This is a genomic window from Bacteroidota bacterium (assembly GCA_030706745.1).
Taxonomy (GTDB): domain Bacteria; phylum Bacteroidota; class Ignavibacteria; order Palsa-1295; family Palsa-1295; genus PALSA-1295.
This window is the reverse complement of record JAUZNX010000013.1, coordinates 1-98,540: the sequence shown is the minus strand read 5'-3', so window position 1 is coordinate 98,540 and position 98,540 is coordinate 1. Positions and strand designations below refer to the sequence as shown.

The 98,540-nt window shown below is 53.6% G+C and carries 68 protein-coding genes and 1 pseudogene; 23 read left to right on the top strand and 46 right to left on the bottom strand.

Annotation, left to right across the window (positions count from 1 at the left end; all coding sequences use genetic code 11):
- On the bottom strand, window positions 1-1,206 hold a 1,206-nt coding region (locus Q8902_13180), incomplete at its 3' end, for a hypothetical protein (GenBank protein ID MDP4200510.1).
- 141 nt (window positions 1,207-1,347) lie between these two features.
- On the opposite strand from Q8902_13180, the gene Q8902_13175 reads away from it, so the two are divergent.
- Window positions 1,348-1,575, top strand: a complete 228-nt coding sequence (locus Q8902_13175; protein MDP4200509.1) for a helix-turn-helix transcriptional regulator — start codon at window positions 1,348-1,350, stop codon at window positions 1,573-1,575.
- Between the two features lie 139 nt (window positions 1,576-1,714).
- The gene (locus Q8902_13170; protein ID MDP4200508.1) at window positions 1,715-1,918 is read left to right on the top strand and encodes a hypothetical protein; all 204 of its coding nucleotides are present in this window, start codon (window positions 1,715-1,717) and stop codon (window positions 1,916-1,918) included.
- A gap of 256 nt (window positions 1,919-2,174) precedes the next feature.
- Here the strand turns inward: Q8902_13170 and Q8902_13165 are convergent, their stop codons facing one another.
- The 3 genes and pseudogenes from Q8902_13165 to Q8902_13155 form a co-directional block, all read right to left on the bottom strand.
- Window positions 2,175-3,548, bottom strand: a complete 1,374-nt coding sequence (locus Q8902_13165; protein MDP4200507.1) for a DUF512 domain-containing protein — start codon at window positions 3,546-3,548, stop codon at window positions 2,175-2,177.
- 31 nt (window positions 3,549-3,579) lie between these two features.
- Window positions 3,580-3,786 (bottom strand): DUF2283 domain-containing protein, encoded by a 207-nt coding sequence (locus Q8902_13160; protein MDP4200506.1) that lies wholly within the window; start codon window positions 3,784-3,786, stop codon window positions 3,580-3,582.
- Between the two features lie 27 nt (window positions 3,787-3,813).
- Window positions 3,814-4,048 (bottom strand): annotated as a pseudogene (locus tag Q8902_13155) (hypothetical protein).
- Between the two features lie 110 nt (window positions 4,049-4,158).
- On the opposite strand from Q8902_13155, the gene Q8902_13150 reads away from it, so the two are divergent.
- Window positions 4,159-7,182, top strand: coding sequence for a hypothetical protein (locus Q8902_13150; protein MDP4200505.1), 3,024 nt, complete (start codon window positions 4,159-4,161; stop codon window positions 7,180-7,182).
- A gap of 113 nt (window positions 7,183-7,295) precedes the next feature.
- The gene (locus Q8902_13145; GenBank protein MDP4200504.1) at window positions 7,296-8,234 is read left to right on the top strand and encodes a hypothetical protein; all 939 of its coding nucleotides are present in this window, start codon (window positions 7,296-7,298) and stop codon (window positions 8,232-8,234) included.
- Between the two features lie 67 nt (window positions 8,235-8,301).
- On the opposite strand, the gene ccsA (Q8902_13140) is transcribed toward Q8902_13145, so the two are convergent.
- The 11 genes from ccsA (Q8902_13140) to Q8902_13090 form a co-directional block, all read right to left on the bottom strand.
- Window positions 8,302-10,905: a cytochrome c biogenesis protein CcsA gene (ccsA, locus tag Q8902_13140; protein MDP4200503.1), complete on the bottom strand. Its 2,604-nt coding sequence runs from the start codon at window positions 10,903-10,905 to the stop codon at window positions 8,302-8,304.
- 95 nt (window positions 10,906-11,000) lie between these two features.
- Window positions 11,001-11,390, bottom strand: a complete 390-nt coding sequence (locus Q8902_13135) for a cytochrome c maturation protein CcmE (protein ID MDP4200502.1) — start codon at window positions 11,388-11,390, stop codon at window positions 11,001-11,003.
- 212 nt (window positions 11,391-11,602) lie between these two features.
- Window positions 11,603-11,731, bottom strand: a complete 129-nt coding sequence (locus Q8902_13130) for a CcmD family protein (protein MDP4200501.1) — start codon at window positions 11,729-11,731, stop codon at window positions 11,603-11,605.
- Window positions 11,732-11,742: 11 nt separating this feature from the next.
- Complete coding sequence (gene ccsA / locus Q8902_13125) at window positions 11,743-12,699, bottom strand: cytochrome c biogenesis protein CcsA (protein ID MDP4200500.1); 957 nt, start codon at window positions 12,697-12,699, stop codon at window positions 11,743-11,745.
- 38 nt (window positions 12,700-12,737) lie between these two features.
- Window positions 12,738-13,406 (bottom strand): heme exporter protein CcmB, encoded by a 669-nt coding sequence (locus Q8902_13120; GenBank protein ID MDP4200499.1) that lies wholly within the window; start codon window positions 13,404-13,406, stop codon window positions 12,738-12,740.
- Complete coding sequence (locus tag Q8902_13115) at window positions 13,406-14,956, bottom strand: NAD(P)H-hydrate dehydratase (GenBank protein ID MDP4200498.1); 1,551 nt, start codon at window positions 14,954-14,956, stop codon at window positions 13,406-13,408. The genes Q8902_13120 and Q8902_13115 overlap by 1 nt, the downstream gene beginning before the upstream one ends.
- Window positions 14,957-14,961: 5 nt before the next feature.
- Entirely contained in the window at window positions 14,962-15,813 is an 852-nt protein-coding gene (locus Q8902_13110; GenBank protein MDP4200497.1) for a class I SAM-dependent methyltransferase, read from the bottom strand.
- A 2-nt stretch (window positions 15,814-15,815) separates the two neighbouring features.
- A complete protein-coding gene (locus tag Q8902_13105) occupies window positions 15,816-16,604 on the bottom strand; it encodes a class I SAM-dependent methyltransferase (GenBank protein MDP4200496.1) in 789 nt (262 codons plus the stop codon).
- Between the two features lie 8 nt (window positions 16,605-16,612).
- The gene (locus tag Q8902_13100) at window positions 16,613-17,416 is read right to left on the bottom strand and encodes an ABC transporter permease (GenBank protein MDP4200495.1); all 804 of its coding nucleotides are present in this window, start codon (window positions 17,414-17,416) and stop codon (window positions 16,613-16,615) included.
- On the bottom strand, window positions 17,413-18,177 hold the full coding sequence (locus Q8902_13095; GenBank protein ID MDP4200494.1) for an ABC transporter ATP-binding protein: 765 nt from the start codon (window positions 18,175-18,177) through the stop codon (window positions 17,413-17,415). Before Q8902_13095 ends, Q8902_13100 begins: the two co-directional genes overlap by 4 nt.
- Window positions 18,164-19,345, bottom strand: a complete 1,182-nt coding sequence (locus Q8902_13090; GenBank protein ID MDP4200493.1) for a glycosyltransferase — start codon at window positions 19,343-19,345, stop codon at window positions 18,164-18,166. The genes Q8902_13095 and Q8902_13090 overlap by 14 nt, the downstream gene beginning before the upstream one ends.
- Window positions 19,346-19,426: 81 nt before the next feature.
- Here Q8902_13090 and rlmN point away from each other — a divergent pair, with 81 nt between their 5' ends.
- Window positions 19,427-20,536, top strand: a complete 1,110-nt coding sequence (gene rlmN / locus Q8902_13085; GenBank protein MDP4200492.1) for a 23S rRNA (adenine(2503)-C(2))-methyltransferase RlmN — start codon at window positions 19,427-19,429, stop codon at window positions 20,534-20,536.
- On the opposite strand, the gene Q8902_13080 is transcribed toward rlmN, so the two are convergent.
- The 5 genes from Q8902_13080 to Q8902_13060 form a co-directional block, all read right to left on the bottom strand.
- A complete protein-coding gene (locus tag Q8902_13080) occupies window positions 20,533-25,068 on the bottom strand; it encodes a choice-of-anchor D domain-containing protein (protein ID MDP4200491.1) in 4,536 nt (1,511 codons plus the stop codon). The genes rlmN and Q8902_13080 overlap by 4 nt on opposite strands.
- Before the next feature lie 3 nt (window positions 25,069-25,071).
- Window positions 25,072-27,192 (bottom strand): OmpA family protein, encoded by a 2,121-nt coding sequence (locus Q8902_13075; GenBank protein MDP4200490.1) that lies wholly within the window; start codon window positions 27,190-27,192, stop codon window positions 25,072-25,074.
- Window positions 27,193-27,372: 180 nt separating this feature from the next.
- A complete protein-coding gene (locus tag Q8902_13070; GenBank protein MDP4200489.1) occupies window positions 27,373-28,068 on the bottom strand; it encodes a hypothetical protein in 696 nt (231 codons plus the stop codon).
- Between the two features lie 60 nt (window positions 28,069-28,128).
- The gene (locus tag Q8902_13065; GenBank protein MDP4200488.1) at window positions 28,129-28,932 is read right to left on the bottom strand and encodes an RNA polymerase sigma factor; all 804 of its coding nucleotides are present in this window, start codon (window positions 28,930-28,932) and stop codon (window positions 28,129-28,131) included.
- A 243-nt stretch (window positions 28,933-29,175) separates the two neighbouring features.
- Window positions 29,176-31,248: a hypothetical protein gene (locus tag Q8902_13060; protein MDP4200487.1), complete on the bottom strand. Its 2,073-nt coding sequence runs from the start codon at window positions 31,246-31,248 to the stop codon at window positions 29,176-29,178.
- A 111-nt stretch (window positions 31,249-31,359) separates the two neighbouring features.
- On the opposite strand from Q8902_13060, the gene Q8902_13055 reads away from it, so the two are divergent.
- The 4 genes from Q8902_13055 to Q8902_13040 all read left to right on the top strand — a co-directional run bounded on the left by Q8902_13055 (window position 31,360) and on the right by Q8902_13040 (window position 34,338).
- A complete protein-coding gene (locus Q8902_13055; GenBank protein MDP4200486.1) occupies window positions 31,360-31,857 on the top strand; it encodes a YajQ family cyclic di-GMP-binding protein in 498 nt (165 codons plus the stop codon).
- Window positions 31,858-32,094: 237 nt separating this feature from the next.
- Window positions 32,095-33,504, top strand: coding sequence for a hypothetical protein (locus Q8902_13050; GenBank protein MDP4200485.1), 1,410 nt, complete (start codon window positions 32,095-32,097; stop codon window positions 33,502-33,504).
- A 182-nt stretch (window positions 33,505-33,686) separates the two neighbouring features.
- Window positions 33,687-34,040, top strand: coding sequence for a type II toxin-antitoxin system RelE/ParE family toxin (locus Q8902_13045; protein ID MDP4200484.1), 354 nt, complete (start codon window positions 33,687-33,689; stop codon window positions 34,038-34,040).
- A gap of 19 nt (window positions 34,041-34,059) precedes the next feature.
- A complete protein-coding gene (locus tag Q8902_13040; GenBank protein MDP4200483.1) occupies window positions 34,060-34,338 on the top strand; it encodes a putative addiction module antidote protein in 279 nt (92 codons plus the stop codon).
- Window positions 34,339-34,373: 35 nt separating this feature from the next.
- On the opposite strand, the gene Q8902_13035 is transcribed toward Q8902_13040, so the two are convergent.
- Window positions 34,374-35,102 carry a 5'-methylthioadenosine/adenosylhomocysteine nucleosidase gene (locus Q8902_13035; GenBank protein ID MDP4200482.1) on the bottom strand — a complete coding sequence of 243 codons (729 nt, stop codon included), beginning with the start codon at window positions 35,100-35,102 and terminating at the stop codon, window positions 34,374-34,376.
- Window positions 35,103-35,162: 60 nt separating this feature from the next.
- On the opposite strand from Q8902_13035, the gene Q8902_13030 reads away from it, so the two are divergent.
- Window positions 35,163-35,930 (top strand): N-acetylmuramoyl-L-alanine amidase, encoded by a 768-nt coding sequence (locus Q8902_13030; protein MDP4200481.1) that lies wholly within the window; start codon window positions 35,163-35,165, stop codon window positions 35,928-35,930.
- 63 nt (window positions 35,931-35,993) lie between these two features.
- On the opposite strand, the gene Q8902_13025 is transcribed toward Q8902_13030, so the two are convergent.
- From Q8902_13025 to Q8902_12955, 15 genes are all read right to left on the bottom strand, one after another.
- Window positions 35,994-39,815 carry a T9SS type A sorting domain-containing protein gene (locus Q8902_13025; protein ID MDP4200480.1) on the bottom strand — a complete coding sequence of 1,274 codons (3,822 nt, stop codon included), beginning with the start codon at window positions 39,813-39,815 and terminating at the stop codon, window positions 35,994-35,996.
- A gap of 145 nt (window positions 39,816-39,960) precedes the next feature.
- Window positions 39,961-40,779, bottom strand: a complete 819-nt coding sequence (locus tag Q8902_13020) for an outer membrane beta-barrel protein (protein ID MDP4200479.1) — start codon at window positions 40,777-40,779, stop codon at window positions 39,961-39,963.
- A 38-nt stretch (window positions 40,780-40,817) separates the two neighbouring features.
- Complete coding sequence (locus tag Q8902_13015; protein MDP4200478.1) at window positions 40,818-42,740, bottom strand: OmpA family protein; 1,923 nt, start codon at window positions 42,738-42,740, stop codon at window positions 40,818-40,820.
- Window positions 42,741-42,955: 215 nt separating this feature from the next.
- The gene (locus Q8902_13010; protein MDP4200477.1) at window positions 42,956-44,110 is read right to left on the bottom strand and encodes a redoxin domain-containing protein; all 1,155 of its coding nucleotides are present in this window, start codon (window positions 44,108-44,110) and stop codon (window positions 42,956-42,958) included.
- Window positions 44,076-44,678, bottom strand: a complete 603-nt coding sequence (locus Q8902_13005) for a DNA-3-methyladenine glycosylase (GenBank protein ID MDP4200476.1) — start codon at window positions 44,676-44,678, stop codon at window positions 44,076-44,078. The genes Q8902_13010 and Q8902_13005 overlap by 35 nt, the downstream gene beginning before the upstream one ends.
- Window positions 44,679-44,713: 35 nt before the next feature.
- Window positions 44,714-46,798, bottom strand: a complete 2,085-nt coding sequence (locus Q8902_13000; GenBank protein ID MDP4200475.1) for a thioredoxin domain-containing protein — start codon at window positions 46,796-46,798, stop codon at window positions 44,714-44,716.
- Window positions 46,795-47,580: a glycerophosphodiester phosphodiesterase gene (locus Q8902_12995; protein ID MDP4200474.1), complete on the bottom strand. Its 786-nt coding sequence runs from the start codon at window positions 47,578-47,580 to the stop codon at window positions 46,795-46,797. Before Q8902_12995 ends, Q8902_13000 begins: the two co-directional genes overlap by 4 nt.
- A 2-nt stretch (window positions 47,581-47,582) precedes the next feature.
- Window positions 47,583-48,542 (bottom strand): methionyl-tRNA formyltransferase, encoded by a 960-nt coding sequence (gene fmt / locus Q8902_12990; GenBank protein MDP4200473.1) that lies wholly within the window; start codon window positions 48,540-48,542, stop codon window positions 47,583-47,585.
- Between the two features lie 161 nt (window positions 48,543-48,703).
- Window positions 48,704-50,557, bottom strand: a complete 1,854-nt coding sequence (locus Q8902_12985; GenBank protein MDP4200472.1) for a T9SS type A sorting domain-containing protein — start codon at window positions 50,555-50,557, stop codon at window positions 48,704-48,706.
- Window positions 50,558-50,874: 317 nt separating this feature from the next.
- Window positions 50,875-51,225 carry an MmcQ/YjbR family DNA-binding protein gene (locus Q8902_12980; protein ID MDP4200471.1) on the bottom strand — a complete coding sequence of 117 codons (351 nt, stop codon included), beginning with the start codon at window positions 51,223-51,225 and terminating at the stop codon, window positions 50,875-50,877.
- Between the two features lie 35 nt (window positions 51,226-51,260).
- Window positions 51,261-51,776 (bottom strand): NADH-quinone oxidoreductase subunit I, encoded by a 516-nt coding sequence (locus Q8902_12975; GenBank protein ID MDP4200470.1) that lies wholly within the window; start codon window positions 51,774-51,776, stop codon window positions 51,261-51,263.
- 29 nt (window positions 51,777-51,805) lie between these two features.
- A complete protein-coding gene (gene nuoH / locus Q8902_12970; protein MDP4200469.1) occupies window positions 51,806-52,825 on the bottom strand; it encodes an NADH-quinone oxidoreductase subunit NuoH in 1,020 nt (339 codons plus the stop codon).
- A 19-nt stretch (window positions 52,826-52,844) separates the two neighbouring features.
- Window positions 52,845-54,605 carry a 2Fe-2S iron-sulfur cluster-binding protein gene (locus Q8902_12965; protein MDP4200468.1) on the bottom strand — a complete coding sequence of 587 codons (1,761 nt, stop codon included), beginning with the start codon at window positions 54,603-54,605 and terminating at the stop codon, window positions 52,845-52,847.
- Between the two features lie 76 nt (window positions 54,606-54,681).
- Window positions 54,682-55,797, bottom strand: a complete 1,116-nt coding sequence (ald, locus tag Q8902_12960; protein MDP4200467.1) for an alanine dehydrogenase — start codon at window positions 55,795-55,797, stop codon at window positions 54,682-54,684.
- A gap of 139 nt (window positions 55,798-55,936) precedes the next feature.
- A complete protein-coding gene (locus Q8902_12955) occupies window positions 55,937-57,331 on the bottom strand; it encodes a pitrilysin family protein (protein ID MDP4200466.1) in 1,395 nt (464 codons plus the stop codon).
- Window positions 57,332-57,389: 58 nt separating this feature from the next.
- Here Q8902_12955 and Q8902_12950 point away from each other — a divergent pair, with 58 nt between their 5' ends.
- Together Q8902_12950 and Q8902_12945 are read left to right on the top strand one after the other, a co-directional pair.
- The gene (locus Q8902_12950) at window positions 57,390-58,406 is read left to right on the top strand and encodes a metallophosphoesterase (protein ID MDP4200465.1); all 1,017 of its coding nucleotides are present in this window, start codon (window positions 57,390-57,392) and stop codon (window positions 58,404-58,406) included.
- 8 nt (window positions 58,407-58,414) lie between these two features.
- Window positions 58,415-58,579, top strand: a complete 165-nt coding sequence (locus Q8902_12945; protein MDP4200464.1) for a hypothetical protein — start codon at window positions 58,415-58,417, stop codon at window positions 58,577-58,579.
- Here Q8902_12945 and Q8902_12940 read toward each other — a convergent pair.
- Genes Q8902_12940 through Q8902_12930 form a run of 3 tightly spaced genes read right to left on the bottom strand, consistent with a single transcriptional unit; the run spans window position 58,576 to window position 63,168 of the window.
- Window positions 58,576-59,463: a carbon-nitrogen hydrolase family protein gene (locus Q8902_12940; GenBank protein ID MDP4200463.1), complete on the bottom strand. Its 888-nt coding sequence runs from the start codon at window positions 59,461-59,463 to the stop codon at window positions 58,576-58,578. The two genes, Q8902_12945 and Q8902_12940, sit on opposite strands and share 4 nt — an antisense overlap.
- 4 nt (window positions 59,464-59,467) lie before the next feature.
- The gene (locus tag Q8902_12935) at window positions 59,468-62,188 is read right to left on the bottom strand and encodes a VCBS repeat-containing protein (protein ID MDP4200462.1); all 2,721 of its coding nucleotides are present in this window, start codon (window positions 62,186-62,188) and stop codon (window positions 59,468-59,470) included.
- On the bottom strand, window positions 62,185-63,168 hold the full coding sequence (locus Q8902_12930) for a Gfo/Idh/MocA family oxidoreductase (GenBank protein MDP4200461.1): 984 nt from the start codon (window positions 63,166-63,168) through the stop codon (window positions 62,185-62,187). Before Q8902_12930 ends, Q8902_12935 begins: the two co-directional genes overlap by 4 nt.
- Before the next feature lie 97 nt (window positions 63,169-63,265).
- Here Q8902_12930 and Q8902_12925 point away from each other — a divergent pair, with 97 nt between their 5' ends.
- Together Q8902_12925 and lpxA are read left to right on the top strand one after the other, a co-directional pair.
- On the top strand, window positions 63,266-64,672 hold the full coding sequence (locus tag Q8902_12925) for a bifunctional UDP-3-O-[3-hydroxymyristoyl] N-acetylglucosamine deacetylase/3-hydroxyacyl-ACP dehydratase (GenBank protein ID MDP4200460.1): 1,407 nt from the start codon (window positions 63,266-63,268) through the stop codon (window positions 64,670-64,672).
- 3 nt (window positions 64,673-64,675) lie between these two features.
- Window positions 64,676-65,491: an acyl-ACP--UDP-N-acetylglucosamine O-acyltransferase gene (gene lpxA, locus Q8902_12920; GenBank protein MDP4200459.1), complete on the top strand. Its 816-nt coding sequence runs from the start codon at window positions 64,676-64,678 to the stop codon at window positions 65,489-65,491.
- 94 nt (window positions 65,492-65,585) lie between these two features.
- Here lpxA and Q8902_12915 read toward each other — a convergent pair whose 3' ends face one another.
- Window positions 65,586-69,437, bottom strand: coding sequence for a FlgD immunoglobulin-like domain containing protein (locus tag Q8902_12915; GenBank protein ID MDP4200458.1), 3,852 nt, complete (start codon window positions 69,435-69,437; stop codon window positions 65,586-65,588).
- Window positions 69,438-69,749: 312 nt separating this feature from the next.
- Window positions 69,750-74,069: an ATP-binding protein gene (locus tag Q8902_12910; GenBank protein ID MDP4200457.1), complete on the bottom strand. Its 4,320-nt coding sequence runs from the start codon at window positions 74,067-74,069 to the stop codon at window positions 69,750-69,752.
- A gap of 359 nt (window positions 74,070-74,428) precedes the next feature.
- Here Q8902_12910 and Q8902_12905 point away from each other — a divergent pair, with 359 nt between their 5' ends.
- From Q8902_12905 to Q8902_12865, 9 genes are all read left to right on the top strand, one after another.
- Window positions 74,429-76,936 (top strand): DEAD/DEAH box helicase family protein, encoded by a 2,508-nt coding sequence (locus tag Q8902_12905; GenBank protein MDP4200456.1) that lies wholly within the window; start codon window positions 74,429-74,431, stop codon window positions 76,934-76,936.
- A gap of 290 nt (window positions 76,937-77,226) precedes the next feature.
- Entirely contained in the window at window positions 77,227-79,734 is a 2,508-nt protein-coding gene (locus Q8902_12900; protein MDP4200455.1) for an N-6 DNA methylase, read from the top strand.
- A gap of 60 nt (window positions 79,735-79,794) precedes the next feature.
- Entirely contained in the window at window positions 79,795-83,235 is a 3,441-nt protein-coding gene (gene recQ, locus Q8902_12895; GenBank protein MDP4200454.1) for a DNA helicase RecQ, read from the top strand.
- Window positions 83,198-84,160 (top strand): sugar ABC transporter permease, encoded by a 963-nt coding sequence (locus Q8902_12890; protein ID MDP4200453.1) that lies wholly within the window; start codon window positions 83,198-83,200, stop codon window positions 84,158-84,160. Before recQ ends, Q8902_12890 begins: the two co-directional genes overlap by 38 nt.
- Entirely contained in the window at window positions 84,157-84,984 is an 828-nt protein-coding gene (locus Q8902_12885; protein ID MDP4200452.1) for a carbohydrate ABC transporter permease, read from the top strand. Before Q8902_12890 ends, Q8902_12885 begins: the two co-directional genes overlap by 4 nt.
- Window positions 84,984-86,135, top strand: coding sequence for an o-succinylbenzoate synthase (gene menC / locus Q8902_12880; GenBank protein MDP4200451.1), 1,152 nt, complete (start codon window positions 84,984-84,986; stop codon window positions 86,133-86,135). The genes Q8902_12885 and menC overlap by 1 nt, the downstream gene beginning before the upstream one ends.
- Before the next feature lie 48 nt (window positions 86,136-86,183).
- Window positions 86,184-87,167, top strand: coding sequence for a dihydrodipicolinate synthase family protein (locus Q8902_12875; protein MDP4200450.1), 984 nt, complete (start codon window positions 86,184-86,186; stop codon window positions 87,165-87,167).
- Window positions 87,167-88,405, top strand: coding sequence for a hypothetical protein (locus Q8902_12870; GenBank protein ID MDP4200449.1), 1,239 nt, complete (start codon window positions 87,167-87,169; stop codon window positions 88,403-88,405). The genes Q8902_12875 and Q8902_12870 overlap by 1 nt, the downstream gene beginning before the upstream one ends.
- A gap of 170 nt (window positions 88,406-88,575) precedes the next feature.
- A complete protein-coding gene (locus tag Q8902_12865) occupies window positions 88,576-89,895 on the top strand; it encodes an aminotransferase class I/II-fold pyridoxal phosphate-dependent enzyme (GenBank protein MDP4200448.1) in 1,320 nt (439 codons plus the stop codon).
- A gap of 45 nt (window positions 89,896-89,940) precedes the next feature.
- On the opposite strand, the gene Q8902_12860 is transcribed toward Q8902_12865, so the two are convergent.
- The 5 genes from Q8902_12860 to Q8902_12840 all read right to left on the bottom strand — a co-directional run.
- Window positions 89,941-91,587 (bottom strand): glucose-6-phosphate isomerase, encoded by a 1,647-nt coding sequence (locus tag Q8902_12860; GenBank protein MDP4200447.1) that lies wholly within the window; start codon window positions 91,585-91,587, stop codon window positions 89,941-89,943.
- A 2-nt stretch (window positions 91,588-91,589) separates the two neighbouring features.
- The gene (gene tal, locus Q8902_12855; protein MDP4200446.1) at window positions 91,590-92,720 is read right to left on the bottom strand and encodes a transaldolase; all 1,131 of its coding nucleotides are present in this window, start codon (window positions 92,718-92,720) and stop codon (window positions 91,590-91,592) included.
- A gap of 122 nt (window positions 92,721-92,842) precedes the next feature.
- On the bottom strand, window positions 92,843-96,955 hold the full coding sequence (locus tag Q8902_12850) for a choice-of-anchor D domain-containing protein (GenBank protein ID MDP4200445.1): 4,113 nt from the start codon (window positions 96,953-96,955) through the stop codon (window positions 92,843-92,845).
- A 278-nt stretch (window positions 96,956-97,233) separates the two neighbouring features.
- Window positions 97,234-98,076 carry an outer membrane beta-barrel protein gene (locus Q8902_12845; GenBank protein MDP4200444.1) on the bottom strand — a complete coding sequence of 281 codons (843 nt, stop codon included), beginning with the start codon at window positions 98,074-98,076 and terminating at the stop codon, window positions 97,234-97,236.
- A 132-nt stretch (window positions 98,077-98,208) separates the two neighbouring features.
- Window positions 98,209-98,540, bottom strand: a 332-nt coding sequence (locus Q8902_12840) for a T9SS type A sorting domain-containing protein (protein ID MDP4200443.1), incomplete at its 5' end; no start/stop codon positions are given.

The following is a 98,540-nucleotide window of genomic DNA, read 5'->3' as shown; positions in this document are numbered from 1 at the left end:
CAGCTTATGCTCCGGCTGAAACACGAAATCGGCCCAAACAGTATCTAACACAAAGATTTCTTTCGCAACCATCGGACCGTTGACCGCCAGCATCCACGTTTTGCCATCGCCAAGCGTCGGATTGACGTGTGCGAAATCGGTAAAGTCAGGTGATTCCGTGCCACCAATGTAGACCGGCGTGTGATGGTAGAAGAGACCGTTGATGTTGCGCGTGGTGCCCGAAGGGAGGTAACCCGGACGATACGCATCGAACAAGTGATGCCATTGATCGGAATCGCTTTCGTCGCTCCACATAGCAAGTCCGTGCGATCCGGTCAGTTCGAGGGTCAGGCCACGGCTGAAATCATGCATGCCGCGCGATGAATCGTACGGCCATGCTCCGATTTGCACGAGGCCGCCTGCGGGATCAGCAAACTTAATTCCCGAGGCACCCATGCGCGCTGAACGAAAGTTGCGGGTTGAATCCGGGTTCGAGTGATCGATAGCGTAGTTGAATGCAATGTATCGCCAATCGCTTGGAAAGAATGCCGTACTGGCGCGAATTGGCAGACCTTCATATCGATTGCCGCCGTAAAGAGTGAGACCGGGTAGAGGGTCCAAGTAGCCCGAACCGGCAACGGAGCCGCCGCCAATCTGCAATTGCTCCGCCACAGAGTCAAGCCCTGTCGAAATCGGCGGCAGATTGATGCCGACGTTGCCATTAGGAGCAATCGTCAGACGCTCGTAATCATGATGCCACAGCGTCGTATCTAATGTTCGAACGGTTGTGTCGCCCGCAGTTGCCAAACGGATGGAACCGCCCGTATGAGCCGTTGGCGAGCCCGCTGCCCAGAAGTTTGTGATAATCACATCACCCTTGCTGTGCTCGTGCAATATCAGGTCTTGACCAGTCGAGATCGAAGAATACGTAGTAAGCACCGGTGGTGGCATAAGACCGAGAATGGCAAAGGTGTCCGAAGTCGGCGAGCCTCCATTGGTGAAGCGAAGGATGGCCGGCATCGTTGTCGTGAGTAGCGCCGGATCGAAATGAATCTGCAGGGCATCAACCGGCGTAGCGCCACCCGCAACCTGGGTGCCGATTCCCACGGGCGGATTATTCGGCCATGGCTGCCCTCCGGGAGTGTTCGTGCCTCCCTGGGCAAAGCTGCGTCCGCTGATCGAGAGCATGCCAAGAACCAATAGAACTGAAACACTCCAACGTCTCATCTTGTACCTCCTGTGTGATAACAACTTCCAGAGCCAGGGTTTGTTACTAACTTCTGGAGGCAAACTTACGAAACTTTCTGGTCACTCATACGTGACTGAAAAATTCGCTCTTGCGTCGAGGACGATTTTCAAGGCATGGACATGCTGCGAGTAGTCGGTACTAATGTGAAGCGAATCCGCGAATCTAAGAATCTCTCACAGGGGGAATTGGCGCACATAGCAGGTCTTCAACGCTCATATATTGGTGATGTTGAACGGGGTCATCGTAACCTTACACTTGAGAGTCTAGGCTTGATCGCAACAGCATTGGAAATCCATCCCGGCATTCTCCTTTTCGAGAACGCTTTTCCCCAAAGATCCCAAATTTAGGTTCCGCACCATATAAGTTACCGCCCTTCGAAGCTCATGTTACCCCAGTACCGGCAGCTTCATCTTCTTCGTGTCGAACGTCTCGGCTTCGGGGTGCGGCGGCTCGAACCAGCCAAAGAAGCTCTAGGTTGTTCGTAGAATGCTTGCACTTCGTCAGACGATGACCGTTCCACAAGACCACGTTCTGCACCTCCGCGTTGATGATATTCCGGCAGGCGCTGAAGTGGAAGTGCTCGTGCGTACCAAAGGCAGCGATCCCGATATGGAATCCAAACTCGCTCGAATGGCTCAGGCCGCGAACGATCCGCTCTTCCTCGCGGACATTCAAGAGTTCTCCTCTTAAGGCGTCATGTCATTCCCGCGAAAGCGGGAATCCAGGTTCACACTTTGGGCCTGGAATCCCGCGTTCGCGGGAATGACAGTATAGAGTTTCTTTCCGTATCCCGCCACCGGCAGCTATATCCTCTTCGTATAGGTTGCTGATATAATAGGGAAATCAATGGCATACAACGACTTGCAGTCACGCAGGATATGAGTTCTGTGCCGAAATATAATAAGGCTAACGGATAGAGAGACGTAGAACGAGTCTCAAAAGCAAGTTACCCCACCACCGGCAGCTTCATCTTCTTCGTGTCGAACGTCTCGGCTTCGGGGTGCTCCAGATAGTGCAGCACCTCTTCCCACGAGCCGTGGAAGATTGCCATGGGGCGTAGCCCAAGTTTGCGGCGGAGACCGAGCGGCGTTTCGTCGTCCAAGAAGATGTCGTCTTCATTCAGGACGTTCGGTGGCAAGAGCAAGAGATCGGTCGCGGGCCGGTCCTGGAAATGATGCTGGAAACTCCCGCCCGAAAGCAGGCCCGTCACTGTCACATCGGGACCATACAGCCGATTGATCACGACCTGCAAATCGACTTCCAGATTCGGGATCGTGCTGAGCAACGGCACAATGTTGCGCCGCATGAATCCGCTGGCAAGCGTGGCTGTCGCAAGCGTAAGTTTGCGAGGATAGGCAGGGATGCCTGTCCCACGCGATATGATGGATTCGACTTCCTTTCGCGTCTCCTCGATAAAATCGCGCACCATGCCGACGCCGTTCTCGAGCTGCGGGTAACCATCGTACCACTCTTCCTCCGGCGGCTCGAGTTCTGCAACCAAGAAAAACTCGTCCGATAGATACAGCCAGTTCGTCCCGCGCTCCGCCCGAAATTTCTTCTGAAGCCCGAGCACCATCTCGATCATGGCGCGAGCATACGGCTTATCGACTTGCGTCAAGTCCGAAAGTCCGGCGCGGTGACTGGTGAGGCCGACGGGCACGATCGCCATCGTTTGCACCGCGGGGCCGAGCGAATAAATATCCTCGATGGTCTTCGCGAGGCTTTCGGCATCGTTGATGCCGGGACACAGCACAATCTGGCAGTGCATCCAAATCTCGTTCTCCGCGAGATAGCGGAGCTTGTCCATAATGTGATCGTCCTTACGCAGCCGCATCAGGCGTTTGCGGACATCCAAATCGGTCGAGTGGACCGAGACATACTGCGGCATGAGCCGCTGCCGCACGATGCGTTCGAGCGAGGTGGGGCCCACGTTCGTCATCGTATTGTAATTGCCGTAGAGATGGCTGAACCGGTAATCGCCATCGCGGAAATAGAGCGCCTTGCGCAAGCCTTCCGGATTCTGATCGACAAAGCAAAAGACGCAGTCGTTGCCGCAGGCATTCATCTTCATCGGCTCGACGATGAATCCCGCCTCCTCCTCGTGCTCCTTCTCGATCTCGATGGAAGTGTACTCCGGTGCGCCATCGCCCGCACCCTTCATCATCAGTTCGATCTCGAGCAATTCGCACGGCATGTGAAATTTCACATCGAGCTCATCGTGAACGGCCTCGCCGTTCATGGAAATAAGCTCATCGCCCGGCTGAATGCCGAGTTCCTCAGCGATCGATCCCGGAGTGACTTGTGTGATGCGGATGGACATTGGCAAACAAGAAGTGAAGGGACGTCAGGCACTACGCAGCAACCTGCGCGGGATTGGAGTAACTAAAACTTCTGATATCAGCTCGTTTCGATGCATGCTCCAATGTGATTGCTACAAGGTTGCCCTCGCGGTCATATTCTCCGAGGGTATTTGCATCGAGATCCCGCGTATCCTCTACGGGCGTATCCGCAAACTCGACGAGCAGCGTATCCGTATCATCAAAATAGGTAACTTTCATATCTGGCGCGAAATTACATGACGACAATTACATTCGGAAACTACGATCGAAGAACGCATTGAACCGTCTGGCCGTCCTCAAGCGTAACAACGCGCAAATACCTATTGTTTGCCTCTGGGATTGCAGCCCAATAACGAATTCGGCCATCGGGCTGCACTTCCTTTCGCAGAGGCATTTGCATCACTCGCTCGATCCACTCCATCGTGATCCAGGCGCGATCCTTCCGGACTGCAAGCCGCTTGAAATAGTTTGTCGTTAGCATGTTCGCTTAGTACCTTGGGGAGGCTGGGTACGGCTCAAACTTTACCTCGCATTGTCCAGTTAGCCTTTCCGAACAATTTTGAATGATGAATGATGAATGATGGAACAAGAATGCCACGTATTTTAACCGGCATTCTCCTCCTGTTTCTCGCGATGTCTATCCCTGCGGTCGGCCTTTCGTTCGACGCCCAGCCGAAGCCGAAACATGGCAAAACGGTCCGCCACGCGCGACATCACAAGCCGAAAAAGGCGAAGCGGCATTCCGCGACATCCGCGCACAAAGGCCAGAGTGTCAAGCCCGAAGTGAAGCGGAATATGCCGCCACCGGGACACGAAGGTCAGGAGCATAGCGATTGGTTCTTCCAGCGCCGCGCCTGGCCGAAAGAGTCCATCGATCCGGACGTCTACCCCAACGCGCTCGCCCAGGCTGCGAAGATGCCGGTGTACCGCGCCGCCGGCAAATACAGCAGCCTTTCGGCTCAGACCTGGCAATCCATCGGCCCCTACTCCATCGATGGCCGCGCTACCTGCATTGCGACGCATCCGACCGATTCGAATACGTTTTATGTCGGCGCTGCTTCCGGCGGGTTGTGGAAGACCGTCAACCATGGCGCGACATGGCGTTGCGTGAATGATACGTTTGGCTCCTTGCCGACAGGCTGTGTTGCAATCGACCCGACACAGCCAGAAACATTGTACCTCGGCATGGGCGAGACAAACGGAAGCGCCGATTCCTATCCCGGCAATGGATTGTGGAAGACCACGAACGGCGGCGACTCGTGGACCTATCTTGGGTTTGCAAAGGCCCAGTATATTGCAAAGATAATTATTGACGGACACGACCACAACAACCTGTTCATCGCTATCCCCGGCCCCGGTAACATGAGCGATACCAATCGCGGGGTATTCCGCTCGACCGATGGCGGTGCTACCTGGACCCGATCGCTCTTCGTCCGGGCGGGCGCCTCCAAATCCTCGACACCTGTCACGTTTATCGATGTGGCGATGAACCCGCTGAACTCGGCACAGGTCGTCGCATTCGCATGGGATCATACCACGCCGTATGGCGCTGCATACAGCAGTGGACCCGCAGGCCCATACTCGGGTGTGTATCGCTCGGATGACACTGGCACCACCTGGATGCGTTGCGATACGCTGCCGAATTCCGGGCTGCCGAATGCCGCCAAGTGGCGAGTCTTTAGCCGCGGTGCATTACTGTGGACCGTCGAGACTTCAGAGTTGACCCGGAGGAGTTGGCTCTTCGCCGCATACATCCGCTCCGATACAAACGCGGTCACTCGTATCATGTCGGATGATAATTTTCAGGGACTGTATCGCTCCTCAGATGCCGGCATGACCTGGACGAAGATTCTCGATTCCACCATTCGGATTCCGATGGGAGGCGTGCAAGGCAAAGACAGCGCAAACATCACGAATGCGCAAGGCGGATACGACCTCTTTCTGACGGCCGGCCCATCACCATTGATGGGCGCTCCGGACTTGTATTTCGGCGGTATCGATGTCTTTCGCTCGACCAATCTCGGTGACTCCTGGAAGGATATTACGAACTCCTACAGCGAGTATTATGCGAAGGGTGACCGGCGGCAGCATTCCGATCAACATGCGCTCGCGTTTACCTGCGCTTCGGGTGGCAATGACATGCTGGTCGCATCGGATGGCGGTGTGTTCCATACCGACGATCATGGCGCAACCTGGGAGCAGATCAAGGGGCTTCCCATCACACAATTCTATGCGGTAACTCCGTGGCGCGGCGGCATGGCAAATATGCCGACACCACTAACGGCCGCCGATTTGAAGGTATACGGCGGAACACAGGACAACGGGACTGTTGGTCACGGGTTGACCTCTGACAGCGCATTCGAATGGATCAATGGCGGCGATGGGACCGAATGCGTTTCGCATCCGACTGATTCCAACAAGATCATCTCGTCGTTGCAGTTTGGCGTGATCTTCGGGCGCAATACGCTCGATTCGCTGACGCACGTTCTCCCGACGACCGCCAAAGATACCACACACGACACACGGCCACGCTGGCACTCGCTGACGAACCGTCTGCTCAAAGGACCAAATGCGCTGACCGATACTGCGGAAGCAGCAGCATGGGCAGTGCCGATCGCACTCGACGATCAGCAGACGACCGATCTCTACACCGGCAGATGTCATGTGTATAAAGCCACGATCGATTGGAATGATCTCGAGAACGTCAAGTGGCAAACGTGGTCCAAACCTATTGCGGGAAATACAGGCAATGTTAGGATTTGGGGATACGGCGACATCGAGTCGATGGCGATCGGACCGCGCGATGCCGCCGGTCATCCGATGCTCTGGGCCGGAGCATACGGCGCGATTTGGCGGACGCTGGTCGATCCGACGCGCAATGACACGACACCGCCAGTTTGGGCTCGCAAAGGAAATGTCTTCAGTGGCGGAGCGATCTCGGCCATCGTGCCGGACCGATCGGATTCGCTCACCGCAATTGTGACAAGCGCCAATGCAGGATTCCCGCAGCATGTGCTTCGCACCACCAATGGTGGTACAACGTGGACGAACATCAGCGGCAATCTTCCGAATGCTCCGGTCAGTGCGCTCGTCATTGATACTCTTGCCGAGCACGGTGATCCAAATAAGAAAAACATGACGCTGATCGTCGGCACCGATGTTGGCGTTTACGTCACGACCGATGGCGGCGGAAGCTGGTCGGCACTGGGCACGGGCATGCCGCACATCATCGTCAGCGATCTCAAGATTTACAAGAACATGCTGATCGCGGCGACGCATGGGCGCTCACTCTACGCGATCGACATATCGGATATTCAATCGGCCTCGCGCGGTGTCGCAGAAGGCAACGCGCATTCCATGCCGGAACTTGCCATCTATCCGAATCCGGCAGCCGGTGCATTTGTTGTTTCGCTCGGTGGCACCGATGGCAGACCCTGCCAGTGTTTGCTGATGAATGCTGCAACGGGACTTGCGCATTCCGTCGAGGCAACCGCGCTCGACAATGGGACCTATCGCATTGTGCCCGAACAATCCCTTCCCAGTGGCGCATACTTCGTCGAACTCATTTCGGGCGGGCGAGTACTTGGCCGCGGACGGGTTTCAATCCTGAAGTAACGATGTCGAACGGCGAGTTCGAAGAACCAGGATACTCGAGACTCGATACGTTACTCTGCTAATTTAGTCACAATACTTGGATGGTTTGCCTGCGCTTGTTGGTATGGATGTGCGTGACTGCTGCGTGCCTGGCAGTCGCTCCCAATGCCTTTGCGCAACATCGAAAACATCGCGAGCGCGCGCCTGTCGACACGGTGAAGGAGGCTCCTGAGATCAAACCGGATGTGCTCACTCTTCGATATAAGCCGCAAGCGGGGACACTCCTGTACAACATCAAAACGGAGATCAATCAGCACGTTCGCACGGACCGTATCGAAATGACGGGCATGCTCACGAGCGTCGCTCAACTTGCACTGCATAATGTCTCGATCGATTATAAAAAGGGGCACTGGTCATTCGATCGGTACTTCACACGGTTCGAAATATCCGGACACCAACTCACCGGCGATTCCCTTTCCCTCCGCGAGAACCAGGCCGTTAACAGGATTACACGGCTCACGTTCGATATGCGTGGCAACGAACTCGTCCGAGACGTGATCGATAGCATAAAGTTGTTCAACGCGGAAGCTCAGACCAACGCGTATTTTTTCCAGCCGCCTCGCATGCTTATTCCGCTGCCGGAATATGGTGTCACGTATGGCGATGCCTGGCAGGAGCATACTACGGACACCATCGCGGTTCGAGACACCGTGAATATTGGCATTACGACTGGATCGTTTGTGTATGATGTCTCGCGCACCTATCAGCTTGCGCGGTTGCTCGACACGATGGGCAGCTATCTCGCGATGATTGTTGCTGTCGATTCCGGCCAGTTCTCCGGCCATCAATCCAACACGGTGACTGGGGCCGCGCTTCGCACGCATGGCCCGCTCTCGGGCTCGGATACAACCTATCTCGATCTTTTCAGCGGGCGAGTGCTGAAGCGCTCATCGCACATGGCTATTCCGGCATCCGTCGAAGTGGCAAACTCCGTACCGTTTACCGACCGTCTCGATGTCCGTTCTGTGGTATCCTTGAGCGAATCCAACGCGAAGAAGATCGGCGAAGACTAAGGACGCATGTGCGCCGTGAGCAAGCGCCGCGAGCAAGCGCCGGCAAGCAAGCGCCGGCGCGCGAGCATTACACTTGGCGTTTGATTTTCAACTGCGGTCTGGAATCGCGAATGGCACCAGGCACTGCCGGAGAATCCGGACTCATTCCGTGTTTCTCCGCGAGCAACTTCTCATACGCCCGCTCGGCACGTTCGATGGCAACGATCGCCTCCCGCCGCCGGCGAAGTGTCGAGAATCCAAATCCGACCACCAACGTGAGAATACCCGCCCACACCAGGTTGATGTATGGCTTCATAAATGCTTCGACGGTAATGACCTCGGTCGGAGGCGGCGGCGGGTTCTTGTCGTCGAAGACCCGCAGCACGACTCGCGATTTCGATGGATCCTTCATGTCCGGCATCAGTTGGTCGAGCTGTACGTGATAGCTCGTACCGGGTACGATCACATCTTCTTCACTGGCTTCCTCAGTAGCCGGATTTCGCGTGACACCAAGTGTTAGCGTATCCCCATTGGCAACAATATCCGCCTTCACACGAAACGGTTGCTGAGCCATCATCTTCGTCCGTTCGGACTGCGGAAATTCGAAACTCAAAAACTTGATCCGAAGCGAATCGCCGAATTGGGAAACCTCCTGCATTTTCCCGAGCGTATCACGGGGCGTGCCGCCTTCGCTCTCCGCCGAGTTGAGCGTGAAATAGAGATCTCGCGACGCAAATTTCACGATGCCAGGATTCAGGATCGGCTGCGAATGCTGATTGAAGTCCGTCCAAAACGTAAGCGGTTTGGCCGTACCGACATAGCCATGCTTATCGGCGATGTCGACGAGCCAGTAGGTATGCTCGTTCGGAGCGTTCTCGACACCGCGAAACGTCAACGTATACTTTCCACCGAAGGCGACAACTGGCTTCTTGATTGGCAGCCGAATGATTTCACGATCGGTATATCCGGCAGATGCTACCACACCGAGCACAAACACGGCGATGCCAATATGAGCGACGTACGCACCCAGGAATTTTGTGTCAACCGTAATGGCCGGATACCCTGCCAGTACGAATACGACAAGCAATGCTGCAAACAGGATCGTGAAATACGGCCAGCCTTGAAGGATCAGGCCGCCGAACAAGTTATAGTCACCAGCCGAGCTCACCAGCAGTGTCACAAGCCCAATGGCCAATGTGATGCCGAGAGCAGTCCCCACCCGACGAAGATAATCTTGTTTGGTTGGCGCATTGCGGTCGAACGCAAGATTCCAGTGGCCGCGTAACACCTTCCACCCTACTTGAATATTGACCGAGAGCGCGAAGAATGCCGCCGCAATGATCGCAATAAAGCGCAGGTCGCGGACACCCATCCAAATGATGCCCAGCGTGATTACGCCGGTCGCCACGAGTGCGGTAATCGACTTTTTCAATACCTCATTGCCATTGGACTGACGCCATTTCAGCAAAAGCGATAGACCGTTGATTACGAGCAATACGACGATCAGCGGAATATGCAGGTTGGTATAAAAATCAGGATCGACTTTCTTCTTCAGCAGCGGAGCGCTTGTGCCGATGAACACAACGAGCGCGCTTGCGCCAAGGACCGCTGAAGCCAACGAAAGGCTGGTTTCGCGAGACAGGATTTGGTAGTTCTGTCCAAAACCCGACATCTCGCGCCAGCGCCAAAGAAAAATGGCAAGCGGCACAAGAATAAAGAGGCCCATGGCACAGACCAGCAGCGTGAATGCCAGATTGCCCGGATCGGCAAATGAATGGACCGACGCCTCACCAAGCACACCGGAGCGCGTCATAAACGAGCCATAGAGTACGAGGGCATACGCCAGCAGCGTCATCCCGATATTCGTTTTGATCAGCCCGCCTGTCCGCCGCTGAGTCAACATTGTGTGTACGGCAGCTACCGTGACAAGCCATGGCAGCAGACTTGCATTCTCGACCGGGTCCCATCCCCAGAAGCCGCCCCATCCGAGCGTCTCATAAGCCCAGAATCCACCGAGCATAATTCCAAAGCCAAGGACCATTGCTGCCCCGAGCGTCCACGGAATCGAGGTGACCACCCATCCCTGATAATCTCGCCGCAGCAAACCGGCCAGAGCAAATGCAAAGGGGACGGCCAACAGCGAAAACCCAAGGAACAACATCGGTGGATGGATCACAATCCAAAGGTTCTCCAGCGATGGATTCAGTCCTTTGCCATCCGGAGGAATAAAGCCCTTGACGGCCTCGCCCGGATGTGCTGCATAGATCGTCTCGAATGGACTCTTCGTCAGCAGCATCAGCGAAATAAAGACGAGGACCGAAAGATAGATCGCCATGACTTGCGCTTCATAGCGTTGCCGGCGAGCGTATTCGAGCAAGAACACTGCAATGATCGCCGTCCAGAGTCCCCAGAGCATAAAGCTCCCTTCCTGACTCGCGTAGAAAGTCGAGAACAGGAGGAATTTGCTCAGTTTGCGCGAGGCATGCTCGTAGACGTAATTATATTCGAAGTGATAGCTGAAGATATGGTACAACAGCGTCGCGCAGGCGACAAACATGCCGAGCAATGCCAGCTGGGTCATGCGCCGAGCGGCGACAAGATATTCCGTTCGTCCCCGCGCTGCCAGCGCGTAAAGGACCATCCCTGCCAACGAGGCAGTGAAGGTCAAGGCAAGTGCAATGTTACCAAGCATTCTTTTTTTGTAATATGGGACGCATCCGTCCCATGAGACCTACGCGTCCCACGACAGGCGTGTCCCGCAAAACGCGAGGCACGAAGAAAAAGGATTTACGAAGAGGGATTTTGCATCTTGCCAGAACCTTCGTAGCGCGAAGGGCACTTCGTCTGGATGTCCGATGCTTCGAACACACCGTTCTCGACCTTTCCGACGCAGACAACGGCCGGAGCAAGCTCGAAATTGTTAGGACGAACGCCCGCATACTTCACCTGCATCTCGCGGCCCGCATGGTCCTTCATAAAAAAGGTGAACGTGTTCGACTTGATGTCGTACTGCGAGCCTTTGTCCTTATCGTATGTCCCGGAGACCTGCGCTCGACGACCATCGGAAGTGGCTTTATCGAAATCGGAATAGTCGATCTTGTTATCGACGAGAGCGAACGCCGCGACCGCGATAAACGCAACCGCAATGACGAGTGCAATAATGTGCTTAGTTTTCATATTTTCCTATCCAGAGGCCAAACAGGGCCAATTGAGGCTAAAGTTCAAGAGTACTCGTTCATCCTCAATGCGGATTTATGATACCCCATGTATGATGCCGCTCAAGAACCGCACCGGAAAGAAACTTGTCCAATCCTGCTTCTATTCGTCAAAAAGTGAGAGCCATCCGATAGCAACCGTTAAATAACTTTACGGAGCGCCATGCTTCCGTCCTATTTTTGGTCAGCTTCCAGCTTGCGAAGTCTTCGCTCTGTACTAAACATGAAGAGAAACAGCCCGAGCCAGATCACCGCCGAAATGATGCCGACGACGTAAAGCGCATGATGTTCGAGAAAGTCCATAGAAGAGTTAGTTACGCGTCCTCGGCTCGTTTTGCTTCGAGCCGGAGAATGCGGGTGTACATATCTTTGATCCAGAAAAACACGAAGAGAAACAGCACCACCGAAATCCAGTGCATATCCAGCAGTGTGCGATCGGTATGCGTTTGTCCTGAAAGATTGATGACCGGCGCCTCCGTGCCGCCCCCGCCGGGATGGAGACTTTGCGTAATGCGCGGCACAACGAACATAAGGAACGGCACGCTCACGAATGCGATGATATTATAGACCGCCGCAATGCGGGCCTTCTTGTCCTCGCTCTCTTCGAGCAGAGACCGCAGCATGAAATAGGCCGCATAGATAAGCAGCAGAATGAAGATCGATGTCTCACGAGGATCCCAATTCCAGAAGGTCCCCCAGCTAAACCGGGCCCAGATTGAGCCAGTCACCGTCGCAAGGATCGTAAACAACAATCCGGCGGCAGAGGCAGCCCGCGCATGACGGTCGTATTCGAAATCCTTCTTGATAAGGAAAAGGATCGAGTAGATCGTCCCGACCAAAAACGCAATAAAGGCGACCATCGCCATCGGGACGTGGAACAGCATGTTGCGTCCCAACTCGCCAAGTCCCTGGATCATCGGAAACGTCATCATCGGATTGGCGCGGATGATCTCCACAAGATTGAAGGACTTCGCCGAAAGATTGTAGGCAACACTGATTACCAGCACATCGCCAGCCTTGTATGCCCCATACGCCCCGTTGGACGCATGCACGCGCCCCGGCTCCCCGTACAGATCTTTGAAGAGCGCTCCCGCGGAATCCGTAGACACCAACGTGGCCCGGACCGGCGTCACGTCCTGCACGCCGTTCATTGCGAGCGTCGTCGCGTCCGAAAAGCTACCGCCGATCGGTGTCTCGAATGCGATATACACCTGAATCGCCAGGGCAATGCCTAAGCACCACAAAAATAGATTCGACCGAAAAAGTCTCATCTCATTAATCCGTTTAATCTCATGATATAAGGTCCAGGCTAATCCTTCCAAATCACGTCGAACAGCACATAGCTGACCAACATCATTGCGACATCAAACGAAAGGAGTATCAAAATGTCTCCGCGCGCTCCAACCCAGGCATTCGGCACTTCGATCGCGATTCGGGTGGCATCTGTCGTAGCGATAACAAGCGGCATCAGCACGGGCAATGCGAGAATCGGCAGCAATGCCCCCTTTTGCGAGGCGCGGCTAATCAAGGCCGATAGAATCGTCGAGACTGCGGCAACGCCGGCAGCACCGAGCACAAGTTGGAGCCAGAATATTCCCCAGTCACGCACATTGAAATCGCGAGCAAAAAAGAACAGAAAGAACACAACAGCGGAAACGGCAAGCATTAGCATCAGACCCAGATTGTAAATGAGCTTGCCGATCATTACGCTATCACCAGATGCGTAAAGCCTAAGGAGGAGTGCCGTTCCCCGTTCCTCTTCAGAGACGAACGACCGGGCCAGACCAGTCATGGCACCGAAGAACAATGCGATCCAAAGCAGCGCACTGATGATACTGGGCTGCAACTGCTCACCTGGCGTCGAATACAGAATCACAGCAACCGTGATGAGCAGAAACATCACGACGGCACTCACGCCATACCGAGTCCGAAACTCGATACGCAGGTCTTTTCGGAGAACGCCTTGCCACGATGCCATTATTTTGCCCCGATCGATTTAAATGCCTGCGGCAAGAATGCAATCACATCCGTGGCCGTCATGCAATGTTGTGTGCTTTCTGTTGCGGCAAAGTCGCCTGCAAGTCCATGCAAATAAGTCGCAGTTGTCGCAGCGCGCGATGCTTCGAATCCCTGCGCGAGAAAGCTCGCGATCATCCCGGCCAGCACATCGCCCGTGCCTGCCGTGGCAAGTCCGGGATTTCCGGACGAGTTGATATAGCAGGTTCGATCCGGCGTGACCGTGTATTCAGCCGGTGCGCCCTTCGCCACCACAATAACACCATACTTCTCCACTAGAACTCGTGCAACAGCAATCCGCTCGCGCTCGACTTCCGGCCATGGTCTCCCAACGAGTTTCGCCAACTCGCCGACATGCGGAGTCAGGATCGTAGGACTCTTCCGCGAATTCAGCACTCCCAGATTCGTTGCCAACGCACCGAGCGCGCCGCCATCGATTACCATTGGCTTGTCCACATCCGCAATTACCTTGAGTACGAATTCCGTGGTGTGTGGCGCAGGCTTTAGGCCGCAGCCGATGAGTACCACATCCACTCGTTCGAGATGATCCTGCAAATCAAACCACGCACCCGGCGCCGGATCACCATCGAGTTCTGCGATACCGACAGTGAGCAATTCCGGCACCGCTTGCGCGACGATTCTGCGCTCCGATTCCGGCAATGCAACCGTAACCATCCCGCATCCCGATCGCAGAGCTGCCCCGCCTGACATAATGCCCGCTCCCGTCATTCCGCGCGAGCCGCAAATAGCCAACACCCGACCTCGTGTGATCTTGGAGGAAGTAATCGCAACGGGAGGAATTGAAAGATCCGCGGCCGTCACCAGGAAGGCACGATCCCCTTCGGCGGACGGAAGCGAACCACCTAGCGGGGCAATATGAATATCGCCAGTATACGCCCGCGCATTCCCGTGATAAAATCCAAGCTTTGGCGCTGCCATCGTAACCGTGCGATCGGCGATAACAACATTCTCGGATGCTGCTCCGCTATCGCTATCGAGGCCGGTCGGAATGTCGATGGCGAGGACTTTTGCGCCACTGGAAGACCGGAACGTGTTGATTGCCCGAATCCCCTCGGCAATCGCCTCTCGTGGCTCTCCCTTCGAGCCGGTGCCGAGTAGCGCATCGATGACGATGTCTGGACCATCGACGATATCGAAGATTTCTTCAGCCGTTTCGAAGGAATATACCTCATCGGGATCGATCAACTTTGAGAGCGCATCATACTGCACTCTCGCATCCGGCGAAAGCTTCTCCGGCGTTCCGGCCAAGAAGATAGTCACATTATGCTCACGCTCCGTCAGCAACCGCGCAATCGCGAGTCCATCACCACCATTGTTGCCGGTGCCGCAAACAACTGCAATTTCGGAGGCGCCAGCAAGCCAATCCTCGATTGCAGCCACCGCGCCACCCGCGGCATTCTCCATCAGCACAAGGGATGGAATGCCGATCTCTTCGATTAAATGCTTATCGACGCCTTTCGATTGCGCAGTGGTGAGAACAGGTTGCATCATGTAAACTAACGATCCGGCTTCCGCAATAAATATCCGGCTTCGAGCACCGCAATCTCTCGCAACAATGGCACGTGCCGGAGCACGTTCATCTTGATGGCCGGTAGCCCGAACTTGAGCTTAAACACCGGACGAAGCAAATAAAGCTGTTCATCCACTAATTCGAGTCCAGCCTGCCTGGCAGCACTACGGAATTTCCCAATGGTCAGTCGGATGTCTCGTAATCGCGTGACCTCCTCGATGTCGATTTCCAATTGCCCGCTTTTCGCGACTGGCTGAAAGAGCACATCCGGCAATGCCTGCACATATGGGAGTTTGCCCCAGACAGTCCGAAGAAGATGCTGATGACCTCCGAACGGCGAATAATAGGGTGGAAACACGACGTAGAGATAGCCGCCAGGCCGCAGAAAATCCATCACATGCTGCAGGCTTCTCTCCGTCTCGTGCAGGTGCTCCATCACATCGCGGAGCGTAACGAAATCGAATTGCTCGCGCCACTCCGGCGGCGTCTCCTGATTCGTGACATCGTGAATGTGAAATTCCGAGTTGATCCCGAGTGCGTCAAAGATAATCTCGGCACGGTCGATCGCTTCCTGACGGATATCGATACCCAGAATTTTTCTCGGCCCCCCAGGGGTCTGCGTTGGGTAAGGGGCATCGTCCGCCATCGCCGCAAGCACGCCGCCCTCGCCACAGCCAATTTCACAGATGTTCTTACCTGCGAACTGAACTCCTTTCGATTTGAAATATGGCACGAGGTGTTCCGCACCAAGGCCATACTGATAGCCAAAGTAATAGCGGTCGTTCTCGCTTACGACTCCTTTCAGAGCCTGAATGCGTGGGTGTTCGGTTGCGGTCATGGTTAGGCTGACACCGATGGTTTGGTAGCGACAATCATCACAGACGTGGACAAAAAGGGAATCGGCGTCGCATCGTTCCGAAAGATCGCACGGCGCACGGCACGCTGAAGGGATTCGGGTTTCAGCATATCCATTGGGGCCGTAACGTAAAGCGACTTCTGAATCTGGAATCCAGCATCGCGAATGAGCCGTTCGATCTGGCTCTTGCGATAGATTCTGGCCTTTGCATAGCGAGAGTGAATAGCATACGGTAGCCAGGAAAAAAACGGTACGCGGTTCCAGGGCAACAGTGGCAGATTTGCGCCGTGCGTTTCGAAGATCCACCACTTATTCGGCACGGTAATTATCGCGGTCCCGCCAGAACGGAGCACGCGGAACAACTCAGAAATCGTACCGGAATCGCTTCGAGTATGCTCGATCACTTCGATACACGTCAGACAATCGACGCTGTTGTCATCCAACGGAATTCGGTCGCCATCATAATGACGAATGACGAATGACGAATGACGAATGGCGGCAAGCGGGTCACCATTCGTCATTCGTAATTCGTCATTCCTAATTCCATCAACAAAGTGTCGAAACTCATTGAGGCGACCTTCTTCCACGTCAATGCCCATCCATCGGTCGAAGTGCCTGGCATAAAGCACAGTCTGTGCGCCGTTGCCACAGCCGACATCCAGATAGAATCCACCGCGCGCAAATGCGTTCGGTGCGTACGCCTTCGCCAGCCGGTATCGCCGTTCGAGGATAAACTGCCCATAATCGGCGGGCTTGCCGAGTTCGCTTGCCACGATAGATGTTAGGATACGGTTTCGGCGCTGTATCTCGCAATGAGTCCTGTACGGACAGCATAGCGGTAGGTGCGCGCAAATACCCAGCCAGAGAGAACAATATAGAAGATGGAAAGGACACCGCCGATGGCCAGGATTCCGACGGGTGCGGCTTCATGCGCGGCTATTGCGCGAAGCCCTTCGAAGACGTAGGAAGCCGGAAGAAGCCTCGCGATCCATTGCAGCGGCTCGGGCAAAACTGAAATGGGATAAAACACCGCCGCGACCGGCGCGAGGATCGCTGGCATGGGCCAGATAAACCACTCAGCGGCAGGGCCGAGACGAAGCACGATCGATATCGAAAGGATACCCAGTGCAATTCCAAACAGGAACAACACCATCACGAACGGCACGAAGAGGGCACCGTATGCGAAAAAGGATAGTCCGAAAACAAGTGTTGCCAGCACGAGCATGACTACCAGTCCGAAGAAACTTGTAAGCACACTCGAAAGCACCAGCCCGGTGAGATACTCCGAGGTCTTCAGCGGTGTCGCAAAGAGATTCAGAAAATTCCGAGACCAGACATCCTCGAAGAATGATGTTGTGACGCCGAACATGGCCCGCGTGAAGAAATCCCAGAGAAGTACGGCGCCGAGCATCGTGGAAACGAAGTTCATGCCGGAGTGCGAAACGCTGTTCAGATAGCGGGTAATGAATCCCCAGAGCACAATATCGATTGCGGCCCACGCAAAGAGCGGCACGACGCGTGTGAAGCTTCCGCGCATGAGATACAGCACGCGCAACAGGATGGCGTATATCCTCTCCGTGCTCATGCTGGTTGCCCGAGACTGAGCGGCTCGCGCGCCACGGTGATAAACAACTCTTCGAGCGAACTCTTACCGTGCTCCGCCGGCATGCTCTTCGGATCGCCTTCGAGCAAAATCTTCCCGCGTGAGAGAAAGCACACCCGGTCGCAAACATCCGCGACTTCATACATATTATGTGAAGTCCACAGAATCCCAACTGCGCGTTCGTGTGCGTATTTCACTAGCCGCTCACGGATATACTGCGCTGCCGATGGATCGAGAGAGGCCGTCGGCTCATCGAGCAACAACACTCGCGGATCGTTCAGCATTGCTTTCGCAAGTCCGGCGCGGGTTTGCTCGCCACTCGAAAGCACACCGCACTTCGTGTTACGAAATTGACCGAGCTCGAACGTGTGAATCAGCTCCTCGATCTTGCTCGAAAGATTCTGAACCCTGTAGAGAAGTCCAAAGACGCGAAGATTTTGTGCGACGGTGAGATTCCCAGGCAGTGGTGCATATACCGCTGCAAAGTTTGTCCGCTCTATGGCTTTCGAGCGATTCCGCAACACATCGATGCCCTCGATTTCGATTGTGCCCGAACTGGGTTCGAGCACACCGAGCAACATACTGATCGTCGTCGTTTTTCCGGCCCCGTTCGGGCCCAGCAGACCCAGGATCTCATTCTGCCGAACGGCAAACGAAATTCCATCCACCGCCGGACGATCGCCGTACACCTTTGTCAAGCCCCGGACGGAAAGGACCTCGGGACGCGTGTTAGAGATTGACAAGGCTCTCGATCCCTTCCGCAAATGCGTCCCACGAATATTTCTTCTTCTGCTCAGCTACGCCAGCCATGAGTTTAGCTTCGAGGTCCTGCGCGAAGAATTCAAGCACGCGTTTGGCAACGGCTTCGGGCGTCGCTTTTGGCACGATAAGTCCACTCACGCCGTCCGGCACAACTTCTGCGAGTCCGCCAACATCTGTCACAATCGCAGGAGTATCGAAATTATATGCAATCAAAACGATGCCGGATTGTGTCGCATCCCGATAGGGCAACACAACAGCATTCGATGCGCTGAAGTATTTCGCGACTTCGTCGTTCGCAATGTAGTCCGTAGCAAGAACCAAATTGTTCGATGGAATCTGTAACTCTTCTATGAGCTTGCGATACTCTGCCTCATCGCCATAGAACTCCCCCGCAATAACAAGCCGTAGCTCCGGCAGCTTCTTGAGGATGAGCGGCATCGCACGCAAAAGAATATCGAGTCCCTTGTATTTGCGGATGTAGCCGAAGAACAGGATCGTCGGCGCATCCTTTGGGATTCCGAGTGCGGCCCGGGCCCCGGTACGATCCACCCGTTGACCGAAATTCTCAAAGACGGGATGAAGTACTTTCACGTACTTCGCATTTGGTACGACTTGGAGCAGTTCGCGCTCGACGGAATCCGACTGGACGATATAGGCATCGACCGCACGAAACGCGAAGCGCGTGAGCATCATATCGCCGGGCCGCTTCTCATGCGGTATCACGTTATCCACGATGAACGCGATCTTACACTCGTGTCCCTGCTTCCGCGTAATGCGTTTCGCAACACGCGCGAGTACACCATACGCAGGCGCGAAAAACGGCATCCAGTACTTGAAGACAATCAGGTCCGGTTTGTAACTCGCCGCAATTCGGCCCGCGCGATACCACGAGACAGGATTGATCGTGTCAATCACCTGAGAATTGCGAAGAGACTCGTTCTCATCCTCACCTGTAATTCGTAATTCGTCATTCTTAATTGGAGCCTCGTCCTGGGATTTGCCTGGAAACAGCAATTTGGGATACTGCCGCGAGAACGTCATGACATGCACCCAATTCCCACGTTCCCGGAGCGATTTCGCAATCAACGCGATGGCATGCGCGATGCCGCCGCGAAGAGGAAAGGCTGTCCCAACGATTAGAATACGCATTTGCGCCCGGGCCAACGAGAACTCGGAACGGTGAGTTTCGAGTCATGGGAATTGCCCGGCGTGCGATGTGTTGTGCCCCACATGCGAACCCCTGCCCCACCCGATTTCTTTGGCCGCACCCGCGAAGAGCTTCAGGAGCTTTTTGCACGTGAACTGCCCGACGTGCCGAAATTCCGCGCCGCGCAGGTCTATTGCTGGCTTTATGCTCGGCGAGCCCGCTCGTTCGCGGAAATGAGCGATCTGCCGAAGGTGCTGCAAGCCGAGTTGAAAAAGCAGTTCAAGCTTCCGACGCTTGCCCTTGCGCATCTCTCCGAAAGCATCGATGGCACCCGAAAATTTCTCTTCGAACTGGCCGATGGACTAAAGATCGAGGCCGTGCTGATTCCCAGCGAGATGCTTGATGCGCGCGATGAAGTCAAGCGCAAGACACTCTGCGTTTCGACACAAGTGGGCTGCCCGCTCGACTGCAAATTCTGCGCGACGGCATCCCTGAAGCTCAAACGCAATCTCACGACTGCAGAGATATTGCTACAGGTTTTTGAGGTCGAACGTTTGACTGGCGAGAGCATCACGAACCTCGTCTTCATGGGCATGGGTGAACCGATGCTGAACCTGGAGCACGTCGCCCGCGCCATCCGCATCCTGACCGATCCCGAAAACGAAATTCTCGGCAAGCGCCGCATTACAGTTTCCACGAGCGGATTGCCGGATGCCATCCGCGAGTTCACGCGGATGAACCTCGGCGTGAAGCTTGCACTCTCGCTACATGCGACGACGAACGAGCTTCGCTCGCGCATTATGCCGATCAATCGCCGCTACCCACTCGAAGAAGTGCTCGCCGCGATGGAAGACTACTATCAGCAGTCGCACATTCCCGTGACCTACGAGTATATCGTGTTCCGCGGATTGAACGATGGTCCAGCCGATGCGAAACGCCTCGCTAAAATCACGCGCCGATGCCCAAGCAAGGTGAACGTCATCCCCTTTCACCCGATCGACTTCACCCATCCCGAAGGCATCTCCGCTGAACTTGCACCCGCGCCGAAAGCTGAGTTCGAGCGCTTCCTCACGCTGCTCCGCGCCGAGGGCGTCCGTGTGATGGTTCGATCCAGTTCAGGCGTTGACATTGAGGCCGCCTGCGGGCAGTTGGCACTGGCGGAGGAGACTCCAGTTGCACTCTCCCTCCCCTAACGAACGACCAGCACCGCACCCTCTTCGTGATATTCGAGGCTTGTCAGGCGATAGACATATCGTCCCGCCGGGAGGCTGGATAGGTCGATCGAAGCAGTATGTTGTCCCTGCTTCTGCGAGCCGCCATCGATGTGCTTGGCGACACGCCCAAGCGGATCGTACAAGTCGATCGTGACAGGCCCATCGAGGCCAAGTTGATAGGAAATGGTAAGATCGCTCGATGTAGGATTCGGCGCAACGCGCGAGACTCTGTAATCGCCCGCGAACACGACACCATGCACCGGCCCACCACAATCGGCAACCTGAAATAAGCCATCGGTCTTGGATTCTGCCTGATCGGCCGCGGGACTAGACGCGATGACATGAATGTACGATGTCGGGTTCGGCCCGAGCAGTGCTTCGGCATCGAGTATGAATATCGGGGAGACGGCAAACGAGTCCATCGCAACCGTAACCTCAACGGTGCTGTCCGTGAGCCTTCGCATCTTCGGTGTGCTGAGACTGGCTGGTCCTGCCAAGGTGCCATGGAAGAGCACCATACTTGGATCGAATGAGACATCGAGTGTGGCACTATCCGCATCGATCTTCGAAATTCGTGTGCCGAAGATCGATACTGGTATTTGTATGCGATCTCCGGCGCGTGTGAGTGTGGAAGCCACCGAATACCCAAAGCTCGGTTCTTCACCAAGTGGATACACACCGGTGCCAATCAGGATGACCGGCGGAATTACGTCGGGTGATGTGGTCGTGATATATAGCGTGTCCGTCAGCGTTCGCGCTCGTTTTGGCAAGAACGTCATTTGATACCCTCGTTGAGAACCCGGATCAATCGCGACTCCCGGCAAGTTCTGGTCCGCCCGGAAGTCCGGTCCAATGCGCAGCCCTGTTACAAACAGCGGATAGGTCCCGATATTTCTAATAGTGATAAGCTGGTGGTTCGAATCTCCAATCGTCACTGGTTGCAGCTTGAGCCATAATGGGTTGATCTGCACGTGTGCCTCGACACCACGACCCGTAAGAAGCACCGTGTCGAACCGAGCGGAATCATCCTCGATGATAAGACGCGCCGTATCGCGCACTTCCAGCAGTGGATGGTATGTCAGGTTCAATGTCAAGGTATCATGATCCGACGTGATCGTGTGCGGCACTGTGGCGCTATCGCTAAACCGAAGCATGGACGGCGGCATAAACATAACACTCTTGACACTCGGAGTGCCTTCTGTCGCGGTGATATAGAGAGGGATTGATAGTGAGTCGGTTACATGCACATCGCCGAAGTCGATGCCGTGCGCGCTTAAGAGCAATCCTGTATCTGTCCCTTCTCCGCGCAGAAACACTGTATCGACGTGACCACTCCATCTCACGAGCAGTGTGTCGAGCACAAGACTAGTCGTTGGGTCTGGTTTGAAGGTAACCGCAATCACATCTGCCCCGCTGGCGGGTAGCGTTGCCGGGAGCGACAGCGTGAATTCCGGTTGAGATTTTGTCGCGCTAATCACGGCACCCTCATTGCCAATATTTGAAAGATGAACATCAAGCGTTTTTGCTGCACCACGAAGAACATATCCGAAATCGAGTGCTTGTTCCACAACGAGAACATTTGGTGAAAGGCCGACACCTAGCAGCGTTATTGTCCGGCCGGTTGCACTATCAGAGGCGATATTAAGCGTTACATCGGTCGAGCCATTCGTAAAGGGACGAAACGTGACGCACAACTGAATGCTATCCCGTGCCAGCAGGAGTATCGGAACTTCGTGAACAGCGAATCCCACAAGGCCGCTGGTATCAATTGAAATATGCAGTGGTGTGCAACTGGGATTTTTAAGTGTAATACACCGCACCACTGAATCCCCGACATGAACTGAATCGAAATTCAATAGCGAGTCCGTTAGCACGATCTCGGGCAGGGCGCCTCCCGTCGCATGAAGTGGCAGCGTGAACTGCGTACCACAGTCGTCTACCGTCAGAGTCAGAACTCCATTATGTTCACCAGGCTTGGTACTGTTGAATATCATGGTGAATGTTCCCTTGCCTCCGATTGAGTTGGGCGTGGAATCCAAAGAGAATCCGACGCCGGAGATGGCGACATTCTTAATGTCGATCGTATCAATCCCGAGGTTTGCGAGTTGTACACTCAGCGATTTGGAGGTGCCATGACAGACCGTATCGAATTCAAGGCTTGGTGGACTCCATGCGGCTCGTGCAATTTCCCGCGAGCCTCGGATTGGAAGCGTCACAGCAACACATCCCTCGGCCCCGATGAATACGAACGAGCCGGTATCTAATTCACCCAAATGAGGTTTGAACCGCACCGCGAACTGCTTCGACTCTCCCGGTGCGAGCGTGACCGGCAGTGAAAACGGCGCAAAGTTAAACCGAGGTGAGCCATAGTGAATCGTATCGGTAATTGTCACCGAGCGCGCCGTTCCATTCGTCAAAGTAATACTAGTCGCGATCGGCGTTGTGTCACAGCCGCGCCCGAATGAAAGCACCGGCGCGTTGAATGCGAGACCTGGATACCCGCGCGATCCGCGCAAAACGGCAATACCAGTACCGCAGGGCGACATCTGAAAATAGGCAGTATCGACAAAGTCGCCATCGAGCTGCGGTTGAAACAGGAATTCAATCTGGATGCTATCGCCAGCGGGAATTCGATACGGAAATAAAGGTGGATTGAAAAATACTCCATACGTCGAATACCCAATACTATCCAATCGAACCGGACGGTCATTGGGATTGACCACCATCATCTCAGTCATTACTGAACCGGTCGGACAAATGCGGCCTACATCAATCGCAGGAGCAATCAACGGCGCCGGAGGCACAACATCGATCGAAATAGCAGCTAAAGTATCAGTTGCACACAAAACGCCCCGCATACGAAGGGTCGCCGTCAGATGACCGCAGGTCTTTGGGTGTAATCGCACATGCAATTGCAGAGTATCGCCCGGCGCGCGAAATTGATTTTCACGCCCATCGAGTATTGTAAGCGTCGCGTCCGATGATGTCACAGATTGGATTGCATCATCGACATTACCGGTGTTCGTCACAAGGATTGTGGTGTCGCGTGTGATTCCGGCCAAATCCGCCGGGACCGCGCCAAAATCAATCGTGCGCGGAAGGGAAAGCTCGGGCTGCTGGCGAAACCCGGTGACGGTCAATCGGGCAATGCGTGAGCACTTATCCAGTTGGATTCCGGCCTGCACTGTCAGTGGTCCGCGCTTCCCAGGAAGCAGTTCAAAGGTGTCAATCATCGTTTGGCCGGGAGCGAGCCGTCGAGGAAGTTGGGTCAGAAGAATCAATCCGCTGCCAGAGGGTATGACTGGCGACTCGAGTGTCACGGAATCCGTCAGGCTGACGTTCGTCACTGTGACCGTCTTGATCCTGGGTAACAGACAATTATACACGGAGTCGAACGCAAGCACACTTGGATTGAATAGAAGTCCAACACTATCATAGCTCGCGTGAACGGCAATTCCCAATATTCCACCGCATTCGTTGGTGCTGGAGATAAACAAGCTATCGTTATAGACACTATCATAGCTCCCGCCACTTCCGGGCTCAAAATGCAGATCGATCGGGACATAATAACTGCTATCGGCGCGCAGGGGGATCGGGAAATTCGAAACGCTCGAAAATGCAAGGCTATGATTGAATGTGTAGGAGGTGATCGTATCCGGTCGCGGTCCGATATTATGAACGTAGATGACCGTGTCGAACGAGCCTACGCATCGTAATGTCCGAATGACGATCTGCCTCTCGCGAGAGGCGAGCTGCCAGCCTGGCGCGGCATTCCGAATGGGTGAGTTCGATGTAACCAAGTCGACACTGGGACCACGAAGAAATCCATCGCGGCCGTGTCCGGAAAAATCATGGACGCGAGTGAGACCTTCTCCATCATCGAATGTATAATAGAGCACGAGGTTCGTGTCTGTGCCCGGAACAACGTTGAACATATTCGCTCGAATCGTCGCAAGCGATCGTGGCGTGTTCCAAATTCGCACTTCATCGATCAGACCAATGAAGCTGGCGCCATTGGCACTCATCCCGATTCGAATGCTATCGGTGCTCGAATCAATGGATAGAATTGACCTGGCACTCCTGCTCGCAACTCGGACGCTATCGACAAATAGATACAAGCTATCGCCGGGACGATAGACAAGAGCGATGTGGTGCCAATTATAAAATGAGTCGGCAGGCTGCAAGGTCACACTGTCGGGTATCCCACGCCGAATAACGCCGGTATATTCCGAATCTGGTCCCAGGAAAATCCCATACGCGGAAAATCCACCATGCCCTTTATCAATGATACCGGCATTCGGAGAAAGGCCGGCCGGTAAGACCCAACATTCGATGGTAAATCCATGGGTCAGATTCAGCGCTTGGATGCCGGGTGTGGCAACATAAGAGGCGGCTCCACTAATGTTCAGCATTCCACGCGGGCAATTCTGCGCGACGGCTCGTTCACCAAGCATCATGGAGAAGAGCGCCAGAAGCGCCAGTACCAGCAGATACGGATGTCGTGCGTTCATCGGCTAGCGTACCTCGTTTTCGATGAGTGCACGAACAGTCCGCGAGAGCACCCGCCCCTCGGGGATGGAATTGTCGAACAGATCGTCTCGCGAACCATGGGACTCGACGAGCATTGAGGGCTTACCTTTACCCGATCGCCGTAATGCAGCCTGCAACATGTCGGCCGCTCGTGTGACGCGATCGCGCGCAAGCTTCTCGTTGAACTGGTCGTCGCCAGTCTTATCCGTGTGGCCCGTCAGGGTAACCTGACTTCCTTTCAGAATACTGCCGGCCATGTCATGGATGATACCCTCCGCCTGCTTCCGGTCGAGTTGCGACGAACTATAATCGAATAGAATCAGACTGTACTTCTCGACTTCCTTATCGAGCGTCGTATCGGTGATATGGACGGTTCGGTTGCGAATCTTTTGCCGAAGGTGAATCGTGCCTTCGGCTTTGGCAGTATCCCCAAGACTATCGATGACCACAATTGTATAATTGAGGGAGTCGCGGCGATCGGGCATGGACTGTTCGTCAAGCGTCCAAACGTATGCGCCTGTCGTTCCTTTGGTAAGCGCATCGAATGAGCGAAGCACGCGGTCACGCTCCCTGACCTCGATCGTCGCACTCCGCACGCCGGCACTACTGACGATCTCGGGATAAAAACTGATGTGTGGTGGTGTGGCCACTCGCTCGATCCGCTCGGTGTGCAACGGCGCGGCAATCCCGTCGCGAGACGGGATAATTTCGACGCGGCGGTTCTCCGCCTCACCAAATGCATTCAGATCGTCAGACGCGACATCCGGCAAATCTCGCACTCGAACATGCAACCGATTCGGCGCTACATCCCAGACCGTCTCGAAATACTGAGCCACGGATTCAGCTCTCTCTCGCGAAATCGCCTGTCCTCGTGCGGCATCGCCTCGTGAGTGGATGCTTCGCGCTCCAACAAGCGTCACGCTCGCCGATGGATCATCGTGCAATCGCCTGCCGAGAATATCCAACACATTATGATGGATCTCCAGAGCGCCGGATGTGAACAGGCTCGATACTTCGAAGGCATCACGCTCTGCGGCAGTTCGCTGATGATACCGCGATGGAATCTTCGAAGCGCCATCGTCAAAGAAGACATAATGGAGCATGGGATAGACCTCGGTCACATGCAGACGCTCGATCGTCAACAGAGGCTCCTCGACCTCGGTACCATCCTCGTTCACACCAAACGCGCTGATGGATACACTGAGGACGTGATTAACCGGCGCTGGCGATACTTGCGGTGCTTCCACCGGGGCTACATCTGGCACTGGTTCGCGGAAGGGCGTATCGACCAAGGCAATGGCTGCCGGCGGTGGAGACTCGCCAGTACGATACACAAGCCCAAGTGCAAAGCCCGTCGGTAGAATGCGCCATGCGCTTGTGCTCCGATCCGAGATACTCGTTACCGGCAGCATCACACCAAACGATGGCCGAAGCCAAAGATTCGGTTGGAAGTATAGCTCGTAGGACGCATTGAGATCGAAGCCAGCCTGAAATGGATGGACATTGAACGCCGCGCTGGATACGGCTCGGACGCTCCTGTTATTGTCAGCGTATACCGCACCCGAAGGCGATGCAATCGCTTCGCTCTGACTCAGTGAGTGCGACGTCAAAAATCCCGCGTATGGTCCGGCTGTGACGGCAAATCGCGGAAGCACTTCATACGATGCAAACAGCGATGCCGCGAGCATGGAGAGGCTCACATCGAGCGTCCGGGTACGTGTGATGGCCACGTAATTTCCGAATGGATCGCGAGCTAAGGGCGTCTGGGGTGTTTCCTGCGCATTGAGCGTGTAGTTCGTCGAAAGATCATGATACATCAGCGCGCCACCAAACGACCATGAGGGACCTTGGGGCAGACTCGCGCCGATGCGGAAGCTGGGCGCGAACCACTTATGGCCTTGCTGGAATGTGCCGCATTCATAGGAGTTGTCGTATGCCGGAATCGAGGAGAAGCTAAGATTATTCGACAGCTGAACGCTGCCGAAAAGCGAGGGTTTCGTCGGCTCCGTTTGGGCGAGAGCATACTCAGCGAGAAGGGCAAGCGCGACGATGCCCAGCGCTGCGCGCCAGGCATAAACTCGCGTGGTTGTAGTCCTGCCCGTCATTGAAGTAAGGGAGCGGGCATCGTAGCATTGCGTCCGAAGCAGCAGACGGACGCAAAAGACGCAGCGTCTAACGTTGAATCAATTGCCGATAGCGTTCTTCGTTATAACAAATGACAAATTTGGATGCAGATGTGCATCCAAATTTGTCATTCGTCAATTGTCATTCGTAATTCACTGGCTTTACGGTGCCTTGGTCGAATTATCCACGGGCGAGCGATCGTCCGCGGGTTTCTTAATTATGGGTTTGACATCCATCTGGGCCGGCTTGCTATCCAACACTTCTGGCGTCGCCGAAGTCCTGGTGCTGACATTCGTTGCCTGCGCGTGACGCGCATGCGATGATGGGTGGCCGGCTGCGACGAATGACCGCTCATCCGTCACATTATGCAAGCCATTGGAGGCCGGTATTGTTTCATGCGTGAGAGGAGCAACAGCGGGGGACGCTGGCTGTGTGACAGATTGGACAACCGGGGTTGGCTGGCCCAAGTGCTTCGGCGTGATATTCATCACCGCGACCGCCGATAAGAACCCAAGAAACAGGCCCGTACCCAAAGCGTACTTCGGCCGACTGAGAATACCACGAAGAGGGGCGGCAACCGCTCCCTGCGCGTGAGCGGAGCCGACCAGCTCCTGCTCGATAAAAGGTGTCACGGCGGTGGCCGAGAGTCCCAACGCCGTGAGCGTACGATCGCGGATGAGCCGCTGATCCATACGCAGGCTGTCAGCATCGCTGCGGACGGCCTTCATCAACTCGAGTTGCGATCGAAACGCAAGACGCATCGCATCACTGGCGGCCAGCGTAATGAGGAAATTCTGTTCCTCACCCGAGGTCATCGCGTGATCGAAATATCGGCTGATCTGTTCTTCTTGTCTCATGACCATAATCTTAAATGCTGTACGGCCTGGGAGCCGCATGGAAATTACAAAACCGAGCTATCAAATGTAGTGTGACGGATCGTCGGACTCCGCGAGGCCTAACCATCCTTGAATGAACTTCCGAAGTCGAATACGAGCACGATACGCACGAACTTTCACGTATTGCTCGGAGGACTGCATCATATCCGCAATCTCGCCATATGCGAATCCCGAATACTCATGCAGCACGAAAATCTCTCGCTGATCGAACGGCAGCTTTGCCAGTCCGCGGACCATCAAGTCCTGAATTTCCCGTGAAGTTGCCTCCCGCGAGGAAGCTTCCTCAACCATCAACGGATCGAGCTCTTCGCTCGAATGCGGCTTTTCCACTCGGAGCATGTTGAAGCAGAGATTGCGCGCCGTCTGGAAGAGCAGGCCACGAAAGTGGTCAATCGTCACATCTTTCCGCTGCCGGAATTCGAACACTCGTGTCCAGGTATCCTGAAAGGCATCCTCGCCCGATTGCTCGTTGCGCAGCATCCGCTTGCAATAGAGCAACAGCGGAACTTCGTATTTCGCATACAAGCGCATGAATGCTTCTGTGCTCGTCTGGACGTTCCCACTCAGGAATTCCAGCTTCAACTTCGAATCGCAATCATTCAGCCGGGCGGTGGCGCGTTCCGAAAGTGCGCCGCCGGCATTTTCGGCTAAAATCGAGAAGGGCGCTTCCTGGGAGAGGGCATCACTGATGGTACCCGCTTCACCCGAAAACTCATCGAACACGCCTTCGCTGGGCGACCAATCATCCTGTGGCGAGAAGAAAGGCTGGGAGACAGGTATCCCTGATTCCGAGTCTCGCTCTGGCTTTTTGGTTTCTTCTTGCATGTCGTGTGATGAATCCTATATTACTAAGACCAACGAGAAGGCAAAAGGTTACACAAGGTCACGCAGATTTGACCAGAAATCTGAGTAGAGCGTCCGATGGCTCAGAATATGGCAATTGCCAATATGCTGAAATCAGGCTGATTTTGGGCATTTCATGCTGCTATTTTACTATTTGAGTTTGTTTTTCATAAAAGCACCACTTTCTGGAAAACCAACGGCTCCCCAGCCAAAAGGTAGTGAGACCTATTTCTCTAACATCAGCGGAAGCACGCGTTCGCCGGCGGCAGTAGTGACTTTGACAAACTTTGGCCCTGACCGTATCTTAGTCAAATTGAGTGAGACTGGGCCGGCAGAGAGATCGGCCTCCGTGCGGAAATCTACCGTACCCAGCGCATCCAAGACTTCAATCGTCGCAGCGGATAATGGTCCATCAAGAGTGGAAAACGCCTGGATCTCGGTCATGCCTGTCGTCGGATTCGGTGCGATGCGGAAGGATGGCACAGTACCGTAGCGCATGAAACCGCTGAGCAGGCCGGTTTGACATGCGCTGCCCTCGAGACAGATCGACCTCGCCGAACTACGATAGCTGCCACAAATAATATCATTCCGAAGCAGCCACACCGAATCGAGCGCAAGCATCCCACATCGGTGATCCGCTGATGTATCGCTCGGAATTCCGCTGTGCGCTTGTGGATAAAACTCCATGTGAATATACCCCAGCACTGAGTCACTCGAAAGGCCACCAACAGGATTGAATTGAAGCTCCGCGAAACCCGTACTAGAGCTGAGATCAATTCGATTCCCGCTTGGGTCGACTGCATCATTGAAGATGAAAACCGAAGTGTCCCATGTAAACCGGGCTCGCAAAGGATACGGGATGGGCTTGCCTGATATGCCGAAGGTTATGTCGCCGATCGTATCTGTCAGACTCCCTCCAAAATGAGAGTAAGCATGATAGAGATTCAAGGTTTCATTCACGCTGTCCTCGCCATGTCCTTTCAGTGCGATGTTCCACACTGTTCCATCACTCAGCCGAATTGTAAGCGTTGCGGAGTAGTCCCGAGCAGGGCCGCCTGGCTGCCACAGGATCACATCCGAATCGAGTTGGGTAAGACTTGTCGTAGACGTGTGAATGAACTGAAAGTAGGCAGAGTCCTTTCCACTCAAGCGTTGGGAAAGAATCGTGGGAAGATTGCAGGTAGTCCCGGAATAGGGCTGAATCGTAACGCTCTTCGTCTCGAATGAGCAGGGTGTGAGCGAGTCACCTGCAAATAAGGCATACGACGAAATCGTGGGCGGCATATAATTTCCCGGAACAGGGATTCCGCCGGAGTTCGACGTTCGGAATAGATTACCATTGGCATCGAACCCAAGAATGAGCTGGTCGTTGAGCGCGCACAGCGAGCGGTCATCAATGGCGCAGTTCGGCCCCCCGATGGGAATCCAATTCGAGCCGGTCAGGCGCAGGACACCGTCAGTGGTCGTCGATGTGAAGATGCACTGGCGGCCGGTCGCGATCGAGCCTGCAAAGAAATTCGAAGTATTACTAGCGCTCAATTGCCACGTCAAACCATTGTCCGCAGAGGTTACGAGTTGCGAGGTCTGATCATAACTGTTGGCAGTGCATTCGTTCGTCACATAGATAGTCGACCCGCTGCATGAGTCATACGTGAAACTGTAGGCGTCCTCATCGAACTCTCCCGGAAGCTTCGACCACGTGATGCCCCGATCGGTTGACTCATACATGTATCCGCCAATCAAGGGAGTCTGAGGCGGGATGCCGATTCCCATCAGTGCGTAGAGGTTTCCCTGTCGGTACATGACCTGCGAGGCGTTCGTATCGAGCCGGTGGACGGTCCAGGTATTCCCCGCATCGTTCGACAGCCAGATCTCGCCGCCAAAATCGGAAACGACGAATGTATCCGGAGAACCGACAAAGCAGCCGCTGGCCGCGTAATTGATTTCGGTATCGTTCAGAAGGATTCGCCAGGTCGCCCCGCCATTCGTACTACGATAGATACCGTTATAGCCCGTGACGAGCAGATTCGCAGTGTCATAAAGCTGAATGTCCACAATCTCGTCATCCGGTTGTAACGGAAAGCCGATATTTTCTCGCCAGGTAAGACCACTATCACGGGATTCGAACAGACCACGCGCACCAGCCCAGAGGATTCCATCCTTGTGGACAATCGCTCCGTTTTCGGCGTCTGGCACCACCGGCACCAAATTTCGGGCGACAATCGTCCATTGTGATTGCGCCCGGGACGCAAAGACACCCAGGGAAGACAGAATGATCAAAAACCAGATGTGTTTCACGGATCCGCCTTGGAAGAATCCTCCAGTATAGAAGACCCGTGAAGCGGCAAAAGGTTACACATTTGAGGGCGACTTTTTTTGAACGGCTCTCCAATTCCGTATTTTTGAAGTATGGCACAACAATTTTCATTCGATGTCGTCTCGGAAGTAGACCAGCAGGAAGTCGATAACGCGATCAATCAGGCACGCAAAGAAGTCGAGCAGCGCTACGATTTCAAAGGCTCAAACACCAAGATCGACTGGAATCCCAAAGAGCACACGATCGTCCTCCACACCTCGGACGACATGAAACTCCGCGCGCTCGCAGAAATCCTGAACGGCAAGATGATCAAGCGCGGCATCTCGCTCAAGGCGCTCGATTATCAGAAAGCCGAGGAGGCAACCGGGATGTCACTCCGGCAGACGATCAAGCTTAAGCACGGACTCGAAGGCGAACAGGCGAAGACGATCACAAAGCTCGTCAAAGAGCTAAAGATGAAAGTCCAGGCGCAAATCCAGGGCGATGCCGTTCGCATCGTCGGCAAGAGCAAAGACGATCTTCAAGAGGCCATCGCCACGCTCAAAGGCCAGAGCTTCGACTTTCCGATTCAGTTTACGAATTATCGATAAGGGAACAACGGATGGTCAAATAGCTGCCCCTATGGAACGTCCGGCCTATACCGAATGTAATTCGTGTTTATGAAAAGAGTGATCCTCGTTCTCGTTGGGTGTCTAATCGGATGTGCCGCTTACGCCCAGCCCTTTCAACGGTGGGAGCTCGGTCCAATTCAACCGTTAGCGACGACTGAATTGCGAGACAGCAGCTTCATTCTGTCTGGCAGGGAATACGGGGGCTCGAATCCATTAATGCCAGTACTCACGCGTATCGGTGCGGATGGAACGAAGCTTTGGGAGCGACTTATCAATCTCCCAGACCACCGGTCACGCTTCAATGGTCTCACACAAGGCATTGATGGAGATGTTTATGCAATCGGCAGTGATGACAATTCTATTATTTTATTGCGGTGCTCCGTGGATGGGACTATTCCCTTAATGAGTTTTATCGACATGTATGTCGGAGCGGAAGGATATGATGTTAAACCTTGTGGCAACGACCTCCTGGCAATCGGAGAATTGCAATCGGAGTATGTCGGAAGATATAGAAGTGACGGTTCGCTCGTTTGGAAGCGGCTGATTCGTATTGATTCCTCAGATGCAAACCCGAGCGCGTTGAGCTATCAGCCGAAGTCGGACAGGATGACAATTGTCGGCAATCTTAAGTCTTCTGGCGACCTCTTCGTGCAGGCTTTAGACACGTCTGGTCATACAATTCGGACCAAAGCGATACGATTGGGTAATACATTCGCGAATCAAACTTATATTGTCGGACTCAGTGCGGAGTCTGTTGTCAATACTTCGGATTCAGGGCTTCTTATCGCTGGGAATGCCGACTTTTACCGCCTTCTGGACACCATTTCAACTGATGCGGCCTTTTGCCTTAAATTAGACAATAATTTGAATATTCTATGGCTACATGTTTACGGAGGGACAGCGTCAGCAAGGGCAATTGAATTACATCATGAGTATTTTCTATCTGCCTCCATGGATAGCTTCTATGTATCATCCGTGTGGGATTCCCTTATGTACCGATACCCCATCAAGACTGTCAATCAAGGTCCTGCGATTCTAAGAATCGATAGCTCCGGTAGGCTACTGGAATCAACGCTACTTTCTAATGGAGTAACAGCGTCCTATTATCAGTATTACGGTAATCGACCAATTGCTCTCACGAGAAGCGGAGGGTTTGTCATAACATCGGATTTCAATGCGGACACATGGCTTTTTCAAGAGGATTCTTTGGGTCACATGGACTGTGGTCAGACCCTCTATATGGTTCGAGACACATCCTTAATGCCAGTGGAGCGAGATGTTGAGGATTCGGATCTCGTGCTTACAGCGGGTGCTTCGGTGATTAAAAGTGGATATACCGCTGATGTCTTAAACTATAATTATGAGATCACCTGCCCCGAACGATCTGCCGTGCATCAAGCAGAATTGCGATCAACCCCCTCTATCTCAATCACAGAACGATCTCTGAACATCGTTTCAAAATATCTCATTGATCGCTACGAGGTTTTTGATGCATTGGGCCGCATCTACCTTCAACACGACTGCGTACCGGAGCTTCACGTGATAATTGACGCAGAACAATTGCCTGACGGATTTTACTTTTTACGTTTTAATTCTAACGTGGTTCCGTTCTATTTTCTGCACTAGCCCGGGCCTGCTCAAACATCCACAAACCTCATCAGGGTGGGGAATCGCCACGCTCAAAGGCCAGACCTTCGACTTCCCGATTCAGTTTACGAATTACCGGTAGGAGATTTATCCATCCCCTTCCCCTTCGAACTCTCTGTTCTCATTAGAAGTTGTAGCTTCAAAGCTACACAATTGAATTAGTGGAAGCCATCACTCGCGAACTGCGGCTCTACAACACGCTGAATGGAGAACGGCCATTCAGCTCATGGTTAAGATCGTTGGATGCGCCATTGCGAGTAATTGTGCGCCAACGTCTGGTTCGCGCCTCACTCGGGAATTTCGGTGATACGAAGCCTGAAGGTGAGGGAGTGCAAACACTTCGAATCCATGAAGGACCTGGCTACCGCCTCTACTATGGCATAGATGGCAAAGAGATCGTATTGCTATTGTGTGGCGGAGATAAGAGTTCACAATCAAAGGACATTCGGAATGCGAAAAAGTACTGGAAAGACTATAAAGAAAGAAAGGCCTCCAGCACCCTCGGTGAGTTATGAGGACGAGCTGATTGAGGATTTGAAGAATCCGAGCGAGGCCGCTGCCTACTTAAGAGCATGTTTAGAAGATGAAGACCCGCGAGTTTTTCTCATTGCGCTTGGCCATGTTGCACGGGCAAATGGCGGACTATCGTTGCTTGCCCGGAAAACAGGACTGAATCGAGAAAATCTCTATCGCACATTATCACCACGAGGCAACCCCAAGATCGATAGTGTTGGAGCGGTTCTTCGCTCGCTCGGGATGAAGCTCTCGGTCGAGATGATGAACCCCAGTCGGGCCGGGCGCGCCCGTCTTTGACGAAATCCCTCCGGGATTCGACTTTCCCATTCAGTTTACGAACTACCGCTAAGTTCGGTGACGAGGTGCTTTAAAATCCCATGCGAGTAGATCGCCGCCGTCTCCGTTAGGAACGTCATGAAATCGACAGCGGCGGAGTGATCCGCTTTGTCCGAGATTGTGCGAATCACCAGAAACGGCAGTTTGTACTCGTGACACACTTGCGCGACGGCCGCGCCTTCCATTTCCACACACATCACGCCGGGAATTGCCTGCCGGATTTCCTCCAATCGTTCTAAGCCCGCGATGAATTCATCGCCGCTGGCAATCGTGCCGATGACAGCGCGGCTCGTAGATTCGCTTGCAGCAAAAAAGCGTTCGGCGCCGGCATGTGCCATCTTACTAAGTCGCGCCTCGACCGGAAACCGGGATATTCCAAGCAGCGGAATTTCGAATTTCGAAAACATTCCGGAGAGGCTCGCATCGAAATCGTGCTGGATCAGCGTGTCGGCAATCACCACGTCGCCAACGGATAGCTCGGGGTGAACCGCTCCGGCGACTCCGGTGAAGATCACGAGATCGACGCCAAACCGCTCGATGAGCGCTGTTGCCGTCATCGCAGCGGCGACCTTGCCCCACCGCGAGAAGACAAGCACAGCCTCCACACCGGCAAATGTCCCGACGTGAAAATCCCGACCGGCAATCCGCTCGGTGTGATCCGTGGTAAAATCGTGGGCGATCGCTTCGATTTCTTGAGGCATAGCGCCGATCAGTCCAAGTTTCATCGTCGGCTATAATGCTCTGGAAGAGAAATGAATTCAATCGGATTAAGCGTTAGTGGCTCCGTGAGACGTTTCCTGTTCCTGGCTTGGCTCCTGTTCGCCCCTTCGCATAGCGGTGGTGTTAGCAGCAAGCCCCGGCTCGATGTCATCGTGCTCGATGCCGGGCACGGCGGCAAGGACGCGGGTGCAGTCGGCACCCACGGCTACTTCGAGAAGCAGGCCGCGCTTGGAATCGTGCTGAAACTTGGTCGCCTGATCGAAAAAGAGCTGCCCGGCACGAAGGTCGTTTATACCAGGAAGGACGACCGTTTTGTTGAGTTGTACCGCCGCGGCGAAATCGCGAATGAGAAGCATGCGAAGCTGTTCATCAGCGTCCACTGCAATTCCACACCACAAAAGCCATCGAATGCCTCGGGTTTCACAAGCTATATTCTGCGACCCGGAAAAACCGATCAGGCAATCCGCGTCGCCGCGCGAGAGAACGCGGTCATCAGCTACGAGAAAGAACGTGCGCGCTATCACGAGTTGACAGACGAAGATTTTATCCTAACCTCGATGGCGCGCAGTCAGGACGTGAAGTACAGCGAGAAATTCGCGTCGCTCGTTCAGAAGGAATTATCGAAGCGGCTCTCGATTCGGAATGATGGTGTTTCGCAAGCCGGATTTCTCGTGCTGGTCGGCGCGGCGATGCCGAATGCGCTGATAGAAACCGGCTTCATCAGCAACCCGAAAGAAGAGGCGTTGCTCAGAAGCGAAAAGGGACAAGCCGATTACGCCCGCGCCATTTTTGAAGCGATCAAAAAATATAAGTCGCAGTACGAGAAGTCCTAACCTTACAACAAACGCAAAACGGAGAGTGGTCTTCCACTCTCCGTCTTCACAATCAACTATCTCCTATTGGCCTAGCACGACACGGCGCAAACGGCTCTCGCCTCCCGAGACAAGGCGGAGGAAATAGATTCCTTCGGGCAGACCGTCGGCCGGAGCTTCGATCCTATACTCACCTTGCTTCTGCGTTTCAGATACGATTGTGCGAACTTGCACGCCCAGCGCATTATAGAGACTGAGTGTTACAGGACCTTCAGTTGGTATGGTATAATCGATCTGTAATGCAGGAGTGCCGACTGTGGCCGGGTTCGGAGTAATTGGCGCCAGCGAGATCGCCGTCGGTGGCGCGCCATGCTCACTGATAAATGGCGCGCAGGCACCCTTCAGCGTCATCGTCCCACCACCGAGATTCCCGAATGGCGCAGGCACCGAGATTATCGTGTTCTGCCCAAAGATCGTTGAATCCTTCCCGCCATTGTAACTCACCTCGTAGCTGAGGGTCCCGCATTGAACCGGATCGACGTGAATATTCGTCTCACCCGTTGTTGAGCTCCAATTTCCATGGAAGATCAGGCGCAGGATTACGTCCGGCGTTGGACCCGGAGTCCAGTCCGGCAATGGCGGTCCGCTGGCTGTGATGGTATACGAACGCGCCGGAGCTGGCGGCGATGGGTTCGTCGCGAAACTCGAAGTCCAGCCCGGTGCGAATGAACCCGGAAGGACCTTCACAAAGTCGATCAACGGGCTGCCATCGAGATGGAATGTAAAAGTCAGATCTCGTATCTGCTTTTGTCCGAGTGGCACCGAATCCTGTTTGACGATCATGACCGGCACGGTATCGTATCCTGTATCGGTGAATACGTGAGCGGCCTGCATCGAAAGGTCCTGCGCGTAGATCCACAAGCTGCCGGAGGCCGAGTGTGATGATTGAAGCGTTGGATTCTTCGCCCCAAAGGTATCGACGGCCCAAAGCTGCGCAAATGCGGACTTGCCCGGCGTCATTACGTTCAATGTCAAATGATGGCTGGGGCTATAGCTATGATCATCGAACGGGTGGAAATTTACGGTATTCGTAAGTTTGAATTCCGATAGGCCTCGGTCACGCGCCTGAGTATCGGTCACGCCAATATCGATCGATTGGCAAGTCGGGTTGGTACCAAGGATCACCGGCGGCAACGAATCGGGGAACATTCGGAGATTCCAGGTATAACACCCGCCTTGGAGCTGGTGCGTGGCGCCATCGACCGCACACACGGTCACGGTTGCCAACGGGGAGACGACGTTGTTTGAATCGTCCACCGTAAGTTTGAAGGAGACGCTCTGCTGATAGGTCGGATGTCCGCCAGCTTTACCGGTTGGCCGGCCATGGAAGGTTGCAAAGGTCCCAGTCGTGTTTGGTCCAACTGTCTGAGCCACAGGTGGATTGCTCGGGTCGATCGGCTCAAAGTGCATGTTCTGCACCGTAGAGAACCAGACCGAATCAATGCCTTGCTCCGAGGGGTCGGCACTATCGATAATCTCAATGAGCATACTGTTGGTGCCAATCGGTGTCGCCGTCAGCACCGGCGGATGAATATCCGTATCACCACCCAAACAAATCGGCCCAAGCAGAATGTGATTTCCGGCACAATCGCGGGCATAGACCTGGAAGCATGCGACCTTGAAGGGATCGATCACATTGATGTCGAAACCTGTGGTGTCAACACATCCGAGGCCGTTCGGAAGAACCGCTGGCGTCGTGGTGACATTCGTCGTACCCACGAGATAGACCGAATCCAGCCCGCGCTGCCAGGCACCGGAATCACTTACATGGACGCGGTAGCCATGCTGAGCATTAATGAGCCAATCGCTCACGAGTGGTGCCTGTGTATCCGGCACGGTGCAATAGTGCAGACAGATTGTGTCAGAGTTTCCGGCTGTATCGGTAGCCACAACACAAATTGATCCATCCTTCATCGAATCCACCACGTCCACATGGAAACGGGCTGAATCCGCGACACCAGCAAACGGAGTTAGCGTGAGCGTCATATTGTTCGCACCGATCGCACTAATTCCAGTACTTCGAATGCCATGGGCATGAGGCTGATTCAGTGTATCGATGATCATCCAATTCTGTCGCTTCGCATTCGAGGTGTCATCGCAGCCACTAGAAAGATTTTCCGGCACGTTCTTATTCGCCAGGCTTTCCAAAACGAATATTGGCGGGTACACGTCATAATGGGCGGGCACTGGATGGGTCGCAAAGCAGAACGTGTCTTTCCTCGTATTGCCGGCGCAATCTAAGAAGATGAACTCAAAGCACCCGCCGAAGGCCGAGTCCTTCTGTTTGATGTCAAACGTAAAGACGCTCTTCGGGCAATTCGCCAGATCGACGCCATTCAGGACTCCTATGGGCGGCGTGACAATGAAGTTAGCGGGTGGCCCGGAGATTTGGCTCCATTGAATGTTCTTCATCCCAAAATCTTTTGAAGAACTGTCGTGCACGTTGAACAGGGTTTCGCTGAAAACTCCAACGGCGGGACCGGAATGGACATTATCCACGATAGGCGCGGTCGTATCGACATCGGCGCAATCGACTAAAACATCGCACGAGCCATTGCAGCCATCAGGCCACACGGGTTGCTGGAGTCCATTGGCAAACATGTCAAATGTCAAGTCACACACGCTCGGCGCACCATTGCAGTTTGTGTTCAGGACAGTCGAGTCTGTCCAGGTGTAATCACCAACCTGACCAGCGCCAATCGTAGCGGGCACCGAATCTGTTGGATTCCCAATTATCCGCAGAGAGCCGGAGACAGACTGCTTGATGTGGACATTATTTAGTGCGCTGCCACTGGTATTGATAATCAACTCCTCAACGTTGAATGGATTCGGCGAATACTTCCGAGTCTTTTGATTGAACGTCAATTGCGTTGGATGCACGCTGATCCCAATCACATTGCCAAGGCACAAACAGAACTCCTGTGTGCCATAGCTTGTCCGGAAGATTTCGGTGACGCTATCGACATCGGTCTTTCCTGGAGGATTGACCTGCGGCCATTGCATCAGTACCGAGGCATCGAGTGGGACTGTGGAAGTTTGCGCTGGCGGCGAGCCGAACGTGAAGCCAGCCAGGACCGCATCATCGCCGAACACCATGCCGGAGCACGGCGTGAGACCCATGACACCAGGAGCGTAGGCATCGGTCGTGTACCCCGCCCCGATCGTCCCGACGTTGAGTGTGGCGGGATCTCCTTCGAAGCCCATGTAAAATGTTGGTGGAGCACTCTTGTAAATGTTCCACTTCATATTGCCCTCATAACTGAACTGGTCGAGCATAAACGCATGGTCGTTGCTGCCATCGGCGACATCGAGCAGGTATTGGGCCTGGACACTATGCGAAGATGTCGTGTGATTAACGATTTTAACTTTTAACACGATCTGGCCGCTGTTCCGAAATGCCACGGGATAGATATCCTGGACAATATCGAAATCACCTTCGGGCCATGTGGTCTCAATTGTGTCCTTGATCTTCCGGGTTGAACCATTATCCAAAGCCACGTCATAGTTCTTCGCAAATGGGTTTCCTCCGAGCGAGGACGTCGCTTGCGAAGGCGGCGGAGATGTGTTGTTGGTATAGTATTGCCCGTCAATCAGCAGGGTCAGATAAGAAAAATCCTGGAATGAAAGAATCTTCGCCGGCGGAGCGGTGGCTTTTTTGTTTACGACCTGCGTGAACGTGACTTTTCCATCTGAGGGACTATAGACGAGGCCACCCACGAAGTCATTCTGCGTTACAAACGCCTGAGCGTGAACGATGGACGGTCCGAAGCTAAACGCCGCCAAAAGTGGAGCAGCGATCGCAATTACGATCCATGAATAGGGACTCCGTCGGCGAGGATGACGCATAATAAAATCGAGAAATATTGGCGCCACCACAGAGGGGTAACTTACCCGGCGGGGCGGCCGGTTAGGATTACGAAATGCTAAGACTCTGAAAGATGAATTATGATTCCAAATACCTGAGAACGTTGGTTCAGACCACGAAATGAGCTTAATCCAACCGGAATTTTAACTCCACGGAGGCATAGAGCGATCCGATCTTCCAGCCAGATGCATTCGTGGTCCGTACGGTTGTAAGTGGAAAGTCGTAGGTAAGCAGCGGAGAAAGTACAGAGCGTTCGGAAACTTGCACATTGTAACCAGCCGAGAGCACAAGCCCCAGCCGGAGTTTGCTGACATCCGTGATCGTGGTGTCGTCAAGCGTCTCATCGATCGTCCCATTCTGGAACCGAAGATCGGTCACCGGACTCCCGTTCACCACGATAGAGGTTTGGGTCAACTCCCGCTGCTGCGTAAAGTGATTGCTGAGCAGCATCCCAGCTTGAAGGCCGGCCTGAACGAACGGTCCCATGCGGTAAAACTGGAATTGCACGTAAGGCAGCAGGTTCAGGTAAGTCATCGAAACAGTGCCGATACGGTTCAACGGCATTTGCGCAACGGTATCGTAGGCACCACCGGCCGTCCCGCTCTGGATGATCGCCGATTCGGTAATACCGAATGTGCTTTTCGTATTCTTAAAGTCAACCCCGGCCTTCAATCCGATGGCCCAGGAATAGTCGAGTGGCAACTCGAAGAACGCGGCTCCCATAAATCCGGTCCCATCGCCATTTTGGAACGTGCATCCGCAACTGGCATCGAATGTCCCCTGTTGCGCGTGCTTACCGAGGGCTACTTCAATGCCGGCGAACGGCGGCGGCGCGCCAGGGCCGAACAGATCGCCGCGGCTCAGGATCTGGGCATCGATCCGCTGCGGAGAGAGTAACGCGAGCAGCAGGGGCAGCGCTGCAATCGAACGGGTGATGTGTTTCATGTCTGGACTACTGTTGCCTCTTGGATGATGACATCCACTTAGTCTTGCTTACCAACAATTCTGACTTCGACGCGGCGGTTCTTCGCCTGATCGTTCGGATCAGCCTGGGACTTACCGAATCCCTTGACAATCGCGACTTGATCGTGCGGCACGCCCTGCGAGAGCAAATAATTCACGACTCCGTTCGCGCGGTCTTCCGAAAGCTTCATGTTCTTCTCGACGCTGCCGACGGTATCGGCATATCCATTGACCTCGATACGCACGTAGGAATTCTCCTTTACCTGCTGAATGAAGTGGTCGAATTTTGGCTTCTCTTCAGGCTTCAGATCGAACTTTGCGAACTCGAAATAGACAATGACCGGCTGAATACCCACCGGGGTCATGTGAATCTCTTTTTCGACCGTAATCATCTTTTCACGCGCGGCCGGAATTTCGACCTTGACCGGATCGAGTCCAGTCGGATACGGCTCATAATCCACGGCGGTGGCCGATATCTTATAAGTAATCAGTGGGTTTACATTGAACATAAATGCGCCATTCGCCGGGTCGCTTTCGACGGTGACGGGCGGAGCGCCACCCGCCAATTGTTCGAGCGTGACCTTCGCCTTCAAAGGCTTTTGCGTAAAGGCATTGCTGACATGGCCCATGATGCGCGCGTGTGATGGCATGAGCACAATGTCTTTTGTCAACTCCGGATCGCCGGAGGAATATGCGCGGTCTGCCGGATCGGGCGCTTTCCAATCGAGTGTGTTCGATACGTAGGCATCGGCACCGGCATCCACATGCACGAGGCTTCCGGCCGGAACGCGGACTTTGAAAGCGGAGCCGGTGGCATCATTGGACATTTTCTCGCCACCCACGGAAATCGTGATTTCCGAAGTTGTGGAAAGAGGTTGATGCGTCTCGCCATCGATGAGTCGGCCAGTCAGCACGGCAAATTTTGGTTTGGGCGGCGGCGGCTGAACATACACGTGGAACAGCCGAAATGGGCCTTCACGATCGCTGGAGAAATACAACTCGTTGCCGGCAGGCGGCACATAGAAGAACATCTCATCGCGCGGCGAGTTGATGGTCGGTCCAAGGTTCTTCGGCTCCGTCCAGGAATTTTCGGCATTGCGATGCGTCATGTAAATATCGAATCCGCCCATGCCACCAGGCAAGTGGTTGGCGGCGAAATACAACGTCTGATTATCTGCCGCGATAAACGGCGCCATCTCATCGCCGCTCGTATTGAAGCTCGCGTTGACAGGTGTGCCCCATTTGCCATCGCTGGTACGTTCACACATGTAAATGTCGCTGCCGCCGTGTCCACCTTTCCGGTCGCTGGCAAAGTACATGGTCTGCCCATCCGTACTGATCGTAGGCTGCGCATCCCACCATTCGGTATTTACCTGCGGCCCAAGCGGCACGAGATGATCGACTGTCGAGGCACCCATCTCGCCCTGATAAATATCACATGACCCCATCACCGCATCATGGCGATTACAGACGCCAAGGAGCGCCGTGATTCCATCCGCCGCAACAGAAAGCGAGCTGACATTCTCTTTGCCAGGAAGCTCAAGGAATTTCTCGGGAGAAGACCAATGCGAACCATGACCGGTCCCTTGCTCCGGCACCCGTTTCGCTACATAAATGACATTCTTCCCATCATCGCGCGAGCTCGTGAAATAGATAGAGCCATCGGTCGGTGATATCCAACAACTGGCATCATCACCTTTAGAACCGAGCTCCATGAGGGCCTCGACTCGCAGGTCATCCTTCGGAGCCGCCAGAATACGATTGCTGGTATCGCCACGGGATTCCGCTTGCGCATGCACCGTTCCGGCAACGCTAAGCGTAGCCACAATGCCGCAAGCAATGAGAATGACCCTACGTAGCGCGAGAAGAACAGGTTGCGCTCTCATACCTCGAGCATGGTTCGCATGCAGGAGTGTTGTTGCTGGAAGCAGCTTTACATCCATGAATTGGTGTGCACCTCGATGAAGAACACCCGATTGTCCGCTCCTGTGTTCGAAAAGAGTCGAATCAATACGCGGCCATTCGTTCAGATCGAGAAAGGGGCGAATTCGATACTGAATGCGGTAAGCCTTGCAGCTTTCAGGCAGTAGCCGGTAGCCGAAAGACCTTCGATGATAACAGTTTCATCACAAAAGCGTTTCGCGGGCAAGGGACATTTTCAATGCTTGCAAGCCGTTGTGAATGTGAATGCGTAAGCGCCAAAACTTGGATTGTCAGAACTCAGTCGAAGCGTATGCCTGCCAAAATCCTGATTGTTCGTAATACGATACATTCGGCCCTCGTGAACCTCGAGATAGGTCATTCCATCTGACTCTTTAACGTCGGCGCCGCGATCCGCTTTGGCGAGCGGTTTGCCATCCTGCGTGATCTGGACATGAAAACCCGCATCGGCTTGCGGATGAATAACCAGGTTTGCCTCCTTCGCCTGATAATCGAATACGAGTGATGCGGTAGCTTTGCCACTCGGTTGCGCATACTCACGGCGCACAGTCCATGGCCCATCGAAGTAGACCAGGTCGCTCTTCAATACTTTGGGGGCATGATAGTTTGCTGGATGATCGGTCTTGATCTCTTCGGCATTGCCCGGATGATTGCGCGCAGAGCCCAGGTATGTTTCCGGTGTGGCTCTGTAGCAGACCGCGCCCGGCTTATCGGTCTCGCGGACCGGCGCGACAGGCTCCGGCAACGCGGTCGAACTATCGCGCTCGAGCAAGATCCTTTGCAGAAACGCCTCGAATGCTTGATAATCCCCTTCGCCAAAATGCTCGGCCCGCAGGATGCCCTTGGAATCGAATAAGTATTTCGCTGGCCAGTATTGATTCGCCAGCGAGTTCCAAATCTTGTAGTCATTATCGGCGATGATTGGATAATCCAATCCGAACTGCTTCACTGCCGAATCGAGATTTTTCGGGTCTTTCTCGAATTCAAATTCCGGATCGTGAACACCGATAATAACGAGGCCCTTATTTTTATAGCGCGCGTTCCACTCTTTGATATATGGCAGCGTCTGAATGCAATTGACGCATGTGTAATCCCAAATATCGATCAGAACGACTTTCTCTTTGAGCGAATCGCGCAAGAATTCCGGTGTGACGTTCAGATACTGATTGGCCGGAAGATCGAGCGGCAGCGGCGGCATGTGAACATGTTGCCCGCCGATGTCCTCGATTTCGCTTGCAAGCTTGGCGCGCTCTGCCGGGAAGTTCACTGCGTGTGGAGTTTGACTTTTTGCGCAACCCGAAATACATAGAAAACCGAGCAGCGCAGCAACAACAAGACTAAGCCGAAGGCTTGGCACGTGAGACGTATTCATTCCCTTTAATAAAAAAACGCCAGGGATAATGCTTGGCGACGTTGATGCCTATACGGGTCGAAACGCCAATAAGATTCGCTGCAATCGGCCGTGCCGATGTAATAAACAACTGCTCGCTTTCGATCAGATCGACGGCATTATCGCTCCGCGTGAGCCCGAACGCCTGACAGAGTTTGCCGGGACCGTTGGTCAGTTCGCGAGGCGTAGTGGCTTTGCCCCGCAGTAGTCGCATCTTCTCCATACCTTCAATCGGCTCGACGGCGCGAATCAGCACGGCTTCGGCCAAACCTTCCACATTGGTGCTCACATTGAAGCAATGGTGCATTCCGTACGTGAAGTAAACATACGAGAAGCCACCCTCCTGAAAAAGGATTTCGTTTCTCGGCGTCTTGCCACGAAAGGCGTGGCAGGCCTCATCGCCGATGCCATAGGCTTCCGTCTCGACAATCTTGCCAATCAGATGAACGCCATCGCTAATACGATGCAAGTATGATCCAAGCAATCGCTCCGCCACAATTGGACTCGCTTGCGTATAAAACTTCCGGGAGAACGGCTTTGACGACGACATTATACTTCCCAACCCCAAAGCGGACCCGCGCAGTTTCAGCGATTCAATTTGTGTTTTGTCATTTCATCCAGAATTGCGGCCAACTCAAGGGCACTCGTCACTGGTCGCTCGCAACGGAAATGGTGACAGACGTATACAGTCCCCTTTCCATCAACAACTGGAAGAGACTTCGCAAACGGAGCAATGCCATGATTGGCTGACATCATGACCGAAACCGGCAAATACCGCGAGGTAACTTCATACTTCAGTGCAGAAGTGTCATCGCCAGCGAAGACAATCTGCATGGGTGCCACCAGATCCCAAAACGCAGAAGCCATCATCTCCGGCATGGCGTAGGGATAGCCTTCGACACGCGCGGCAAAGTGCGAGAGCGTTTGCCGGGCGCGCTCAGCGTATCGATTGTCTTCGGTGAAGTGCGAGAGGCGAAACAAGTTCTGCACGGCGATGGAATTCCCACTCGGCTCCGCTCCATCATAATTTGGCTTCGAGCGAACAATCACGTCCGGAGCGTTTCGGCTCATGAAATAACCGCCTTGCTCTTCGTCATACAGCGTGCGGTCCTGTTCATCTTGTAACTCGATCGCACGCCGAAGCCAGTTGTCGTCAAACGTTGCCTCGTACAGTTCGAGAAAGCCTTTAATGAGAAATGCGTAGTCCTCCAGATACCCGACATATCGTGCCTCACCATCCCGCCACCGGTGGAGCAACGTGGTAAGTCCACTTTTGGATACCCTTAGGTTATTCCAAATAAAGTCGGCCGACTTTGTTGCCGCCTCAACATATCTGGGTATGCTCAATGCACTGCCCGCCCGGGCCATTGCGCCAATCATGAGGCCATTCCACGAAGTCAGAATCTTGTCATCGAGATGGGGACGGACACGCTGCGCCCTTGCAGCAATGAGCTTGTTGGCATTCCCGCCCAATGTTTGCCGGATTTCCGTTTCTGATGCGCCAAAGTGTGCAGCAGTCTCCTCGATCGAGCGCGCAAGGTAAAGCACATTCTTGCCATGCTCGAAATTGCCCTCTGCGGTCACTCCAAATCGAAGCGCGGAGATGGCTGCGGCATCTTTCCCCAGGATGGTCTCCAGCTCGGCGAGCGTCCAGACATAGAACTTCCCTTCTTCGCCTTCCGAATCCGCATCTTCGGCAGAATAGAACCCACCATCCGGATGCGTCAAATCACGAAGGACATATTCAATCGCACTCCGCGCGACTCCGGCTTCGAATTCGTCATGGGTGATCTGCCAGGCGTCGATGTAAGAATTGACAAGCTGCGCCTGATCGTAGAGCATCTTTTCGAAATGCGAGACGCGCCAGTAGCGATCGACCGAATACCGATGGAATCCGCCGCCCAATTGATCGTGCATACCACCGAACGCCATCTTGCGAAGCGTGAAGAGCGCCATGTCGCGCGTCTTTTCTTCTCTGAAAGCGGACCAATAACCGAACAGGAAATCGAACTGCACCGGCCGCGGAAATTTCGGCGCGCCTCCAAAGCCGCCTTCCGCCGGATCGAACGATTGCTCGAAGTTACGATATGTCTTCTCGATTGAAGTACGAATTAGAGCTGTCGAATCGCGAGGAGAGTCATGTACTCCCTCATTCGTAATTCGTAACTCGAAATCCGCAATTTGTTGAATGATGTCTTCGCTCGATTCAATTATCTTCTCCCGCTCGCTCTCCCATACCTCATGCAGGCGTTCGAGCACTTGCATGAAACTCGGCCGTCCATGCATTGGTCGCGGAGGAAAGTATGTGCCGGCAAAGAACGGCTTCAAATCCGGCGTGAGAAACACCGACATGGGCCAGCCACCCGCGCCCGACATCGCTTGAAGCGCCGACATATAGACATGATCGACATCGGGCCGCTCCTCGCGATCGACCTTGATCGGAATAAAATGCTCGTTCAGCACCCGTGCGATGGTTTCGTCTTCGAAACTCTCGCGCTCCATCACATGGCACCAGTGGCAGGTACTGTATCCAATCGAGAGAAAGATCGGCTTCTCTTCCATGCGCGCCTTCTCGAACGCCTCCTCGCCCCACGGATACCAATCCACCGGGTTGTGGGCATGCTGCAACAGGTAGGGCGATTTCTCGCGGGAGAGACGATTGATTCTCATGCCAAAACCGGAAATCGCCTGTTTCTCAACTCCACAAATTCGTGTGGCTTCTCGCAAACGAGCGCGCGGGCGCCGCGTGAGACGGCCTGATCAAATTCGAGTTCAGTCGTGATGGTATAAACGCCGAGCAGAATGTTGCACTTGCGAATGTCTGCGAGCGCGTCGGGCGTTAACTCCGCAAGCTGGCAGCCATAACCCGTTGCGCGAGCGATCTTCATGAGCTCACTCGGCAAGTAGCTATGTAGCGGGCGGTCGAGTACGACCGGCTCGGCGAACGCGCGCAACGTGAAGAGCATCCGCATCTCTTCATCGGGATGAATCACAAACGTCGGCAACTCCCAGCCAGCTTCTTGTAGATAATCGATTCGGAACGACGAAAGAAGGACATGCTCATGGATACTTAGCTCGCGCAGAAGCTCGACGAGACGGTGCATGAACCGTTTCGGATCGCGCGCGGAATATTCTTTGACCTCGATATTGAGATACGCTTTGTCCCTTACCGCCTCGCAAATTTCGACCAGCGACGTAATGCCAGCGTGACGCGTATCCTTGAACATGGTACGGTGCACCGGCTCATCCAGCGCGCGATGCGACTCGTCATGCCAGCAGACGAATTCCTCATCGGCGGTCCATTGCACATCAAGCTCGATCATATCGGCACCACTGGCGAGCGCGGCGGCAACCGCCTCGATCGAGTTCTCGCGCGCGCCGAGCGAAGTATCGCCACGATGCGCAATAATCATGGGCCGTGCAGCAAAGGGATAATCTCGAAGTGGAATCATAGTCAGGTCTGGAGGTGAGAAGGGAATAACGTCATATTGCCGCGAAGAAATTCTTCCGCACTCATCGCCCGCTTGCCTTCGCGCTGTACCTCAAGAATGTCAATGACACCATCGATCGTGCGGAGATAGAGATGCTTGTGACCCGGAGAGACGAACAAGCCCTGTGCCTGGCTTGCGATATCGAACATCTCGTCGCTTCTCCTTGCTCTAAGGAGTTTGAGGTGCAGGCCTTCCTGACGAATCCACGCTCCGGGGTGCGGCGAGAGTCCGCGGATGAAGTTGTGAATGTCCAGCGCTGATTTGTGAATGTCAATTTCGCAATCTTTTGGAAAAATCTTTGGAGCAGATGTAGCATCCTCGTTCGATTGCGGCGCAGGATGCAGCGTCCCGGCTGATAGGCACTGGATGGTATCGAAAGCAACTCTCGCACCCATGATCATCAGCCGGTCATGCAGTTCGCCCGCCGTCTCGTCTGGTCCGATGGGCGTTCGTTCTTGCATGAGAATTCCACCGGTATCGACGCCTTGTTCGAGCAAGAATGTCGTAATCCCAGTTTCGCTCTCACCGCGCATGATCGCCCAGTTGATCGGAGCCGCGCCACGATATTTCGGCAGCAATGAGGCGTGAACGTTGAATGCGCCGAGACGCGGAATCGCGATCACCTCGATCGGAAGGATCTTGTACGCGACAACCACAAACACATCAGCATGAAGCTCTCGTAGCGATTGAAGGAATTCTGGATCACGATGCTTCGTCGGCTTGAAGACCGGAATTCCTAATTCGGTAGCCACCCGACTGACAGCGCTGCTTTCAACATGGAGTCCCCTGCCTCTTGGTTTATCTGGTGTTGTTACAGCTGCGACGATATTCACTCCACGCGCGACAAGCTCGCGCAGGATATGCGCGGCGAACTCCGGTGTGCCGAAGAAGACGATCTCAGAGCCTGGATTACGCGGATTCAAGGTGATTAACTGGACGATTTATAGGATCTCAAAACACGAAGTGGCGTAATTATGTCAAAAGAATCTTCTTAGCGCCCATTTCAAATGTGCATGGGAAGCGTTCGCAAAATCCAAGCACTCGTCCGTGTAATCACCTTGAATCCGCGCAATCCTGGTTTGAATCATTTTGCCAATACCATCTTCCGCGTGATCGTCGTCTTCGGAGTTTTTACTTTGTAAAAGTAAATTCCACCCGGCCAGTTCGTCGCATCGAGCGTGTACACATGTCGGCCGGCTTCCAGCTTGCCGTTCACAATTACCGAGACTTCCCGGCCGATCATATCGAAGACGGACAGCTTGACCGGAGTTGCTTTCGGCAGTCTGAATGCAAGTTGTGTCGTTGGATTGAATGGATTCGGCTGGTTCTGCTCGACGAACACATCACGGTCGGCACCATATTCCAGCTTGACCGGAAGACTATACGTTGGCATCTCCTTCTCGTTATACCCGATCGTGGCCAGACGATAATAGAGCTCTATATCGCCGTTCAGTTTTGGCAGTTCTTCATTGGCGGAATAATTGTTGCGCGATACAATGGATTGTCCACGCTTCGGTGCCTTCATCCCATGCTTTGCATCGATGACGAGGACTTTCTCGAATGGCCCGAACGTCCCCACCCGGCGCTCGAGCCGGAATTGCTTGATTCCCAGTTCGCAGGTTGTCTTCCAATGGATGCTCACATTCGTTGCTGAAAGTAGATCGGCGGTGAGCATGACCGGGTCCAGCTGCACCGGTGAAGTGCTCTCGGAGATCACCGCACCACTATCGAGCACAAAGAAGGTCGGCACAGGCTCGGCCTTTGCCCCAACTGCGGAGCTGAGGTACAATGGCACACTGGACCTCGCAATATTCGAGAGTTCATCGAAATGGAAGACCGCGAATGCATTGTGCAGCGTGTCCCGCGCATGCAACGCAATCGCTCGCTCGAACTCAGACGGATCTCGATAAGCTCCGTGCATCATGCGCAATTCATCGATCGAAAAATCATTCTCGCTCGTCGTATCGCCAAGGGTGATCGAAGTGACATTGGCAAGAAATCCCTTTGGCATGTCCGTTATGCTCGGTGGCTGACCATCGAAGAACAGCCGGAGCTTGCCAAGCGAATCATGGGAAATGACAAGGTTATGCCAGACACCATCATTGGCAATGCCGCGGGTTTGCAGCAATGTTCGTCGCTGCGGTCGCTTCTGTATGATGAGCGGCTGTCCCAACAACCCGGCGGCGAGAACAACGTCGCTTCCATCGCTGCTTTGAAGTTGTAGGAATGTCTGTTCCGGTTCGGTTGTGCGGAGCCAAAATTGGAGCGAGAACGGATGTCGGAAATACTCGCGGATCGACTCGGGACTTGTGTGAAGTGAAGCAGTCCCATCTTGCCGTCCTTCTGCATCGAAGGCGCGGGCAGTCTTAATAACCCGTTCGAGTCTAACACTCGCCACGAGACGCCGGAACCATGTACCGGCAAACGAAAAATCAGGCTTCGCGGGGTAGGTCATTCGCCAGCTTGTATTAACCGGCTTCGGCCGTTTGGTCTTGGGGTCGATTTGCGGAGGAGCATCCGGATTCGTCCGTTCGATGAGTGCGGCCTTGATCGTCGCGCTCTGACCCACAGCGGCACCTGGCACCGCTTTCGTTCGAAAGACGATGAAATAAGCAACGCCCGCCGCATCAGGATCGAACTGACCGAGGTAATCTGCGAGGGCGATCACTTTCTGTCCCTTTTCCGGCGTGAAGAGCGATTGAATTTCCGGATCGGGGATAATCGCAACGTGATCGCTGCCTCCGGCCTCGACGCGCCATGCGCGCTTTGGCTTCCATGAATCGGGATACTGCAGAGCAAGGATCCGATCGATATCTGTTTCACGCGCAGTGGCGGAAACTAAGACGGTCACATCATCACCTTCCGGGATCTCTTCGGGCGCACGCACCAAAGCGATCTCGCCAGTGGCACGAGCCGAAGACGCGAAAGTAGTGGCCAAACATAGCCCTGCGAGGCATAAAATTGCCAGATGTATCGGCAACCGAAAGAACAGCATTGCCTTCAAACACTTTGAACGACATTTCGATGCATGTTCTGTATATATGGGAAGAGCCGACTCATTCTACCACAAATTCACCGAATATCATTCCGACTTTGGCAAATTGGCAGGTAACTACAAAACGGAGGTGCTCCAACAGTGGAGATGGTGTTTTAGCAGGAAGAAAATCATGATCGATCTATGCGGCACGCGCCTGCCATTAGAGGGTATGGCAGGAACGTGCGCACCCGGACGTACGCTCGAATCATACAATCCGTTTATGCTAGGTCTGGTCGCTTTGCCTTTGGGATCGACGCGAGCACCAAGTTATACGAGTCATCAATCCATTGCTTGAGAAGCGTTGGGCGGATACTTCCATTGAGGATAACTGTATTCCAATGCTTCTTGTTCATGTGATACCCTGGGGTGACCGCTGCATACCGTTCGCGTTGCTCGATTGCTGTCACTGGATCGGCTTTCACGTTGATGGTGAGCGGAATGCTATCCGAACTTGCAAGCAAGAACATCTTGCCTCCAACTTTGAATACATGATGCGTATCTCCGAATGGAAAGGTCTCTTGTACTCCCTCCTTCGCCAAACAATAAGATCGCACTTCATCGAGGTCCATGCCAAAGCAGATTATTCGGCATCCGGTGTTTGGTGCTAATTCCGCATCTTGGCGAGATAATCCAACCGATCTTTGAGCTGCGCCTTCGGAGTGAGTAGTTTATCCTTGCCAAAGATGCCCTCGGAAGGATCGCGGAAGGTTAGTTCGTAATCCTTGCTCATGATGATCGCCTCTTCGGGGCAGACCTCTTCGCAATAGCCGCAAAATATGCAGCGCAGCATGTTGATCTCGAAAACAACAGGGTAGCGCTCCTTCAGCAGTTCGGTCTCGCTGGCGCGGACTTCGATGGCCAGCGGCGGGCACACGCGCGAGCACAGCCCGCAGGCCACACAACGCTCGACGCCATTCTCTTCGAGAACGAGCACGGGCCGTCCCCGAAATGACGCGGGCGGATCCCAGCGTTCTTCGGGGTACTGGCGCGTAAACTTCGGCCGAAAGAGGTGCTTGAAGGTCGTAAGCAGCCCGCGCACGACTTCGAAGAGATAAAGCTTCTCCCACAGCGACAGCTTGCGGCGGGTCTTCGGATTGTTATATTTCGTCGTAGTACTCATGTGGCGAATGTGGATGATCGATCATCCACTTAGTGCATCAAATACATCTTTTCAAGTGCCGTCAGGATAATATTGACGATCCCAAGCGGCAAAAGCACCTTCCAGCCGAGGTCCATCAATTGATCGTACCGGAAGCGCGGGATCGACCAGCGCACCCAGATGAATACGAACAGTAAACCGACGACCTTCAAGATAAACGCCAGAACTCCGACAATTGTCATCACAAGTGGCGACAGCCCGAGCGAATCGACAAAAGGAACGTGCCAGCCGCCTAGGAAGAGTACCGTCATGACGGCGCTTGCCGTGATGATGTTCGCATATTCCGACAGGAAGAAGAGCGCGAATTTCATCGAGCTGTACTCCGTGTGGTATCCGCCGACAAGCTCCGGTTCTGCTTCGGGCAGATCGAACGGCTGCCGATTCGTCTCAGCAAAGGAGGAGACGAGAAAGAGCAGGAAGCCGATCGGCGCACGAACGATATTCCACAGGCCATTCACCTGCGAGTCGATGATCCCGTTCAGATCGAGCGTGCCACTGAGCATCACGACGCTGAGCAGTCCAAGCCCGAGGGTGAGTTCGTAGCTGATCATCTGCGCGCTCGACCGCAATCCGCCAAGCAAAGAATACTTCGATCCACTTGACCAACCGGCCAGCGTTATCCCATACACGCCAACAGAAGTCATCGCGACAATAAAGAGCACACCGATATTGATATTGGAGGCGATCGTAAGCGGGATAATTCGCTCACCGATTGCGAGCGTGTGCCCGAACGGCACAACCGCAAGCACCGTGAATGCCACGGTAATCGAAATTACCGGTGCGACCCAGTGAAACCAACCCTGAGCCATCAATGGCTCGATATCCTCTTTCAGCAAAAGCTTAAGGACATCCGCCAATGGTTGAAATAAACCGAATGGTCCTACACGGTTCGGACCAATGCGGTCCTGGACCCATGCGCAGACCCAACGCTCCAGCAATACGGTGTAAGACACCGCCGTGAGCACCACCAGGAGAATAACCGCAATTTTTATGAGTGCTTCAATTATCATTACTCTGCTTTCAAGATCATCAGAGAATTACACTTCCCACACTTTCAATGCGCTGCGTCGAAGCCTGAGCGACCTCTTCATAGTTCGCCTGCACGACCTTCTCGTGATTACTGGCGACCGGTTGCCCCATCTCGCCGAGCGAATCATATGATAGCCCTTTGAACTCCGGGTTCGTCGCAGCAATCTCGTCGAAGATGTCCTCCGTATGCTGATACTTCCAGTGATCTCCAAGTTCGGCTGCAATCTTCTGCACGGAACGCCATGCTTCGCGTGCATCGCGCTTATTGGAGCGCGCCCACTTATCGAACTGAGAACCGAAACGATCGAGACGCGACATGTGGAGTTGGTCGCGGCCGCGCATGTAGTACTTAGTTGCGACAGCGGGCCTGAGGAGTTGTGCCCAGCCTTCAAAATTGACGAAGACACCGTCGCGCTCGGCCCATTGCGAGGTGCTAAACACCACATCGGCGCGGCGCGAGGTGACATTGTCGTTTGATGAACACGTTGCGAAGAACTCGACATCTTCGAAGGCCTCGAGCAGGGCACCATCGGCGAGGAAATTCCCGCCAAGCGCAACAACGGCTTTGATTTTGCGTGAGCGAAGCAGTTCGAGCACAGTTGTATGTGCTTCCTTCTCGCCTCGCGTGTGCTGATAGTGCCCATCAGCCACGCAGCCCATAAGCGTTGCGCCCATTGCATTCGGGAGTTTATCGGCACGTAGTAATAATCGTTCGTCTACGCCCGAGATATGAGGGATGAACGGAATCGCAATCCTACCAAACTTCTCTTTCGCGAGCTTCAGCATAAGATAGTTATCCTCGATCGGCATTCGCGCCGAGCCGAGCAGTAACACCTCGTCCTTTTTATACTTCGCAAGTTCTTGCGCGACGCGCCGAGCAGCGGTATCGCTATCCGTCGGCTGCGCCAGAGCATTGGTATCCTTCATGCGCGGACCTTCGAGGCGTTCCTCGTTGACCGCGTGGTAAGTACTTAGCCGACCGTAGTCGCACATCCAGTATTCGTTGACATTCGGATTATTGCGCGGCTCCAAACGCATGATCTCGTTATTGCGCACGCCAACGCGGACGTTGCAGCCGCGCGAGCAACCCGGACAGATCGAATCCGTGAATGACATATCCCACACACGCGCCTTAAAGCGAAAGTCGCGGCTCGTAAGAGCACCGACCGGGCAGATGTCAATGACGTTCATCGACATGTTGTTGTCAAACCCTTCGGCAGGGACGGCATTGATCGTCACATGGTCCCCGCGATTGACGAACGTCAAAACCGGCTGCTCCGCAACTTCCTGCGCAAAACGAATACAGCGCGAGCATGAAATGCATCGTTCGCCATCGAAGAGAACGTTCGGACCGAACGCCACGCGTTTATCCTTGTGGTTCTTCTCTTCGACGAACCGGGAGACACCCCGCGAATGCTCGAACGCATAGTCCTGCAACTTGCACTGACCGGCTTCATCGCAGATCGGGCAATCAAGTGGATGGTTGATGAGAAGAAACTCCATCACATCCTCGCGGCCTTTTGTCGCAACAGGAGAATTCACCTTGACATTCATGCCATCGGCAACCGTCGTTGCGCAAGCGATCTGAAGTTTCGGGTTCTTCTCGACTTCGACCAAACACATACGGCAGTTACCGGCCACCGTCAGGGCCGGGTGCCAGCAAAAATGCGGGATGTCGATCCCGTTCTCTGTCGCGACCTGAATGATCGTCTGCCCATCCCGGGCTTGGTACTCTGTTCCGTCGATAGTGATCTTCGGCATGCTTCGCAGTGAATGAGTTGTTGGTATCAAATAACGAGGGCTTGACGAAAACTCGTTACTCGTTACGCATCACTCGTTACTTAATATACTTATGTGAGTCTTCCCACTTCATTCCAAATGCCTCGGCGACTCCTTCATAGACGACGGTGCCGTCAATCACGTTGAGTCCGAGTCGCAATTCCTTATTGTTCGATATCGCCTTTTCATAGCCCTGATTCGCGAGTTGGACCGCATAGGGCAATGTCGCGTTCGTCAGCGCAATCGTTGAAGTCATCGGCACTGCACCCGGCATATTTGCCACGCAGTAATGCACAACGCCATCGACAACAAACGTCGGGTTCTCGTGAGTCGTGGGCTTGCAGGTCTCGATGCATCCGCCCTGATCGACCGATACATCGACGATTACCGATCCTTCCTTCATGTCTTTCAGCATCTCTTTGGTCACGAGACGCGGAGCTTTGGCACCCGGAATCAACACCGCGCCGATCACAAGATCGGCGTGCTTGATGAGCTTGCGAATGTTGTACGGATTGGACATGAGCGTTGTCACGTTCTTCGGCATCACGTCATCGAGATATCGAAGCCGGTAGAGATTCGAATCGAGGATGGTCACATGCGCACCAAGACCTGCCGCGATCTTCGCCGCACTTGTCCCGACAACGCCGCCTCCCAGCACGACAACTTCGCCCGGATCGGTGCCTGGCACTCCGGCCAGCAGGACACCACGGCCGCCCATCGTCTTCTCCAAATATTTTGCACCTTCTTGCGGCGCCATCCGGCCCGCGACTTCCGACATCGGAATCAGTAGAGGCAGCGAGTGATCCGCGCGCTGCACCGTCTCGTACGCGATGGCGATCGACTTCGTCTTCAGGATCGCGTCCGTCAACTCACGGCTCGCAGCGAAATGGAAATAGGTAAAGAGGAGCTGGCCTTTGCGAATAAGATCGTATTCTTGCTTGATCGGCTCCTTCACCTTCATGACCATATCCGCCGTGTCGAAGACCTCCTTTGCGGTCTGCAAGATTTTCGCGCCGGCTGCAATGTAATCCTGGTTCTTAAATCCTGAGCCGACACCCGCATTTGTCTCAACAAACACCGTGTGGCCATTGGCAACGAGAATCTCTGCGCCGCTTGGCGTGAGGGGTACGCGGTTCTCGTTTACTTTGATTTCCTTCGGTACTCCTATTTTCATGCGTGCAAATTTACGATGATTATGGACTCTCCGCACGGAAGGTTGCTTTGAGCGCGCGCATAAACAAGGTCGGAAGCACTTTCATCCACGCGAACCGGTCATAATTTGAGACAAGTTCGGCCAGATAATGTTCCTAAGGCTATTCCTTCTCTTCTTCCTGCTCTTCTTCCTTTTCCGGCACAACCGAGACGAGCGTGTAGCGGTCTTCGTCGGTAAATAGACGCGTCACCTCGTCACGGACCTTTTCGAGCGGCAGATTTGAAATCTTCTGGATGTCATGCTCGACGGAGTAGTACTCTCCGAAATAGAGCTCGTTCTGGGCGGCACGCATCATGCGATTAGAGATCGATTCCATTGGCAGCACCACCGAGCCGATCATTTGCTCTTTTGCGCGGTCAAGTTCGGCGTTCGAAACTGGTCTGGTCGTGAGTCCGCGAAGAATGCGGCGCATTTCCCGGAGGGAGCGCTCACGGTTCTCGATCGCAGTGGCGATATAGAGTCCAACGGCTCCAGCATCTTCAAATGGCGAGTAAAATGCGACGGAATCATAAGCCAGGCCCAGTTCTTCGCGCAGGCGTAAATTCAGTCGGCTGCTCATGCCCACTCCCAACAATGTAATGAGCGCGCTGATAGCAAGATGGCGCTCGCTCCTTACTCCCGGTGCGCGTCTTCCCAGGATAAGATGGGCCTGCTGCCCGGATGCCCTTGGTACATGCAACTCGGATTGTGGCCGTCGTGGAAACCTGTACGGTTCGAGTAGACGCCTGGAAACGTGTTTCGGCGCATGCTTTATTGCACGATCGATCGCTGCAAAGAGGGCATCATGCTCATGTGAACCGCTGGCAACAATGACAATATCGCGCGAGCGATAGTGCTTGCGGTGAAACGCCGAGAGGGTCTGTCGATTCATGCGCTGAATGCTCTCGGGCGTGCCGATAATCGGGTGTGCCAGCGCGTGTCGGCCAAAGATCTCTTCCTCGAACAAATCGAAGACCATCTCGTCCGGCTCGTCCTCGATGCCATTGATCTCTTCTATGATTACCGACTTTTCGCGCTCGATGTCTTCGGCGGAGAACTTTGGCCGCAGTGCCAGATCGAAAAGCACCGAGACCGACTCATCGAGATGCAAGGTACGCGTCCAGGTATAGAAGCAAGTGTGCTCCTTTGTCGTGAAAGCGTTCAAGTATCCGCCTCGGGCTTCGATTGAACGCATGATCTCGCGCATGGTCCGGCCAGCGGTGCCTTTGAAAACGACATGCTCGATAAAGTGTGCGATACCATGCTGGCGAATGCTCTCGTGACGGGAGCCGGCTCGCACCCAAAGACCCACACACAGAGAAGATGCGCCCTCGACCCGCTCGCTGACGACGCGAAGGCCATTGATGTAGGTCTTTGTCCGCACATCGACGCGGGAGATTTCTTCTGGCGCAATGCGCTTGCTATCGGCAACAATTCGTCGCGGTCTGGCAGCAAATCGGCCACGGGCCTTAGCAGAAGGCAATTTAGGACTTGGGTGCTTCTTTTTCTGTTTCAATACCTGCAAAGATACGGAGAATGGCTCGCAACGACTCTCTAAACAATATGATAATACAATGGCAACGATCCCATATCGTGCCAGTGCGACGGGTGCGAGACCACCTGCGTTAGCTGAATACAAAATGCTATTTATGCGAATTGCACACCTCTCCGATCCTCACATTAACCTGAAGTACCATCCGCAGCATTTGCCACGATTGCGGAGAACGCTCGAAGACGCACTCCGGCGTGGTGCGGAACACATCGTCATTACCGGCGACCTGACAAGTAACGCCGATGCGCGCGATCTCAGGACGACACGCCGACTCTTCGAAATGCTGGGTATCATGCGATCGAGCAAGCTCACCATCGTCCCTGGCAACCACGACATCTATGGCGGTCCCCAGCTCGCCGATGATGTACTCGCATTCCCAGAGCGTTGCCGTATCTGTGACACGCGAGAACGGCTCGCCATCTTTCAGGAGCATTTTTCGGAGTTGTTCGCGGACACGATCACAGTTGGAGGGCTTGCCTATCCGTTCGTGAAACGACTGAAGCATGTTGCCTTCATGGCGCTCAACACCGTTGCAGAGCACTCGGTCATTGGGAATCCCTTCGGCTCAAACGGGGAGATCGTGAAGGGCCATCGACAGAGTATTGATCATCTTGGCAACTTCCATGCGTGGCGGACGGCACGCTACCGGATCGTTCTGATGCACCATCACTTGTTCCGGCACAGGGACCTGGTGCGAATGGGTCGCCAGGCATCATCAGGATTGGCTTCGACGATCGAGCTCCAAACATTGAAGTTACACCGTAAACGACGAGCGCTAGGAATGTTCGAGCGGATCGGGGCCAATCTCCTGCTCCATGGACATGTGCATTTTACTGGCCAGTATGACAGGAATGGACTAATCTGTCTCAACAGCGCAGGTGCAGTCTCTCCGACTAACCGCGAGGATGGTTTCGCATATCACCTCATTGATCTCGGGGTCCGCGCACCAAGTATCTCCCGCGTAACGGTATCAAAGTTGAAGCGAGAAAGCATAATAGAATCACCACAGGATAATGCTCGCGTAATTGCGACAGTATAGATTGGGATATGGCAAAAATCCTAAAGCACTGGCATCTCTGGGCGCTCGTTGCGGTCCTTGCCCTTCTGGGCTTTGACCTCACCCAGCATCTATTCAATTTCCCGATTCGGCTCGGCGCCCTTCGCATTGGGCTGCTTTTTGCCGAGCAGACCTGGACGCGATTGCGAGTCTAGCGCTTCGGTCGCAGCATGTCATAGTAGCGATTCTGCCGCGCAGCAATCGCAGAGTATTCCTTTGCATAGAGGTCCATCCGGGCAAGCGATTCGAGATCGGCCCGCGTATCGTCTGGTTCATGGATGAGCAGGACTTGCGAAGTGGTGCGGCGCTCATCGAGATCGATATCGCAGACCGCAAGTCCGGCGCGGCGACCGGTCTCCGCAATAATATCGCCATTGAAATCCATGACACGCGCATTGCCAGGATAGAAGCGACCATCATAGGGCGCATACGGCTGATGACCCGCCAGGTTCGATTCGACAATCCACATGGAGTTGTCGATTGCCCGCGATCGCAACTGTGCTTCGAGACCGCTTTGCGTTGGGCCATGCGTCGTCGTTGGCCAAAACAACAACTCAGCGCCCTTCATAGCATAGATTCGCGCGATCTCGGGGAAGTAAATATCCATGCAAATCATGACCGTAATCTTCGCGAAGCCAAGATCGATAATAGGGAATTCCCAGCCCGGTGTGACAGACTTTGCTTCGATTCCGGTCGGCTGAAGCTTTCGATAATGATCGACACAGCTACCATCTCGATTGAATACCGTCGCCTGATTGTAAACCGCCGTGATGTCGCGCACAAAGAACGGAGCGATGACTGCAATTCCATACTTCTTTGCGGCATCCGCGAAATAATCCATCCAGGCATCGGAGTATTTGGCCGAGTCAATCGGATTCGCCAAACCATTAGTTGTCACTGTCTCCGGCAGGCAAACAATGTCCGCCTTTTGTTCACTCGCATCGCGAATGTACATGCGCGCCCGTTCGAGATTCATCTCGACGGTATGCGGAGTATCCTCCATGAGAAATGAGACTGTCGCTACACGTACCTTTGGCATCACGTTATCCAAAACAAGTTAATAGACCATCGGCGGAGACGACGTAAATCTCGGACGCCCCGTCCCCATCGAGATCGGCAGCAATGGGCGAGCCCATCGCGACGCCAGAATCATAAACGGACTTAACCGCAATCTCATTGCCGGTCCAGCCGACCGCGATCAGCCGGCCGTCGTTTGTACCAAACACAAATTCTTCCCTTCCATCGCCATCGAAGTCAACGGTGAGAATGTCGGTAGCCGTTGCTTGGAGATCCACGCATGTTCGTTCCACTCCAGTCGTGTAATCATAGATGCGAACGCATCCATCGCCATGGGCCTGTGCAAACTCGAGTTGACCATCACCATCAACATCACCAATGCCAGGGAGTCGATAAAGAATATCACCGAACGGCGCTCGTTTCCACCACCGAGCCTGACTTGATTTTTGGATGACTCCAAACCCACCAAATGCACCTGAAATAACCAGATCATCGCCAATAAGCGTCGGCGAGCCATACGCCGTGAACGGGTCATCAATTGAGGACTGGGTCGTGAGATTCTGCGCTTTCAGCAATTGCTCCGATTTCAATACCTCTGCAGTGTAGTCCGTAAGCAGCTTTGGTACGCTGAGCAATTCACCGGTTTCGAGATCAAGACGGCAGAGCGAATCTTTTGCGCAGAATACCGCGATGGATCGCCGATCCTTAAGGAGAAGTGCGGCTGTACCCCATGGCCCCACGCCACGTCCATACTCGCCAATTCCAATGCGGTCTTTCCGCCAGAGAACTTCGCCCGTTGCGATCAAAAACGCGAGCGAGCATTCGGTGTTCATGGAACGCGAGCGATAAAAGCTTGCGAATAGTGCTTCGCCACGCGAGTGCTCGAATCCGAGCCAATCGTAACAACCGACACGCGAACCTATAATGCTGGCTGGCAGATCAGGAAAATCGAAGGACCGAACGCGCTCGCCATGCATGGAATACAGTGAAAGGCGTGCGTGATCTAATCCGCGATCATCAACGACCACCAGCATCGGACCTCCCTTTGTCTCGATCATGCTCACAGCATGAAACACGCCATCATAACCAATCCTGGAGTGGCCTTCGATTTTGTGCACCATCTTGCCATCCGCTACGAGCATGTGAATACGATTCGCAAAGTCTGGCACGGCGAGATAGCGGTCCTCACCATTCTCAAATACGGTTGCGGTACTACCAGGTCTCGCAGCAGCATGTGCTTCAGGAGTCAGATGATATCCGCAAGAACGTACATACTCAATACCATGACGAGTAATGGATGTGACATCTCCGTTGGATGTTGTGATAAGCACACGATCGTTCGCAACATGGGCAACGCGGTACGGGATACTGGACTCGAATCCGATCGTATGCAGCGTAAGAGATCGATCTAGCAAACACAGTCCAGATTCTGTTTGCAGGAAGATTCCTTCTCGCTCCAAAAACTTTCCTCGCTGGATTTCTTGCGACGCGAAGACATCGGGCTTGAACTCCGAGGCGTGCGGCTGAAGATGGACGGTCCGCTCAGCGAAGGAGGCATTTTCCAAACTCCATACCGTACTATCGTTCTTGACAGAGTAGACCGATAGTTCAGAGTTGGCGAGTGGATTGACTGTTGCCTCACGGCTCAAGCACAGTTCGTAGAACCCATCATTGTTAACATCCTGCACACCTCGGAGGTATTGATTCGGCAGATCCGAGATGCACTCCCCTGTCCTGGCTCGCAAGATCTCCGTATGCCAACGAAGATCTTGGTGCTCATTGAATATACTGACCGCAATCTCAAGGTTCCCATCTCCATCGAAATCGCGAATCGAGTTCGACGTATAGCGGAGATCCGTGGAATCCGAAGGGTAAATATGTTCAATGAATCGATCCCAGAGTGGCTGGAAGTTACCCGCGCCATCATTATCCAAAACGGCAACGTGGCGCGATACCATATCACTCAGGATCACTGCTTCAAGTGCGCCATCACCATCGATATCGCAAAGTTCAAAATGTCCATAGTTGCGCCGACGTTCAGTGTCAGAAGTCCATTGCGTTTGTGAAATTAACTGCCCGTTCGCAGGATCGAAGACGTATATGCCACCAATTCTGGCAATCACAATTTCATCCGCGCCATCTCCGTTGACATCGCCAATGGCGATCGATGGATGGTAACTATCATCCATCCAAAGACGATGCAGCACACGCGTCCGCTCGGCACCATCAGAGCAATCGTAGACTAAGACTTCCTTCTGCGAGAAGCACGGGATGATGATTTGCATCGCACCATCTGCCCCTCTGCTAATTGAGTTCGCGAAGGAATGTATTTGAAACATTCCCCCATAGGTCCCATTCGAAAATGGTGGACCGATATAGTGACGGAACAAGAACGAGCCATCAAGAGCCGAGATGATAATGACTTCGTGCCCATTCGTCGTCACTATCTCTAGACGTCCATCCCCATCGAGATCGAAAACACCACTGATCCAATGCGCACCAAACGGTTTCGTCTTCCATCGCTCGTTTCCGCCCGGGTCCATGCGTTGGATTCCACCGCCATCCGCCAGCAACATATCTCCCGAGCCATCTGGTATCAACTCTATTTCTTGATAACTGCCACCAAGGCGATAGGACCAGCGCGGGCTGAGCGTCGCACCTGGATGCCCCGCAAGTGGCTGATGGCCGCTTCGTGTATCATCCCGTCGATAGTCCCGCCATTCGCCCGGCTTGTGTTTTGGACTCATGGCAATCCTCCAAGTGATTGGGGCTCTTGGGTGCGAAGAGACTCGATTCCGGCAAGGAGGATCATTGTTGCGCGGGCGCCATCAATTTCGGTCGTCTCCGGTTGTCGCCCTTCGGTCAAAGCGGCGAGAAATTCTCGGTTCTCGTTCAGGAATCCATCCTCATCGCCCGAGAACACTTCCTCAAATTCGCTATTGAAATAGCTAAGGCGGGTCAATCGATCATAGAGATGTACCGATTTCGAGCCGTTCATTGCCTGAAATGAGAACTTGCCATTGCGAGGCGTCTCCCCCAAATCCCCGATGAGCAAAGTCGCAATCGCGCCATTCTCGAAAGCTAGCGTTGCTGCCATAGAATCAACAAGATAAAGGGTGGAATGATGGAGATTGCCACCTTCGGCATAAATGCGGATCGGGCGCGAACCAGCAAGATAGCAGAGCAACTCAATGGCGTGGCAACCCTGTGAAAGGACATTTCCTCCGCCACGCACTGGATCGTTCGCCCAGCTCTTGTCGGGCCAGCGATGGTCGAATACTTGCGCACTGAGCGCAAGCGGTTGACCAATCAGTTGTTTCGCAGTCTGTGCTAGTGAGTAGTAATGCAGTTTGAAGCCGCTCATGCATCTGACACGATGCCGTTGTACCGCATCCAAAATCGCGTGACAATCACTCGCCGTAATAGCCATCGGTTTCTCAAGAAAGATCTGCTTTCCTTGCCGAGCCGCTTCAATCGCCAGCGGTGCGTGGGTATCATGGTAGGTGCAGATATAGACTGCGTCGATCGCGTTGTCCCGAATGGGATCGATTGGATCAGACGAGGCCCGTGCTGAGAATTCTTCGGCGAGCCGTTTGGCCCGCTGAATATCGCTATCTACAAAGAATGTCGGTGGCGAACCCAACTGGGCCAGAATACGGGCATGGGTTTCACCGATCAGGCCGCAGCCGAGAATTGCAATAGAAGGCGTGATAGGATGATCGGTCATCTCAACAAAATTACGGACTTTGTGAGAGCCATAGGACTTATTCCGTTTTGCTGGTGTTTTTGCACCGGGATGCCAACCCATCCACTCATTATACGGAATGCGCGCTAACGAACGGACAATTTCACACGTCTCCAAATTCGAAGGAATCGGGCTTCATACCGGAAATACCAGCTCGATCGAATTCCATCCGGCCCCGGAGGGCTACGGCATCCGCTTTGTGAGGAGCGACCTGCCCGGAAAACCTGAGATTCCGGCACTCGTCGATTATGTTTCCGATATTTCGCGTGGGACGACGCTGACGCACAATAACGCAAGCGTCCATACAGTTGAACACGTTCTCGCGGCGGTCGTCGGTCTGGAAATCGACAACATTCGAATTGAACTGACAGCGAACGAGCCACCGATCGGCGATGGGAGTGCCGAGCCCTACGTCGAGGCCCTGCTTCGGGCAGGATTTACGGAACAAACAGCGCCGCGAAAGTATCTTGTCGTTGATGAGACTGTCTCATTTCGTAATGAGGCAGCCCAAGTAGAAATCGTCGCGCTGCCTCTGCCGGATGATTATCGCGTAACGGTGATGATCGACTATAATAACCCGGTTCTCGGGAGTCAGCACACTGGCCTCTTCTCGCTGGAGCGGGAATTTGTGACCGAATTTGCGAAAGCGCGGACATTCTGCTTCCTCCATGAGGTGGAAATGCTTTATGAGCAGGGGCTCATAAAAGGCGGGAATGTCGACAATGCGATCGTAATTGTCGATCGGGAGCTGGACGCAGAGGCACTTCGGGCGCTGAGTACGCGGCTTGGTATTCGAGATAGCGTGATCCTGGGATCAAATGGCATGCTCAACGATAAGCAACTTCACTATAAGAATGAGCCCGCCAGGCATAAGTTGTTGGACCTTCTGGGCGATCTAGCATTAGCAGGAGCACCACTCCAGGCGCAGATCCTCGCTGCCCGACCCGGTCACGCGTCCAACGTCGAATTTGCGCGTAAACTTCGGAAATTATACGAAAAGAAGGCGCTTGTGCAGAAGTACAATCCTTCCGCAAGGAACGGCTATGTGTTTGACATTACCGCAATAGAGCGGATCATGCCCCATCGATACCCGATGTTGCTCGTTGATCGGATTCTATCGATGGATATCACACAAGGGCACGAGCAGATCGTAGGACTAAAGAACGTGACCTATAATGAGCCGTTCTTCATGGGTCATTTCCCCGGCAAACCAGTAATGCCCGGAGTACTCATCCTTGAGGCAATGGCTCAAACAGGTGGGATGCTTCTCCTGAATGCGATTGCCGATCCGGAGAAGAAGCTGATTCTTTTCATGGCAATTGACAAGGCAAAATTTCGCAAGCCTGTTACTCCCGGCGATCAATTAATTTTTGAGCTCACAATGCTGCGGAACCGAGGCAAAACATTTGTCATGTCCGGCATCGCAAAAGTTGAAGGGCAAGTCGTTGCCGAAGCGGAATTGATGGCAGCAATCGTGGATAGATAAGATATGGCAACAACGATTCATCCGACGGCAATCGTCGATTTTAAGGCCAAGCTCGCTGACGATGTCGAGATTGGAGCATATGCTATCGTCGAAGGCGACGTCGAGATTGGCCGCGGTACGCGAATTCATCATCATGTCTTTCTTGGCAATGGTGCGCGTATTGGCGAACGCTGCCAAATTCACCATGCCGCTGTGGTCTCCAATGTCCCCCAGGACTTGAAGTTCATGGGCACGGAAAAGACCTATGTAGAACTAGGCGATGACTCCGTCGTCCGAGAGTTCGCGACGATCCATCGGGCAACCATTCATCAAGCCGATACGAATGCCGGAACCTTGGATGGCGTGACCCGCATTGGACGAGGCACACTCATCATGGCGTATGCTCATGTTGCGCACGACTGCAAAGTTGGCGAAGGGGTGATCCTCTCGAATGCAACCCAGCTCGCTGGTCACGTGACAGTTGAAGATCTTGCGACCATTGGCGGCGGGGGCCTTGTCCATCAATTCTGCATGATTGGTACGCTCTCGATGATCGGCGGCGGAGCCGAGGTCCGAAAAGACGTGCCTCCTTTCTCCCTGATTGGCGGCGGCGGCGCGCGATTTAGCGGAATCAACCGCATAGGTTTAGCACGCCGTGGAAAATCCCGCGAGACAATTCAGGCGATCAAGTCATCCTATTTCACCCTCTACCACAGTGGCCTCAATGTAACTGCGGCAGTGCGATCGATCGAGCAAAGTCCGGAGTCCGCCATACCAGAAGTCCAGCAGATTCTCCGCTTTATTTCCCTTTCGAAGCGCGGCATTATTGGCGCCGCATAGGCGCAGGTACGCCAACATCCATTTTTCGACCCAATAAACAAGAAGCCCTCGCCGCAATGGCGAGGGCTTCTCTTTGCGAGTAGTTCGATGCGAACTACTTCGTAACAGTCATCTTGATTGATGCACTATGCTCGCCACTGACCAGCTTGCAGATGTAAGAACCAGCCGCGACATCGTTGCCGCCATTGTCCTTACCATTCCACTCTGCTGTGTGTGAACCAGCATCTTGATCAGTCGCAACCAGCGTACGCACCGTTTCGCCAAGCTGATTATAGATTACGAGTGTCGTCGGCGCGGCAGTCGGAATCGTATAGCTCAAGTCGGTTGAGCCATTAACCGGCATGAAGGGATTCGGGTAGTTCTGCGAAAGGCTGAACTCCTTCGTAGGATCAATGGTCACTTCGACCGAATTGGTCGCATGCAACGCACCGTTAAGATCCAACTGCTCGAGACGGTACGTGTACGTACCAGGCTTGACATCGTGGTCAATCCAGCCGTAACCTGTCTGCGTCGAGCTGTTGGGGCCCTTTGACTGAACAAATCCGACCTTCTCAAAGAAGTCGTCTGGCGTCGCAGCACTGCGGCGTTCGATGTAGAAACCATCATTGTTCGTCTCGCTTGCAGTAGCCCAAGTCAGGACGGAAGTACCATTCTGCGATTCGCCATGCAGATAGACGAGTTCGATCGGCAACATGATGCTCTTCGAAACCATCGGACGAATCATTGGAGTATAACTACCGGCACTGACCATGTAACCCCAGTTCGGGCTTCCACACCAGAACTGATAGTTGCCGCCAGCAAGGAAGCAGTTTGTCGGCCAATATCCAGAACTCGGGGTCCAAGGAGCCCATGTTTGGCTACCAGCAGTTACCTCAAGTGCCCAGACGCAACTAATATCGCCGGTGTTTTCGGATTGGCTCCAAGCCGTTCCGTACTGGCTATTATACATCGGTGGCAAAGAAGGCAGGATGGGGTCATATACCCGAACGACTGCACTACCGCGAGAGATATTGCCGCCATTCTCCATATTGTTGAGGCCAAGCTGGCTAACACCAATCCAGTACACGCCCTGTGTCGCACCGGCGTCCGCACCGCCCTGAACCACGATCGGCTTCGGGAAGAAGTAAGGCCAGAACTGATTGAAGTTTCCACCCCTTCTTACGTCATTAAAGGTAGATTGAATTCCAGACTGGACAACGGTATCATTCGGCTGGCATGAAGAAGGATCGCCATTAAGCAGCGAGATTCGGATGCCATTAGCTTCTTGGTTTGCGTCCGCAAAGAATACGCGTGCACCGTAAATAGTGTCCTTCTGTGAAAGTTTGAATTTCACAGCGTATGTCCCACTATTTTGGTTGAATCCAATGCCTGAACCGGTGGTCCGTGTCAGTGTAGGCATATCATTGCCCGCACCAATACCTGGAGTAATTCCAGCATTGTCATACGCAAACTCCTGCACCGCCTGCGAGCCAGTTTCGACACAAAGTGCGAACTTGGTGTAGGTTCCAGTGATCGAAGTCTCCGGCTGATAGCCCGATTGATCGATCCATCCGTGGATCGTATAGACAAGCCCCTGGCCGGTGGTAGCGTTCTGTGCATTCCAGTTCGGCATCTTAACGACAGAGTCACGACCGGCGCCCAATTGGCTCACCGTGACGGCCTGCCAATATACGGTATTACCGTTCGGATCGAGGACCTGCACCCGTAGCGGGAATGGAATGGCAACGTCCGTGGAATTATTCTTGATCTTTACATAGACCGGAATCGTCACAGCTTGCGAAGCTGGGATTTTGGTATACGGGCTGACCACACGAATCCACATGACTTCGATCTCCGGCTTTCGGGGAACGATGACTGTCGGATTATCAATGTACCACGGATCGGCATCATCAGAAGGCGGGGGCGGATTTGCACCATTATAGCTGGCCTTCAGACGGAAGCGGAAGCGAAAATCTGCAGTGAAGTAGTTCGCAGTTGGAATGATCACATTCGGGAATCCAGTAATCTGTATCGTGGCGTTTGTCGGTGTCATTGCCATGAAGAACTTCTGGAATTCGAAGTCATGTCCACCATCGATTGCCGTAATATAGGTCCAACCGCTGGGTGAGGGATTGCAGCCAGGTTGATTTGGTTGTTTGAACTCAATTACCATCGAGTCTCCAGTCCGAACCTTATTACCCTGGATATTAACGACACTCTGCTCTGCACCGAGCATGACATCACCGTCATAGAGCCATGGGTAAGCGATGCGTCCCGAGCGTTGGAAATCGAACATGAAATTCGCCCTGGTTTGCCCCAACAGATTTATTGGGAAACTCATGAGTGTATCGCCAACGCCATTGCCGCTGTATGTATTTCCATCAACGTCAAGGCGGTCCAATTGAATGACAGGGGATTGGAAGCCATCGGCCCCATAACCGCCACCGGTCAGATCGCGTGGTGGTGGCGGATCCCAAGTTTGAGATTCACCTTCAACCACCTGCGCTCCGACAGAAATCCATAATGTCTGGTCAGGAATATCAGCAGAGAGTGTCTTGCTGTAGTTGTTCGAAGGATCGCGGTATGGCTGAGTCGTTCTGCGAACACCGAAGATACGAATGCAGACCGTGTCATCAAATGGCCACTGGTCACCGATGTTGTTGTCAACGGAGTCGAACGTTGTTGCGACGGCGCAAGCATTGAACGTCCCGAGCTGGCTGAGGATGTTCGGGTTCGTTGCGTACGGCAGGAATGTGATCTGCTTAGGAATCGTCGGGGTCGTATCGACGATTGCAACACGGCTATAGGTAATGATACCCGTGACAACATTGCGAATCTGGAATCTCGCCTTGAAATCATGGATGTCTGCCGCATTTGGATCGACATCGACATACGTCGCCTTGGGCGTTACTGCGGCACCGAGGCAAATTTCATAGTTCCTGGGCGGGTAGTCAACCGAAACTGCTCGCACCGCATCATGCCAACGGCGGAATTTCAGAGCCCATTGGCCATTCTGGCGGAAGTCCTTGTTGCAGCTCTTGCACGTAATGTTCTTGTTCGCATCCCAGCGGGCCGCTCGGCCATAGAGGACGGACGTGGATTGTGCGCCCGTTTCGTTGACCATACCGATGGATACATTGTTCTGGAAAAGTCGGTATGCTAAGGTCGGAGGGAATCCATTGATTGAGCCAATGAAACGTCCGTAGTTGATTTGGATGCTGGAATCCGTATTGGCGAGAACATACTGGAATTTCTGAATCCAGATTCTATCAGCGCCGGGATAAGTGAAACCAGCCGGAGCGAAATTATTTGGGCTAGCCGGACGCAAGCGGAAATTATAGCAATTCATGTAGAACGTATCGAGCGAAGTCGAAGTCCGATAATACACGAGGGTTGTGTCATATCTTCCGCCGTGACGCATATCGAGATCAGCCCAGAGCCCGGCGATAATATCGCGCGGCGCAGAACTGGCGCTGTTCAGGAAATCGACATTGGAGCCGCGGCAATATGCCGGAGGTGATCCTGCCGATGCATTAGAATACGGGCCAAAGCCGATAAATCCATTCGATGAGACGTAGATGCTGTCATAATTCTGTCCGTAAAAATTCCAATGCTGCCCCATTGCTAACGGAATCGGGCCGGCCATAGCATCATTAGAGCTATCGTAATTGGCCGCTCCAATCGTATAGGTCGGATTGAAGAAGAACGTCCCAGGCCGTGCAAGTTGCTGCGGACCGGTCGCTACGCGAAACCACTCGATCGGATTGAACGTGGTATCGACGAAGAAATAATTGGGCCTCCACGGCGTCGGCGAATTATCGTCCGAATCGACCACAAAGTAGCCGGTCGCCAGATTATTCGGTTCACCGCGACGGTCCTTCGATTGTGCCCCAGCGCGCGGAGCGATGCTCAAGAGAGCGAGCACCGATAAGCACACAAGAACGGACACGTAGTAAACACGTCTCATCGTTGTCTTAGGTTAGTGATTGGTTAAAATGAATGCTGATAATAAGCAAGTAGCAACACTCCAAAAGAGGACGGCCTTCGGATTAACCGCACGGCTTATCCCTCTTTCACAGTCTGGTCTCGGATGTATCACTGTAAAAATAACACATTTTTCGACCGCACCCACGAAATTCGGTTTTTCAGCACCTGCTATAAGAGGTTATCGAACAGCCCATGCCACTATAGAAGACCAATGAACCTCCAAAAGGTAACAGTCGCCACGGATATTTTTTTGAGTTTTATTTTAATTGGTCTCGCGGAACTGCCAAAATCGCTATTCACTCTCTTCGATGTAGCCTCGAGCAGGAAGGTCTATATGGAAAACTGTTCCATGGCCCGGTTCACTTTCCACCCGAATAGATCCTGACATATCAGTAATTGTCTTTTTCACAAGGGCAAGGCCGAGCCCCATCCCACTGGTCTTCGTGGAAAAATTGGGGTCAAAAGCTCGCTTGAGTGTCTCTTCGGACATGCCAAATCCCGTATCCCGAAGCTTGACGTGGATCATCCCTTCAGCTTCAGCCGCCCGAATCACCACAATCCCCCACCCTTCGATCGCCTGGACCGCATTTCTGAGAAGATTGACAAATGCACGGCGAAGCTCATCTTCGTCCGAATGGAGAAGTGGGAGATTCTTCGGGACATCAATAATAAACCGAATTCGGCTGCGTTCAGAATCGAACAGGGCGACAGCACTCTCGCAAACACGACGAAGATTGACAGGTCCCCATTTTCGGCGCGGCATCGCTCCGAAGCGTGAAAATTCGGTGGCTATGCGCGTAAGTACGTCGATCTGCTCACGAAGCGTCCGAATCACACGGCGAAAGATCGAGTTGAAATTGGGATCCTTTGCCTCATGAGCGTGCTCCAGATGCTGAACGGAGAGTTTCATGGGGGTCAGTGGATTCTTGATCTCATGTGCCACCTGCCGGGCCATTTCCTTCCACGCTAATTCACGCTCCGTCTGTGCCACGATTTCTCGGCTCTTTTCGAGTTCGTGGGTCATTTCGTTGAATGACTGCATCAGCTCCCCAATTTCATCATCCCTCGTGACAGGAATCGAAGTCTGTAATTTGCCGCGAGCGACGCGTTCGGTCGCGTGAATTAACTCCAAAATCGGCGATGCGACTCTTGCGGCAAAGAGCGCTCCAATGCCCAATAGGACTAAGCCGAGAGCGGCAAAGATTCCATACACAAAACTCGTCGTGCGGGCAACTTGGGCATCGATCCGCACTGCCTCATTCATTGTCGCCAGACTCAGTACCGCCAGAAGCTTCGAACCTGTCGTTGAGGTCACCGGCTGATATCCGACTTCATATGTCTCCCTTCCGAGCCGGACGGGTTCAGTGAAGAACGTCCGTTCTCCAAGCGCGACCTCCTCGATGGCGCGCGAACCAAGGGTACTCGCCAATAATGATGATTCATACAACTCTGGACGACTGCTCGCTCGAAGCCGGCCCGCGGGATCAAACACACTGAAATCCCGGCCAATAATCTGTGAGAGATTTTCAACTTCAATTTGTAGGTCACGATTGCGAGTTCCAGATTCGGACGACGAGGGCGCTTCGAACACGCGGGCGATCCGATCCTTAATGACGGAAGCGTCGCGTGCGAGGCGGTCCTGCTCTTCGGATTGCGCCCGCTCGCTGAGCAACGTCCGTGTCACATTGGTCACCACGACGAGTGGCACAAGAGAAATCAGCAATACAATCAAGAAGATACGATCGCGAAAGCGGAGGGTAAACCGAATACGTCGAGTTGCTACTTGTCGGGCCACCAAAAGGACGAGGACAATGAAAGCTCCATAAATGAGACCGATCGCATTCAAACGCAGGGCGAACTCGAGTGTGCGGCTAAAAGTCGGCTCCGGCGTGCTGACGGTGATGATCGCATCGCTCATCGGCACGCGATAAAAGAGCGTCTGAAACCGATCGCCACCGAAGGCTATCGATCGCCAGAAACTCGTAACATGCCGCAAGGCCCGGACCGTCCAAAGTGGAAGTGCTGAAGGCACATCCAGCCAGGGTGCATTTGTGATGCGGCGGGCATTTGGACGATATTCTGCAATGACAAAACTTCCGTCAGCCATCGGATCGGAGACGACCGAGGAGCCGCCACGCACGCCAAACGCAGGAGACGCGATTACTTGGAGTTGAGACGCCGGCTTAACGAGCACTGGAAGATCGCTCCACAGGGCAACTGAAACAAGAAGTCTGGTCCCATGCGAAGCATTTTGCTGCGATGGACCTCCAAGCGTATCGCTGTATCGCAGAACTCCAGCTGCAACGGGGGCGCATGAACTCGTAAGACATGGAACAATCCGAACGGTGGTCTCAGAACCACTATCTCGCGCGGAGGTCAGACGGACTTCAGAATCCAGAATGGGGCCGATGCGTCGCATCTCCGAAGCCGCGCCCAGCGTGGCAAAATGCGAGATCACGGCAGATGGGTGTGCCTCACTAGTCACATTAATGGCCGCCTCCCATGCCGGGTGGGATTTGGCGCCATCGAGCCAAATCAAGAAGGCATATTCTCTCAAAGCGGCGGTATCGCGACCCGACTGTCTCCAATCGTTCAGTCGATCGCGTGCCGCCAACAGAATGCGTGCTGATGCACCCGCTAACTCCGTCGTACTAACTTCCGCATTTTCACGGACCATTCGCTCCGCTACCAGTTTGTCGGCCTCGAGTTGCTTCGAAGCGATGAGCGGACTCATGATCAGCGTGGAGATCGCCAAAATAAAAAGAATGGACCGGCTGGAACGCGGCAGCTTGTATAGAAAGGATGAATCACCTTGGGCTGTGTCGGGCGAAAGGGCGTCGATGGTGATGACAGAAAGACTCACGATAAACGCGAGCGCAGCAAGCGATGAACGGTAGAGAAGACTAATTTCCGAAAGCGAAATGAGATCTCCCGCAAAGACTGCACCCAGCATGAGAACCGCGAGCAAAAGACTACCAAAGATGATGCGCGTAAGAACGGAGAGTCGCCGAGAGAGTAGTGAGATCGCCGAGCGCAGAGCAAACGTCAGAAGCAAAGAAGTGAGGAACAAAAAGGCAACACCAAGACCAAGGAAGGAAAGCAACATCAGGAGCATCCCCGGCGCCGGGAGCACCTGCTTCACTGTCATGTATCGCAATGGACCACCCATGACGATCGCTTCCACGGTCGAGCTCACGCCATCGGCAAGAAGTTGCGAGGCAAAGACGGCAACAGACATAAAGCCGATCAACCCGATAATCTTCCTTGGACCAAGGGATGCAAAATATTTCTGTTTAGATTCATCGCGCACTAATGGTTCGCGCGGCATCCACACAATCCAGAACATGACCGCAGCTGCGGTTGCAAAGACAGATGTGACAAACAGCTCGAACGGATTATGGGCAATACCGTATCCGTAGTCTGATGTGAAATCTGCCGGGTTTCGATATGCAGCACCCACGAGCATACTGAGACCGCCGAGCCGGGCGACAAGAATTCGCACGAGCGTGATCGAGCCGATGACAATAAGCGAGAACCAGACCCGAGCGGATACAGGCCGATCCTCAATCATTCCGTCCGGCCTGGGTATTCCGGAGCGGTCATTGGGAGTCGGCTCGGTTGGTTCTGCGATCGCTACGAGCAACCAAATCAAACACCCAATAAGTACGAGCGTCGTCCCTAGCCTCCATAGCACGTTCAACCAAATCGAGAGATCAGATTGATCGTTTGTCACTCGATTTGCGATTTCCAGATTCCCGACAAAGCTGGCTGGATCACTCGGGTCCGCAAAAAGATCGACTCTGGTCCATTCTGCATTTGAACGCAACCGGCCAGGCACACCGCCGAAATGGACCTGCACTTCGCGATGAGGGGCATCTCGCAGGCCTCCCAAAAACGTCGCGTCCCGCGGACCGCCTACCGGCTCCTTCGTCGCAATGAGTCGTTTCGTCTCAATGTATCCTTCGAGGACACCTTCATGAGAGACAAGTTTGCGGACGGCAGTCAAATATGCATATATTGGCTCGCTCTCGAGGAAGATACCGCGGTCTCGATTTGCAAGTAATGCCTCGCCGGTCAGAAGAGTATCGAACCCAAATGTCACGGAGCGCGAGGTATACCAGGCAAGCAGCCGGCCATCGGCCGAATAGATCGCCGATCCATGATCGGCCACACGATATCCCTCCGACGTGGATACCGTCAGAGCAGAGTCCGGCAGATGAGCGGCATAGACCGAGTCCCGTTGCCGGAGAAGGGCAAATAACTCCTGGGTGGAATGCTGGACCGTGAAATGCTGAATCGCCGGATCTGCCGCAAGACGATCGCGAACGGTGTCGAGCGCTGCGGAGATTGCGCCGAGGCGGCTGCGGCTTGCACTGGCTACTTCGCCAGGTGTCCAGACATCCTGACTTTGATCGAGGCCACCAAGCCGAAGGCCGAACCAGGCGGCCCAACTGAGCGCCGAAAGAATCGCAACGATCCGAACAATTCGTACAAAAAGCCGGGGAGCCGGAGCGAGTTGGTCCTTCAACCTATGCCACGACAACGAACTCATGCCGCGCATGGCGCGCACGAATCGAAGAATCGCCCGAACAACAAGTCGAAAGAACTTCATCGGCTTTATGCAATTTACGAAGCCTTTCGGTCGCGCACCTCCAATTCGCCATTTGCCCCCAAGAAGAGGTGCCCGAAGTTAAAGTAATACTTTAATTCTCTCTTTTGAATTGTCATTTAATGAACGCCCTCTCCCTTCGCGCAAAATCGCCTCTGCTTTCAATGAGCAATGGGTGCCCGTCATCACACAATCAACATACAACATTCCTCACCCCTCGCGCAAGGTGCCCATCAAAGAATTCACGAAGTTTTTTCAGCCAAACCGGACGAGGTCTAACCCGCAATAGCGATTGGGTGCAACTATGACTCAACATCATAGGGTTTTCATCGCCTGATTCCAGAAACCTACCCTGTTCCCTCATGTCCACAGAAGCCCGTGCCCGAATCAAAGTCAACCACTTGCTGGATAACGCCGGTTGGCAGTTCTTCGACACGGCGGAGGGGAAAGCGAACATCGCGCTCGAAGCCTCTGTAAAAATCGATGCCGTCGGCGATGACTTCGAACACACGAAGAACGGCTTCATCGACTACCTTCTGCTCGATAAGCGTGGTGATGCGCTTTGCGTGGTCGAAGCCAAGCGCGAAGAGCGAAACCCACTCGATGGCAAGGAGCAGGCACGCGGTTACGCGAAGGGCAAGAATGCTCGGTACATCATTCTCACGAACGGAAATATCCACTACCTCTGGGATTTGGAAGCAGGAAATCCGCAGATCATTTCCAAGTTTCCCGATCAATCCGACTTCTCGCTAAAGGAGCAGTTCAAACCGGACCGTCACGCGCTCATCCGCGAAGTGGTTGGCGAGGATTACATTGCCATCACCCAGAACCCTCTCTATGCTCAGAATCCTTCGTATCTCGACGAGAAGACGCGGAAAGAATTTATCGAGAGCCAGAAGCTTCGGCTCTTGCGACCCTATCAGATCAAAGCGGTCCAGGCATTACAGGACTCTGTCAAGAAAGGCAACGACCGATTCCTGTTCGAGATGGCGACCGGCACCGGCAAGACACTGACCGCAGCGGCCATCATCAAGCTCTTTCTGCGAACTGGCAACGCAACCAGAGTTCTCTTCCTCGTCGATCGGTTGGAGTTGGAAGATCAGGCGGAGAAGAATTTCAAGGACTATCTCAAGAACGACTACACTACGAAGGTCTGGAAACAGAATCGTGAGGACTGGCGAGATGCCGCAATCGTCGTGACGACCGTGCAGAGCCTGCTCACTCGCTTCCGTGATTTTTCACCGCTCGATTTCGATCTCGTCATTTCGGACGAAGCGCACCGCTCCATCGGAGGCAATGCCCGTGCCGTCTTCGAGCCTTTCGTCGGCTTCAAGCTGGGTTTGACCGCAACACCAAAAGACTACATCAAGAATACCGATACGGAAGCACTTCTCAGAGGCTCACCCGCCGAACTGGAGAAGCGACAGATCCTCGACACCTATAAGACCTTCGGATGCGAGAGCGGCGATCCGACATTCCGATACTCCCTCCTCGATGGCGTCAAAGAGGGCTATCTCGTCAATCCCTATGTGCTCGATGCTCGAACGGAGATCACGACACAATTGCTTTCCGATGAAGGCTATGCGGTTGTCTATGACGCCGATAACGGCGATGAAGTCACGGAGAACTTCGTAAATAGGGACTTTGAGAAGAAATTCTTCAGCGATAAGACCAACCGCGTATTTTGCGAGACCTTCCTGGAACATGCCCTGAAAGATCCGATCACCGGCGAAATCGGAAAGACCATCATGTTTTGCGTGAGCCAGAACCACGCAATGAAAATTACGGAAGTGCTGAATGCGATTGCCGATAAGGCGTGGCCCGGCCGCTACCGGTCCGATTTCGCGTTACAGGTTACCTCGCGCATTACGGGCGCGCAGGGTATGACCAAGCAGTTTGCAAACAATAAGCTCAACGGGGAATCCAAACTCGTAGAAGGATACGAGACATCGAAGACGCGCGTCTGCGTGACGGTTGGAATGATGACGACCGGATACGATTGTCAGGACATTCTGAACCTCTGCCTCATGCGTCCGATCTTCTCGCCAACGGAATTCGTGCAGATGAAAGGCCGCGGCACCCGGAAGTACAATTTCAAGTATGAGGTGAAGCTTGCGAACGGCGAGCGCGATGTGACCACCGAGCCGAAGACCACGTTCCGCCTCTTCGATTTCTTCGGCAATGTCGAGTTCTTCGAGCATAAGTTCGATTACGACGAGCGGCTGAAACTACCGCTGCCGCGCAGCGACCGGCCACCGGAAGGTGAGCCACCGCCGAGGCATCCGGAAGGGTCGTATGTCAGCGAACGGCTCGATCCGCTCAAGGATTTGAAGGAAATTCAGGTTGGACTCGAAGGGCTGAAGCCCGACCGGATGCTCTTCCAGAAGTTCGAGGAGACCGTCAAGAACGATCCGGTGGTCACGGATAACTACATGAGCGGCAATCTTGCCGTCGTCAAGGATTATATTCGAAGGGAGATTTTCGAAAAGCCCGAAGAGTATTTCAATCTCGAAAAAATCCGTAAGGCGTTGGGGCTGGACCGCAAGCCAACGATCGAGGAATTGCTCGATCATGTGTTCCAGAAGAAGGCAATCCCATCGCGAGAAGAATTGCTAGATCTGGAATTGGAAAGCTTCATTCAGGTTGAGAAGCCGGACCCAAAGTATTATGGAGCAATCAACCGCGCGTTCAAAGCCTATCTGACCGATCCCGAAGTGCAGGAGATCATGCGGAACAAGGAATACGGAAGGCTCGCGACAAATCCGATGTTGCGCCTCTCCGATGTCGAAGCATTGAACGGATACCGCGACATTATTCCGCAGTACATCGATACCTATGTATCGCTCAATAATTTTCTGCCAAATGCGTAATCGCATTCCGGGACACCGCCCTTTCAGGGCTTAGGTGTGTTTGGGTTGCGCGACCCAGGGTTCCGGCCTTCGGCCTCCACCCTGGGCTGCGAGTACTCCGCCGCTCCGCGGCTGAATGCTTCGGCCACAACAGCGTCTGGCGAGCTGACCCAGCCCCGAAGGGGCGAAGTACTCGCAGCCCAGGGTGGAGCGAGCCGCACCTATGGTGCGGCGAAGCGGAACCCTGGGTAAGCAGACGTTTAATAGATTTTGAAGCCCTGAAAGGGCGATGTTTTTACCACACACAATCCATGCTGGACTCCGCCACTAAAAATCGAATCGACAAGGCTCGTGATGTCCTGGTCGGAAAGGTCCCCGACCCGAAATCGCAGGTCGAACAGATCACGCTGGCCCTCATCTACAAGTTCATGCACGACATGGACCAGCAAGCCGAGCGGTTGGGCGGCAAAGCCACGTTCTTCGTCGGCAAGTACAAAAAGTATGCGTGGACGAGCGTCTATTCCACCAAGATCGGCGGACACGAACTCATCGGGCTTTATGGGGATGCACTCGCGGAAATGCAGCTCAATCCGAATCTGCCGCCGCTCTTTCGCGACATTTTCAAGAATGCATTCCTGCCATATCGAGACCCCGAAACACTACGCCTGTTTCTTAGCGTCATCAACGAGTTCAGTTACGATCACAGCGAGATGCTGGGAGATGCGTATGAATATCTCCTCTCGGTCCTTGGCTCGCAAGGCGATGCGGGGCAATTCCGAACTCCGCGCCACATTATTGATTTCATCGTGCAGGTGGTCGGGCCGATGAAGACCGATCGCATTCTCGATCCGGCCTGCGGCACCGCCGGGTTCCTCATCGCGGCATTCAAGTATATCCTGAAGACGAATACGAATAAGCGCGAAGGCGATCTGCTCACGACCAAAGACCGCAAAGAGCTTGGAAAGAACCTCGTCGGCTATGACATCTCGCCCGACATGGTCCGTATGTCGCTGGTCAATCTGTATCTGCATGGCTTCGCCGATCCCGCCATTCAAGAGTATGATACTCTCACCAGCGAAGACCGCTGGGACGACAAGGCCGACGTCATCATGGCGAACCCGCCCTTCATGTCGCCGAAAGGCGGCATTCGTCCGCACGGCAAATTCCGTATTGCCGCAAGCCGTAGCGAAGTGCTGTTCGTCGATTACATCCTGGAGCACCTAACGCCGCAAGGCAAGGCCGGTATCATCGTGCCCGAAGGGATTATTTTCCAAAGTGGCAATGCCTATAAAGATTTGCGAAAGTGGCTCGTCGATGAACATTTGCTCTATGCCGTCGTCTCGCTCCCGGCTGGGGTCTTCCAGCCCTATTCCGGAGTCAAGACGAGCATCCTCTTTATCGACAAAGAAATCGCCCGCCGCAGCGAGCATATTCTCTTCGTCAAGATTGGAAACGATGGCTTCGAAATTGGCGCTCAACGAAGGCCCACACCCGAGAAGGACGAATTACCTTCCGCGCTGGAAGTAATCAAAGAGTACAAAACCAAACATGTCATTCCCGCGAAAGCTGGAATCCAGGCCCTCCTCGTCCCGAAAGAGAAAATCACCGCCTCCGGCGATTACAATCTCTCGATGGACCGGTATCGAGATGCGGTAATCACCGGAAACGAAAGATGGCCTCGGTTGAAATTGGAAGAGTTGGTTACGGAGATGAAGTCAGGATTTGCCTCGGGCAATTCTGAAAAAGAGACAGGTGATGTGATTCATCTTCGACCAATGAACATTACGTCGAAAGGAGAACTTACATTTGAGGGTTCAAAATACATTTCAAGGTCAGAAGCGAAACCAGAATACACGCTCAAAGCCGATGACGTGCTATTCAACAACACCAACAGCAAAGAGTTGGTAGGCAAGACGTGCTTGATCGACAAGGATTATGATGCTGTTTACTCTAATCACATGACTAGAATACGGGTTGAGCGTGCTCTCCTATCACCCCGCTTCTTGGCATATGTTCTTCACTATCTTTTTCAATCGGGCTACTTCCTCGCTAAATGCAACAAGTGGGTCGGACAGGCTGGAATAAACTTAAAGAGCCTTGGCGAGACTGAAATCCCCCTTCCGCCGCTCCCCGTGCAGGAGGCGTTGGTGGCCGAGTTAGAGCGCTACCGCAAGATGATCGAAGGCGCCCGCGCCATCCTTGCGAACTACAAGCCCGAAATCGAGATCGATCCGAAGTGGGAGATCGTACAGCTAAGCCAAGTCTGCAAGAAGTTTGATTACGGTATCTCCGAGGCGCTCAACACGGACGGCGTCGGCTACAAGACGTTTAGAATGAATGAGATAGTCAATGGCCGCACGGTTGATAACGGCAGTATGAAGTGCGCCGACATCACACCCCAAGTATTTAAGAAGTATCAGCTCAGGCGCGAGGATATTCTCTTTAATCGCACAAACAGTATTGAACACGTAGGAAGAACCGGCATCTTTGAACTCGATGGTGATTATATCGCAGCATCCTATCTTGTCCGCCTTATTCCCGATAAGTTGAAAGTGGACCCGCACTTCTTGAACTTTCACATGAATCTCGATTGGTGGCAAAAACAATTGAAGACAAAGGCGTCTCGCGCTATCGGTCAAGCAAACATTAGTGCTTCGTTGTTAGCTAAAGAAAGCATCTATCTTCCCCCTCTCGCCGAGCAGCAAACCATCGTCGCGCGCCTCGAACAGGAGCGGGCGGAGATGGAGATGCTGAAGGGGCTTGTTGCGCGGATGGAGGGGAAGATCAAGGCGCGGGTTGCGGGGCTGTGGGGGGAATAGCGGACTTCGCGGAACAACTGACACTTCCGATTTGCTTTGGATGTCAGCACTTTCCACAACATGGTTGCATCCCTTAAACAGTATTTTGGGTTTTCGGAATTTCGCCCGCTTCAGCGCGAGATCGTTGAAGCTGTACTCGCGAAGAGCGATGTCTTCGCGCTGATGCCGACGGGCGCCGGCAAATCACTTTGCTTCCAACTTCCCGCAGCGATGCTGCCCGGCATCACGATCGTCATCAGTCCGCTCATCGCGCTGATGAAGGATCAGGTCGATGCTCTGAATGCGACCGGCATCCCCGCCACGTTCTTGAATAGCTCGCTTGAGGGCCGCGAAATCTCGGACCGGGTTCGTCGATTGCGTGCGGGAGAATACAAGTTACTCTATATTGCGCCAGAGCGATTTCCGGTCCCGGGCTTCCTGGACTTCCTCTCCGAGCTGAATGTCTCGCTATCGGTCGTTGACGAAGCACACTGCATCAGCGAGTGGGGGCACGACTTTCGAGCGGACTACCGCAATCTTCATGTGTTGCGCGAGCGGTTTCCTTCGGCCCCAATCATGGCCGTCACCGCCACGGCGACAAGCCGTGTCGTTACCGACATTCTCGATCAATTGCATTTGCGCGCTGATACGAAGAAGTTCAACGCAAGCTTCGATCGCAAGAACTTGATCTATCAAGTCTGGCCGAAGCGCGGCGCCATGGCCCAACTCGAAGGCTATCTCGCGCACAGAAAGGGTGAATCCGGGATCATCTATTGTTTGAGCCGCGAGGGCACTGAGCGAATGGCGGCTTCGCTCAAAGCGAGAGGACACAAGGCCATGGCCTATCACGCCGGTCTCGATAAGGCCGTCCGTACAAAGGTACAAGAGCTATTTGTTCGTGATAAAGTCGATATTATCTGCGCAACAATCGCGTTTGGCATGGGCATCGATAAGCCGAACGTGCGATTTGTTCTCCATTATGATATTGCCAAAAATATCCCGGCGTACTATCAAGAGACCGGCCGCGCTGGCCGCGATGGGCTTGCGAGCGATTGCATCATGTTCTACGCGCAGGGTGACCGGCAGAAGTATATGCAGTTCTTTGATGACAAATCACCCGAGGAGCGAACGCGCTCGATCGAAGAACTCGACAAACTCGTCGATTTTGCCGAGGTCAATACATGCCGCCGCAAGGCAATGCTCGCATATTTCGGCGAAGCATATCCGGATGCGAATTGTGGCTCGTGTGATAATTGTCTCTCGACCCAGAATGTTGAGACTTTCGATGGCACTCGGCTCGCGCAGATGTTCCTTTCCTGTGTCGTCCGCGTAGGGCAGAATTTTGGCGCGTCGCATATCATCGATGTGCTCAAAGGATCTCGCGGTCAAAAGATTCAGGACTTCCGGCACCATGAACTCTCTACCTATGGCGTCGGCCATGAGCATACCAAGACCGAATGGCGGCATTTCACAAATGAGCTTCGTCGGCAAGGACTCATTATTCAGGATCACGACCATTTCAGCGTAGTGAAGGTGACACCGAAAGGATGGGAAGTCCTTCGAAACAACCGCACAGTAACTCTGAACAGACCCAAAGAACTGGCGCATGAAACGCGCGAAGCCGTAGACCTGCCGGCACTCAACCGCGCACTCTTCGAAGACTTGCGCAGACTCCGGCATAGCCTGGCGGAGCAACAGAACATTCCGCCCTATGTCATCTTCAATGACTATACGCTTAAAGAGATCGCTGCTCGCGTGCCAAATGATGGTGGTGAATTCCGGACGATATCCGGCATCGGCGAAACAAAGTCGCGCCAATACGGCATCCCGTTCCTGGCGTGTATTCGGAAATTTCGCGAGAGCAATCCAAGTCTTACACGACTCGGCGTGGTATCCCATGCACCGCGTGAGCCCAAAGGTGGTGATAGTGCGTATGAAACGCTCCGGTTCTTCAAACAAGGCCTGAATCTGAGAGGTATTTCTGACATGCGTTCGCTCGCTGTCAGTACGATTGCCGGACATCTTGCATCCCTATTGCAGAACGGAGACATCACATCGCTCACGGGACTTGTGGAGGACCGGAAGATTGCTCCCATCCGCGAGGCGTTCAAACAACTTGGTGTCGCAACACTAACGGTAGTAAAAGAGCATCTCGGCGAGGGCTACTCTTTCGAGGAAATCCGTTTCGTGCGAGCGTTCGATGAGGGTCAGCAGCAACGCAGACCGGTTGGCAAGGCAAACATCGCTGCACTCGCGCTCCTTTGCATCTCCTTGCTGCTTGGCGCGATTGGTTGCGGGCGCACTGAGCAATCCACATCGGGTAAGACTCACATCAAGCTCGTCCACTTCAATCTCGATCAGCAGGAATTGTGGAAACAAGATGTTGCCGTTCCGTTTATGAAGGCGCATCCCGCTATTGATGTCGAGATCGAAGCGATTCCGTATGGACTGTACACGACCAAGATCGAATCAGCAGCGGCAAGTGGTATGGCGCTCGGCGATGTTGTGCTCATTGACGATTGGTATGGGCAGGAGCTCTTCAAACGCAACTACACAATTCCGCTCGATACATTCTTTCACCGCGATCTGCATGACTCTGACTTCTTCACGCAGTTTTTTACTGTCTGGCACAACGGCGGCATTCCATCGGCGCCGCTGATGGCAATGCCGGCTTCGGGCGGTGTCACAGCGCTCTTTTATAATAAGGACCTCTTCGATAAGGCCCGCGTGAAATATCCGGATTCCACATGGACGTACGCAACCATGCTGGACGCCGCACGCAGACTGACCAACAATTCCGCGGATCCCGGCTCGAAGACCTGGGGCCTCTTGCTCGATGATGGTCTCTTTACAGGCATAGACACGTACATTTATTCCAATGGCGGCAAGATTCTCTCCGACGATCGGACGCACGGTGCAATGTCCGAGCCAGCGACGATTGCCGCGGTCCAATCCTACGTCGATTTGATTCAGAAGGAGCACGTTGCCCCGCCGCCGGATCCATCACAGGCCTTAGGCCAGCGATTCTTACAAGGCCACGCGGCAATGATGCTGATGATCGACTTTGCCAAGACCGAGTTTGCTCACGCGACGTTCAAATGGGATGTGGCGGCTCCACCGAAAGGCACTGTCGGCTTGCTTGACCGCCAGAACGGACAAGCGTTCGGCATCGCAAGACAGTGCGAGCATCCTGATTCCGCCTGGGAGCTGATCAAGTGGATTGTGACTTTGCCCACCACGAAGGGCGTCAATGAGCTACATCGCTCGGCCATGCCGCTCTATAAACCCCTCGCATACTCGTCAGAATATTTGGAAGGCGACCCAAAGTGCAATCGTCGCGCTCTGCTGGCAATTAATACGAGTGGTCATGTATTCACGCTGATCACACCTGGGTGGCAGGAGTGGCGCGACCATGGGTTCGATCCTCACATGCAAGACATGATGGCCGGCCGCGAATCGGTTATTGAAGGTTGCAAGGCCATCGATGAGAAGATCAATGAAGTCCTTGCGCGCAACAAATAATGGGATGATCGGCCCTTCCAGTCAAAAGCCGCTACGATCCAGCCTTACAGATCGGCGGAAGCGAAGTGGCAGTTCCATCGCCTATTGGTATCTTGCTCCAATTTTGATCGGCCTCATGGTCTTCACCATTGGGCCTGTCATCGCTTCCCTCGGTCTCTCGCTGACGCATTATGAGATCGGCCTTGCGCCGAAACTCATTGGCTTGGCAAACTATCAGAGTCTACTCTCGTCGCAACTCTTCTGGCAGGTCGCGGAGCAAACATTCTATTATGCCTTGCTGTACGTCCCTGTCAGTATCGGAGTTTCTCTCGCGCTGGCCTCGCTCATCGAGAAGAAGACGCGAGGCATCGCACTATTCCGAACGATCTATTTCCTGCCTGTGGTAACCTCGACAGTCGCCGCGGCAATTATTTGGTCATGGCTCTACAATGGTGACGTGGGTTTGCTGAACTATCTTCTCTCACTGCTCGGCATTTCCGGCCCACAATGGCTTCGCGATCCACATTGGGCCATGCCGGCCATTGCGCTTATGAGCGTCTGGAAAAATGCGGGTTACAACATGATGATCCTGCTCGCAGGACTTGCGCAAGTGCCTTCCGACTATCACGAGGCCGCCCGTTTAGATGGCGCCGGCGCGTTCCGCCGCTTCCGAACGATCACGCTCCCACTACTTTCGCCAGTACTCTTCTTTGTACTCATCGTTACAACAATCGGCGCGTTTCAGGTCTTCGAACAAACGTATGTGATGACGAATGGTGGGCCGGGCACGTCAACCCTGACACTTAGTTATTATATCTGGCAGACGGCGTTCGAATTCTTTGATCTTGGTCGCGCCGCCGCGCTTGGCTATCTCTTCTTTCTGATTGTACTGGTCTTCACCTTCCTCCAATTCCGAGCAAGAAAGAGGTGGGTGTTCCGGCCATGAAGCTGCTTCGATACATCTTGCTCGGCCTTACCGGCGTGCTTATTCTCGCGCCATTCCTCTGGATGATCGCGACTTCGCTTGAGACTCCAGAGACCCTCACGGTCTTTCCGCCCCGACTGCTCCCCGCCCCGCCACGTTTTTCGAATTACTCCGACGTCTTTCAACGATTACCAATCGGACAGTTCTTCTACAACTCAGTCAAGATATCGGTCCTTGGCACGATTGGCGAACTCTTCGCCGCTTCACTCGCCGCATTCGCGTTTGCGCGAATGGAATTCCGAGGCAAAAATTGGTTGTTTGCAATCGTCATCTCGACAATGATGATTCCATTTCAGGTTACGATGGTCCCGGTCTACATTATCATGCGGTATTTGGGCTGGCTCGATTCGCACGCTTCACTCATTATTCCGCATTTCTTCGGCGGCGCGTTTGCAACGGGCGCATTCGGCGTCTTTTTGCTGCGTCAATTCTTCGAATCGATACCAAAAGAATTAGAGGATGCTTCGCGGATCGATGGCGCCAGCCGATTTCGATTCTTTCTGACCATTCTGCTTCCGCTTTCGAAGCCCGCGCTTGCTGTCCTCGGGCTATTCGTTTTTATGGGAATATGGAATGACTTGCTGAGTCCGGTCCTCTTCCTTTCATCTGAAGACAAAATGCCTCTGACATTCGGCCTGGCAGTGCTCCAAACCGTCCAGCATAATTTCCGCTTCGATCTACTGATGGCTGGCACGCTCATCGCTGTGGTGCCGATCATTTTACTTTACATTTTCACGCAGCGGTTTGTCTCGGAGGCATTTCTGCGGTCAGGAGTAAAAGGATAATGGAAGAGACGGGATATCGAGTCGAGCGCGCACTTTTGCGCCATGTTCGCGTGCCGATGCGCGAGCCGTTTCGAATTTCGAACGGAATCGTCTCTGAAAAAGAAAGCATCGTTCTCGAGCTTCATTCTGGTGGCTTCATTGGCTATGGTGAAGCATCGCCAATGAGTGGATCGTTTTATTCGAGCGAAACGCCAGAGACAACGTGGAATGCCCTCGCAAATGACCTCATTCCCGATCTTTTCACTCGCACGATCCGAAACCCGGTCGAGTACGCGGAATTACTGAGCGCGTATACGCAAGAACCATTCGCACGCGCGGGTATCGAGGGGGCGGTGTGGCATCTGCAGGCTGCAAAGCTCGGCACAACGATTCGCGAGTTGCTCGGCGCACCTCGCGCTGAAATCCTGTCGGGGCTTGCCGTTGGTATCTGCGATACAATCGATGAGCTTCTCGATCGAATTGCTCTCTATCTGAAGGATGGCTATCAACGGGTCAAGATCAAGATCATGCCGGGATGGGACATTGTGCCACTCACCGCAATACGCAGCCGATTTGGGGATATTCCTTTGATGGTCGACGCGAATGCCGCGTATGATCTCGAAACGCACCGTAACATTCTTCTCTCGCTCGACCGCTTTGGGCTGATGATGCTCGAACAACCGCTCGCTGCCAATGCGCTAAACGATATGGCTGAACTGGCGCTCGCAATGAAGACTCCGATTTGCGTGGATGAATCGGCGGACTCGATGATTGCTCTCGAAGAGATCATTCGCTTAGCGGCGGCTTCTATTGTCAACATCAAAGTTCAGCGAGTCGGAGGACTGTGGAACGCCACCCGTATACTCGCCCGTGCTCGCGAAGCTGGCCTCGGCTGTTGGCTTGGAACAATGCCTGAGCTTGGCATCGCGAGCGCGCAGGCACTTGCGATTGCTTCTTTGCCCGGATTTGTTTATCCTACGGACATCGAAGCGAGCGAACGATGGTTCACCGATGACATTCTCGATCCTCCGATTTCAATTTCAGATCGAGGGGCAATTGTTTTTCCGGATCGCGGACTTCTGGAGAACGAACCTCAGGAACATGGACCCATTGAATATGAAGTTGATACTTTGAAGCTCGAGCGATATACTATCCGGAAGCAAGAATTCTAAATCGAGGTGACGTGGCCAGGCCACGCAATTACCGATGAGCTTATGAACATGACAGATATTCGAGGTAGCCTGCGCCATAAGCTAATCCCGGCGCTGCCCGTACCTTTCACCGAAGAGCGAATCATCCATCATGACTCGCATGCCCGCATGGCCGATTACATGTCGGAGATGCCGGTGGCCGGCGTTGCGGTCTGGGCGCATACAGGACGCGGCCTCTACCTGACGGAGCAGGAGCGCGAGAACGTGCTCACGCACTGGCGAGAATCGCTGCCTAAGGGCATTATCATTGCCGGAGCCGGTTGCTCGGCAGAGTCAAATGGCAATCATGTCTTTGGTGATGACGCTTATATGTTTCGGGCTCGGAATATGGCGTTGCACGCTAAAGAATTGGGTGCCGATGCCATCTTGTGTTATCCGCCCGTTCGCTTCCGAGAAATGCCAATGCCTCAGCAGGAAGAAGCGATCGTCGCGTATCATCGCGAAATTGCTCAGGCAGGCTTGCCGATTATTCTATTCTATTTGTATGAAGCCGCAGGTGGTATCTCATATTCTCCCCGGGTCTTGCGCGAGCTTTTCAAATTGCCCGATGTGATCGGAATCAAGATGGCAACGCTCGATTCGGTCATGACATTTCAGGCTGTGGCCGGTCAACTGAAATCAGAATATCCGAATCAACTGCTGATTACCGGCGAGGACCGCTTTCTCGGTTATTCTCTCATGATGGGCGCGGATGCAGCGCTTGTCGGCATGGGCGGCGCACTCGCGATGCTACAATCCGACATGATGAAAGCCTATTACATGGAGGATACTCAGAATTTTCTCTATCGTTCGGGATGGGTCGACCGCTTTGCGATGGCAACGTTTTCGTCGCCCATTGAAGGCTATATCAGCCGGATGCTCTATACGCTTTCGTGGCTCGATCTCGTTAGCCGAGAGGCCACACACGACCCATGGGGACCTGAACTCAGCGACCCAGAAATCGATCTTGTCGGAGATTTCATGGCCTCACTTCCGATAGAGCTGAAGCGGTGATGGACTGGCGATCCCGAATCGCGGAGGATTACCTTCGCTTTGCGAGCGGACTTCCTTGTCCGCTCGAAGATTATATCCTTGATACCTACCACCTCTCACTCGCCAGTGAATATGCTAGACTCCCGATAAAGAACCCATTTGGCAAAGCCTCTGGGCAGCTTTCGCTCAATGCAAACCAAGTTGCGCGGGATGCAGAAGCTGGACTTGGATTTGTCGTACTAAAGACACTGATTGCGCAAGATGAACTCGGTGGGCAATCCATGAAGGCCTGGGCAATTCCGGCGACAAAAATGACGGTCGAGGAAATCATTGGAACGCGCAGTGGGGTGCGTGGCGAACGCGGTTGGACCGTGACCTGGAAAGGCCGAGGTTGGAGTGATACGTTCGAAGCCTATCTCACCTTCTTTGGCGAATCACTTGAGATTGGATCACCGAGTACAATGCTCGTCGTTCCGTCGGTCAAATATCATCTTCCGAAACCGGGCGAGTCCGAATGGCGGGTCAAAGAGTACGAATATACGACTTCACGGCTATTTGATGTATGGCGCAACCATCATGGCGGCAAATTGCCTATGCCGATCGAGAAGGACTTTTCACCAACGCTCGCCGGCGATCAAAGTTTTTCAAGTCAACGGGAGACGATTCTCCGGTGGCTTCATGCGGTGCCACGAATCGTACACGAGACTTCTCATGGAACTGAGATTCGGCTCGGCATGAAGCTCTTCAATGCCTCGCAGAACAGAGGCGATGAAATCGATGATTTTCAAGTCGAAATGCTGGCGACTTGTGAAGCGGCACATGGTTTATCTCGCGCGGACTTCCTGATTTACGGCAACCGGCTCTTCGATCCGAACAAGAGCTACGAAAGTACTACTGGCGTCGCTTACGGCGGTCCCGATCTCAGCGATCGTAATCTGAGTGTGCTCTCGAAGAGTCATCTCACCGCGCCACTTTCCGCGACAGGTAACATTATTACTGGCAAGATTGCATTCGAATATCTGCGGCGGGGCGCAACGACCTTTCAGATGCATACACTCTTTCAACTGCCAGATTCTGAGTTTGACATGCGGGGAACATCGCCGCAAATGCGCACACGAACAGCGCGCGCAATGCATCGCCTTCTCTTCCACCCGCAAGATGGGTTTCTTACTGCACTCTCAGAGGCGAAGGAAAAGTGGAATTGGCCAGACGAATTGAGCATCCCTGGCATCGCCAAGATCCTCTCACGTCCGTCTTGATTTAAGCGCAAGAAGAGGATTTCCAATTCATGAGACATCCGAACCTAGCGTTAACGCAAATTCAAAGATCAGAATATCGATTTCCATCGTTCATTGTTTTTTTCTACATATCTTTGTAGGGAGCGGCGCATGACTGCTCATTTTCTATAATGCGCGCCTAAGGACAAATTATGGGATACGAACTTGCCGAGATGGATCCTGTTACCATGACAAAGCCACAATTTGCTCAACGACCATCCGCCATCTCCACGATGGCTCGCGGACTGATCGGCTCGGAAATACTGAAGATTGCGGCTGACATTCGCACGATGGTCGCCGAGGGTCACGCCATCTGCAATCTCACCGTCGGGGATTTCAATCCGGCATATTTTCCAATTCCTACGGAGCTCCGCGCCTCGATCCAAGGTATGCTCGATGCGGGCGAAACGAACTATCCTCCTTCGGATGGGATGATGCAGCTTCGCCGCGCGGTGAAGTCATTTTACGAGCGCCGGCTAGGTCTCGATTACCCGATTGAATCCTTCATTATCACCAGCGGCGCACGGCCAGCGATCTATGCAACGTATAATGCATTGATCGAGGAAGGCGACAAAGTTGTCTATCCAATTCCCTCCTGGAACAACAATCACTATACCCACTTGAGCCGCGCAACATACCAGACAGCAATCTGTCGCGCGGAGGATGCGTTTCTGCCTACCCGCGACATACTCGAGGGAACACTCACTGACGCGAAGATGCTTTCGCTTTGTTCGCCACTGAATCCAACCGGGACAGCATTCACACGCGAAGCGTTGGAGGGAATCTGCGATCTGGTGATCGAAGAAAACGCGTCGCGCGAGTCCCATGAGCGCCCGCTATTCATTATGTACGATCAGGTCTATTGGATGTTGACCTTCGGTGATACCGTACACTATAATCCCGTTTCACTCCGGCCAGAACTTGCATCAAATACGATTTTCGTGGATGGCATTAGCAAGGCCTTCGCAGCAACTGGCGTTCGGGTTGGGTGGTGTGTCGCCCCTCCAGACATCGCGGGGGCCATGTCGAATATTCTGGGACATATTGGTGCATGGGCTCCTCGCGCCGAGCAACTTGCAACAGCAGCATTATTACTGGATGAGGATGCGATCCAGACATATCACTCACTGATGATTCGCGAGATCGAGGTCCGACTCGATGCGCTCTATGATGGTTTAACGGCAATGCAGCGTAGCGGACTTCCGGTCGATGCGATCACTCCTATGGGCGCAATCTATCTTACTGCCCGTTTCGACTTGATCGGCCGCCGCACACCAAGTGGCAAGACGTTAGCCACCAATGAAGATATCCGAAAATACTTGCTCGAATCGGCACGACTGGCTGTTGTGCCCTTCCAGGCGTTCGGCTCTCAGGAGAATACCGGCTGGTTCCGACTCTCCGTCGGAGCCGTATCAATGGACGAGATAGAGACGATGTTACCGAGATTGCGTGACTCGCTCGAAGCACTTTGAGCGTGAGTCAACTTTTGGTGTAACCTCGAAGCTTTTACGACATGCTTAAAGACTTTGGATGGATTTGATCGTATCCGTGCCTAAATCCATGCAGATTACTGGACGGTTATGCTTACGAAGCGTTTCAGCATCGCCGATTGCTTGCGCGCGAATAAGCGTCCCGAAACTATAGGGTTTACCAGGAATCGGAAGGTCAACGTGGGGTGTGTCGACAAATTGGATGAACGTACCTGTGGGCGGCCCGCCTTTGTGTAACTGTCCGGTCGAGTGAAGAAAACGCGGACCAAATCCGACGGTCACTGGAATGTGATACCGCACTGATAACTGCTCGCGCAAAGCTTGCAGCGCGGCGTTCGATGCCGGATCGCGATGCACGTATGCCATAATCGCGATATACCCGTCTTCTTTAACCTCTTTGTCCAAAAATGCCTGAAGCATCTGTTTATCAGGCTGTTGGAGATTAGGAAATACGAGCGGAGACTTCCCATCCCAGTTCGAAAGCACTTCGTTCGTCTTGGCTTTAGCTTCCGCGACATTTGGCTCGTCAAATGGATTGATACCCAGGATGGACCCGGCAACGGCCGTCGCGAACTCCCACCGGAAGAATTCGGCGCCGAGACCAGCTTGCTCCATACGATGCAGCTCCAGATGATTCGGATCGCTCCGCTCATCTGCGCTCACCCCTTCTTGACCGAATGTCAGATGGACATAAAGCCGATGTGGTTCGCCTTCCTCGCGCGCGCGCGCAGTCTCACCTTCGACCGGTAAGATTCCTTTACCCATTTTGCCCGTACTTTCGGCGATGAGTTGCTCGGCCCATGCACCAAACGACGAGAATTCGGGATCCGTAACGATTGTAAGCTTGTCCCGCCCATGCAGCGCACCATCGCCCATGAATACCCCGAGCAAAAGAGCGGGGATCACTTCATCTTCTGCTCGACTCAGACTTGCTGCTGACGCAGCAAGCGATAGGACTTCTGAAATGTCGACTCCAATAAGTGCGGCCGGTACCATGCCAAAATAGGAAAGGGCCGAATAGCGACCGCCAATGTCTGGCGGATTTTGGAAAGTATGCCGGAAACGGCGTTCACTTGCCAGTTTTGCAAGCGGTGTTCCTGGGTCCGTTATCGCTGCAAAGTGCCTTGAGCGATCGTCAGTGATGCCTGAGAGTCTTTCCCAAAAATAGTCATAATAGCATTGCGGCTCAAGCGTTGTACCGGACTTGCTTGCAACAATGAAAAGTGTCTTCGCCAAATCACACGCCAACTCAGTCGCAAGGATCTGGTCGGGATGAGTGCTATCGAGCACCAATAGTTGCGGATAACCCGCCTTTGTGCCAAATGTATCTCGAAGAACCTCGACGCACAAGCTACTACCACCCATGCCAAGGACGACTACATGCGTGAACCCTTCCTGGCGGACACCTTCCGCAAACTCCAAAATCTCATCCAGATGCTGGATCGACCAATCCGGCACGCGGAGCCAGCCAAGCCTGCCACGAATCGCCTCGGCCTGTGAGGCATCACTCCCTGATGCGTTCTCGCGACGATGGAAATCACTACTGGCCCATACTGTAGTATCTTCTTCCCAAATGCGATGAGCCAAATTTGAGGCAATAGCCTTATCCAGAGCCGCCTGAAGGGAAGGTGATACGATCGTAGCCGATTCGCCTATAAACTTGGAGATCTTCACGGTTATGCTGCCTGTTCTATTTCGTGACGTTTTGCGTCAAGCTTCTGCGCAAGCACTCCGAACGACTCGGAAAATTTCTTCACCCCTTCGACCTGCAATTCACTGGCGACCCGCTCCATGTCAATGCCCAGCAATCCAAGACGCTCGACCGTCTTGTGCGCTTCAGCAACATTGGTCGCCAATGTATTCGACACCGCACCGTGATCCCCAAATGCCTGGATGGTCTCGTCGGGCACTGTCGTCACCGTTTCGGGACCAATAAGCGGTTCGATGTACATAATATCGCTATACTTTGGATTCTTGGTACTTACCGAGGCCCATAAGCATCGTTGCGGCTGCGCCCCGGCAATTGTCAGGTCCGCGAATTCAGGCCCTTTGAAGATCGAAAGATATCGCTCATAGGCCAGTTTGGCATTGGCAACTGCGGCCAAACCCAGCAGCTTGCGCATTTCATTGCCCTCGCCATTCATCGCTGCTATCTTCGTTTCGAGTTTCTTATCCACGTTGGTATCGACGCGCGAAAGAAAAAAGCTGGCCACGCTCGCAATTTTTGTCACGTCTTTGCCATTCGCCAGTCGATCGCGAAGCGCAGCAAGATATGCATGAGCGACTTCGGTGTAATTTTCGATGCCGAAGAGAAGCGTGATATTGATGTTGATACCTTCGGCGAGGCATTGCCGAATAGCTGGAATGCACTCTGGTGTCCCGGGAATCTTAATCATGACATTTGGCCGATCAACAGTCTTCCAAAGTCTCCGGGCAGCTTCAACAGATGCATCGGCTTCCGCTGCAATGCGGGGATCGACCTCGATCGAAACGAAGCCATCGAGTCCGTTTGTGCGATCGAAAACAGGGCGCATAATGTCGGCAGCTGCACGAACGTCATCGGTCGTGAGCCGTTCATAGATCGCATCGGTCGAAAGACCCTCGCGGATGCAGGACTGAATATCGTCATCATAGATCTCACTCGACGAGATCGCTTTCTCGAAGATCGTGGGGTTGGAAGTGATGCCGCGAAGACCGACATCCTCGATCATGCGCGCGATCGTACCATTTTGGATGAATTCGCGGCTCAGGTTATCATACCACAGGCTCTGACCGATCTGCTCTACTTGTTTCCAGCGATTTGGCATGTGTTCAAATTAAGGTGACGTGTGAGGAACGGCGTCCCAGCCAGTAAGGCTCCGGTTGATCTACAACAAAAAACAAGCCCCCGCGTTTGGCGGGGGCTTGATCACAATACCTTATTGTAGACTTATTTTCCTACAATCAACGTCGATGAATGAACGAACCGCCCAGATGAGAGCCGCACGATATAGGTTCCGCTGGGTAGCTGCGAGCCGTCGAACGTTGCGATATGATCGCCGGCGGCCATCGAGGGATTGCGCAGAATCGTCGAGACCCTTCTTCCCAATAGATCATAAAGTTCGATGGTTACCGGCATCCCGTCGCCATCGGTCCCATATTCGATGTTCGTGCTGCCCGTTGTTGGATTAGGCGACACACTCTTGATCCAAGGCTCGGGTGGCAATCCAGCTAAGGCCCTGCGGAGTGTCTTATCGCCACAAAGATCATTACCCTGGAAGTTACCTGGGATATTATCAGGTGTGACCCAGCAGACTGTATTTCCCAAACTATCAAGGAATGCGACATCGTGCACCTCGATTGGTGTTGCCGTCGAGTCGCTGATGACATACAGGAAGTTTGCCATCGCCACAGTGTCGAGCGTTGTTATTCTCGACGTGGACATTTGCTTGACTGTCAGAAGATCGTATAGAGTATCGGTTGGATCCTTGGTCAGCTGCGGGAGCGTGGATGAACCCGTGAGTCCTCCCAACGCATTTACCTGCTCAAGCGTCAGCACATCGCGGAGGAAGCGCAATGAATAGGTCACACCAAACACCTTTGCCTTCGAATCGAAGGGTTGTTTCAAGCGAATCGGTACAGAAATCGTCTTACCCGCTGTGGCGGTGTAGAGCGTATCCACATCATTGCGCCTCGCGGTGACTGCATTTGCGAAATGCAGACCAGTCCCGGAGAGCTTCCTCATGATAACAGTATCCCGAGATGTCGGCGATGAAATGTTTAGAGTATACACTACCCATGCACTGTCCGATACGTCTGCGCCCGGTGTGAACTTAATCTTAAAGTTCATGCTGGCCCCGGTATCCAAGGGTACCCCTAATTCTTCCGATCGCGAACCGTTACTGAATGAATACTGATTCGCACCGGTAGTACCAAGCGTATCAATGATCTGCACCTTTTCCAGGATCGCATTCTGCGTGCCTGTGTTTTGAAGCGTGATCACCGCGGAATCGCCTTGACATACAAAGATGTCCCCAAAATCGTGGGCCGTAGCGGGGAAGCTAGGATATGATGACGACACCTTCAGAGCGGCCGTTTTGGAAGGTGTGCATGAAGCAGAGCTTACCGCGAGCAACGTTGCGGTGGTAGTACCTGGCGGTGCATTTCCACTTATCGTGACCTGAACGCTGTCAAGTGGCTTGACTATTTGTCCAGGACTAAAGCCGCTAAGGGTAAAGCCGCCGTCCACCGTCATATTACTCAGGACAAGGTCTGTATCGCCGTCGTTATGAATCCAGAATGTTGTTGAGATCGGGTCATTTTGTCCGACCATTCCAAAATCATACGAAGTCGGCGTGATCCGAAGCGTTGAATGCCGGACCGTAGCAGACAGCAGAATAATACGCTGGAGCGTAGTGTCATTGTCACTGCCGTAGGCAACAAGCGTTGCATTCCGTTGTGCGTAGCCCTTGGACAAATCCGGCTTGAATTGGACGTCGACCCAGTCGGTCTGTCCCGGTTGCAGACCCCATGATGGAGGAGGAACGGCGCCCTTCTGCGCATTGACAATGGTGAATTCCGCCGCATCCGCCCCTTCCACATCAACCTTCGTTACGCTAATGCTGGAACCTGTTGATGCCGGCGCGGAATTTAACAGATTAACCCGGACGACCTCCGGATCGCACTGCACCGTGTAGGATTGCGTTGGCCGATCCCATTCGAGACCTGGCTGTCTGCCAAATCCGAGCAACGAGGAAGTATCTTTGATCGAATGTTGGTATGGCGCAAGCAAATTCGTGCCCCAATCCTGCCGGCCAGAGATGGGGCCCGTTGTATCTGGATGGAAGCAGAAATTAAGCGTCACGGACTTTCCGGCCTGAATAGTGACCGGCAAGCGGCTCACATCTTCGAACGAGAACTCCTTCGAGTTATTCAGGAGCCAGTTCTTGTTGATGACAAGGGGAAGCTTACCCGGATTGGTAATGGTCACCGGTTTGCAGACTGTATCTCCGACGAGCACATTTCCAAAGTTGACGTCATCGGCAATAATTTGTGGAATAACTCCAGCACCCTGCAGCGGGTATTTGAATGGGATACATCCCACCGTCAACATTAAGGTGTCGGAAGAAGCTAAGGTATCAGTCGGACTAAAGCAAATATGGAGAGCAAGCGTATCCTTTGGATGTAGGGTAACGTTACTGGGCTTTGGCGAGAGTGTGAATTTGCCAAGTGTATCAACACCCATGATTTGTGCGCTCGTAAGCACAAGATCACTGTCCTGTTGGTTTATCAGCAAGAGATCCCGGCACGAATCGATTGACCCATTCAGCGTGGCCCAAACGGGACTAAGGTCGAGCGGAGCGCTCGGAGTCTCGAGGAGACGGGGAGCGGTATACGAATACTGATACACCGTATCGTTACCTGCCTTATCTGTGGTCCAAACGGCGGCATAGGCATCCTTGCTTCCATCGATGAGCGTCAGGTCAAAGTATGCTACGCTATCGCCTGGCATGAATGGATGCGCGGGGTCAATCTGAAACGCATAATTATAGGAGGCGTGCGACCATCTCGAATCGTTCGAGTCGGTAATCATCGCGATGTCCGCGATCCTGGTATCCTCAAAGCTGAACGCCGGAATATGGCGAGGTTCCGTAAGTTTTACCTGGAAGTTGCCGCATTGCATGTGGGGATCCTGCAACGGCGGTAAGGTGTCAGGTGAAATTACTCCAAGTGCCATACCAGCAGGGTGCCCATAACTTTCGAACACATCCCATCCATACAAGTAACATCCGAATGGCGCTCCGCAAGTTGCGACGTATGTTGTCGATGTATTCGCGAACTGAATTCTGCGAGCAGCCATCGGTGGATTCGTCCCAGGAATCGGGAGTTGCCCCGCGTAGGTATATGTGCTGATCGGTTTTCCGTTCAGCATGATCTTCAAAATAGAGTCTTCTCGGCAAATGAATGTCCCGAAGTGCAGGAAGCCGGTTGCCCCAGAACGATCGGGGGTCCGAAAAATCATCTTCTTTTGAAACTGGGCTTTCGGCGTCAGAACAATAGAAAACGGATCGGATGAACCGGGATCACCAAGGTATCCCTGACTGTATGCCATCTGCACCGCGAGGAATTTCTTTCCATTCTGCTCCTTGAACACCGTCGGATCGACGATCTGATCGAAGTCATAATAGTCTCCGGCTTTGGAGAGGATGCCTTGTGGGGCGCCATTGATGCTCGTCGCGGTGACAACCTCGCCATCTTCGCCAGCGATTACACGGACCAAATCGCCGCAAACATTTCGAGTCGCGGTCGGCATGTCGTAATATTCGGAGCCCCAAACACTGACAGGCGGGATCATTTCAAAAATTTCGTCCTTGGAGCCATTTTGGTCGGCCAGTTCACCGATTGGGATCGAGCAAAGTTGATGACCCGAAATCAAAGCGATCGGCTTCGTACTGACGATATGTGTTCCGGTAATGTCCTCATCACCATAACCCAGCCCAGTGGACTGCACCAGATAAGTTTGCCCACGTTGTAGTGTCACGTTCCAAACGTCTCCTTTGAAATGAAGAGTCTTCGTGGCGGCAGCGTCTTCGCGGGTATCGGTCTTCACCGGCCCGATCGTAACGACGTTGTTATCATAAGGGGAGATGATTAGAAACTGTCCGGCCAGCGGATTGGATGGACCCAGCGTGTAATGATCGTCATAGTAACATGAGGGGTAATACTCGGTGCCTAAGGCCGGTGTCGGCAGCCCAAGATAACTATCCGTCGATGAGGTGTTAGCACCTGTATACTGATAACCATAGATCACAATTGGCTTTGCAGAATACACATGGATGGCCCGGTACGCAATCACCTCGGCTGGATTAAGAGTCTCCCAACTTGCCTCACTTGTTGGTGCAACTGTCCAGACCGAATTTGCGAGCATCTTCGTATGATAGTGTTCGCTCGGGTTTTGATTGCCACCAAACACATCTATCCAAACTTCATTATCGGTACCGGATCCAATGTACATCGTCACGCCCTGAGGCGGGCAGCAACCCAAAGAGAAGGAATTTGGCATAAATCCGAGCCAAAAGTCTGTTCCGAGCGATGTTTGCCCCTTTTGAGCTGAACTTATACTTGGCCAGACTATCGCAGCGCACAGCAGGATAGCAAAAATTGGTTTGACAGACCAGAATCGTGACATATTTCTCCCCAAAGGTAATTGTTAACAGCAAGCAAAATACTGCGCGCCGGTAGGTAATACGCACCGAATTGGACCGGCTGCGCCGGCCCAATTCTAACGCTCAGGACGGGTGAAGTAACTGGCGAAGTTACACTTCACTCGCTTCCGAAGACTTAACCGCGGATGAAATAGCGGAATGCAATACCGCCAAAGGCAGAGGACGCGCGCCAGTTACGCGAATTCTCGACCTTTGTGATTGGAAAATCGTAGCCAACGATTGGGGTCCCAATCCACTCTTGCGAGAATGGGATGTCATAGGTCGCGGCAGCGCGAAGTGCGATGCGAAGTGCATTCGCAGAAACGCCATTCTGTGACCGTGTGCCATCCGACTGCATTGTAAATCCTTGCACATCAACTGTCTGCGTGACTGTTGATGTCGAGGTCGGGTTGGAACTCACACCGCTCGAAGCGGTCACCGTGACGGTCTTATCGAACTTCGCCGACATCTTAATGCCAACAGCCGGACCGACCTGGATGCCAGGGCCGACCGGAGACGGTCCCGGTGTAAAGTTGTATTTGTATCCTACAAATAGGTCGAGATAGCCCAGGTTCGCATCGAGTGACGTGTTCACTGTGCCATCGGCTGTCACGCCATTTTTCTTCGTCGGCGTCGTCTGTTGCGCGGCGCTGAGCGAAGTGAACTTGGATGACTTGGAATCATAGAGGACTTCAGCCACGATGAAGTTCTGCAATTCCTGCGCATTGCCGAGTGGATACTCGAAGGAGAGTCCACCCCACGGCGCAACGTCCGAACCGTTCTGCGCCTGGAAGCACGACGGCTCCGAGTTCAGAATCGGAAAGGCATCGGAGGAGTATGCAACCAGATTGATACCACCGACTGGACCGATCAGGAATCCGGTCTGAACCGTCGGGACGATAACGCTCTGGGCATCAACACGGCCAGCCAGAACAACAAAGGCGCAAGCCGAAAGAAGTAGGAAGAGACGAGTTCTCATAGCGTCGAATGTCAAAAGTTTAATAAAAGCCAATTCTAAAAACCGGAAAGAATGAAGTCGAGTGCGCTTTGTTTCAATAATTCTTTGAAAAAAGCGGAGGGGATGAACGGTCATCCCCTCCCCCGAATTCATTTATCGTTGGATCACGAACTGTTTCGAGATCACAGTGCGGCCTTCGCTCAGGCGGTAGGTATACTGACCGCTCGGTAGGTGCGATACATCGCAGACAACCTGCCATGAACCTGCACCCTGTGCGACGCCGTCAAGCGGACGCGCGACCTCGTTGCCCAGGATGTCATAAATCCCCAGCGAAAGGATGCCTTCCAGACGGTTCGCATAGCTGATCTTGATCGCGTTTCCTGTGACCGGATCCGGTGTCGCCGGATGGATTAAGTCGATTTCCGTGGCACCGTTCATCACAGCCCGCATGGTCTTATCGCCGCACAGCAGTTGATCGGCAAAAT

Bases quoted from the DNA above. Each gene is read 5' to 3' on its own strand.
- Q8902_13175 (MDP4200509.1), top strand. From the start codon at position 1,348: ATGCTGCGAGTAGTCGGTACTAATGTGAAGCGAATCCGCGAATCTAAG.
- Q8902_13170 (MDP4200508.1), top strand. From the start codon at position 1,715: ATGCTTGCACTTCGTCAGACGATGACCGTTCCACAAGACCACGTTCTG.
- Q8902_13165 (MDP4200507.1), bottom strand. From the start codon at position 3,548: ATGTCCATCCGCATCACACAAGTCACTCCGGGATCGATCGCTGAGGAA.
- Q8902_13160 (MDP4200506.1), bottom strand. From the start codon at position 3,786: ATGAAAGTTACCTATTTTGATGATACGGATACGCTGCTCGTCGAGTTT.
- Q8902_13150 (MDP4200505.1), top strand. From the start codon at position 4,159: ATGCCACGTATTTTAACCGGCATTCTCCTCCTGTTTCTCGCGATGTCT.
- ccsA (MDP4200503.1), bottom strand. From the start codon at position 10,905: ATGCTTGGTAACATTGCACTTGCCTTGACCTTCACTGCCTCGTTGGCA.
- Q8902_13135 (MDP4200502.1), bottom strand. From the start codon at position 11,390: ATGAAAACTAAGCACATTATTGCACTCGTCATTGCGGTTGCGTTTATC.
- Q8902_13130 (MDP4200501.1), bottom strand. From the start codon at position 11,731: ATGGACTTTCTCGAACATCATGCGCTTTACGTCGTCGGCATCATTTCG.
- ccsA (MDP4200500.1), bottom strand. From the start codon at position 12,699: ATGAGACTTTTTCGGTCGAATCTATTTTTGTGGTGCTTAGGCATTGCC.
- Q8902_13120 (MDP4200499.1), bottom strand. From the start codon at position 13,406: ATGGCATCGTGGCAAGGCGTTCTCCGAAAAGACCTGCGTATCGAGTTT.
- Q8902_13115 (MDP4200498.1), bottom strand. From the start codon at position 14,956: ATGATGCAACCTGTTCTCACCACTGCGCAATCGAAAGGCGTCGATAAG.
- Q8902_13110 (MDP4200497.1), bottom strand. From the start codon at position 15,813: ATGACCGCAACCGAACACCCACGCATTCAGGCTCTGAAAGGAGTCGTA.
- Q8902_13100 (MDP4200495.1), bottom strand. From the start codon at position 17,416: ATGAGCACGGAGAGGATATACGCCATCCTGTTGCGCGTGCTGTATCTC.
- Q8902_13090 (MDP4200493.1), bottom strand. From the start codon at position 19,345: ATGCGTATTCTAATCGTTGGGACAGCCTTTCCTCTTCGCGGCGGCATC.
- rlmN (MDP4200492.1), top strand. From the start codon at position 19,427: ATGCGAACCCCTGCCCCACCCGATTTCTTTGGCCGCACCCGCGAAGAG.
- Q8902_13080 (MDP4200491.1), bottom strand. From the start codon at position 25,068: ATGAACGCACGACATCCGTATCTGCTGGTACTGGCGCTTCTGGCGCTC.
- Q8902_13075 (MDP4200490.1), bottom strand. From the start codon at position 27,192: ATGACGGGCAGGACTACAACCACGCGAGTTTATGCCTGGCGCGCAGCG.
- Q8902_13070 (MDP4200489.1), bottom strand. From the start codon at position 28,068: ATGAGACAAGAAGAACAGATCAGCCGATATTTCGATCACGCGATGACC.
- Q8902_13065 (MDP4200488.1), bottom strand. From the start codon at position 28,932: ATGCAAGAAGAAACCAAAAAGCCAGAGCGAGACTCGGAATCAGGGATA.
- Q8902_13055 (MDP4200486.1), top strand. From the start codon at position 31,360: ATGGCACAACAATTTTCATTCGATGTCGTCTCGGAAGTAGACCAGCAG.
- Q8902_13050 (MDP4200485.1), top strand. From the start codon at position 32,095: ATGCCAGTACTCACGCGTATCGGTGCGGATGGAACGAAGCTTTGGGAG.
- Q8902_13035 (MDP4200482.1), bottom strand. From the start codon at position 35,102: ATGAAACTTGGACTGATCGGCGCTATGCCTCAAGAAATCGAAGCGATC.
- Q8902_13025 (MDP4200480.1), bottom strand. From the start codon at position 39,815: ATGCGTCATCCTCGCCGACGGAGTCCCTATTCATGGATCGTAATTGCG.
- Q8902_13020 (MDP4200479.1), bottom strand. From the start codon at position 40,779: ATGAAACACATCACCCGTTCGATTGCAGCGCTGCCCCTGCTGCTCGCG.
- Q8902_13015 (MDP4200478.1), bottom strand. From the start codon at position 42,740: ATGGATGTAAAGCTGCTTCCAGCAACAACACTCCTGCATGCGAACCAT.
- Q8902_13010 (MDP4200477.1), bottom strand. From the start codon at position 44,110: ATGAATACGTCTCACGTGCCAAGCCTTCGGCTTAGTCTTGTTGTTGCT.
- Q8902_13005 (MDP4200476.1), bottom strand. From the start codon at position 44,678: ATGTCGTCGTCAAAGCCGTTCTCCCGGAAGTTTTATACGCAAGCGAGT.
- Q8902_13000 (MDP4200475.1), bottom strand. From the start codon at position 46,798: ATGAGAATCAATCGTCTCTCCCGCGAGAAATCGCCCTACCTGTTGCAG.
- Q8902_12995 (MDP4200474.1), bottom strand. From the start codon at position 47,580: ATGATTCCACTTCGAGATTATCCCTTTGCTGCACGGCCCATGATTATT.
- Q8902_12980 (MDP4200471.1), bottom strand. From the start codon at position 51,225: ATGGACCTCGATGAAGTGCGATCTTATTGTTTGGCGAAGGAGGGAGTA.
- Q8902_12975 (MDP4200470.1), bottom strand. From the start codon at position 51,776: ATGAGTACTACGACGAAATATAACAATCCGAAGACCCGCCGCAAGCTG.
- nuoH (MDP4200469.1), bottom strand. From the start codon at position 52,825: ATGATAATTGAAGCACTCATAAAAATTGCGGTTATTCTCCTGGTGGTG.
- Q8902_12965 (MDP4200468.1), bottom strand. From the start codon at position 54,605: ATGCCGAAGATCACTATCGACGGAACAGAGTACCAAGCCCGGGATGGG.
- ald (MDP4200467.1), bottom strand. From the start codon at position 55,797: ATGAAAATAGGAGTACCGAAGGAAATCAAAGTAAACGAGAACCGCGTA.
- Q8902_12950 (MDP4200465.1), top strand. From the start codon at position 57,390: ATGGCAACGATCCCATATCGTGCCAGTGCGACGGGTGCGAGACCACCT.
- Q8902_12945 (MDP4200464.1), top strand. From the start codon at position 58,415: ATGGCAAAAATCCTAAAGCACTGGCATCTCTGGGCGCTCGTTGCGGTC.
- Q8902_12940 (MDP4200463.1), bottom strand. From the start codon at position 59,463: ATGCCAAAGGTACGTGTAGCGACAGTCTCATTTCTCATGGAGGATACT.
- Q8902_12935 (MDP4200462.1), bottom strand. From the start codon at position 62,188: ATGAGTCCAAAACACAAGCCGGGCGAATGGCGGGACTATCGACGGGAT.
- Q8902_12930 (MDP4200461.1), bottom strand. From the start codon at position 63,168: ATGACCGATCATCCTATCACGCCTTCTATTGCAATTCTCGGCTGCGGC.
- Q8902_12925 (MDP4200460.1), top strand. From the start codon at position 63,266: ATGCGCGCTAACGAACGGACAATTTCACACGTCTCCAAATTCGAAGGA.
- lpxA (MDP4200459.1), top strand. From the start codon at position 64,676: ATGGCAACAACGATTCATCCGACGGCAATCGTCGATTTTAAGGCCAAG.
- Q8902_12915 (MDP4200458.1), bottom strand. From the start codon at position 69,437: ATGAGACGTGTTTACTACGTGTCCGTTCTTGTGTGCTTATCGGTGCTC.
- Q8902_12910 (MDP4200457.1), bottom strand. From the start codon at position 74,069: ATGAAGTTCTTTCGACTTGTTGTTCGGGCGATTCTTCGATTCGTGCGC.
- Q8902_12905 (MDP4200456.1), top strand. From the start codon at position 74,429: ATGTCCACAGAAGCCCGTGCCCGAATCAAAGTCAACCACTTGCTGGAT.
- Q8902_12900 (MDP4200455.1), top strand. From the start codon at position 77,227: ATGCTGGACTCCGCCACTAAAAATCGAATCGACAAGGCTCGTGATGTC.
- recQ (MDP4200454.1), top strand. From the start codon at position 79,795: ATGGTTGCATCCCTTAAACAGTATTTTGGGTTTTCGGAATTTCGCCCG.
- Q8902_12890 (MDP4200453.1), top strand. From the start codon at position 83,198: ATGAGAAGATCAATGAAGTCCTTGCGCGCAACAAATAATGGGATGATC.
- Q8902_12885 (MDP4200452.1), top strand. From the start codon at position 84,157: ATGAAGCTGCTTCGATACATCTTGCTCGGCCTTACCGGCGTGCTTATT.
- menC (MDP4200451.1), top strand. From the start codon at position 84,984: ATGGAAGAGACGGGATATCGAGTCGAGCGCGCACTTTTGCGCCATGTT.
- Q8902_12875 (MDP4200450.1), top strand. From the start codon at position 86,184: ATGACAGATATTCGAGGTAGCCTGCGCCATAAGCTAATCCCGGCGCTG.
- Q8902_12870 (MDP4200449.1), top strand. From the start codon at position 87,167: ATGGACTGGCGATCCCGAATCGCGGAGGATTACCTTCGCTTTGCGAGC.
- Q8902_12865 (MDP4200448.1), top strand. From the start codon at position 88,576: ATGGGATACGAACTTGCCGAGATGGATCCTGTTACCATGACAAAGCCA.
- tal (MDP4200446.1), bottom strand. From the start codon at position 92,720: ATGCCAAATCGCTGGAAACAAGTAGAGCAGATCGGTCAGAGCCTGTGG.
- Q8902_12850 (MDP4200445.1), bottom strand. From the start codon at position 96,955: ATGCCAAATTCCTTCTCTTTGGGTTGCTGCCCGCCTCAGGGCGTGACG.
- Q8902_12845 (MDP4200444.1), bottom strand. From the start codon at position 98,076: ATGAGAACTCGTCTCTTCCTACTTCTTTCGGCTTGCGCCTTTGTTGTT.